91 protein-coding genes, 12 tRNA genes, 3 rRNA genes, 2 riboswitches and 1 other annotated feature (2 of these 109 cut by a window edge) are annotated in these 115,343 nt (G+C 45.3%); of the genes, 16 read left to right on the top strand and 90 right to left on the bottom strand.

Going from position 1 to position 115,343, the window contains the following annotated elements; translation table 11 throughout:
• From ACXHJ1_RS13345 to ACXHJ1_RS13315, 7 genes are all read right to left on the bottom strand, one after another.
• Window positions 1-972, bottom strand: the 5' end (the start) of a protein-coding gene (locus tag ACXHJ1_RS13345) for a methyl-accepting chemotaxis protein (protein WP_457904749.1). 1,077 nt of this gene lie to the left of the window's left edge; the window shows 972 of its 2,049 coding nt (coding positions 1-972); its start codon is at window positions 970-972; the stop codon falls past the left edge of the window.
• A gap of 235 nt (window positions 973-1,207) precedes the next feature.
• Window positions 1,208-1,720, bottom strand: a complete 513-nt coding sequence (locus tag ACXHJ1_RS13340) for an adenine phosphoribosyltransferase (protein ID WP_013372637.1) — start codon at window positions 1,718-1,720, stop codon at window positions 1,208-1,210.
• Between the two features lie 65 nt (window positions 1,721-1,785).
• A complete protein-coding gene (recJ, locus tag ACXHJ1_RS13335) occupies window positions 1,786-4,182 on the bottom strand; it encodes a single-stranded-DNA-specific exonuclease RecJ (protein ID WP_457904748.1) in 2,397 nt (798 codons plus the stop codon).
• A 33-nt stretch (window positions 4,183-4,215) separates the two neighbouring features.
• Window positions 4,216-5,172, bottom strand: coding sequence for a cation diffusion facilitator family transporter (locus tag ACXHJ1_RS13330; RefSeq protein ID WP_457904747.1), 957 nt, complete (start codon window positions 5,170-5,172; stop codon window positions 4,216-4,218).
• A gap of 140 nt (window positions 5,173-5,312) precedes the next feature.
• A complete protein-coding gene (gene secF, locus ACXHJ1_RS13325) occupies window positions 5,313-6,227 on the bottom strand; it encodes a protein translocase subunit SecF (RefSeq protein ID WP_017427789.1) in 915 nt (304 codons plus the stop codon).
• Window positions 6,217-7,473 carry a protein translocase subunit SecD gene (gene secD / locus ACXHJ1_RS13320; protein ID WP_016819134.1) on the bottom strand — a complete coding sequence of 419 codons (1,257 nt, stop codon included), beginning with the start codon at window positions 7,471-7,473 and terminating at the stop codon, window positions 6,217-6,219. Before secD ends, secF begins: the two co-directional genes overlap by 11 nt.
• Before the next feature lie 90 nt (window positions 7,474-7,563).
• Complete coding sequence (locus tag ACXHJ1_RS13315) at window positions 7,564-7,821, bottom strand: post-transcriptional regulator (protein ID WP_013372642.1); 258 nt, start codon at window positions 7,819-7,821, stop codon at window positions 7,564-7,566.
• A 308-nt stretch (window positions 7,822-8,129) separates the two neighbouring features.
• Between ACXHJ1_RS13315 and spoVB the strand changes: the two genes are divergently transcribed.
• The gene (gene spoVB, locus ACXHJ1_RS13310; RefSeq protein ID WP_016819135.1) at window positions 8,130-9,701 is read left to right on the top strand and encodes a stage V sporulation protein B; all 1,572 of its coding nucleotides are present in this window, start codon (window positions 8,130-8,132) and stop codon (window positions 9,699-9,701) included.
• A gap of 6 nt (window positions 9,702-9,707) precedes the next feature.
• Here the strand turns inward: spoVB and ACXHJ1_RS13305 are convergent, their stop codons facing one another.
• On the bottom strand, window positions 9,708-10,484 hold the full coding sequence (locus ACXHJ1_RS13305) for a YetF domain-containing protein (RefSeq protein ID WP_016819136.1): 777 nt from the start codon (window positions 10,482-10,484) through the stop codon (window positions 9,708-9,710).
• Window positions 10,485-10,690: 206 nt separating this feature from the next.
• On the opposite strand from ACXHJ1_RS13305, the gene ACXHJ1_RS13300 reads away from it, so the two are divergent.
• Window positions 10,691-11,080 (top strand): TIGR04086 family membrane protein, encoded by a 390-nt coding sequence (locus tag ACXHJ1_RS13300; RefSeq protein ID WP_016819137.1) that lies wholly within the window; start codon window positions 10,691-10,693, stop codon window positions 11,078-11,080.
• A 69-nt stretch (window positions 11,081-11,149) separates the two neighbouring features.
• Here the strand turns inward: ACXHJ1_RS13300 and yajC are convergent, their stop codons facing one another.
• The 67 genes from yajC to ACXHJ1_RS12965 all read right to left on the bottom strand — a co-directional run bounded on the left by yajC (window position 11,150) and on the right by ACXHJ1_RS12965 (window position 75,167).
• Window positions 11,150-11,485 (bottom strand): preprotein translocase subunit YajC, encoded by a 336-nt coding sequence (yajC, locus tag ACXHJ1_RS13295; RefSeq protein WP_016819138.1) that lies wholly within the window; start codon window positions 11,483-11,485, stop codon window positions 11,150-11,152.
• Window positions 11,486-11,520: 35 nt separating this feature from the next.
• The gene (gene tgt / locus ACXHJ1_RS13290) at window positions 11,521-12,660 is read right to left on the bottom strand and encodes a tRNA guanosine(34) transglycosylase Tgt (protein WP_457904746.1); all 1,140 of its coding nucleotides are present in this window, start codon (window positions 12,658-12,660) and stop codon (window positions 11,521-11,523) included.
• 20 nt (window positions 12,661-12,680) lie between these two features.
• Window positions 12,681-13,709: a tRNA preQ1(34) S-adenosylmethionine ribosyltransferase-isomerase QueA gene (gene queA, locus ACXHJ1_RS13285; protein WP_031462076.1), complete on the bottom strand. Its 1,029-nt coding sequence runs from the start codon at window positions 13,707-13,709 to the stop codon at window positions 12,681-12,683.
• A 7-nt stretch (window positions 13,710-13,716) separates the two neighbouring features.
• Window positions 13,717-15,810: a SpoIID/LytB domain-containing protein gene (locus ACXHJ1_RS13280; RefSeq protein ID WP_457904745.1), complete on the bottom strand. Its 2,094-nt coding sequence runs from the start codon at window positions 15,808-15,810 to the stop codon at window positions 13,717-13,719.
• A gap of 226 nt (window positions 15,811-16,036) precedes the next feature.
• Entirely contained in the window at window positions 16,037-17,044 is a 1,008-nt protein-coding gene (ruvB, locus tag ACXHJ1_RS13275; RefSeq protein ID WP_457904744.1) for a Holliday junction branch migration DNA helicase RuvB, read from the bottom strand.
• A 50-nt stretch (window positions 17,045-17,094) separates the two neighbouring features.
• Complete coding sequence (gene ruvA / locus ACXHJ1_RS13270) at window positions 17,095-17,709, bottom strand: Holliday junction branch migration protein RuvA (RefSeq protein ID WP_025365638.1); 615 nt, start codon at window positions 17,707-17,709, stop codon at window positions 17,095-17,097.
• Complete coding sequence (gene ruvC, locus ACXHJ1_RS13265; RefSeq protein ID WP_016819144.1) at window positions 17,706-18,209, bottom strand: crossover junction endodeoxyribonuclease RuvC; 504 nt, start codon at window positions 18,207-18,209, stop codon at window positions 17,706-17,708. Before ruvC ends, ruvA begins: the two co-directional genes overlap by 4 nt.
• Before the next feature lie 230 nt (window positions 18,210-18,439).
• A complete protein-coding gene (locus tag ACXHJ1_RS13260) occupies window positions 18,440-19,141 on the bottom strand; it encodes a BofC C-terminal domain-containing protein (protein WP_016819145.1) in 702 nt (233 codons plus the stop codon).
• Window positions 19,142-19,254: 113 nt separating this feature from the next.
• Window positions 19,255-19,328 (bottom strand) — tRNA-Pro (locus ACXHJ1_RS13255).
• A gap of 7 nt (window positions 19,329-19,335) precedes the next feature.
• Window positions 19,336-19,415, bottom strand: a tRNA-Leu gene (locus ACXHJ1_RS13250).
• A gap of 12 nt (window positions 19,416-19,427) precedes the next feature.
• Window positions 19,428-19,504 (bottom strand) — tRNA-Arg (locus tag ACXHJ1_RS13245).
• 5 nt (window positions 19,505-19,509) lie between these two features.
• Window positions 19,510-19,584, bottom strand: a tRNA-Gly gene (locus tag ACXHJ1_RS13240).
• Window positions 19,585-19,619: 35 nt separating this feature from the next.
• Window positions 19,620-19,695, bottom strand: a tRNA-Lys gene (locus ACXHJ1_RS13235).
• A gap of 28 nt (window positions 19,696-19,723) precedes the next feature.
• A tRNA-Asp gene (locus ACXHJ1_RS13230) sits at window positions 19,724-19,800 on the bottom strand.
• Window positions 19,801-19,826: 26 nt separating this feature from the next.
• Window positions 19,827-19,903: transfer RNA gene (locus tag ACXHJ1_RS13225), tRNA-Met, on the bottom strand.
• Window positions 19,904-19,933: 30 nt separating this feature from the next.
• Window positions 19,934-20,009 (bottom strand) — tRNA-Val (locus tag ACXHJ1_RS13220).
• Window positions 20,010-20,018: 9 nt separating this feature from the next.
• Window positions 20,019-20,090 (bottom strand) — tRNA-Glu (locus tag ACXHJ1_RS13215).
• Window positions 20,091-20,107: 17 nt separating this feature from the next.
• Window positions 20,108-20,199, bottom strand: a tRNA-Ser gene (locus ACXHJ1_RS13210).
• A 3-nt stretch (window positions 20,200-20,202) separates the two neighbouring features.
• Window positions 20,203-20,278 (bottom strand) — tRNA-Asn (locus ACXHJ1_RS13205).
• 18 nt (window positions 20,279-20,296) lie between these two features.
• A 5S ribosomal RNA gene (gene rrf / locus ACXHJ1_RS13200) occupies window positions 20,297-20,413 on the bottom strand.
• A 150-nt stretch (window positions 20,414-20,563) separates the two neighbouring features.
• A 23S ribosomal RNA gene (locus ACXHJ1_RS13195) occupies window positions 20,564-23,489 on the bottom strand.
• A gap of 393 nt (window positions 23,490-23,882) precedes the next feature.
• A 16S ribosomal RNA gene (locus ACXHJ1_RS13190) occupies window positions 23,883-25,436 on the bottom strand.
• Together the 16S, 23S and 5S rRNA genes with 11 tRNA genes alongside form the textbook arrangement of a ribosomal RNA operon.
• Before the next feature lie 598 nt (window positions 25,437-26,034).
• Window positions 26,035-27,693, bottom strand: a complete 1,659-nt coding sequence (locus ACXHJ1_RS13185; protein ID WP_090890271.1) for a LysM peptidoglycan-binding domain-containing protein — start codon at window positions 27,691-27,693, stop codon at window positions 26,035-26,037.
• 158 nt (window positions 27,694-27,851) lie between these two features.
• Window positions 27,852-28,736: a branched-chain-amino-acid transaminase gene (gene ilvE / locus ACXHJ1_RS13180; protein ID WP_457904743.1), complete on the bottom strand. Its 885-nt coding sequence runs from the start codon at window positions 28,734-28,736 to the stop codon at window positions 27,852-27,854.
• A gap of 17 nt (window positions 28,737-28,753) precedes the next feature.
• The gene (gene pheA, locus ACXHJ1_RS13175) at window positions 28,754-29,653 is read right to left on the bottom strand and encodes a prephenate dehydratase (protein ID WP_016818437.1); all 900 of its coding nucleotides are present in this window, start codon (window positions 29,651-29,653) and stop codon (window positions 28,754-28,756) included.
• On the bottom strand, window positions 29,650-30,618 hold the full coding sequence (thrB, locus tag ACXHJ1_RS13170) for a homoserine kinase (protein WP_126666282.1): 969 nt from the start codon (window positions 30,616-30,618) through the stop codon (window positions 29,650-29,652). Before thrB ends, pheA begins: the two co-directional genes overlap by 4 nt.
• Before the next feature lie 27 nt (window positions 30,619-30,645).
• A complete protein-coding gene (locus tag ACXHJ1_RS13165) occupies window positions 30,646-31,932 on the bottom strand; it encodes a homoserine dehydrogenase (RefSeq protein ID WP_457904742.1) in 1,287 nt (428 codons plus the stop codon).
• A 41-nt stretch (window positions 31,933-31,973) separates the two neighbouring features.
• Window positions 31,974-32,411 carry an ACT domain-containing protein gene (locus ACXHJ1_RS13160; RefSeq protein WP_013372659.1) on the bottom strand — a complete coding sequence of 146 codons (438 nt, stop codon included), beginning with the start codon at window positions 32,409-32,411 and terminating at the stop codon, window positions 31,974-31,976.
• Window positions 32,412-32,569: 158 nt separating this feature from the next.
• On the bottom strand, window positions 32,570-33,880 hold the full coding sequence (obgE, locus tag ACXHJ1_RS13155; RefSeq protein ID WP_107734837.1) for a GTPase ObgE: 1,311 nt from the start codon (window positions 33,878-33,880) through the stop codon (window positions 32,570-32,572).
• A 13-nt stretch (window positions 33,881-33,893) separates the two neighbouring features.
• Window positions 33,894-34,631, bottom strand: coding sequence for a Spo0B domain-containing protein (locus tag ACXHJ1_RS13150; RefSeq protein ID WP_457904741.1), 738 nt, complete (start codon window positions 34,629-34,631; stop codon window positions 33,894-33,896).
• Between the two features lie 146 nt (window positions 34,632-34,777).
• The gene (gene rpmA / locus ACXHJ1_RS13145; protein WP_013311590.1) at window positions 34,778-35,095 is read right to left on the bottom strand and encodes a 50S ribosomal protein L27; all 318 of its coding nucleotides are present in this window, start codon (window positions 35,093-35,095) and stop codon (window positions 34,778-34,780) included.
• A 5-nt stretch (window positions 35,096-35,100) separates the two neighbouring features.
• Entirely contained in the window at window positions 35,101-35,439 is a 339-nt protein-coding gene (locus ACXHJ1_RS13140) for a ribosomal-processing cysteine protease Prp (protein ID WP_016818432.1), read from the bottom strand.
• A gap of 13 nt (window positions 35,440-35,452) precedes the next feature.
• Window positions 35,453-35,764, bottom strand: coding sequence for a 50S ribosomal protein L21 (gene rplU / locus ACXHJ1_RS13135; protein WP_013311592.1), 312 nt, complete (start codon window positions 35,762-35,764; stop codon window positions 35,453-35,455).
• A 13-nt stretch (window positions 35,765-35,777) separates the two neighbouring features.
• Window positions 35,778-35,864 (bottom strand) — a sequence feature (ribosomal protein L21 leader region).
• A gap of 96 nt (window positions 35,865-35,960) precedes the next feature.
• Entirely contained in the window at window positions 35,961-37,145 is a 1,185-nt protein-coding gene (locus ACXHJ1_RS13130; protein WP_126666280.1) for an Rne/Rng family ribonuclease, read from the bottom strand.
• Window positions 37,146-37,193: 48 nt separating this feature from the next.
• Window positions 37,194-38,072 carry a M50 family metallopeptidase gene (locus tag ACXHJ1_RS13125; protein ID WP_016818430.1) on the bottom strand — a complete coding sequence of 293 codons (879 nt, stop codon included), beginning with the start codon at window positions 38,070-38,072 and terminating at the stop codon, window positions 37,194-37,196.
• The gene (locus ACXHJ1_RS13120) at window positions 38,065-38,910 is read right to left on the bottom strand and encodes a peptidoglycan DD-metalloendopeptidase family protein (protein ID WP_457904740.1); all 846 of its coding nucleotides are present in this window, start codon (window positions 38,908-38,910) and stop codon (window positions 38,065-38,067) included. The genes ACXHJ1_RS13125 and ACXHJ1_RS13120 overlap by 8 nt, the downstream gene beginning before the upstream one ends.
• A 292-nt stretch (window positions 38,911-39,202) precedes the next feature.
• Complete coding sequence (gene minD, locus ACXHJ1_RS13115; RefSeq protein ID WP_107734840.1) at window positions 39,203-40,000, bottom strand: septum site-determining protein MinD; 798 nt, start codon at window positions 39,998-40,000, stop codon at window positions 39,203-39,205.
• Between the two features lie 3 nt (window positions 40,001-40,003).
• Window positions 40,004-40,666 (bottom strand): septum site-determining protein MinC, encoded by a 663-nt coding sequence (minC, locus tag ACXHJ1_RS13110; protein WP_019688409.1) that lies wholly within the window; start codon window positions 40,664-40,666, stop codon window positions 40,004-40,006.
• Window positions 40,667-40,748: 82 nt separating this feature from the next.
• Window positions 40,749-41,279, bottom strand: coding sequence for a rod shape-determining protein MreD (gene mreD, locus ACXHJ1_RS13105; RefSeq protein WP_013372670.1), 531 nt, complete (start codon window positions 41,277-41,279; stop codon window positions 40,749-40,751).
• On the bottom strand, window positions 41,279-42,100 hold the full coding sequence (gene mreC / locus ACXHJ1_RS13100) for a rod shape-determining protein MreC (protein WP_016818427.1): 822 nt from the start codon (window positions 42,098-42,100) through the stop codon (window positions 41,279-41,281). Before mreC ends, mreD begins: the two co-directional genes overlap by 1 nt.
• Before the next feature lie 55 nt (window positions 42,101-42,155).
• Window positions 42,156-43,190: a rod shape-determining protein gene (locus ACXHJ1_RS13095; RefSeq protein ID WP_013311600.1), complete on the bottom strand. Its 1,035-nt coding sequence runs from the start codon at window positions 43,188-43,190 to the stop codon at window positions 42,156-42,158.
• Window positions 43,191-43,296: 106 nt separating this feature from the next.
• On the bottom strand, window positions 43,297-43,989 hold the full coding sequence (gene radC / locus ACXHJ1_RS13090; RefSeq protein ID WP_017427420.1) for a RadC family protein: 693 nt from the start codon (window positions 43,987-43,989) through the stop codon (window positions 43,297-43,299).
• A gap of 14 nt (window positions 43,990-44,003) precedes the next feature.
• The gene (locus tag ACXHJ1_RS13085) at window positions 44,004-44,612 is read right to left on the bottom strand and encodes a Maf family protein (protein WP_102998278.1); all 609 of its coding nucleotides are present in this window, start codon (window positions 44,610-44,612) and stop codon (window positions 44,004-44,006) included.
• Window positions 44,613-44,634: 22 nt separating this feature from the next.
• The gene (locus ACXHJ1_RS13080; protein ID WP_013372674.1) at window positions 44,635-44,877 is read right to left on the bottom strand and encodes a DUF4321 domain-containing protein; all 243 of its coding nucleotides are present in this window, start codon (window positions 44,875-44,877) and stop codon (window positions 44,635-44,637) included.
• Window positions 44,878-44,998: 121 nt separating this feature from the next.
• Complete coding sequence (locus tag ACXHJ1_RS13075) at window positions 44,999-46,276, bottom strand: SPOR domain-containing protein (protein ID WP_457904739.1); 1,278 nt, start codon at window positions 46,274-46,276, stop codon at window positions 44,999-45,001.
• Window positions 46,277-46,442: 166 nt separating this feature from the next.
• Window positions 46,443-47,822, bottom strand: coding sequence for a UDP-N-acetylmuramate--L-alanine ligase (murC, locus tag ACXHJ1_RS13070; RefSeq protein ID WP_038978209.1), 1,380 nt, complete (start codon window positions 47,820-47,822; stop codon window positions 46,443-46,445).
• 6 nt (window positions 47,823-47,828) lie between these two features.
• Window positions 47,829-49,205 carry a bifunctional folylpolyglutamate synthase/dihydrofolate synthase gene (locus ACXHJ1_RS13065; RefSeq protein WP_016818421.1) on the bottom strand — a complete coding sequence of 459 codons (1,377 nt, stop codon included), beginning with the start codon at window positions 49,203-49,205 and terminating at the stop codon, window positions 47,829-47,831.
• Between the two features lie 36 nt (window positions 49,206-49,241).
• Window positions 49,242-51,908, bottom strand: a complete 2,667-nt coding sequence (locus ACXHJ1_RS13060) for a valine--tRNA ligase (protein WP_017427418.1) — start codon at window positions 51,906-51,908, stop codon at window positions 49,242-49,244.
• Between the two features lie 434 nt (window positions 51,909-52,342).
• A complete protein-coding gene (locus ACXHJ1_RS13055; protein ID WP_457904738.1) occupies window positions 52,343-53,674 on the bottom strand; it encodes a LysM peptidoglycan-binding domain-containing protein in 1,332 nt (443 codons plus the stop codon).
• Window positions 53,675-53,799: 125 nt separating this feature from the next.
• On the bottom strand, window positions 53,800-54,711 hold the full coding sequence (locus ACXHJ1_RS13050) for an RluA family pseudouridine synthase (protein ID WP_457904737.1): 912 nt from the start codon (window positions 54,709-54,711) through the stop codon (window positions 53,800-53,802).
• On the bottom strand, window positions 54,708-56,012 hold the full coding sequence (gene hemL / locus ACXHJ1_RS13045; RefSeq protein WP_457904736.1) for a glutamate-1-semialdehyde 2,1-aminomutase: 1,305 nt from the start codon (window positions 56,010-56,012) through the stop codon (window positions 54,708-54,710). The genes ACXHJ1_RS13050 and hemL overlap by 4 nt, the downstream gene beginning before the upstream one ends.
• Window positions 56,013-56,043: 31 nt before the next feature.
• Window positions 56,044-57,042 carry a porphobilinogen synthase gene (gene hemB, locus ACXHJ1_RS13040; protein WP_016818416.1) on the bottom strand — a complete coding sequence of 333 codons (999 nt, stop codon included), beginning with the start codon at window positions 57,040-57,042 and terminating at the stop codon, window positions 56,044-56,046.
• Window positions 57,043-57,090: 48 nt separating this feature from the next.
• Window positions 57,091-58,647 carry a uroporphyrinogen-III C-methyltransferase gene (gene cobA / locus ACXHJ1_RS13035; protein WP_457904735.1) on the bottom strand — a complete coding sequence of 519 codons (1,557 nt, stop codon included), beginning with the start codon at window positions 58,645-58,647 and terminating at the stop codon, window positions 57,091-57,093.
• Window positions 58,648-58,651: 4 nt separating this feature from the next.
• Window positions 58,652-59,578 (bottom strand): hydroxymethylbilane synthase, encoded by a 927-nt coding sequence (hemC, locus tag ACXHJ1_RS13030; RefSeq protein WP_107734848.1) that lies wholly within the window; start codon window positions 59,576-59,578, stop codon window positions 58,652-58,654.
• Window position 59,579: 1 nt separating this feature from the next.
• A complete protein-coding gene (locus ACXHJ1_RS13025; RefSeq protein WP_107734849.1) occupies window positions 59,580-60,227 on the bottom strand; it encodes a precorrin-2 dehydrogenase/sirohydrochlorin ferrochelatase family protein in 648 nt (215 codons plus the stop codon).
• 8 nt (window positions 60,228-60,235) lie between these two features.
• Window positions 60,236-61,063, bottom strand: coding sequence for a cytochrome c biogenesis protein CcsA (ccsA, locus tag ACXHJ1_RS13020; RefSeq protein ID WP_016818412.1), 828 nt, complete (start codon window positions 61,061-61,063; stop codon window positions 60,236-60,238).
• A 16-nt stretch (window positions 61,064-61,079) separates the two neighbouring features.
• Entirely contained in the window at window positions 61,080-62,474 is a 1,395-nt protein-coding gene (hemA, locus tag ACXHJ1_RS13015; protein ID WP_016818411.1) for a glutamyl-tRNA reductase, read from the bottom strand.
• A 245-nt stretch (window positions 62,475-62,719) separates the two neighbouring features.
• Entirely contained in the window at window positions 62,720-63,118 is a 399-nt protein-coding gene (gene speD, locus ACXHJ1_RS13010; RefSeq protein WP_025365654.1) for an adenosylmethionine decarboxylase, read from the bottom strand.
• 265 nt (window positions 63,119-63,383) lie between these two features.
• Window positions 63,384-63,971: a hypothetical protein gene (locus ACXHJ1_RS13005; protein ID WP_025365655.1), complete on the bottom strand. Its 588-nt coding sequence runs from the start codon at window positions 63,969-63,971 to the stop codon at window positions 63,384-63,386.
• Between the two features lie 287 nt (window positions 63,972-64,258).
• Entirely contained in the window at window positions 64,259-64,870 is a 612-nt protein-coding gene (yihA, locus tag ACXHJ1_RS13000) for a ribosome biogenesis GTP-binding protein YihA/YsxC (RefSeq protein ID WP_013372691.1), read from the bottom strand.
• 18 nt (window positions 64,871-64,888) lie between these two features.
• On the bottom strand, window positions 64,889-67,225 hold the full coding sequence (lon, locus tag ACXHJ1_RS12995) for an endopeptidase La (protein ID WP_016818409.1): 2,337 nt from the start codon (window positions 67,223-67,225) through the stop codon (window positions 64,889-64,891).
• A gap of 110 nt (window positions 67,226-67,335) precedes the next feature.
• Window positions 67,336-69,063 carry an ATP-dependent protease LonB gene (gene lonB / locus ACXHJ1_RS12990; protein WP_016324658.1) on the bottom strand — a complete coding sequence of 576 codons (1,728 nt, stop codon included), beginning with the start codon at window positions 69,061-69,063 and terminating at the stop codon, window positions 67,336-67,338.
• Window positions 69,064-69,280: 217 nt separating this feature from the next.
• Window positions 69,281-70,399 (bottom strand): flavodoxin-dependent (E)-4-hydroxy-3-methylbut-2-enyl-diphosphate synthase, encoded by a 1,119-nt coding sequence (ispG, locus tag ACXHJ1_RS12985; protein WP_017427410.1) that lies wholly within the window; start codon window positions 70,397-70,399, stop codon window positions 69,281-69,283.
• 110 nt (window positions 70,400-70,509) lie between these two features.
• The gene (clpX, locus tag ACXHJ1_RS12980) at window positions 70,510-71,766 is read right to left on the bottom strand and encodes an ATP-dependent protease ATP-binding subunit ClpX (protein WP_013372695.1); all 1,257 of its coding nucleotides are present in this window, start codon (window positions 71,764-71,766) and stop codon (window positions 70,510-70,512) included.
• A gap of 12 nt (window positions 71,767-71,778) precedes the next feature.
• A complete protein-coding gene (gene clpP, locus ACXHJ1_RS12975) occupies window positions 71,779-72,369 on the bottom strand; it encodes an ATP-dependent Clp endopeptidase proteolytic subunit ClpP (protein WP_016324659.1) in 591 nt (196 codons plus the stop codon).
• Window positions 72,370-72,777: 408 nt separating this feature from the next.
• Window positions 72,778-74,091 carry a trigger factor gene (gene tig, locus ACXHJ1_RS12970; protein ID WP_107734850.1) on the bottom strand — a complete coding sequence of 438 codons (1,314 nt, stop codon included), beginning with the start codon at window positions 74,089-74,091 and terminating at the stop codon, window positions 72,778-72,780.
• 143 nt (window positions 74,092-74,234) lie between these two features.
• Window positions 74,235-75,167, bottom strand: a complete 933-nt coding sequence (locus ACXHJ1_RS12965) for a hypothetical protein (RefSeq protein ID WP_107734851.1) — start codon at window positions 75,165-75,167, stop codon at window positions 74,235-74,237.
• A 237-nt stretch (window positions 75,168-75,404) separates the two neighbouring features.
• On the opposite strand from ACXHJ1_RS12965, the gene ACXHJ1_RS12960 reads away from it, so the two are divergent.
• Both ACXHJ1_RS12960 and ACXHJ1_RS12955 read left to right on the top strand, forming a co-directional pair.
• Window positions 75,405-75,478, top strand: a tRNA-Arg gene (locus ACXHJ1_RS12960).
• A gap of 214 nt (window positions 75,479-75,692) precedes the next feature.
• Window positions 75,693-76,457: an exodeoxyribonuclease III gene (locus tag ACXHJ1_RS12955; RefSeq protein WP_016818629.1), complete on the top strand. Its 765-nt coding sequence runs from the start codon at window positions 75,693-75,695 to the stop codon at window positions 76,455-76,457.
• A gap of 73 nt (window positions 76,458-76,530) precedes the next feature.
• Here ACXHJ1_RS12955 and ACXHJ1_RS12950 read toward each other — a convergent pair whose 3' ends face one another.
• From ACXHJ1_RS12950 to ACXHJ1_RS12930, 5 genes are all read right to left on the bottom strand, one after another.
• On the bottom strand, window positions 76,531-79,770 hold the full coding sequence (locus tag ACXHJ1_RS12950; protein ID WP_457904734.1) for a cellobiose phosphorylase: 3,240 nt from the start codon (window positions 79,768-79,770) through the stop codon (window positions 76,531-76,533).
• Window positions 79,771-79,788: 18 nt separating this feature from the next.
• Window positions 79,789-81,135, bottom strand: coding sequence for a GH1 family beta-glucosidase (locus ACXHJ1_RS12945; RefSeq protein WP_107734903.1), 1,347 nt, complete (start codon window positions 81,133-81,135; stop codon window positions 79,789-79,791).
• 23 nt (window positions 81,136-81,158) lie between these two features.
• Window positions 81,159-81,977 (bottom strand): carbohydrate ABC transporter permease, encoded by an 819-nt coding sequence (locus ACXHJ1_RS12940; RefSeq protein WP_107734853.1) that lies wholly within the window; start codon window positions 81,975-81,977, stop codon window positions 81,159-81,161.
• A complete protein-coding gene (locus tag ACXHJ1_RS12935; RefSeq protein WP_016818625.1) occupies window positions 81,977-82,870 on the bottom strand; it encodes a carbohydrate ABC transporter permease in 894 nt (297 codons plus the stop codon). Before ACXHJ1_RS12935 ends, ACXHJ1_RS12940 begins: the two co-directional genes overlap by 1 nt.
• Before the next feature lie 70 nt (window positions 82,871-82,940).
• Window positions 82,941-84,269, bottom strand: a complete 1,329-nt coding sequence (locus ACXHJ1_RS12930) for an ABC transporter substrate-binding protein (RefSeq protein WP_107734854.1) — start codon at window positions 84,267-84,269, stop codon at window positions 82,941-82,943.
• A 294-nt stretch (window positions 84,270-84,563) separates the two neighbouring features.
• Here ACXHJ1_RS12930 and ACXHJ1_RS12925 point away from each other — a divergent pair, with 294 nt between their 5' ends.
• The gene (locus tag ACXHJ1_RS12925) at window positions 84,564-85,604 is read left to right on the top strand and encodes a LacI family DNA-binding transcriptional regulator (protein WP_457904733.1); all 1,041 of its coding nucleotides are present in this window, start codon (window positions 84,564-84,566) and stop codon (window positions 85,602-85,604) included.
• An 84-nt stretch (window positions 85,605-85,688) separates the two neighbouring features.
• On the opposite strand, the gene glpK is transcribed toward ACXHJ1_RS12925, so the two are convergent.
• Window positions 85,689-87,182 carry a glycerol kinase GlpK gene (glpK, locus tag ACXHJ1_RS12920; RefSeq protein WP_016818622.1) on the bottom strand — a complete coding sequence of 498 codons (1,494 nt, stop codon included), beginning with the start codon at window positions 87,180-87,182 and terminating at the stop codon, window positions 85,689-85,691.
• Window positions 87,183-87,213: 31 nt separating this feature from the next.
• Window positions 87,214-88,038 (bottom strand): MIP/aquaporin family protein, encoded by an 825-nt coding sequence (locus ACXHJ1_RS12915; protein ID WP_019688424.1) that lies wholly within the window; start codon window positions 88,036-88,038, stop codon window positions 87,214-87,216.
• Between the two features lie 318 nt (window positions 88,039-88,356).
• Between ACXHJ1_RS12915 and ACXHJ1_RS12910 the strand changes: the two genes are divergently transcribed.
• The 4 genes from ACXHJ1_RS12910 to ACXHJ1_RS12895 all read left to right on the top strand — a co-directional run bounded on the left by ACXHJ1_RS12910 (window position 88,357) and on the right by ACXHJ1_RS12895 (window position 93,083).
• Window positions 88,357-89,838, top strand: coding sequence for a PTS transporter subunit EIIC (locus tag ACXHJ1_RS12910; RefSeq protein WP_457904732.1), 1,482 nt, complete (start codon window positions 88,357-88,359; stop codon window positions 89,836-89,838).
• 197 nt (window positions 89,839-90,035) lie between these two features.
• A complete protein-coding gene (locus ACXHJ1_RS12905; protein WP_107734856.1) occupies window positions 90,036-91,325 on the top strand; it encodes an ABC transporter substrate-binding protein in 1,290 nt (429 codons plus the stop codon).
• 33 nt (window positions 91,326-91,358) lie between these two features.
• Entirely contained in the window at window positions 91,359-92,234 is an 876-nt protein-coding gene (locus ACXHJ1_RS12900) for a carbohydrate ABC transporter permease (RefSeq protein ID WP_016818618.1), read from the top strand.
• 21 nt (window positions 92,235-92,255) lie between these two features.
• Window positions 92,256-93,083, top strand: coding sequence for a carbohydrate ABC transporter permease (locus ACXHJ1_RS12895; RefSeq protein ID WP_107734857.1), 828 nt, complete (start codon window positions 92,256-92,258; stop codon window positions 93,081-93,083).
• 546 nt (window positions 93,084-93,629) lie between these two features.
• On the opposite strand, the gene ACXHJ1_RS12890 is transcribed toward ACXHJ1_RS12895, so the two are convergent.
• From ACXHJ1_RS12890 to ACXHJ1_RS12875, 4 genes are all read right to left on the bottom strand, one after another.
• Window positions 93,630-95,093: a radical SAM protein gene (locus tag ACXHJ1_RS12890; protein ID WP_235332727.1), complete on the bottom strand. Its 1,464-nt coding sequence runs from the start codon at window positions 95,091-95,093 to the stop codon at window positions 93,630-93,632.
• A 34-nt stretch (window positions 95,094-95,127) separates the two neighbouring features.
• A complete protein-coding gene (locus ACXHJ1_RS12885) occupies window positions 95,128-96,801 on the bottom strand; it encodes an ATP-binding cassette domain-containing protein (RefSeq protein ID WP_107734858.1) in 1,674 nt (557 codons plus the stop codon).
• A 250-nt stretch (window positions 96,802-97,051) separates the two neighbouring features.
• Window positions 97,052-97,699 carry a hypothetical protein gene (locus ACXHJ1_RS12880; RefSeq protein WP_044787399.1) on the bottom strand — a complete coding sequence of 216 codons (648 nt, stop codon included), beginning with the start codon at window positions 97,697-97,699 and terminating at the stop codon, window positions 97,052-97,054.
• Window positions 97,693-99,021, bottom strand: coding sequence for a radical SAM/SPASM domain-containing protein (locus tag ACXHJ1_RS12875; protein WP_044787398.1), 1,329 nt, complete (start codon window positions 99,019-99,021; stop codon window positions 97,693-97,695). The genes ACXHJ1_RS12880 and ACXHJ1_RS12875 overlap by 7 nt, the downstream gene beginning before the upstream one ends.
• 775 nt (window positions 99,022-99,796) lie before the next feature.
• Between ACXHJ1_RS12875 and ACXHJ1_RS12870 the strand changes: the two genes are divergently transcribed.
• Window positions 99,797-100,543: a LytR/AlgR family response regulator transcription factor gene (locus tag ACXHJ1_RS12870; protein WP_226888824.1), complete on the top strand. Its 747-nt coding sequence runs from the start codon at window positions 99,797-99,799 to the stop codon at window positions 100,541-100,543.
• A gap of 398 nt (window positions 100,544-100,941) precedes the next feature.
• Complete coding sequence (locus ACXHJ1_RS12865; RefSeq protein ID WP_225164800.1) at window positions 100,942-101,562, top strand: sensor histidine kinase; 621 nt, start codon at window positions 100,942-100,944, stop codon at window positions 101,560-101,562.
• 125 nt (window positions 101,563-101,687) lie between these two features.
• On the opposite strand, the gene ACXHJ1_RS12860 is transcribed toward ACXHJ1_RS12865, so the two are convergent.
• On the bottom strand, window positions 101,688-103,106 hold the full coding sequence (locus ACXHJ1_RS12860) for an alanine/glycine:cation symporter family protein (RefSeq protein ID WP_039269192.1): 1,419 nt from the start codon (window positions 103,104-103,106) through the stop codon (window positions 101,688-101,690).
• A gap of 158 nt (window positions 103,107-103,264) precedes the next feature.
• Window positions 103,265-103,359, bottom strand: a riboswitch (glycine riboswitch).
• Between the two features lie 11 nt (window positions 103,360-103,370).
• Window positions 103,371-103,455, bottom strand: a riboswitch (glycine riboswitch).
• A gap of 168 nt (window positions 103,456-103,623) precedes the next feature.
• Entirely contained in the window at window positions 103,624-105,081 is a 1,458-nt protein-coding gene (locus ACXHJ1_RS12855; RefSeq protein WP_457904731.1) for a glycoside hydrolase family 1 protein, read from the bottom strand.
• Window positions 105,082-105,292: 211 nt separating this feature from the next.
• Here ACXHJ1_RS12855 and ACXHJ1_RS12850 point away from each other — a divergent pair, with 211 nt between their 5' ends.
• From ACXHJ1_RS12850 to ACXHJ1_RS12835, 4 genes are all read left to right on the top strand, one after another.
• Entirely contained in the window at window positions 105,293-106,264 is a 972-nt protein-coding gene (locus ACXHJ1_RS12850) for a LacI family DNA-binding transcriptional regulator (RefSeq protein WP_107734859.1), read from the top strand.
• 233 nt (window positions 106,265-106,497) lie between these two features.
• Window positions 106,498-107,346: a BglG family transcription antiterminator LicT gene (gene licT / locus ACXHJ1_RS12845; protein ID WP_107734860.1), complete on the top strand. Its 849-nt coding sequence runs from the start codon at window positions 106,498-106,500 to the stop codon at window positions 107,344-107,346.
• 225 nt (window positions 107,347-107,571) lie between these two features.
• Window positions 107,572-109,428 carry a beta-glucoside-specific PTS transporter subunit IIABC gene (locus tag ACXHJ1_RS12840; RefSeq protein WP_017427395.1) on the top strand — a complete coding sequence of 619 codons (1,857 nt, stop codon included), beginning with the start codon at window positions 107,572-107,574 and terminating at the stop codon, window positions 109,426-109,428.
• Between the two features lie 134 nt (window positions 109,429-109,562).
• Window positions 109,563-110,078, top strand: coding sequence for a thioredoxin family protein (locus tag ACXHJ1_RS12835; protein WP_457904730.1), 516 nt, complete (start codon window positions 109,563-109,565; stop codon window positions 110,076-110,078).
• 190 nt (window positions 110,079-110,268) lie between these two features.
• On the opposite strand, the gene ACXHJ1_RS12830 is transcribed toward ACXHJ1_RS12835, so the two are convergent.
• Window positions 110,269-111,624: a sugar phosphate nucleotidyltransferase gene (locus ACXHJ1_RS12830; protein ID WP_090890481.1), complete on the bottom strand. Its 1,356-nt coding sequence runs from the start codon at window positions 111,622-111,624 to the stop codon at window positions 110,269-110,271.
• Window positions 111,625-111,784: 160 nt separating this feature from the next.
• On the opposite strand from ACXHJ1_RS12830, the gene ACXHJ1_RS12825 reads away from it, so the two are divergent.
• A complete protein-coding gene (locus ACXHJ1_RS12825) occupies window positions 111,785-112,480 on the top strand; it encodes a response regulator transcription factor (protein WP_016818602.1) in 696 nt (231 codons plus the stop codon).
• A 40-nt stretch (window positions 112,481-112,520) separates the two neighbouring features.
• Here the strand turns inward: ACXHJ1_RS12825 and ACXHJ1_RS12820 are convergent, their stop codons facing one another.
• Window positions 112,521-115,343, bottom strand: partial view of a hypothetical protein gene (locus ACXHJ1_RS12820; protein ID WP_457904729.1) — the 3' portion only. Its footprint extends 1,605 nt past the window's final position; 2,823 of the gene's 4,428 nt are visible here — the last part of the coding sequence; its start codon lies beyond the right edge, outside the window; the stop codon is at window positions 112,521-112,523.

Here is a 115,343-nt window from a genome sequence, read left to right as displayed (position 1 = left end):
ATTGTTAATCAATACCGCTCCCATAATTAGTAAAATACCTATAACACTAACAATCAGCAGAAGTTTAAGCATTTCATTCGCAGAGCGATTCAAATCCGATTCTGGCAGTAATACACCAATTTTCCATCCGGTTTGTGGGAGTGTTTCGTACATTATCCGGTAGTCCTCATTATCAATGTGTATGGATAGTTGTCCAGACATACCACTTTGAATAGATTGTGCTGCTTCCGCATTCATCGTGTTTTTTAACGGCTCGCCTGCTTTTAAGGACTGAAGACCGGATGACAGAATGGCTCCATTCTTATCCACTAAGATCGCACTACCTTGAGTACCAAACTTCATTTTTTCAATATACGTCTGGATACTCGTCATGTTTAGGTCGCCTGTAATGACACCTAATAGTTTCCCCTCCCTGTCGTAAAATGCTTTCCCTGCCGTAATCATATTGATGTTCAGCTTGCTATCGTAAAAAGGCTCTGTGAAATTTATATCTTTACCACGTTCCACGGCTTCTGTATACCAAGGCTGCGTTAAATAGTCATATTGCGGATCGTCATATTCAGTCGATTGCTTGACTAGCTCGCCGTCTCTATGCACATATATTGAACGGTAAGTCACTCCCGGATCATACGCACCTTTAGCAAAATAAATGCCCAACCCGTATGACATATCATTTAATGCCAGCTCTTGCTCAAAAAAACGTCCATAACTTTCAATACTCATCCCTGCTCCCAGTTGTTCCGCACTCTTAGTCAGCATCGAAACAAGCAAAGCATGACGATCTACGTTAGCTGCAATATCTGCTTGAGCCCTCGACAAGGAATGAGCAGCATTTTGGCTTATTTCCGTATCCAGCTTCTGTTTGGCAAAAAAATAAGACAAAAAGTTGATTAAAATCAGCGTTATAAGTACTAACGGAACCAAGGTAGAAAGTGTCCGTGCTTGTAAACTCTTAAATTGAAATATACCCAATGTATATCCCCCTCTGTTTCTTTTTACACTTTTATCGACATTTATTTTATTTTTTTATAACTATTTTCCAATAAAAACCGTGGTAATTTGTTACAATAAAATAATCCAATTTAATTACAATCAAAAAATAGTCCGATGGAGCAACTCTTTAGATAAAGAGATGTTCCATCGGACTATTTAGGCAATCCATGTATAAATATTTCCCGGGAAACCCCGGTTTCTAAACACTTAATACTTAATACTTAATTAGGGTGAATACATCTACATCAGGCAGCTTTGCCCGTCCGTTGAGGTCAGACAGCTCGATAAGAAAGGCAGCCCCTGCCACATTGCCACCAAGTTGGCGTACCAAGTTAACGGACGTAGCGATGGTTCCACCTGTAGCAAGCAGATCATCAGCAATCAGAACATTTTGCCCCGGCTCAATCGCATCCTTATGCATAGCCAGAGTATCCTTACCATATTCCAAACCGTATGCTTCCTCAATGGTTTCTCCAGGCAGCTTGCCACTCTTACGGATGGGAATAAAACCAACACCAAGCGCATAAGCCAGAGGTGCACCGACAACAAATCCACGTGCTTCCGGACCTGCAATCAAATCAATTTTTAAATCAGATACCAGTTCCTTCATATCGTTGATCGCCTTGCGATACAGTTCACCATTTTTCATTAGGGTCGTAATGTCCTTAAAACTAATCCCTGGTTGTGGAAAATCGGAAATTACCCGAATATATTCTTTGTAGTCCAACTTAGTTCCTCCTACTGTAAACTTCTAATTAGTATATACATTTTACAAAACTACAAGGTAATATCTCAAGACGCACCTTTCATAAGCGACATGATCCAGCTCGTCATCTGGGTGGTGTCCGCATCCAGTAAATACCGCTCCATCTCAGCCATATTGTACAATTCCTGATAGCGCGGAGAAGCAGTTAAATCCCGCTTGGGCGGATTGGATACAAAACAAAATTGACCATCTGTACGAGTCAAAAATTCAAGATCCTCGAAGATGTCCAATACCTTGGATAACATGCGCACTGAACACGAGCACTGCCTGCTAAGAGCAGGTAGCATTGCTTTTTCATCAATTAGCTGTGTTCCCATTCGAGAAAGCACAATGTAAATACGCTTAAACAGCTCCCTATCGGGGCTCACGAGCCGGCCGCCACGCTCACTGATCGAATGAAGAAGAAACACGTTCTCTACATTCTCAAAGGTAGACCATAATGCATGAAACTGCTCGGGTGTATCTGGCGGCTCCAGTACGAACAGCGACTTCACAGAGTGCTGTGTATCTTTTCGACCATCACTAGGAGTAACGCTGCCATCTTTATCGTATAACCATAAGTATTCAGCGCCCACGGAGCTCGATGTCCGAAGCCGGGATGACGGATGGATCAACACCGCAACATCATTCTTTCGTTCCTCTAAGCTTGGATGGAAGATCCTCAGCCCTCGCTCCAGTTCGGCAAGTGGGTCCGATACTCCACGATAATCAAAAATTTGCGGAGCCTGCACACGAATATCCTGCATCATCAGCTGAAGTGAACGTTTACCGTTCCACTCGTTAATTGATAACTCGCCCAACAGATCTATGTCCGTTTGCTGCTGTAAAAAATCAGCCAAATCGCCACGTCGGAAGGCAATCGCATCCAACGATAAACCATTCTGCTCCAATAGTAGCTTCACATGGTTTTTCTCACGTCCCATTTTACGAGCCTCGCGCAATTGAAGCCCCTGTAATATGAATCGTGGAGAAGGATTTCCCATCCCAAAAGGCTGAAGTAATTCCAGTTCTTCAACCACTTGTAAAGACACCTCATCCAGACGACAGACCATATCAGCCTCAGCTATAGGGATAAAATCCTCCGGTGTCAAAATGGAACCTGCATAGCGGTTAAGCCGTTCTTCGAATAATTCCAGATTGTCACGGGACAGCGTCATCCCCGCTGCCGAAGGATGTCCACCAAAATGCTCCATGAGCTCATGGCATTCTGTAAGAGCACTGTAAATATCCAATGCAGGAATAGAACGAGCAGAGCCTTTGCACATGCCTGTCTCCGCATCTATGCCTAGAATAATGGTCGGACGATAATACCGATCCAATAGCTTGGATGCCACAATTCCGACGACACCAACATTCCAGCCCTCACCAGCCAAAACAATCACAGATGGAAGCTTGCCTTCATTTAGTTTGGATGCTAATTGCTGCTCGGCTTGCTCCACAATGTGTTCGACCACTTGTTGACGCTCACGATTGAGCAGATCCAGCGCATGCGCAAGCTGGTCTGCTTCCTCCTCTTTTTCTGTCGTCAGCAGGGAAACTGCTCGTCCCGCATGATCCAGACGCCCGCTCGCATTAATCCGCGGTGCCAATGCAAATGCGATGTTGACCGAAGTCACTGTGGATATCTCCACACCCGCTACATGAAGCAACGCCCGAATCCCTGGGAATGCAGTGTTTCTCATCGATTGAATCCCTCTACGTACTATCGTCCTATTCTCACCATGTAGTGGCATCAAATCAGCTACCGTACCAATAGCGGCGATTTCAAACCATTCCTCGGGTACTTCACTCAACAGCGCCTGAGCCAGCTTCAGGGCAACACCAACGCCTGCAAGGCCTTTAAACGGGTAGGGACAATCCGGTAGCTTCGGATTGATCAAAGTATAAGCCTCGGGAAGCACAGCAGGCGGCTCATGATGGTCAGTCACAATCACATCGATTCCTAAGGAAGTTGCATAAGCAATTTGCTCTACTGCACTAATTCCCGTATCCACTGTAATGACCAGCGTCACTCCCTGCTGATGTGCCCAATCCAGAGCATGGTTATGCAGACCATATCCCTCATTAGAACGATGGGGAATGTAAATATCATAAGAAGCCTTCAGAAAACGCATAAGCTGAATCATCAATGATGTACTAGATACACCGTCCGCATCATAATCGCCATAGATTAATATATGCTCGCCGCGCTCCAGAGCCTGGCGAATTCTCGGCACGGCCTCTTTCATGCCAAGAAGCAGAAATGGGTCGTGTACATCGTCCACACTTCCGTACAAAAAGCGGTTTGCTTCCCCGGCCGTAGTGACGCCCCGGTTCACTAAAAGCCGGGACAACAATGGTGAAATCCCCAGTTCTTCTGTTAACGGTTGAGCCGCTTCCAGGTTAACCTCCGGGGTCTTCCATCTGTACTGCGAATGAAGCAATCCTATTCACCTTTCTTTCATAGTCGGCCTGCCTTATTGAAGCAAGGACGACGCATCATTATCTGGCAGTTCATAGTTGGATTTATAAGGATACCCGGCTTGGTAAGAAATGAACTGCATTTGTACATGAGATACCTGTGGAAAACGGGCTAACAGTAAATTTTTGGCTCGATCAGCAATTTCCTGCGCCTCCTGCACCGTAATCCGCGGATTAACACTTATCGTTACATCCACTGTTATGAAATGACCCGTTTCCTGAGCATGTAAATGTTCAACCGTTACAATACCATATACCCGTTGAATCGTCTCCATAAAGCGCTGGGAGTCTTCCTCCTGCAAGGACTGTGCAGGCACCTGGTAAGCGGTATTCATTACCATGAGATATCCTTTACGCAGCACCAGACAGGCTACCAGCAAAGCTGCAGTTGGATCAAGATATAATAATGCAGGCCATTCCATTGCCTCGCCAGTCATTGCACCGATCATGCCGATCAATGCAATCAGCGATGCATATAGCGAGTACCGTTCATGGTTAGCGTACCGATCCGCTTCCGCTTTATGGCCGTGTTTAATCGAGTAGCGATATTGAAACTGAAACAACGCTTCTCTCAACACCAAAGCAATAAACACGGTAATTAATGCGTACAAACCGGGAGCTTGCGGTTCAAAACTGCTTAATGAACGAATAGCAGAAATAGCTAGTTGAAGTCCGCTCATCAGCACTAAAATAGCCAGCACCACAGATATAACCGTCCGAACTTTTTCACCGTTCCGCAACCGCGCCAGCATTCCGTGATCTGCACCACCCTTGGAAAACAGCATCTCCTGCAAACGGGAAGCACTATCCGCAGCCGTGTGCAGTGCATCCCCCATCAACGCCTTGCTGTTTGCTGCATAACCGACGGTTCCCTTTAGAACAGCCAGCGCGAGATTACCTACAATTCCGCTCAACGCCGCAGTTTCTAATGATCGGCTGCGTTCGCTATTCACAACGTTTCCCCCTCAATCCTGAACTAACCATTTCCCGATAAAGCTCCAATCCAATATAACCGAATTCTTAAAACCTTAGAAAACCGCGCCCAAGCAGACGCGGCTTTCTCTTTAATTTATACTACTGGTATTTGCATAACTTAAGACTTTGCAGTTTTGGCCGCTCCACCAGCTGTCGGCGTCTTTTGTTTCCCCTTCAAAGCTACCCACAGCGGACTGGCAATGAAGATGGAAGAGTAAGCTCCGAACAGCAAACCGATAACCATCGCAAGCGAGAACATCCGAATGGACTCGCCGCCAAAAATGAATAGGCAGACGGAGGCAATAAACACTGTAAACACAGTTGCAAGTGAACGTGTCATTGTCTGTGCAATACTGTGATCGACGACTTGCTCCAAGTCGGTTCTGGACTTTTTCTTTGCAAATCGCAGATTTTCCCGAATACGGTCAAAAATAACGACGGTGTCATTAATGGAGAAACCGACAATCGTCAGAATAGCCGTAATAAAGGTCAAATCCACCTCAAGCCGGAAAATCGAGAATATACTAATGACGAGAAACGCATCATGCAGCAGCGAAACAATTGCAGCAACCGCAAAACGCCATTCAAACCGGATCGAAATGTAGATAGCAATAGCCACAGAGGCCAGCAAAATCGCCCAGATTGCATTTCGCTCCAGCTCTTGCGCCATTTCCGTATCCACCGTATTGACCTCAAATGATGCCTTCGGATCAAGCTCTTTGTTAAAAGAGGTTTTGAATTCATTCACTTGCTGATCCGTCAATACCTGTGAAAAACGAATGCCGAAACGCTCTTTACCTGGTGTATAATCCACCTCTTTGCCGATCCCGTTCTTGTTCAGCAAAGCTTGAATCTGTTCTTGTGTAACTGTCTTAGTCAAATTAACATCCACGTTGGAACCGGAACGGAAATCAACCCCGTAATTCAAACCAAATATCGATAAGCTCAAAATACCAAGCAATGTGATAATAATCGAGAACGTGTAAAACCACTTGCTCATCTTGACATATTTATAGTCCCAATTAAAGCGCACTGATATCACTCTCCTTCACACCAAAATACTTGGCCTTCTTCACAGCATCTGCTTTAACCAGCAGATTGAGCAAGAAGCGCGAGAAGAAGATATTTGTCAAAATACTCACGACAATATCAACGATGAGCACGAGAGCGAATCCTCGAACGGAGCCTGTACCCAGACCAAACATGACGGCTGCCGCTATAATTGTCGTAATATTGGCATCCATAACAGTACGGAACGATGCCTTACTGCCTGCAATGACAGAAGAACGAATCGTTTTGCCTGACTTGATTTCTTCTTTAATCCGTTCATACGTAATGATATTGGCATCCACCGCCATCCCGATCCCGAGCACGAAGGCTGCGATACCCGGAAGTGTGAGCACGAAACCGCCCAAATAAAAAATCGCAAGCACCAGCCAGGTATGAACGATGAGACAGAAGCTAGCTATCAGTCCCGGTACACGGAACATTGCAATCATAAAGATCAGAATGATGACCGAACCGATCAAACCGGCACGGATCGTCTGATCCAGTGACAACTGACCCAGTGTAGCTCCTACACTCTGAGAATATTTTTCCGTCAGTTTAAGCGGAAGAGCACCCAGGTTGATCGTATCTGCTAGCTTGTTCGCCTCATCACGTGTGTAGCTACCTGTAATCGAAGCACTGCCATCCGTCAATTCACTACGGACTGTAGGTGCAGACAGTAATTCATCATCCAGGAAAATAGCCAACTCTTTATTCATAAGTCGCTTTGTGATTTCTGCAAATTTAGCTTTGTCTTTTACTTTGATACTAATCTCAGGCTTGTTTAGCTGGTCATAGCCTACCACAGCACCATTCTCCACAAAATCATTACCGCGGAGCTCAATTTTGCTGTATTGACCCGGCTTTTTAGCATCTGCTGCCGTTGCACTACGGAAGGTTAACTCTGCGGGTTTTTTCAGCATGGAGCGGACTTCCGCCTCATTAGAGACACCAGCAAGCCGCACGCGAATACGATTGCTCCCCTCAGTTGTTACTTCCGGCTCAGTCGTACCAAGCGCATTAATACGTCTCTCCAAGCTTTGTGCTGTTTGTATCAGAGACTGGCTGGTTACACGCTGCCCGGCTTCCAAAGGCTGGGCTTCATATAAAATTTCAAAGCCTCCCTTTAAATCGAGGCCTAGTTTTAAACTTTTTAGTAGGCCCGGGCTTGTCCCGACCATAACACCAGTAGTTATGAGCACGACCACGATGAAACTTAGAATTCTTTTCATTCCGTCCCATGTTCCCCTTTCATTCTCAATATTCCTATTATAGCTACCCCTCAAAAAGCAGTCAATTTGAACGCAAAAAAAGACCCCCTTCTATTCGAAAGTGGAGCCCCGTAATGCGGACATCGTCAAATAGTTCATAAAGCTCGTCGCTTTAAGGGAAAGTATATCGTTAACGAGCTTGTGCAGCGGAGGAATACCCTCCTTTTCATATTTATGGCTGACGCAATTCCACACGTCCTTACTGGTGACATGTTCATAACCTACAAGGATCAGCTCGTCTGCCTTACTTTGACAGAGTATCTCAATTGCGTCATCCCAATCCTGCTCATCCAGCTCTTCCATACCCACGATGGTCGTTCCTCCTCCCAGCGACTATCGGTTCCGCAGATCAGCAATTAGCGGGGTTATTGACTGCTTTATAGAACATTTCTGTCCTGATCTTGGAAAACCCTTCTTTTCATCGAAAAATAGCCGTAAATCAACAATATATGCATTCATTTCGCTCGTCAATAGCAGAATTCACCACTCTCCCTCTTGTAGTCTGGATCACCTTGTTTCTAAGCTGAAAAGCTTGTCATGAACATGGACAGGTTCAGCATATCTTCTAAAGAAACACATAGACGCAGAATTTCATTTTGGGGAAGAGGGAGTTGCGATTGAAAAAGCAGACATTCATTCATGGAGCAATTATTTTATTGGCAGCGGGAATCATCAATCGGCTACTGGGTTTTATTCCCCGAATCGCACTCCCGCGTATCATCGGCCCCGAAGGAGTCGGCTTGTACCAGCAGGGGTATCCCTTTTTTATTGTACTAGTGACTCTTATTACCGGCGGCATCCCTCTTGCGGTAGCCAAGCTTGTAGCTGAAGCTGAGACGGCGGGGCAACCCGAAATGTCGCGGCGTATTTTGCACACTAGCTTGCGCTTCACCATTACACTCAGCCTGATCGCCATGGCAATCTGTCTTGTGTTTGCACCTTGGATCACAAGCCATCTCCTGACCGACAGCCGTGTGTATTATACATTCGTGAGTATGAGCCCAATGATTGTCATTGTTGCTGTTTCCTCAGCTTATAGGGGCTATTTTCAAGGAAAACAAAATATGATCCCTTCCGCAAGCTCCTCCATTGCGGAAACCGTCATGCGCATTTTTTGCGTCATTTGGTTTGCTTACTTGTTACTTCCCCATGGGGTAGCCTACGCTGCTGCGGGTGCAATGCTTGGTGCTTTGGCGGGTGAATTCATTGGCATGGTTGTGCTGCTGTGGCAATACGCCTGGAACCAGCGAAAAGATCACATTCTTCAACCGAAGGCGCCTTTACCTTCAGAAGTTCATACCGAGCAATCATCCGTTTTGTCACGTCTTATGTCGATTTCCGTTCCCGTTACTGCTGGAAGGCTTGTCGGTTCCTTATCTTATTTGCTCGAATCTATCTTATGCATGCGTAGCCTCGCCGTAGCAGGCATTGCAACTGGCGTGGCAACTGCACAATATGGAGCCATGCAGGGCATGGTTATTCCTGTGTTATTACTACCTGGAGCCCTTACCAGTTCGCTGGCTGTTTCACTCGTGCCTTCGTTATCCGAAGCAGCAGCAAAAGGGCATATTACCGCCATTCACAAACGTTTGCATCAATCGCTTCGTCTTGCTTTAGTCGCAGGAGCGCCATTTGCCGTAATTATGTATGTATTAGCAGAGCCGCTGTGTCTGCTGCTCTACAATAATGGCGATATTGCGGGCATGCTTAAACTCATGGCGCCCTTTGCACTTTTTATGTACATTCAGGCCCCGCTTCAGGCAGCACTTCAGGCGTTAGACCGTCCTGGAAGCGCCTTATTGAACACCTTTGTCGGAGCCATTATCAAAATTGGGCTGATTGTATGGCTTGCTTCCCAGCCTCAGTACGGTATCTACGGAGCTGTCATCGCCATCTGTATTAACAGTGCTATCGTTACCCTCCTACATGGCTTCAGTGTCAGCAGACTGCTTCGCTTTCGTGTACGTTTACTTGACTTCTGGAAAACCGGGATAGGCATGATCATTATGGCGGCAGCGGTATTATATACCTACAGACATTTAACGATTTTCGATCAAATGTGGCTCCAGTTTATTTTTGCCGCAGGCTTGGGAATTATTCTGTACCTTTTCCTGATGACCTTGATCAAAATGATCGACTGGGACAACCTCACACGCATTCCAATCCTGAGAAGATGGTTTAAAGCATAAAATAAGCTAATCTGAAGATTCTCCATAGACCGGTGGTGTAATATATACATCCCCTCTATGGTTGACCGAGCATAAGAAAACATCCTTAAAATCTTTGTGTCCCTTCGCTTGAATCTGATTTTTAAGCCAAAAACGGTTCATATCCATCCGTTCCAAATTTCGATCCAGCACCTTGCCATCCATAATTAATGGAATCGGCAGTCCCTCATATCTAAACTTTCCACCGATTTGTGGAGAAGGGTGGACTCTATTTTCCTGGTGCTCTTTGCTTATCAAATCATTCTCGCTTTGTTCCTGCTTTATTTTTTCGCGTTTAGCGCCATCGTAAATATCCTTGCTAATCACCGTGAGTTTACCTGTTGTTTCCAGAATGACATATTCAACCTCGTCCAAACTTTCTATATTTTGTTCACGAAGTTGTAACAGCAAGTCATCTAAGTTATAACGCTGCTTCGCCATTTCGTCCTTGTTTAGTTGTCCATTGGAGAACAATACACTGGGCCTACCATCAAATAGTAAGCGCAGACGCCGACTTTTCAGACTGAAATAGGAAATCCCGATTTGCAAAATTAACAGCACTCCTAAAGGAATCAACCCTTCATAAAGTGGACGTTTTATATCCTCCAGGCTGAACACAGCAATTTCCGCAATCATAATGGATATGACGAGATCGAAAACAGACAGTTTTCCGATCTCCCTTTTACCCATCAAGCGCATCACCAGATATACAATAAAATACATGAGCAGCGTCCGAAAAATATGAGCAAAAATATCGTGACTCAATAGGTTCGCCTCCTCTCCTGTACTTGCGACAAGACATTAGTCGTTCATTGTACACGTATTCTGACCGTTCCTCACTTGGCTCATACAAAAAACAAAAGGCTAAATTATTGAAATAAAGAGAAAGACTGCTTACGACTTGGTACTAACCCGGGAAGCTTGGCCATAGAATGATAATAGTTCAAACCTTGGTACAGGAGGAATTATCCATGGAGCTCATTCGCCGCTGGTGTTCGTTTCGTCTGGCCCATCCCATTTTATCCGGCTTATTTTATGCCTTTGCATGGATGCTGTTTGGCGCATTGATTCTTTCAATACTCTTGTGGATGACACAGATGCAAGAACAGGATTTATCATTGTATACGTACATCGTCCACGCATTCGCCATGCTATCTGGCGGCTTCGTCGCTGGTAAAAGATCCACGAACAAAGGCTGGTATCAAGGCGGTATTACAGGCATTCTGTATGGACTAATCGTTCTTCTGGTCGGTTTTTTGGCATTGGATGCAGGCATGAACGGTAAAGACCTGATGCACTTAGGAATCGCGTTTGTCATAGGAGCAGGTGGCGGGATGTTTGGCATTAACTTCAGCAAGTAAGTCGACATGTATGCAACACAAAAAAACCGAGCCTCCTCTAAGGCTCGGTTTTTGCATTACAATCGCATATTACGATTTAGAAACAACTTCCTCAGTTGCAGTGTCTTTTGCAATCGCATTACTAATTGCACTGCGGTCAAAGGTCAGCTTTGTCACATCATTCACACGCAAAACAACCACATCGTCCGTAATCTCCACAATTGTACCGTGAAGACCTCCGATTGTAATTACTTTATCTCCCTTTTTCAAAGCTTGAAGCATCGATTGACGCTGCTTTTGTTTTTTCTGATTCGGACGAATCAGCAAGAAATAGAAGATTACAAACATCAGAGCCAGTGGCCAGATCATTTGAAAAAGTCCGCCAGCTCCACCAGGTGCAGCCGCAGCTGTAGCAAAATGAAACACATTAAATCCCCCTTTCGTATACTCTCCCCTAAAACTTAAAAGCCTTTATCATTATCATGAAGACCGTACTGCTCAAAAAATTCATCGCGGAAATCAAGCAGCCTGTCATCCATAATCGCTTGTCTGACATTACGCATCAATTGTATTAAGAAATGCAAGTTATGATACGTTGTCAGTCGGAGCCCGAAGGTTTCATCTGCTTTAATTAAATGTCGCAAGTAAGCACGTGAATAATTGCGACAAGTGTAGCAATCACAAGCCGGATCAAGCGGGCCAAAATCGCTTGCATAATTCGCATTCCGAACGACAAGACGTCCTTGACTTGTCATCGTTGTCCCATTGCGAGCAATTCGGGTTGGAAGTACACAGTCGAACATATCCACACCACGAATGGAGCCTTCAATCAAAGCATCCGGCGAACCTACGCCCATCAGATAACGTGGTTTGTTGGTAGGAAGCAGAGGAACCGTATAATCGAGCACTTCATACATCAAATGCTTAGGTTCACCTACACTCAGTCCACCAATAGCATACCCCGGGAAATCCATGGAAGTCAAATCTGCCGCACTTTGCTTACGCAGATCTTCATGCATGCCTCCTTGTACAATGGCGAACAGACCTTGATCATGAGGACGCGCATGTGTCTCCAAACAACGCTCAGCCCAACGGCTGGTACGCTCCAGTGACTTTTTCACGTATTCATACTCAGCCGGAAACGGTGGACATTCATCGAAGGCCATCATAATATCCGAGCCAAGTGAGTTTTGGACTTCCATTGCCACTTCCGGAGAAAGAAACTTCTTATCTCCATTTAAATGAGAGCGAAAATGAACACCTTCCTCTGAAATTTTACGCATTTCACTTAAGGAAAACACTTGGAATCCGCCGCTGTCTGTTAAAATAGGACGATCCCAATTCATAAACTTGTGCAGTCCGCCCGCTTCACGGACAATATCATGACCAGGACGAAGAAACAGATGGTACGTATTACTCAAAATAATTTGAGCATCCATCGCTTTCAGTTCCTCAGGGCTCATCGTTTTAACAGTTGCTTGAGTTCCCACAGGCATAAAGGTTGGAGTCTCAATCACTCCGTGAGGTGTGTGTACACGCCCCAGACGTGCTCCTGATTGCTTGCAGGTCTTAATATGTTCGTATCTTATTGCTGGTGCCATATTTTCTCTACCATCCTTAATTAATAAATGAACATAGCGTCCCCGAAGCTAAAGAACCGATATTTTTGGTCAATCGCCTCCTGGTAAGCATGCATAATATTCTCTCTGCCAGCTAGTGCGCTGACCAGCATAACCAAGGTGGACTTAGGCAAATGGAAATTCGTAATCATTGCATCTACCACACGGAATTCATAGCCTGGATAAATAAAAATCTGTGTCCAGCCACTGCTGGCCTGTAGCACACCATCTACGAAGTTATTGCCCACCGTCTCCAGCGTTCGGCAACTGGTTGTTCCCACTGCCACGACTCTCCCACCGCGTGCCTTGGTTGCATTGAGTAGATCTGCCGTTTCCTGTGACAATGAATAGTATTCTTCATGCATAACATGTTCTTCAATCGTATCCACCGACATCGGTCTGAACGTCCCTAAACCGACATGAAGTGTGATAAAGGCAACCGTAACGCCCTTCTCTTTAATTTGGTCCAGTAATTCTTCTGTAAAATGTAACCCTGCCGTTGGTGCCGCAGCAGAACCTTCGTGCCGAGCATAAACGGTTTGATACCGCTCACGATCATCCAACTGTTCCTTGATATACGGAGGAAGCGGCATCTGCCCCAAGCGATCCAGAATCTCCTGAAAAATACCATCATATGAAAATGAAAGTACCCTTCCGCCCATATCTCCTTCTTCCTCAATAACCGCCTTCAGCTCATCACCGAAAACAATAACAGCTCCCTTTTTCAGCTTTTTGCCGGGTTTCACTAATGCTTCCCATCGGTCTCCCTCCAGTTGTTTAAGCAGCAGAACCTCGGCCTTAGCCCCAGTGTCTTGCTTGATGCCAAACAAACGTGCAGGAATTACTCTGGTATCATTCAGAACCAGCGTATCCCCTGGCTGAAGATACTGCACAATATCCGAAAATGTATGATGTCCCACTTCGCCGTTGTTTTTGTCTAACGTCAGTAATCTAGAAGCGGTCCGCTCAAGCAAAGGCGTCTGTGCAATTAATGTTTCAGGTAGTTCAAAATCGTAGTCGTTTACGTTCATATATTGGTCAGTCCTTAACTATATCCACATTTTTGTAATAGTGTTGCAAAATTTTCTTGTAATCATACCCCTGCTCTGCCAAACCGTTGGCCCCCCATTGTGATAAGCCCAAGCCATGACCATTCCCTTTACCTGTAAAAATAAAGCTTTGCGTTTTGTCGATGACTCGTGCATGGCGATCTTCATTCATGACGACCACCCCGTTACCACTTGAAGTGCTGGTGCCAGATGCAGACAGAATTTGGGTGCCTTGTGTGCCGCTTATATGAGTAGTAACTCCATCAGCGCCTAATACAGTATAACTGCCGGTACTCGCAATATCAAACAGTGTGCTCGGCAGTCCCCCCATCGCTGAGCGATACATGTCCGGATATTTCACTTTTAAAGGGGTGCCATCTGCTTCAACCTCCAATACTCGCCCTGACGGACCTCGTTTGGTGACATCAAGGTGATTAATAGAGGATGGTACCGTGCCAGTTATTTTTCCTTGAAAGGACTTAGCGATTTGAGCTGCTGTAAAGGGGCCTCTAACCCATGCATAGTCTCCGGATTGAGGCACCTTTTCCAAAACAATCATCTCTTCGCCCGGCTGCGCCTTTGCTACGGGTGTAACCGTTGATTGGATTTGGGGAATAGGACGCACATTTGTATTTTCCGCAGTGACGGTGATTTTGTCTAACCCTGCTTCTGTAACTCCCTCCAACTCCTTAGCATTATCCTCGCGAATATAGCCTGTCTTGCCACTGGAGAGAAGTACGTGATACCACTCTTGTGCTCCTTTTTGTGCCGAAGTATCTCCCGAGCTGTCCACGCTCGCAAACGCTTCACCACCACTATTCCACACCTCGGAAGCATCTGCTGTCACACCGCCCGCATTAGAAGAGAATACAGCTTCGACCACTTTGCCGCCACTCTTAATAACTTCACCAGCTGTTGCATCTACAGCCTCGTTGACATTCGCATGTTCTGAGCTCTTACCGTTGTAAGCTTGGCTTAGGGTGCCATCTACCACATTGCCGATCTGAAACCGATTGCCTTGGGCAAGCGCATAACTGCGAGCAGCTACCGCTTGAGCCTTGAGCGCTTCATCTGGCCATGAAGAATAGACCTCTGCTCCTACTACGGAATACAAATACTGCTCCAAAGGGACTTCATTTACAAGCGCCAGCTGTCCTGACGTCATGCCAATCTCCATGTCGCCGCGATATGTACGCTGTGATCTTTCGACCACTTGGATTCCATTATTACCGCCGTTGACAATTACCTTGCTGTTATTAGAGCCACTTAGCATGTAATGAGACATCGCCTGTGAGCCTGTCGTTACTCCTGCTTCCTGTCTTAGAATCAGACCAGTTTGAGTAGTATTCACTTTGGAAAGGGTGAGTCTGGGCTGCTTGCTCTCCAGTTCTGTTTTCAAGGCCGACAGCTTGCTGTCATTACTTTCTTCTCCAACCCATACAGCGTACTGGCCTCTTGATTGAATTACTGTAAAAGCATCAAAGCCTGCGGCAGCAATAGTCGTGCGAACAAGATTAGCCTCCTGCTCGGTTCCGTAGCTTCCCGTCGACCAATGTTTGTTTCCCTTAACTTCGGCCTTTGCTCCGGTTGCTGAGGAAATCCGCTGCACAGCAGCCTGTGCCGACTGTTCAGTAGCATATAATCCCGCATACACTTGATAGACAGAGCTACCGTTTTTTGAACCGATAAAAACAGTAGGTTTATCATTAGTCTTTTGCAGAGCTTGAGCCGCTTTTATCGCAGTCGCTTCATTTCCTTCAAATACCTTCACTCGATAGCTGTCTACACTAAAACGAGCCGTACTGTCCGGCAGTCCCATCCAAGCCTGAAAGCTTCCCCCACTGTTCTGGCCGACACTCAGGCTTCCTGATGATTTCAAAGTTACAGCGGGGACTGTCGCTTTATATTTGCTACCTAGATCCGCAAAGATCACTACACGAATATCTTCTTGGGCGGCAGCAGCGTGAACGCCCGAAGACCAAGGTATGCAAGCTGTAGCTAATACCATAATAACTGCTGCTCGTTTGAAGCCGCCTGTCCACGCTCCGAAAGTTTTTTTTCGGTTCAATGTTTCTCCACTCATTTCTAGCTCCCCCAATTCTAGCTGACTAGCACTTTTATTACATGATTTATCGGATCTCGACCTGCGTATTTCCCTTTAAATACATCGGCGGAATAAACCAAATTTTGAACCCGCTCGAATCGGACTTACACACTTCTTACCTCGATTTATCTGTCTATCCATTTCATATCGCCATACTTACGAATAGCATTCAATGATTTTAAAAAAGTGCACCATGGTTTTCTAGTCACCGTGGGTCTGTTGGCATTGGAATTCCAAGGTGAGCATATGCCATCGGAGTCACTGTTCGTCCCCGAGGTGTTCTTTGTAAAAGACCAATTTGTAACAAATAAGGCTCATACACATCCTCAATCGTCTGGCTCTCTTCGCCAATGGTCGCAGCAATGGTGTCCAATCCTACAGGTCCGCCCCGGAATGAATGAATCATAGCCTTAAGCATTTTATGATCAATTTCATCCAGCCCGAGTGGATCTATTTGAAGTCTCCTTAGTGCCTCAGCAGCCAACTCTGAATGAATAATACCGTCTCCAGCCACTTGGGCAAAATCACGTACCCTTTTTAACAGTCGGTTGGCAATCCGCGGTGTTCCCCGTGAACGCAATGCAATTTCCTCCGCCGCATCCCCGACAATCTCAATTTCCATAATATCCGCATTCCTAGACACGATGTAAGCCAGCTCGTCTGTCGTATAAAACTCTAACCGACTAATAACGCCAAACCGGTCACGTAATGGCGCAGAGAGCAACCCAGCGCGTGTAGTAGCACCTATAAGAGTAAAGGGAGGCAAATCCAAACGCACCGAACGTGCACTCGGACCTTTGCCAATCATAATGTCTAACGCAAAATCTTCCATCGCCGGATACATCACTTCTTCCACTGTACGATGAAGGCGATGAATTTCATCAATGAACAAAACATCCCCCTCTTGCAGGTTGGTCAGCAATGCTGCCAAATCTCCTGGTCTTTCAATTGCAGGGCCTGAAGTCGTACGTAAATTAACCCCCAACTCATTGGCGATAATGTTAGCCAGCGTGGTTTTACCCAATCCAGGCGGTCCGTACAATAATACATGGTCCAATGCTTCTTTACGCATCTTGGCTGCTTCAATATATACTTTCAGATTTTCCTTAACCTGATTTTGCCCGATATATTCATTTAGATAACGGGGGCGAAGGCTTAACTCCGCCGTCTGGTCTTCCATCATCAAATTGGCGGAAATAATCCGGTCATCCATATTCCATCGCTCCTCTTTTTACCAGAATCCTATCCACGGACATCAGCGTCCTATCCGGCAAACAACAGTTGCAAAGCCCGTTTCATCAAAATGTCGGCAGAATCATCAGGTTTCGCATCTTTCTTCATTTTGCTCCATACCTTATCTAACTCAGCATCCGTGTAACCGAGCGCCTTAAGCGCCTCACGCGCCTCACTCCAATACGAACCTTCGCCTTCTTCTACAACAGGCTCCGCAAACAATCCGGTAGCCATTCCCAACGCCCCAATACCGTCCAGCTTGTCTTTCAAATCTAGAATCATGCGTTGTGCCGTCTTTTTACCGATTCCCGGTAATTTGGTGAGAAATGTGATATTCTCCTGATAAATCGCCGTCACCACATGAGCAGGCGTACCGCCTCCCAAAATCCCAAGTGCCACACGCGGTCCAATACCAGATACATCGATCAGTTTACGGAATAATTGCTGCTCCTCACGGGTTGCAAACCCAAACAGTAAAATTGCATCTTCCCTTACATGATGATGAGTGTAAATAACCACCGGTCCTTCCGTTTTGGCGAACGCGTAAGGATTGGGACAAAATACCCGATACCCTACACCCTGCACATCCAAAACGACATATTCATTTTCCAAGTGAGCTACAGAACCACGCAAGAAATCTATCATTTTCGTAATACCTCATTTAATTTTGAATTTAGTCCATAGGAATGCGCATGACAAATAGCCACTGCCAAAGCATCCGCTACATCATCCGGTTTGGGCACAGCCTGGAGCTTTAGAAACATTCTAACCATCTCCTGTACCTGCTTCTTCTCCGCCTTGCCATACCCTACAATAGCCTGCTTTACCTGCATCGGCGTGTATTCCCCTATAGGCAAATTACGTTGTTTGGCAGCTAATACCAGCACTCCACGTGCCTGACTTACGGACATAGCCGTTGTAACGTTGCGATTAAAAAAGAGCTTCTCCAATGCTACCGCATCCGGCTTATACTTATCAATTAATTGCAACATGCCTTCATATACATGAAGCAGCCTGTCTTCTTCGGGGGTGTGTGCCTCCGTCTGGATGCAGCCATACTGCACAGGAACCACCTTACTACCAACCTTGTCTACAAATCCGAAGCCCACAATGGCAATACCCGGATCAATTCCTAGAAAACGCAAAAAAATCTCTCCCCTATCGCTCAAACATGACGTAACTAACCAACAGCCAGCACTATCGTCAATATACATGACCAAATCCCATATAAAGCGAACATATGTGTCGTTCTTTTTATTATAACAAAACTTTGTATCTAATAGAGGAAAAAGTTTAACCATGAGTGAAAACATAAAAAGAGACGCTACAAACCTCACCTCGTGGGCAAAGCCTAACGTCTCCGTACTTGGTGTAATCAATAATGCTGCTTTAATACCCTCTGTGTTCGCTCCACTGCAAAATCACTAAAAGTGGAGATTACACTGTTATACTCATTTATATCCTGTACACGGATTCCCTGCTGAAGTTGTTTATATACCCCTTCCGGCAAGGCCGTCTCCATGGACCCTATATCCAATTGAAAAAAGGTACGAATTACTTTTTCCTTTTTTGGTAGCCCTTCAAACAGTGTAAGCTGCCCATCAGTGCTTAAGCCCATATATGCGCGCTCTTTGCATGACTCCGACAAATCTTCCACTCTGCGCTCCAGCCACACTTCTCCCTTAGTATTAAGCCTTCCCTTCCAATCGGGATGTTGCTTCAGCAAATTTTCCAGCTGCTTTGAACTTAACGTTCCCAAGGAAGTGGTCTCCGTGCCACATACGTAGGTAGTTAACAAACGGGTCTTCCTGCTTATACCGGAAGCACGAATACTTTGCAATAGCTGCATCTGTGGGGAGCGGTCTTCGGTCGGGCTATATGATAACTCCTTCATTTCCACCTCTGCCATAACGGGAGTAGCCAGTGGTTGCGACAGCATAGCCTGCATATGATTCGAAAACAGAACGCCCAAACCTGCCAGTAAACAAGCCGCACTAAAAATAGTACATGCCCACACTGCTCTTCTCCACTGTTTCCAGCGCCGTTTCATCTGTTTTTTCCAACTTAATCGCTTCACAGTAATCCCTTCCGTCCCACTTTTTGTGTTAGTGTGACCTGAAGATTACTGAATTATACAAAAGATAATAACATAAACAAAAAAGCCGCTGCTTCCAGCGACTTTCTTTTGAATCGGGATGACACGATTTGAACATGCGACCCCCTGGTCCCAAACCAGGTGCTCTACCAAGCTGAGCTACATCCCGAAATAGATGCCGGTGAGAGGACTCGAACCTCCACGGTTTCCCTCACGATTTTGAGTCGCGCGCGTCTGCCAATTCCGCCACACCGGCTTATGAAGTTAATGGCGCGCCCTGAGAGATTCGAACTCCCGGCCTTTTGATTCGTAGTCAAACGCTCTATCCAGCTGAGCTAAGGGCGCAAATATGGAGCGGACGACGGGAATCGAACCCGCGACCCTCGCCTTGGCAAGGCGATGCTCTACCGCTGAGCCACGTCCGCAATACAATTATATTCATGACGTATAAGTGCATGAATGGTGAGCCATGAAGGACTCGAACCTTCGACACCCTGATTAAAAGTCAGGTGCTCTACCAACTGAGCTAATGGCTCCCAACAGGGTAATGTAACTTTGTGAAAATGGCGGAACTGACGGGATTCGAACCCGCGATCTCCTGCGTGACAGGCAGGCATGTTAGGCCTCTACACCACAGTTCCATAATAATTCTCATTAAAAAGTTAATTGGTTGCGGGGGCAGGATTTGAACCTGCGACCTTCGGGTTATGAGCCCGACGAGCTACCGAACTGCTCCACCCCGCGATAATAGTAGGGAAATCTATTGGAAATAAATGGTGGAGGCTGAGGGGATCGAACCCCCGACCCTCTGCTTGTAAGGCAGATGCTCTCCCAGCTGAGCTAAGCCTCCATACTACTATGACCCGTAGGGGATTCGAACCCCTGTTACCTCCGTGAAAGGGAGGTGTCTTAACCCCTTGACCAACGGGCCATGCTATAAAATAATTCTGGCGGAGAGAGAGGGATTCGAACCCTCGAGACGCTTTTGGCGCCTACACGATTTCCAATCGTGCTCCTTCGGCCAACTCGGACACCTCTCCATATGGCTCCCCGAACAGGACTCGAACCTGTGACAACTCGATTAACAGTCGAGTGCTCTACCAACTGAGCTATCAGGGAATAATAATTATAAAACTCGCTTGGCGGCGTCCTACTCTCCCAGGACCCTGCGGTCCAAGTACCATCGGCGCTGGAGGGCTTAACGGTCGTGTTCGGGATGGGTACGTGTGGAACCCCTCCGCTATCGCCACCAAACATGAATTTACACCGTAAATTCTTCCGTAAGGTTATTCGGTTCATCACAAATTGTGTGAATGAATAGCCATACGCTTGTCGTATGTACTTCTACATACTTTCAAGGTTACACCCTGAAAACTGGATCCGAAACTTCATTGCGTCTTATCTTAGGATAAGCCCTCGACCGATTAGTATTGGTCAGCTCCATGCATTACTGCACTTCCACCCCCAACCTATCTACCTCGTCGTCTTCAAGGGGTCTTACTAATTGGGAAATCTCATCTTGAGGGGGGCTTCACGCTTAGATGCTTTCAGCGCTTATCCCTTCCGTACATAGCTACCCAGCGGTGCTCCTGGCGGAACAACTGGTACACCAGCGGTACGTCCATCCCGGTCCTCTCGTACTAAGGACAGCTCCTCTCAAATTTCCTACGCCCACGACAGATAGGGACCGAACTGTCTCACGACGTTCTGAACCCAGCTCGCGTACCGCTTTAATGGGCGAACAGCCCAACCCTTGGGACCTACTTCAGCCCCAGGATGCGATGAGCCGACATCGAGGTGCCAAACCTCCCCGTCGATGTGGACTCTTGGGGGAGATAAGCCTGTTATCCCCAGGGTAGCTTTTATCCGTTGAGCGATGGCCCTTCCATGCGGTACCACCGGATCACTAAGCCCGACTTTCGTCCCTGCTCGACTTGTAGGTCTCGCAGTCAAGCTCCCTTCTGCCTTTGCACTCTTCGAATGATTTCCAACCATTCTGAGGGAACCTTGGGGCGCCTCCGTTACTCTTTAGGAGGCGACCGCCCCAGTCAAACTGCCCACCTGACACTGTCCTCGCACCGGATCACGGTACCAAGTTAGAACCTAGATACGATCAGGGTGGTATCCCAAGGATGCCTCCCCTCAAGCTGGCGCTCAAGGTTCAACGGCTCCCACCTATCCTGTACAGATCGTACCCAAATTCAATATCAAGCTGCAGTAAAGCTCCATGGGGTCTTTCCGTCTTGTCGCGGGTAACCTGCATCTTCACAGGTATTAAAATTTCACCGGATCTCTCGTTGAGACAGCGCCCAAGTCGTTACGCCATTCGTGCGGGTCAGAATTTACCTGACAAGGAATTTCGCTACCTTAGGACCGTTATAGTTACGGCCGCCGTTTACTGGGGCTTCGGTTCATAGCTTCGCCCGAAGGCTTACCACTCCCCTTAACCTTCCAGCACCGGGCAGGCGTCAGCCCGTATACTTCGCCTTGCGGCTTCGCACAGACCTGTGTTTTTGCTAAACAGTCGCTTGGGCCTTTTCACTGCGGCCCCCTCGGGCTATTCACCCTACCGAGGCACCCCTTCTCCCGAAGTTACGGGGTCATTTTGCCGAGTTCCTTAACGAGAGTTCTTCCGCGCGCCTTAGAATTCTCTTCTCGCCTACCTGTGTCGGTTTGCGGTACGGGCACCTTCTCCTGGCTAGAGGCTTTTCTTGGCAGTCTGAGATCATGACCTTCGCTACTGTAATTTTCGCTCCCCATCACAGCCCAGCCTTACGATGTGCGGATTTGCCTACACATCAGCCTCACTGCTTAGACGGACATCCATCAGTCCGCGTCACTACCCTACTGCGTCACCCCATCGCTCATCACGGATTACGGTGGTACAGGAATTTCGACCTGTTGTCCTTCGACTACGCCTATCGGCCTCGCCTTAGGTCCCGACTTACCCTGAGCGGACGAACCTTCCTCAGGAACCCTTAGGCTTTCGGCGGATCTGATTCTCACAGATCTTTTCGTTACTCATACCGGCATTCTCACTTGAATGCAGTCCAGCGCTCCTTCCGGTACACCTTCAACCCGCATTCAACGCTCCCCTACCCCTGATGCAAAGCATCAAGCCATAGCTTCGGTGGTGTGTTTAGCCCCGTTACATTTTCGGCGCAGAGTCACTCGACCAGTGAGCTATTACGCACTCTTTCAATGGTGGCTGCTTCTAAGCCAACATCCTGGTTGTCTGTGCAACTCCACATCCTTTCCCACTTAACACACACTTGGGGACCTTAGCTGATGGTCTGGGCTGTTTCCCTTTCGACAATGGATCTTAGCACTCACTGTCTGACTCCCGGAACTAAATCTATGGCATTCGGAGTTTGACTGAGCTTGGTAACCCTTGCGGGCCCCGCACCCAATCAGTGCTCTACCTCCACGATTCTTCTTTCCGAGGCTAGCCCTAAAGCTATTTCGGGGAGAACCAGCTATCTCCGGGTTCGATTGGAATTTCTCCGCTACCCCCACCTCATCCCCGCATTTTTCAACATGCGTGGGTTCGGGCCTCCAGTGCGTGTTACCGCACCTTCACCCTGGACAGGGGTAGATCACCCGGTTTCGGGTCTACGTCCACGTACTCATTCGCCCTATTCAGACTCGCTTTCGCTGCGGCTTCAGCTCTTCACCTTAACCTTGCACGGGAACGTAACTCGCCGGTTCATTCTACAAAAGGCACGCCATCACCCATAGATCGGGCTCTGACTTCTTGTAAGCACACGGTTTCAGGATCTATTTCACTCCCCTTCCGGGGTGCTTTTCACCTTTCCCTCACGGTACTGCTTCACTATCGGTCGCCAGGGAGTATTTAGCCTTGGCAGATGGTCCTGCCGGATTCATACGGGGTTTCACGTGCCCCGCACTACTCGGGATCCGTCTCGGAGGGAACAGGTTTTGAACTACAGGGCTTTTACCTTCTCTGGCGGGCCTTTCCAGACCTCTTCATCTAACCGGTTCCTTTGTAACTCCATGTGAGACGTCCCACAACCCCAAGGAGCAAGCTCCTTGGTTTGGGCTAATCCGCGTTCGCTCGCCGCTACTGACGGAATCACTATTGTTTTCTCTTCCTCAGGGTACTTAGATGTTTCAGTTCCCCTGGTCTGCCTCTCACTCACCTATGTATTCAGTGAGTAGTGACTGTCGATGAAGACAGCCGGGTTTCCCCATTCGGACATCCCCGGATCAAAGCTTGCTTACAGCTCCCCGAGGCTTTATCGTTGTTCGCCACGTCCTTCGTCGGCTCCTGGCGCCTAGGCATCCTCCGTGTGCTCTTTGTAGCTTAACCTAGTATTTACATCGTAAATACGATTTGCTTTGAATTTCGGTTCAACACTCACGTGTGAATGAAATTCAAGGCAGCTACCTTTATTTCACTTGTTTACACAAGATCAGCTTAAAGGAATATTCTAAAACGCAATTTCGTTTCGGTATCCAGTTTTCAAGGTGCAATTCGCTTCATCGAAGTGAAGCCCGATGAATATTTCGGTTTCACACGATGTGTGAATGAAACATTCGTCGAAACTTGAGAGCTTGAACTCTCAAAACTGAGCAACGAGTGAGTAGTTTAGGAATATTCGTTTCATTCACACGAACGTGATGAACCAAATTGAATATCCGGTCGCAAGTACATGTACCTGCTGATTTGAATGTTTCCATTGCAGGAAACGATTCTCCATAGAAAGGAGGTGATCCAGCCGCACCTTCCGATACGGCTACCTTGTTACGACTTCACCCCAATCATCTACCCCACCTTCGGCGGCTGGCCCCTTGCGGTTACCTCACCGACTTCGGGTGTTGTAAACTCTCGTGGTGTGACGGGCGGTGTGTACAAGACCCGGGAACGTATTCACCGCGGCATGCTGATCCGCGATTACTAGCAATTCCGACTTCATGTAGGCGAGTTGCAGCCTACAATCCGAACTGAGACCGGCTTTTCTAGGATTGGCTCCAGATCGCTCCTTCGCTTCCCGTTGTACCGGCCATTGTAGTACGTGTGTAGCCCAGGTCATAAGGGGCATGATGATTTGACGTCATCCCCACCTTCCTCCGGTTTGTCACCGGCAGTCTGCTTAGAGTGCCCAGCTCGACCTGCTGGCAACTAAGCATAAGGGTTGCGCTCGTTGCGGGACTTAACCCAACATCTCACGACACGAGCTGACGACAACCATGCACCACCTGTCTCCTCTGTCCCGAAGGAAAGATCTATCTCTAGACCGGTCAAAGGGATGTCAAGACCTGGTAAGGTTCTTCGCGTTGCTTCGAATTAAACCACATACTCCACTGCTTGTGCGGGTCCCCGTCAATTCCTTTGAGTTTCAGTCTTGCGACCGTACTCCCCAGGCGGAATGCTTAATGTGTTAACTTCGGCACCAAGGGTATCGAAACCCCTAACACCTAGCATTCATCGTTTACGGCGTGGACTACCAGGGTATCTAATCCTGTTTGCTCCCCACGCTTTCGCGCCTCAGCGTCAGTTACAGCCCAGAGAGTCGCCTTCGCCACTGGTGTTCCTCCACATCTCTACGCATTTCACCGCTACACGTGGAATTCCACTCTCCTCTTCTGCACTCAAGCTCCCCAGTTTCCAGTGCGACCCGAAGTTGAGCCTCGGGATTAAACACCAGACTTAAAGAGCCGCCTGCGCGCGCTTTACGCCCAATAATTCCGGACAACGCTTGCCCCCTACGTATTACCGCGGCTGCTGGCACGTAGTTAGCCGGGGCTTTCTTCTCAGGTACCGTCACCTCAAGAGCAGTTACTCTCTCAAGCGTTCTTCCCTGGCAACAGAGCTTTACGATCCGAAAACCTTCATCACTCACGCGGCGTTGCTCCGTCAGGCTTTCGCCCATTGCGGAAGATTCCCTACTGCTGCCTCCCGTAGGAGTCTGGGCCGTGTCTCAGTCCCAGTGTGGCCGATCACCCTCTCAGGTCGGCTACGCATCGTCGCCTTGGTAGGCCATTACCCCACCAACTAGCTAATGCGCCGCAGGCCCATCCACAAGTGACAGATTGCTCCGCCTTTCCTCCTTCTCCCATGCAGGAAAAGGATGTATCGGGTATTAGCTACCGTTTCCGGTAGTTATCCCTGTCTTGTGGGCAGGTTGCCTACGTGTTACTCACCCGTCCGCCGCTAGATTAATTAGAAGCAAGCTTCTAATTAACCCCGCTCGACTTGCATGTATTAGGCACGCCGCCAGCGTTCGTCCTGAGCCAGGATCAAACTCTCCATTAAAGACGTTACAAAGTAACGTCAACCTGTTTTATCTTCATCCACTCCAAGGAGAAGGACCGAAGATAAAACAATATAGAAAGAGCGATTAGCTCATGTTGAAACTGACGAGATAAAATATCTCTCATTTCTGCTTCCATTTTATATAGCCAGATGGCATGTACCAAAATTTCAGCATTGGATTTTATAAACAAAATCCATACTCACTCGTTGTTCAGTTTTCAAAGATCAAACTTGCGTAACTCTTTACTTTAACTCACTTTGTTTCTTCACCGCATCTCAGCGGCGACTTAAATAATATATCATGTTTCTTTTATCTTTGCAACACTTTTTTTCAAGAGAATTTTCAATTAATTCTAATTTGTTTTTATGTTGCTAATCATCTTGTAAAAGACAACTATAAGAATATACCACATGACTATGCTAATTAGCAACATCTTTTTTAGTGACATTATTCATGTGTAGGATTACTGCATTTAAAAAAAGAGACTATCATTCTCAACTAGCAGAATAACAGCCTCTTTAACATTTATTCCTTTCACCTTATGACTAACAAATCGGGACGGTAATAGCGTTTACCTCTTTCTTATATTTATCTGCGTCAGTCATTAATCCATGGATTTTGACGTGCACGAGCACTATAGGATGAGGAGCGAGATCTTCCTCCTGTCGATTTACGGGATTTATGCTTCTTAACAGTAGCATGTTCACTTGAAACCTTGGCTTTAGATGTTTCTTCCTTGGATGTACTGCTAGAGTTGTCTTTTGATTTGCCTTTAGACGCGCTATCGTCTTTTTTTGAAGAAGCACCTTCATTTTGCGATGGAATAGTCAGATTGTTACCTACCTCTTGCGTTCCCGGAGAGGCTGGCGCCGACTCGATGTTTCCTTCCCGGCATCCACAGTCTGGCATAAACATATAGGGCGTTGTATATCCCTCTAATGGATACATAGGTGCATTTCCATGTGCGAACGGATGATATGGATGATTCGCGGCGTGTTGAGCCATTGGTTGGCTAAAGTCGGACACGTATCCACTTGCAGGCATACTATATTGTGGTCCTCCCCATGCGTTGCCCCACTGGCTACCCTGGACTGCACTCTCTGGTTGCTGCTGCGGACCCCCTTGGTGGATAAATGGAGGATAGACAGGATAGGATGTATTTTCAGACGCTTCATGACTCGGATAATATCCAGGGGTGCAGCAGCAATCTGAATAGGCAGGATAAGGTGTGGGATGAGCATGTATGGGTGCTGCTGTCTGCACAGGTCCCCAGCACCATGGATGCTCACAGTCATGATGATAGCCCTGATCTGCAACTACAGTAGGAGAGGCATGTTCTGCAAAGGAAGTATTTACAGGAGCATCCCCCCAATTCTGAGGAGACCCAATCCCCGGATACAACGAGTTCGGCATTGCATTTATTGGCGGACTGTAATCAAATGTCGGTTGCTGTAATGGCCATGAGGAATTTTCCATCGGCTTCGAGCTTGTGCAGCCACAAAACTTTTCAGTTACAGGTTGCTTTTCGATATTAATTGGAAGCTGCGGTTTAGGTGCAATCGGTTGAGTGACTATAGGTTGCATTTGTTGAGGTGGGGCAGGTTGAGTAATTATGGGCTGCAATTGAGGTGGAGCAGGATTTACGGGCGCCATATTGACAGGTGCCATGTTCACGGGTGCCATATTGACGGGCGCCATAGGAGCTTCAGGCAGTTTTAATTCAGGAAGCTTAGGAGGATTCACTGTTTCTTTCGGCTGTGTCATTTCTTCTTTAGGGCTAGGCATATTCTCCGGTTTAGGCTGTGTTAATTCCGCCTTGGGCTGGGTAAGTTCTTCCTTGGTCGGGGATTCGGTTTTAGGCTGTGTCATCTCTTCTTTCACTGCGGTATTTTTTTTATTCATAGAAAGATCAGATGCGTTTTCTTTGTAGTGTGGAATATTAACTGTTTCTCCAACCAGAAGTGCGTTCGGGTTTTTAAGTTGGGAATTGGCATCAATAATTATCTTAAGCGGTACATTCCACGCCTTGGACAACTTCCATAACGTATCACCTTGCTTAACCTTGTGTTGATAGACCGTTGACGGCTGTGTTTCCATCGTAACAGGATCTGTCGGAATTTTGATTTTCTCACCGATGCTCAACTGATTAGGGTCTGCCAATTGGGGATTGGCGGCAATAACTTTCTCTAGTGTCACATTATACTTCTGTGCCAGTAAGTATAGAGTGTCACCTTTTTTGACGATGTGTATTTTCACAGGTCACAAACCTCCTAGACTTTCGTTCGGGCGGGATAAACGCCCGGCTTCTGTTATTACATCCTATGCACCTCCCGGGCGAATGACCCCCTACAAACAAAAAAATCCTCTCAACCGAATACTCTTACAAGCATTCAGTCAAAAGGATCTCGATTATTTTAGTCCTGCCACACTTTATAGCCATCCTGATCCACAAGCTTCCGGAACTCAGCCAGAAGCTCCAAAGTCACTGGACCAGCAACACCGGAGCCAATCGTACGACCATCTACTTCATAAGCTGCAATCACTTCTGCCGCAGTTCCCGTAAAAAACACCTCGTCCGCGACATATACATCATGCAATGTAAAAGGTTGCTCCTTAAGCGAATATCCAAGCTTAGCACACAAATCGATGATAGCATTACGAGTAATCCCCTCAAGCGCTCCCAAATAACAAGGCGGTGTGTACAACACTCCATTTTTGACAATGAAAATGTTGTCAGCAGAACCTTCCGTCACATATCCTTGGGAATTGAGCATAATAGCCTCACCTACACCAGCATAGTTAGATTGGATCTTCACCAGGATATTGTTGAGGTAGTTCAATGATTTAATCTTTGGATTCAAAGCATCCGGGATGTTGCGACGCTGAGAGACAGAGATTGTCTTCAGGCCTGTCAAATAAGCTTCTTCCGGGTAAATGGCGAGCTGCTCGACGATAATGATGACACTCGCTTTTGCACAACGAAGGGGATCCAAACCTAGATTTCCAGCACCACGGGATACAACCAATCGAATATATCCATTACGCATTTCGTTAAGGCGAATCGTTTCAGCCATGGCTTCCAACATTTCATCAGGAGACAACGGAATGTTCAACTGAATAGATTTCGCAGAATCATACAGACGCTCTAAATGCTCCTTACATTTAAAAATATTTCCGTTATAAATACGAATACCCTCAAATATACCGTCTCCGTACAAGAAACCATGGTCATATACGGAAACCTTTGCGTTCTCCTTAGTTACATGCTGCCCATCCAGATAGATCCATTGTTCTGCCATTACAACCACACCTCCGATTAATGTTCCTTCAAAATAGGTTCGATCGCTGCTTCAACATACTTGTAGCTTGGATAAGAGCCAAGAATGCGTACATGGCACCCCAAAGCCTCGATCTCTGCAAAGGCTGCCGGAAGCAAAACGGAATGCAGAGATTCCAGAACTTCAATGTAAAAATAATAATTCCCCAATTGCTTTTTGGTCGGACGCGATTCAATACGAGACAGGTTTAACCTGCGCCATGCAAATGCAGATAAAACCTGATGCAGCGCTCCCGGGAAATCCTGTGGCGGCGTGACCAAAATACTGGTTCGCTGGCCTTCTGGCGTACGCGGGAACCTTACAGGTTCATGTCCAATCAAGACAAAGCGGGTAAAATTGTTATCGTGATCCGTCACCTTGCTGGCCAAAATGTCCAATCCGTGTTTGGCAGCCGCAAGCTTGGTTCCGAGAGCGGTCCAACCTTTACCTGGGTTATGTTTAACAATTTCGACGGCTTCGGCCGTACTTCCTGCACTCTCCAGCTCAGCTTGAGGAGCGAAAGCTTGTATGAATTCTTTACATTGGGGAAGCGCTACAGGATGGGACATAATTTTGACCACTTTGCTCAAATCCAGCTCGTCCTGATCCCCAAGAAATTCACTACGATGTCCAATAAGATTTTGAATCGAAGGATATACCCATTCCGCCTGCATTGGAATGTCTACCTCATGTACAAGCCAGTCCATATGCAAACTCACAGAGCCGTCAATCGTATTTTCAATAGGAATTACACTATAGTCTGCCTGTCCCTTGTCTATTGCCTGAAATACGTCTGCTATATGTTTGTAAAATAGAAGTTCACAGGGTGTATCTCCTAACAAATATTTAATCGCTTCATGAGAAACAGTCCCCTCAGGAAGAAGTGCAATTCGTTTCATATCGTAAGTTCCCCTTTAATCATATCCATAAAAGGGTGTGTATTCCCTTCCGTATATACTTTAACCCCTTCAACCTCTGGGCGCAATTTCAAAACAGACGCAGTGATCCCTTCTTTGTTCATTGTCTCCGTTAAATACTGTTCAAGCTCCGCTTTGCGATTTTCCCGTTGATCCATCAATGCCAGCAACGTCGGTCCAGCACCACTAAGGGCCACACCCAATGCACCATAATGGTGCGCATCCTGTAGGATCTCTGTCATACCCGGCACTAGTGCCGCGCGGTAAGGCTGATGAAGCTGATCCCGCATCGCTTCGGCGATTAGATCTGTTCGGCCCGATGCCAATGCTGCTACCAGCATTGAAGCATGACTTATATTATATACAGCATCCTTCAAGGATACGTGGGTAGGCAGGACCTCTCTGGCCTTCGACGTAGACAGTTGAAAATCTGGAATAACTACCATTACCTCTAGATTAGCATCCGGTTCAATCCGTAAGTGCTTGGCATGCTCGCCATCCCACATAGCAGTAATAATACCACCAAACAGAGAGGCTCCGACATTGTCCGGATGCTTTTCGATAGCGCTTGCCATGTCAAATAGCTTGGAATCCGACAGAGGCGAGCCAATCAGCGTATTAGCAGCCACCAGGGCACCTACAATGGCGGAAGCGCTGCTGCCCAAACCACGGGTAAGCGGAATATCCGAGTACATCGAAATTTCCAGCTCAGGAACAGGTACACCTGCTTCACGAAAAACCATTTGTGCTACCTTGTAAATCAAATTGGTTTTATCTTGGGGAACACCATTCATTTGATCACCGTACAGATGAAAAGATGTCTGCTCGGCCTCTTTTAATTCAATCCATGCGTATAGAGACAACGCCATGCCCAATGTATCAAAGCCAGGTCCTAGGTTAGCCGTACTCGCAGGCACGCGCACTCTTGCTGTTTTCAAAACGGTCATACAGATGATTCCTCCTGCTTTTATTGACTATCCCTCTACCCGATATACACTCTTAATGCGGCGAATCACGTCCAAAGTTTCAAAATGCTCTAAAACCTTTTTCATACTTGCTTTACTAGCTAAATGAGTCACGATAATAATTTCAGCATCGGGATTAGTCTCATTCGGTTGCTGCACGACAGATGCCAAACTGACATTGAATTCAGCAAATACCTGCGTAATCTGTGCCAATACCCCCGCTTTATCATCCACGTGCAAAAGCACGAAATTTTTGAAATACACGTCTTCGTCATTGCTAATTTTTTTAGGATTATAGGGTACGATTGCTTTAAGCCCATTTACGCCGAGTTTGAGGTTTTTCACTACAGCTACCAGGTCAGCCACAACTGATGTAGCTGTTGGCATTTCGCCTGCACCTGCACCATAAAACATGGTTTCACCCACCGCTTCACCATGTACATAAACTGCGTTGAACACCCCGTTCACCGAAGCTAATGGATGCTGCTTGCGCACCATAGTTGGCTGAACATTAATCGTAAATTCATCACCTTGACGCTCTGCAATGCCAAGTAATTTCATTTCATATCCTAATCTTTTAGCAAAAGCAATATCTTCACTGGTTACCTTGGAAATGCCGCTCACGCTTACATCCTTGAGCTCTACATTGGAACGGAAACCGAGGGTCCCAAGTATCGCCATCTTTCGGGCCGCATCCAATCCTTCGACATCTGAGGTCGGATCAGATTCTGCGTATCCAAGCTCTTGGGCTTCCTTAAGAACCTCCTCATACGAGGCTCCTTCCTGGCTCATTTTAGTTAAAATATAGTTTGTTGTCCCGTTCACAATCCCCATAATGCGGGTAATACGGTCAGAGGAGAAACCTTCGATGAGCGTACGAATGATCGGTATACCGCCCGCTACGCTAGCCTCATAAAAAATATCACATTGTTTTTCCTGTGCCTTTGCCAATACTTCAGAACCGTGCAATGCCATTAAGTCCTTGTTGGCCGTTACAATGTGCTTGCCCCTCTCTAGCGCTTCGAGAATGTACTCCTTCGTCTGATCAATCCCACCCATGACTTCGATAATCACATCAATTTCAGGATCTCGAATGACTTCCCACGGGTCCTCCGTAAGCTTGGCGGTGTCCACTTCAATGGCACGATACTTTTCTATGTTTTTTACAACTATTTTTTCAATGACGATCGGTGAACCGACTTGTCTGCTCAAGTCTTCCTGATTACCCTCAACGATTCGAACGACTCCCGTACCTACAGTCCCCAAGCCTAACAATCCTACTTTGACCGGTTTCATCCATTCCCCTCCTGCAACTTTTATCTAACGAACTGTATCGCTCAGCCTTGCCCAATCAGGCGGACCCGCTTGACTCCAGAAATGCTCTCCAAGCCCTCCAGCAGAACACCCAATTCATCACTAAGCCTGGACATTTCTACTGAGATGACTACGTTGGCTCTGCCTTGCAGTGGAATACTTTGCTGGATCGTCAGCACATTACCTCCGTAATCTGCCACTCTACCGAGCACCCTGGACAGCATGCCGGATTGATGCTCTAGATCAATAGAGATATTGACAATTCGCTCGCGCTCCAACTGGTTAACCAAATGTATGCCATCTTTATATTTATAAAAGGCGCTTCGGCTTAGCCCAACTTGCTCCACGGCATCATGCACGGTTTTAACATCCCCCGAAGCCAGCAGCAGTTTTACCTGTATGGTCTTAACAATAGCTTCAGGCAAAATATCTTCCCGTACCAAGTAATAGCGCTCTTTCAAGAACGTCCTCTCCTCAAAGACTTATGTTTTTGTATAGAGGACATTATATCGAAACTCTTGAAAATCGGCAAGCTAACAATACAAAAAAACGGCTACTGCCTTCTATAGAATTCCCTATAGTGCAGTAACCGTTCAGGTTTTAAAGCCTTATTTCATTTTTAGTAGTAGCTGCTACCTTCTACAAATTCGAACTCGAAATCAGCAATGCGTACAGATGTACCATCTGTGGCACCACGCTTACGTAGCTCAGCATCCACACCCATATGACGCAACGTTCTTGCTAATTTTAAGATGGCATCATGAGAATTCATCTGCATGCGCTTCATCATGCGCTCAATTTTGGGGCTGTGCACTACGAATGTGTCGTTTTCACGTACAATCGTAAAGCCCTCGTCTTCGGCCGTATCCAACTTAAATACCTTACGTTCATTGACTTCTGCTACTTCCTCAACAACTGGCTCGTCCGGCATTTGATCCAACAGATCAGCAGCCCGATAGAGCAGTTCTTTTACCCCCTGACGTGTCAGAGAGGAAATAGGCATGATTTCAAGGTCAGGACGTATTGCAGCAATCTGCTCTTTGAAGTGAGCAAGATTTTCTTCAGCTTCCGGCATATCCATTTTATTGGCCGCCACAATTTGTGGACGCTCAGCCAGAGCTGCATTATATTGCTTTAATTCGTCGTTTATTTTGGTCCAGTCTTCAAACGGGTCACGCCCTTCAGAGCCCGCCATATCCACAACATGGATAATGATTCGCGTCCGCTCAATATGCCGCAGGAATTCATGACCCAGTCCAGTGCCTTCATGAGCTCCTTCGATCAAACCAGGCAAATCGGCCATCACAAAGTTCCGCTGATCCCCCACATCTACGACGCCCAGATTTGGGGTAATCGTTGTAAAGTGGTATGCGCCAATTTTAGGTTTTGCGGAAGATACAACTGACAACAAGGTAGACTTTCCTACACTAGGAAATCCGACCAAGCCTACGTCAGCCATCACTTTTAACTCAAGTGTAATATAACGTTCTTGCCCCTCCGCACCGTTTTCAGCCAATTCAGGCGCTGGATTGCTTGGTGTAGCAAAACGAATATTACCGCGTCCTCCGCGTCCTCCTTTAGCTACAACGACCTGTTGGCCATGACGTGTCATATCTGCCAATACTTCACCAGTGTCATCATCCATGATAACTGTTCCCGGTGGTATACGGACGATCATGTGCTCTGCGTTGGCTCCGTGTTGGCTTTTGTTGCGACCTTTTACTCCACGCTGGGCTTTAAAATGCCGTTGGTATCGAAAATCCATCAAGGTGCGCAAACCCTCATCTACACGGAAAATCACATCTCCACCGTTCCCTCCGTCACCACCAGCTGGGCCACCATTAGGAACATATTTCTCACGGCGAAACGCAATTAATCCGTCTCCACCGTCACCGCCTTTAACAAAAATCTTCGCTTTATCTACAAACATGGTTACACCTTCCTTATGTCTGGCACTGCATTCGAATTTGAAGCATATCTCCTGTAGGGAGCTTCTCTGTTCGAAGGCGTTCACTTCCGAGTACGGATCTGACCTGCTTTAGTACATTTAAATCGGTAGGTATGTCACTTCCTTCAAAGCGGACGATAACATCATTCTGATCCATACCGAAATAAAGTGTCAATCTGCGCACTTCTCCCCAGGACGACCGGCCCCCGCCATATTGATACGCACGCACCGTTTGTATGACGGCCGAGGCAAGCGACTCGCCGTCTTCGGGAGACATGACAGCGTCTAACTTTAACTCTTCCTCAACCTTTACCGACAATTGTAAATTTCCGGCGTTCACGCGAAAAGACTGCAAATAAAACACCAGCGAGGGAATACCCAGCTTAGATATTTTACTGTCTTCCGACACCCGCCCTTTTATTGTTTCCACATAAGCAGCTGATTTATCATGCTTATTCATACGAATATAGCCATAAAGCACCTGTAAATCATTCATCCAGTCATGCCGATGATGGTTAAGCGTCGCTATCGCTGTACGCTCAAAAGAACGCAAAGCAGCTTTCCGCTCAAGTTCAACCTGTCTATGGGTATACCACATACCAAAACAAGCAGCAGCTACAGCCCACACAGCTAGTATGATAATCGTTAATGCTTTGGGATAGAGCAGTGAAAAAACCAAAGGAATCAGAATGGAACCCAACGCCAGATAAGGCGCTCTTATCCGCTGGAACATGGCTTCTCTCCGTTCTGCGATAATTAAATGGACTAGTCAACAACCTTAATCCAGTATAGCACAGACTAACTTTCCAGTTCATTACCATCATGCAAAAAAGCCTCCGACAAAAGTGCCGGAGGCTTTTCAGCGTGTCTAAGCCGCTATTAAGCTTCTACAGTAGCTGCTACTGGAGCAACGTCGATCGGGTAGATGCTCACCTTTTTGCGATCACGGCCCCAACGTTCGAACTTCACAACGCCGTCCACTTTCGCGAACAGAGTGTCGTCCTTACCGATGCCCACGTTCGTGCCCGGGTGAATTTTCGTTCCGCGTTGACGAACCAAGATGCTACCGCCGGTAACTGCTTGACCGTCAGCACGTTTCACTCCAAGACGTTTCGATCTGCTGTCACGTCCGTTTTTTGTGGAACCTACACCTTTTTTCGATGCGAATAACTGAAGATCCAATGTCAATTTCAACATGATGTCTACCTCCTTCTTTGTTTATTTTCTATTTGAATATACTTACCGTATGATTCAGCAATGCTTGTCAGCATAATCACCATGGATTCCAACAACAGTTGAACCTGTGCGTTCGCATCATGATAACTTTCAGGAGATAGATACGCGCTTAAAAAGCCGTTTTCCATTTCCGTTTCCATTTCAACGTCCGTAAGAGCTACAATCGAATTGACAGTTCCTACGGTTACCGCCGAAACACCAGCACATACGATATCTTCGCCAGATTTAGCAAAATTCGCATGGCCTTTAACAGAAAACCCCTGTATGCTGCCATCCTCCAGTCGTATAATACGCACGATAATCAATTATCGCACCCTCTTACGCTTGGATTTTTTCAATCGTCACTTTCGTGTACGGTTGACGATGACCTTGCTTCACATGGTAGTTCTTTTTAGGTTTGTATTTGTATACGATGACCTTTTGACCTTGACCATGCTTCTCAACTTTAGCCGTTACAGAAGCTCCAGAAAGAAGCGGTGTACCTGCTGTCAAGCCATTGTCGCCGGACACTGCCAGAACACGATCGAACGTTACAGTTTCACCATCATTAGCTTCCAACTTCTCGATGAACAATACGTCGCCCTCTTGAACTTTGTATTGCTTACCACCTGTTTCGATAATTGCGTACATTTGCTTGCACCTCCTTATGTCTCAGACTCGCCTAATAGCAGGTGGCAGTTTCTTTAAGATACTGCACTTCAGTACCTGATTGGAGCGGTTACAGCATGTGCAGCCAATCTTACGCATCACACATACTAAATGATTGTAGCACAAGCTTCGTACACATTCAACCTTTAGTTTTGAAATAATTTTGATTACGCACGTTCTATACGAGAGTCTTTTCTTCACGCACTTTTTTGCGGGTCATTTCCAGTAAACCTAACCGCGTCCAACCGACAACATAGGATTTAGTCCGGTCCTTTTTTAATCTTGCCTCCAGCACAGAGGATACTTCCCTACGATTCTCCTCTTGTTCCATATCAATAAAATCAATGATGATAATACCACCAATATCACGGACACGTACCAGGCGGGCAATTTCTTCTGCTGCTTCAATGTTAGTCTGGGTCACCGTCTCTTCCAGATTACTGCCGCCCGTAAACTTCCCAGTATTCACATCAACGACGGTCAATGCCTCCGTATGATCAATGACAATGTATCCGCCACCCTGAAGCCATACCTTTCGCGCAAAATCGCGTTCCAACTGCTCATGAATGCCATAAGCTTTGAAAATAGTTTCTTCTGCACTGCGAAATATACTTACATGAGCTTTCGCAGAACCGATCTGTTGCAGCATTATTTCTGCATCCTTTGCTTGCTCCTCACTGTCAATGACCAGTTCATCCTGCTCAGGTGTAAACACATCGCGAATTAAACGCTGAACGATACTCAGATCCCGGTGCAATTCACACGGTGCGGAGTGTTCACTTGCTTTACGCTGAATAGCCGCCCATTGCTTGCGTAGTTGATTCAGATCATTTTCAATCGCTTCTATACTCATTTCCTCTGAAACAGTACGAATGATGACCCCTTCCTCACCCGCGCGCAGTTGCTCTCCCATTGCTTTCAAACGGGCACGTTCTCCCTCACGCTCAATCTTCTTGGATACGGCTACATAATCAGCACGGGGCATGTAAACAATCCAGCGGCCGGGAAGTGAAAAATGAGTGGTCACCCTGGCTCCTTTGCTACCAACTGCCTCTTTTAATACCTGTACTACGATTTCCTGCCCCACCTTTAACAGTTCAGAAATGGACGGCTTTACCTCTGGCTGCTTGTCCAAATGAGCATGAAGTACGTCATCCACATACAAAAAGGCATTCTTGCGCTGTCCAATGTCAACAAAGGCGGCTTGCATTCCCGGTAGCACATTGACCACCCTAGCTTTGAAAAAAGAACCTAGAATTCCCCGTTTTCGCGGTAGTTCAGCCGCATATTCAACCAACCGTCCCTCTTCCAACAGTGCCATTTGGGTCATCTGCTGTTGGCATTGTACAATCATTTGCTTCATGGTTTTTCAACCTCTCTGAATACAGCCTCTTCCTCAATTCATAAAACATTATTTGGGCTTGGATTCTCCACCATTTGGCGGGCGTGCCGCAAAATAAGAGCGTATAAGTCGTTGCTCCGGCAATACAGCTACAATCCGTCCCTGTTCATTCATAACATAAACCATATGATATCGATCTCTTCTGAAAAGACGCAAAACAGGCTCCAAATGTTTCACTGGCAGGGATACAATAGGTAAAGCAATGCTTCCTTTAGCCGCTTCGCGGTAAAAAAGCTCGTCCCTCCCCAGCAAAAAACGTATAAAACGGTAAGGGATATTCCGATAATCCACAATATTAGAATAAAGCAAAAAAATCCCTACCGCCAGCAGATTTAAATGTAAAGGCTCATCTTGCCTTAATAACGGCGAAATACCATACAGGCAAAACAGCAGACTGGTTACGATACTGGCTCTAAAAGTCCATACTAATGTGCGATGATAAGAAAAGAATAAGCTAATTAGTGACTGTAATATTTTCCCACCATCGAGCGGTAAAATGGGCAACAAATTAAACAATGCAATAACAGCATTTCCCTGAATTATATAATTTACATAATCATGCTCCAACCCACTCACATGCCTAAGCCACAAAAGAATGATGATCATGATTCCGTTTTGCAGGGGGCCCGCTAGAGCAATGACAATTTCCTTCCACGCATTGAGCTTCCCTTGATCCTCAATGACAGCTACTCCTCCAAAGGGTAACATCTGTATGGAAAGCAACCGCGCCCCCAACAACGAAGCAGCTGTCGCATGACCTAGTTCATGTATAAACACCAGTGTAAACAAGGTCATGATCTCGATAAAATGTCCAGTTAATACAGAGGTCAGCATAACTAGTACAAACAGTGGATGCAGTGATAGGGTCACCCCTCGGACATTAATCAAGGGCTACCACTTCCGACGGGTCAATGTATTGATCCCCTCTTTGAATTGCCAAAAATAAAGTTGCCACCTCGCTACCGCTGTGACTTGCTGGCAATACACCGATCTCTTCACCCTCCTGAACCCAATCGTTCACTTTTAAGGTAGAGCGTGAAAGCCTTCCGTAAGTTGCTGTGATGCCCCCAGTGTGACGAACTGTAACCGAAATCCCGCTTTTGGGATGGTTTAATACGTCTAATACACGTCCTGCATCTATACTTTTAACAGCGATTGCCCCGTTATCGGTAACATTCGGCGTAATTTCTACCCCTTTAAGGCTCAGTACAAACGGCTGTGTTATATTGCCTTCAATCGGTGGAGAGCCCTTTCGACTAGCGTCTACCTGGTTCGTTTCATGCTCCTCGCCAAAAATCGGTAAAAAGGAAGGAGCTCCGTCAAAATAAGTTTTATACCATTGTCCGGCGGCTGCAAAATCCATGTCCTTATTCAAGGCATCCGCGACAAACATTCTCAAATTTACTGCATAGGGAATATCCCAGCGAAATAAGCCCCATACCACTCCAAATAACACTGTTGCTATGACAGTTCTGCGCCAAAAGGAACTCCAAAAGGACGGACCACGATTTGCCCCAAAAGATTGCTGCCAACGTTGTCGATCATTTTTCCACTCGGTTTCTGGGTCTCTGGGCGAGTTGGCACTGACTACAGGCATCGATTTCATTTCTCTGTACCCGTACCTGTTCTGATCTATGCCTGAGGAATACGCCTCCGCTTTGTTTCCCTCGATTAGCTGCTGTATACGCTCTTTTCTGCGTTGCTTGATTCCGGAATTTTTGTCCATCTTATTCAGCCCCCTCAGCGAGGTAAGTTTATTACATCTTATGAGGACGGGCTTCAACTTATGTTGTCCGGGTGGGAATTACATACCCTAAAAAATCAAAAAAACCGGCGCTAGCGCACCGGATATGTTTTGTATTTATAACATTTATGTAATGACCTAAATTTACGAACCATTATCATAGAAATTAAAAAAGCAAACCAAAAACACTTAAATAAGTTGCCACTTATTTAAGTGTCTAGTATTACAAATGAACGCTACTGTAACACTTACCTTAGAAATCTTCCTGTTTTCCTTATCCACCCATACCAAAAAATTTCTTAAAGCGTGTCATCACGCTCTTCTTCTGGTCCAGCTGCATAAGCGGCACAGTATCGCCCAAGATTCGTCTCGCAATGTTCCGATAGGCAATCGCTGCCTGTGCATCCGGATTCATAACAGTAGGCTCTCCTGTATTAGCTGCTTTAATTACCATTTCATCATCCGGTACAATTCCAATAAGGTCTATGCTAAGCACTTGTAAAATCCCATCAATATCTAACATATCTCCGGATCTAACCATACTATTGCGAATACGGTTAACCACCAACTTAGGTGATATCACATGTGAACTTTCCAGTAAACCAATGACCCGATCTGCATCGCGTACAGCAGCATTTTCTGGAGTAGTTACAACAATGGCCTGATCCGCACCAGCAATGGCATTTTTAAAGCCTTGCTCAATACCCGCAGGGCAGTCGATCAATATATATTCAAAATCCTTCTTAAGCTCTAAAATAATATCCTTGACCTGCTCCGGCGTAACAGCACTCTTGTCCTTGGTTTGAGCAGCTGGCAGCATATACAACTCCTCAAAACGCTTGTCCTTAACCAGTGCCTGATTCAGACGGCAACGACCTTCCGCTACATCAACAAGGTCATAAATAATCCGGTTTTCCAGACCCATCACAACGTCTAGATTACGCAAACCGATATCCGTATCCACCAAACACACCTTTTTGCCGAGCAGTGCAAGCGCTGTTCCTATATTGGCTGACGTCGTCGTTTTGCCGACGCCGCCTTTTCCTGAAGTGACGACGATAGCCTCTCCCATGTGCTACACCCCTTTGAACACGTTAAAATCGCGGCCCAGACGCACAATATTGCTCATTTTATCTATTTGCATAGCGCCATCCTTGAGATACGCAAATTCCATGCCGGATTCACGCGTCTCCCATTCATCTGGTGGACGGCTGATCATTTCGGAAATTCGCAGCTGTGTTGGTGCAAAATAGGAGGCCGCGATAATCGCTTCACTATTTCCCTCCATCCCTGCATGCGCCATGCCCCGCAGAGCGCCAAGGACATAAATATCACCAGTACAAGTTATAATTCCACCCGGGTTAACATCTCCCAAAAAGAGTAAGTTTCCATCGTGATGAAGCACTTGTCCTGAGCGGATAATCCCTGTCACCGTGTGAATGGGGGGCTTGCCCTGCACTACCGCAGGCAATCCGGGTGATTCTACAGACCTGATGAGCAGATTACCCTTCCGCTTTAAAATCTCCAGAATACTTTCCTTCTGCTCCTCCGTTACTTCCCGACTTCCCAGCTTAATATCCACATGAATGATCGGGCCTGTTAAAATATTTTGATGACTGTGCTCCAGCTTAAAACGCAGCTCACCCAGCAAATCCTCAAATTCGCATTGATCGTCCAGCAGGAATACCAGGCCATCTTTGATGCCTTTAATCGTGACATGATTCGATTTCACCGCCATTAGCCTGTCCCTCCTATCTCAATCATTTCGTCCCCGGGACGTCAAATCCCTGCTAACCCGGACAAAATGTGTGTAAAAAGACCTAGACAGTCTCTTCCTTTTTCACACGGGTACCTAAACGCTGTAATTGCTTGCGAACAGGGACATAAATGATGAGGGCGAACAGAAAATGGATAAATAAATCAGGAATCATATACTGAGCAAGTGCCCAATTGAAAGTCTGATGATTCAGCTGGAACAGCTGATCAATGGCAAAGAGCATAGAATCCAGCAAGAAACTACCAATCAACACGGCCGCCATCATAATGGGCATCGGTGCACGTCTAGCTGTAAACACAAGCCCTAATAAGTATGCAGACAATCCCATTGCAAAAGAATAAGGGCCAATGATAAACCCGTAGTACACTACGTCATGAATAAGTCCAAAAACAATACCTAGCACCAACGCTGTATGACGGCTGTAATACACAGATACAAACAAAATTACGACATACACAAAATTTGGGACCATTCTTGAATGCCAACTATCCGGGAGAAGCCACGGAAGAATCGTTCCTTCAGCTATAAACAAGACAAACAGCAGCAGTATCAAAACCTGACCGCGCATCTTCATTATTCCGGTACCTCAGGAGTGTAGAGGACGAGCAGTTCTTTCCAATCCACAAAGCTGGCTGCCGGTTTAATAATCGCTGTCCGTGTTTTGCCGAACTCTCCAACCTGAATTTTCTCCACCGTTCCAATCATTAGGTTTTTGCGGAACTTCCCGCCTGCACCAGACGTAATAATCTGATCACCCTTTGCGATTGGATCTTTTTCTTCAATGCGAGTCATTTGAAATCTGTTCGTACCCGGATCATAGCTTTCAATCATACCAAACGATTGATTTTCCTTACCCAAGACTGTCGCTGCAATAGCATAAGAATTCGGATTTTTAGGGTCCAATGTAGTCAACAGCGTAACGGTAGACGTAAAATTCCCCGTGCGGCTAATGACTCCAACAAATCCTTCAAGTGAACTGACTTCCTGACCAACCTTGGCTCCATCCTTCTCACCAATATCAATCACGAGCGTTTTGGAATCATTGCTAACACTGTTCACTTGAGCAACACGATAATCATAATTATTTTTCGCCTTTTGCGTTTGGGTGAACTTCAGTTCATTCTGCAATCTGGCATTTGTCTCAACATAATTATGAGTCTGAATCTGGTCACGAGTCAGCTTAGCCACGGCTATTTTTAACCGCTCATTTTCTTCGTAAATACTACGCATATTGCCAATATCTTCAAAGAAGCCCGCTATTGCTGAAGCGGGCCTGTAAAAGATACCTTGCACAAAGCCAATTGAATCTCTGGCGAACTTCTCGGGCCAGGTTAAGGAACTTCTCTGTCCAAGTGTAATCCCCATAAGGGCAATAAACAGAACGATTCCGATCAATAGAACAAATAGTCTTTTATTGCCAAACAGCTTAAACAGTTCCTACACCCCCGATTCAACGTTTGGAACGGACGGCAGAACTGCTGCGCGATTTGAACAAATGGATATTTTCCAGTGCTCTACCCGTACCGATTGCCACACAATCCAGAGGATTTTCCGCTACGATCACCGGCATTCCGGTCTCACCTGCCAACAGCTTATCCAGGTTGCGCAGTAGTGCTCCACCACCAGTCAGTACAATTCCTCTATCCATGATGTCCGCCGCCAGCTCGGGAGGGCATTTTTCCAATGTTACTTTGACTGCGTCCACGATCGCATTCACGGTGTCTGACAATGCTTCGCTAATTTCATCGGAGGTAATCGTAATTGTCTTCGGCAAGCCTGTAACCAGATCGCGTCCGCGGATTTCCGATGTTTCCACTTGCTCTAATGGCATAGCTGAACCAACTTCCATTTTCAGCTGCTCAGAAGTCCGTTCACCAATCATCAGGTTGTATTGACGTTTCACGTATTGAATGATGGACTCGTCCATTTCATCGCCAGCCACTCGTACAGAACGACTTGTTACGATCCCCCCCAAGGAAATGACCGCAACTTCGGTTGTACCTCCACCGATATCGACAACCATACTGCCCGTAGGCTCCCATACTGGCAGATCAGCGCCAATTGCCGCTGCAAACGGCTCTTCAATCGTGTACGCCTCTCTTGCGCCTGCTTGCTTGGTCGCATCTTCAACAGCACGCTGTTCCACTGCAGTAATACCCGAAGGCACGCAAACCATCACGTTCGGATGGCGCGGAAACAATGAACGTTGTGCTTGCGCCTGACGGATGAAATATTTAATCATCGTTGCAGTCGTATCAAAATCGGCAATGACTCCATCCTTCATTGGACGAATTGCACGGATATTTCCCGGTGTGCGACCGATCATTTTTTTCGCAGATTCCCCAACAGCCTCAATGGTTTTTGTATCTGTACGCAATGCGACTACAGATGGTTCACGAACCACGATTCCCTTACCTCTTACGTATACAAGCGTGTTTGCCGTCCCCAAGTCAATTCCCAAATCTTTTGTAAAGCCACCCAGCATGATGTTAATCTCCTTTTCTCTTCCCTGAAATCTGTTATCCCTGTATAAACGGTTTATTCAGGCCGGTTTATCCGGTCGTGTTTAAATGTTTGATTTAAATATTATATTATATCAGACCTTGTTCCTTCAAACTTACAAAGGTCCCGTCCCCGATCACAATATGATCAAGCACGTCGATACCCACGATGTTGCCCGCTTCCATCAAGCGGCGGGTCAACTGGATATCTTCCGGGCTTGGCTTCGGATCACCGCTCGGATGGTTATGAGCGCAAATAATCGAAGCACTGCTGCACTTGATTGCAGCCCGGAATACTTCACGAGGATGCACGATGGCGGAATTCAGGCTGCCCATAGATAGCGTTTCCTGAGCAATGACATGGTTTTTGGTATTTAGAAACAGGCAAACAAAATGCTCTTTCTGCAAATAACGAAGCTGCTCGAACAGCAGATCTGCCACATCCCGCGGGCAACTAATCACCGGGGTCTCCAAGTGGCGTGACAATGCCAATCGACGCCCGAGTTCGATACCCGCTTTTAGCTGTATCGCTTTAGCATTTCCAATACCCTTAATCTGGGTCAACTCGCTCAGACTCATATCCACCAGTTGACGCAGATTCCCTGCCTGCTGCAAAATACGCTGCGCTAAATGCACAGATGATTCTCTTTGTGTTCCTGTACGCAGTAGTATTGCTAGCAACTCCGCGTTGCTCAAGGCATCCGCCCCATATGTCATCATGCGCTCTCTTGGTCGTTCTTCATGGGGGAGGTCGCGAAGCATCAGTATTGGCGACTCCAGCATATGTTTATCCCCTTTTATGGACGCAGCACATTTACTCCAAAATCGGACAGCATGTCCGACAGCAAAGAAAGCGGCAATCCTACGACGTTAAAATAACAACCCTGAATAGATTCCACCAACGTAGCACCCATGCCTTGAATGCCATACGATCCTGCTTTGTCAGACGGTTCACCAGTATTTACGTATGCCACAATTTGTTCTTGGCTCAAAGGCTTCATTGTGACATCCGTTTGGCGATGTCTAACAAGCATCTTGCCGGTTCCGGTATGTATGCAGGCTACCCCAGTGTACACACGGTGTGTTCTTCCCTGCAATGCAGTCAACATGCGAACTGCGTCCGCATGGTCGGCAGGCTTGCCCAATACCGAATCCTCCAGCACGACAATCGTATCACTGCCAATCACCAATCCAGCTTCCTGGGACTGCGCAGCAGTGCGCACGACCGCTTCGGCTTTGCGGGCCGCAAGGGTCTCCACGATTTGCTGAGGCGTCCAGCTCTCAGGCGTGCTTTCATCCGCATGACTCGGCACCACCTCAAAGGGGAGTCTCAAATATGCGAGTAATTCCTTCCTTCTTGGTGAAGTCGATGCCAGAATAATGCGGGGCGTAATTTTCCCGTCCATAAGGGAAGCTCCTTTTCATCAGTTAGAGCCTGCGGTACAGCCAGAATGCGGCGATGATGCCGATCAGACTAAGCAGGCTCAATTCAAAATTTATCGTTATGTTGTAGCTGATAATATCCAGATCCGCTCTCGGCGACCAGGATATCGTAGTGGGGTGGGTCAGAAAGGAAAGGACTTTGACCGATTGAAGGGCCTTAGCAATCCAGGCACCCAAAAGCCAACCGAGCAACAAAAACAGTATAAGCATTCCTACATTTTTTTTCATCCTGATCTTCCCTCGCCATTTTTTGACACCTTCATTATTATACGGTGATTTGTACTGCAATACAAACAGAAATCCGGCATGGGGAACTATTTCCAGTTCCTTGCCGGAAAGTATGGTTAGTCTACTGTTTTATGAATTGAATAAATTCCTTCTCACGCAAAACATATTCCATCATGGAGGACTGAATCTCCCAAATGTGTTCCTTGGCTGTATTCTTGTTATATTCTCCAAGTGCAGAGACTGCGCTGTTCATCGCCTTTTCAAGCGAGGTTGCGGTGGCAGCCGCTTCCTTCGGAAGACCAGTGGGAAGCACAGCGATATTTTGTGTCCACTGCTGATGCAGGTCGTTCAGCTCGCTCATGTCGGAGGCTGGCACCGTATTTGAGCCTTCTTCTCTGAGCAAAGTTGAGGAAAGTCCGCTCAGCTTCCCCACTAATGAGTTGCTTAACTGAAAAAAGGTAGTCAGTTTATCACCATTACCTCCGTAAGCCGCTTTTTCGAATCCAGGTAATTCGAGCTCGCGGACATACAATTCCACTCCTTGTGTCTTCAATTGATTACTGAGCAACTTGGCTTGCTCCCTATCCGACGATATTCCTGCATATACCCGGTTTTGATCCTCGCTATCCCCTCCTGCTGCAATGCCTGCCTTCAACAGTTCTTCCTTTGCCTGTAAAGCCCGCTCTGGAGTGCTGAAAACCCCATATTGCAGCAAATAATAGGTTTGTGGAGGTACTTGAGTTGCTACGACGGCGACAGGGGCAGCATTCTCTTTTGCATACGTGTTATCGACATCAACAGATTCTTTAAAAACAGGCACAGCCTCATCAGCAGAAGGATCAGATCCTGGGACCATACCGCCTCCGTTAAACAGTAACAACAAAATATATCCGAACATGCCTCCCGTCACCAACGCGCTGGCTACAGAACCGATTAATCTCCATCTGGAAGGGTGAGGTGGACGCTTTCTATACTCTTGACCGGAATAATAGGTTTCCTCAACCTCAACATCGTCCTCTTCCGGACTTTCCGGTAGAATGTCCGCATCTGACCAGGAAGCTGCCGAACGACCAAAAGGGTCGTCCCATCCCTCTTGTACCCTCAATGTTGGAGTAAAGCGCCGAGTTGCAGTGCGTTTGTTCGTCTCAACAGGCTTACCAAGCTCTGAATGTTGTGTAGTTCGAGTATGTTTCTCCATACTGCTAGTCCGTTCCATCCCTTTATGCTGGTTATCCGTTTGATAAAGCTCATCATCGTGGTATAACTCCGTATCTCTAATCGGGTCACGCTGTCCGTTCGTAAATGACTCATTTTGGTTCGGAAGCACCTGTAGCGTATCCTCCCGGCTTGTTTCCGGCAACTGTTGATCGAACCGGAATGTCATCTTGGCCTTGTTCATGGATGCACTCCCTCCTTGTCCCATACTTCCTCATAGTCTGTTGTATGAGTCAAGCTGAGAAAATATGCCTCAGCTTTACAAAAAAAGGGTATCTCGAAACACCTTCGTGTTCGGAATACCCTTCAAAGCTATAATACATTGGCGTAACAGCCCATGTTCATACGTATTACACTTGTTGCCCGCGAAGATGGCGTGCTAACGCGTCGCCAGCTTTCCAGATATCTCCTGCTCCCATTGTCAGCACAAGATCGCCTGGTTGTAACCGATCTTTCAGCTCTTCGATCACAGCTTCTTTGGTTGGTAAATAGATTGCATTCGCATTGCTGTTTTGGACGATTAAATCCACCAGTTTGGAAGAATGCACACCTTCAATCTGTTTTTCTCCCGCTGGTGAATAAATATCGGTAATGATCACTTCACCAGCCTCGCTAAACGCACGGCTGAACGCATCCAGCAGGAAAAAGGTACGACTGTAGCGTTGTGGCTGGAACACGGCAATAATACGCTTGCCAGTTGCTCTCGCTGCACTGATCGTAGCCTCAATCTCTGTTGGGTGATGCGCATAATCATCAATAATCAAAATGTCATTGCCTTCACCTAGCACTTGAAAACGACGTTTCGCTCCATGAAATTCCACAATAGTTGCAGCAATTTGATCAAATGGAATCCCTGCTTCCAGACATGAAATCACGGTAGCCATCGCATTATACATGTTATGTTTACCAGGTACAGACAATTCAATCGTTCCGAGTGCTGTTCCCTTACGGCTCATCGTAAAGCTTAATCGGCGGTCACCCAGTTGGATATCTGTCGCCATGTAATCCGCTTCATGCTCTACCCCATAAGTAATGACCCGAGTTTGGAGCTGAGGCAGCATCTCTCGGATGTTCTGATCATCTGCGCATACAATAGCTGCTCCATCCGGCCGAATTTGGCTCAAGAATTGCACGTAAGCACTTTTTAGGCGATTGAAGTCCCCATCGTAATTTTCCAAATGATCTGCTTCAATATTGGTTACTATCCCCTGCCAAGGATGATATTGTAGGAAAGAACCATCGCTTTCATCCGCCTCGGCAACGACAAACTCGCTTTTCCCCGCTTTGGCGTTCGTCCCCAAATTCGTGATTTCGCCGCCGATAATATACGTTGGGTCAACGTTACATCTCTCCATAACCAGAGCGATCATAGAAGAGGTTGTCGTTTTCCCGTGCGCACCCGCAACCGCTATACCCTTACGTTCGTTAAGCAAGCGAGCCAGCATCTGCGAACGGTGCAGTGTTGGAATATTCAATTCTTCTGCTGCCACCCGCTCTACATTGTCACGTGACAATGCTGTTGAATAGACGACGATATCTGCGCCCGCAATATGTTCAGGCGTGTGTCCAATATATATTTTTGCGCCTTTTGCCGCCAGTTTTTCTGTCAGCTCCTGTGATGCCACATCTGAGCCAGTCACGGTATATCCCATCTCCAGCATGACCCGAGCAATCGCGCTCATCCCGTAGCCGCCGATACCGATAAAATGAACATGTTCCGAAGTAATCAACAAATTTCACCAACCTTTTTCCGAATCGGTTTGATACATAAGGGTAGCCCGTACATCCGCAATAAGATACAGCGTGCCGGACACCACCCCCAGATCTTCCGCTTCCGTATGTGACTGAAGCAGGTTTAAAGCCTTTTTCCAGTCACCTTCTACAATAATTTTTAAATCCGTTTTGGCATAAGACGGCCGCAGCTTCTCCACGAGATGAGCCAAATCAGCGGCATTCATTTTGCGGCGAAAATCGGGCTCGGTCAGGATAAGCGTATCCACTAGTGGCAGTATATGCTGCAAGTATGCCTCATGATGCTTGTTTGATAGCATCCCCATCATTAAAACCAATTTTTTGTACGAATACACTTGTGGGAGACTCTTGGCCAGCGTTTGCGCCCCTTCTGGATTATGAGCCCCATCAAGGACAATTCTCGGCGAGGTACTGACTTGTTCGAGACGCCCTGCCCAGGCAGCTTGCCTAAATCCCTCCAGCAGATCCTCATCATCCAACACAAAAGCCATATACTGACGTAGGACTTCAAGTGCCATCAGAGCTCCTGCCGCATTAGAACATTGATGCTCACCTAACAACGTGATGTCGATTTCCATATGTCGGAAGGGTCCGGCGAATGAAAAGGTCTGACCTGTTTCATTCCCGTTTAACCGTTCATACGTAAATTGTTCTCCTGCCAGGTACAAGGTAGCTCCTTGCTTGGCCGCCGTTTCACGTATGACCTGAATAGCCTCGGGCTGGGAAACACAACTGACGACAGGTACACCCGGCTTGATGATCCCAGCCTTTTCTCTTGCAATCTGTTCCAGTGTATCTCCCAAAATGTCCGTATGGTCATAGCCGACATTCGTAATGACCGAAACGATAGGACTCACGATATTAGTTACATCCATCCTTCCCCCGAGGCCTGTCTCCCATACCACAACATCTGGAAAAGCTACCGTAGCATAGTACAAAATAGCCAACGCTGTGGACACCTCAAACATCGTAGGTGATCCCAACTCACTATCTGCGATTTCTTTCACCAACGGATACAAGCGATTGGCCAGTGAAACCAGCGTTTCATCTGGAATATCGGTCCCGTTGAATTGAAAACGGTTCGTAAATCGGGTGATGTACGGAGAAGTAAAGGTCCCAACATCGTATCCACATTTCAGAAGCACAGAGGTTAGAAAGGCACAAGTCGAGCCCTTACCGTTGGTTCCTGCAATATGAATAAATTTCAGATGTCGTTGCGGATCACCCAGCCTACTCATCAGCTGTTCGATTCGTTCCAGTCCGGGTCTAATGCCAAACGGAATCAACCCATTAATCCATTCCACTGCTTCATCATAACTTTGTAAAGGGGCTATGTCGCCGCCCCTGATCGTATCTGACATCCTCTTCACCTTCAGGTCATTTTATTGTGAGTGAAATTATCCCTTGAGTTCTTCAATACGTGCGATAACTTTAGCGCGCTTATCTGAGTAATCGGCTTGCTTGGCCTTCTCTTCCTCGATGACTTTGGCTGGTGCCTTCGCCACAAAGCCTTGGTTGGAGAGTTTTTTCTCCACGCGCTCCACTTCACTGTTCAAATGCTGAAGTTCTTTTTCAAGTCTGCTAATTTCCTGGGCAATATCTAGCAGTCCGGCTAACGGCAGGTATAGCTCTGCGCCGCTAACAATAGATGTCATGGCTTTATCTGGAGCGGTGAACTCTAAGCCTGCGTCGAATTCAGACGTGTTACAGAATCGACGTACATACTCCCCATTGCGGTTAATGATATCAAGAACGGCTTGATCGCCGGGTTTTATGAGCAATTCAATTTTTTTACTCATCGGCACGTTGACTTCAGCGCGGATATTGCGCACAGCACGAATCACGTCGATCAGCAAATTCATTTCAGCGACCGCGTCCTTATCCTCGAAAGCAGGATCGTAAGCAGGCCAAGCGGCCAGTGTGATCGTTTCTCCCTCATGCGGAAGATGCTGCCATATTTCCTCGGAGATAAACGGCATGAACGGATGAATCATGCGCAGTGTCCGATCCAAAACGTATGCAAGTACGGATTGTGTTTTCTTTTTCGCCTCTGCATTATCGCCATATAGGGAAAGCTTCGCAAACTCAATGTACCAGTCGCACAAATCATCCCAAATAAAGTTATACAGAAGGCGGCCTGTCTCGCCAAATTCATAAGCATCTATTAGACGCGTGATGTCGCGTGAAGTTTCGTTTAGACGGTGCAGAATCCAACGGTCAACGGTGCTCAAGTCACCAGTAATGTCTATATCTGCCGCAGTGACGCCTTCCAGATTCATTAGCGCAAAGCGTGATGCATTCCAGATTTTATTGGCAAAGTTACGCGCCTGCTCCACACGTTCCCAGCGGAAACGAAGATCTTGTCCAGGTGTGCTGCTGGTGGAGATCATATAACGCATTGCATCGGTACCATATTGGTCGATCACGTCGAGCGGATCAACACCATTGCCCAGGGATTTGGACATTTTTCTTCCGTCCGCGTCACGAACCAAACCGTGCATAAGTACATCCTTGAACGGAATCTCTTCCGTGAACTCCAGCGCGGTAAAGATCATACGCGATACCCAGAAATAAATAATGTCATAGCCTGTCACCAGAACATTCGTCGGATAATAGCGTTTGAGATCCTCTGTCTGCTCAGGCCAACCTAGGGTCGAAAATGGCCACAAAGCAGAGCTGAACCAAGTATCGAGTACATCCTCATCCTGTTTGAGCTTTCTACCGGCATATTCAGGCAAAGTGGTAGGGTCCTCCGCCGATACAATAACTTCTCCGGTTTCCTCATCATACCAAGCCGGAATACGGTGTCCCCACCATAATTGACGGGAAATACACCAATCCCGCACATTTTCAATCCAATGCAGATAAGTACGCTCAAAGCGATCCGGTACAAAGTTTACACCGTTGCCAGCCTTCTGTGCTTCAATCGCCTTAGCTGCCAGAGGCTTCATTTCCACGAACCATTGCGTCGACAGATAAGGTTCTACAACTACGCCAGAACGCTCACTATGACCTACTTGGTGTACATGCTCTTCAATACGAATCAGTACACCCTGCTCTTTCAAATCAGCGACGATTTGCTTACGGCAATCGCTGCGATCCAGTCCCTGATATTTGCCTGCTTCAGCATTCATCGTTCCCGTCTCGTCCATCACCGTAATTTGAGGCAACTGGTGACGTTGACCCATTTCAAAGTCATTCGGATCGTGAGCCGGTGTGATTTTAACCGCGCCGCTACCGAAATCTTTATCTACATAGTCATCCGCAATGACCGGAATTTCACGCCCGATGATTGGAAGCACAAGTGTTTTGCCGATCATTTGCTTATAGCGTTCATCTTCTGGATGTACAGCTACAGCCGTATCGCCCAGCATCGTTTCAGGACGTGTAGTGGCTACAGTAATAAATCCGCTACCGTCTTTCAAAGGGTATTGCAGGTGATACAGATTTCCGTTCACCTCTTTGTATTCCACCTCAATATCCGACAATGCGGTACGTGCAGCAGGGTCCCAGTTAATGATGCGTTTACCGCGATAAATCAGACCCTTTTTGTACAGTTTAACAAATACTTCGCGTACCGCCTTGGACAGTCCCTCATCCAATGTAAAACGTTCACGAGAATAATCGAGAGAAAAGCCCATTTTCTCCCATTGATTGTGGATATTGTCCAGATAAAGATCTTTCCACTCCCACACTTTCTCCAAAAACTTCTCACGGCCCAAATCATAGCGAGTCAAACCTTCTTCACGTAGCTTCTGCTCTACTTTTGTTTGAGTAGCAATACCTGCATGGTCTGCCCCTGGCAGCCACAAGGCATCATAACCCTGCATCCGCTTGGCGCGGATAATAATATCCTGCAAAGTAAAGTCAAGAGCATGTCCAATATGCAACATACCCGTAACATTCGGTGGTGGAATAACGATAGTAAAAGGCTCTGCCTCTGGATGTTGCCCGGCACGGAAATAGCCCTTCTCCATCCACGTTTTGTACCATTTTTGTTCTGCTGATTTGGGATCGTACGTTGTTGGCATTTCCAAGGTTGTCTTGTTGTCTTGTTCTGACATATCAGGATACCTCCATGATTTTCAATTGGCAAATAAAAAAAGCCCTTCATCCTCAAAGGACGAAAGGCTGTTCTCTCGCGGTACCACCTTTGTTTCACCCCTAGTGCATGTATCCACTGATCCATTACACATGGTGTGACACTTTATGCAGATAACGGTTGCGGACCGGCCTTATTCTACCGTGAACCTCTTACCTTCCGAAGGAATGAAATGAGGAACCGTTCAAACAGGCGACTCCCGGGTGACTTCGGCCAGTAGCTTCCTGCGGAACCTCACAGCGCTGCAATTCCACTCTCTGAAGGGCTTGCTGCCTACTCTTCCCGATCTCAGTCTTTCAATAACTATACCACATCATACATTTCCCATTGACTATAGTCAACACCCATTTCTCATTGACGATAGTCAGCACTTCTTCGCATGTTTCAGCAACCGAATCAAGGGATGTACAATACCTGCCCTTCTTCTACATGATGCTCTGCCAATCTATTATACAATTGAAGCTCCCGTGTGCTGAGCTGATAACGGTCTGCTATCGTTTCCAGTGTATCCTCGCGCTGTACAATGCATAACCGCACCTTGCGGAAAGGCGTTTCATCCTGTGTATGGAAAAAAAGATTTTTCCACTTGGCATCCTCACGCTCTTCCTCGGCTTTCTGATCCTGACCTTGCGGTTCATGTTCCAGCTGCTGCTGGTGTTCGGCTTCCTTCACCGAACGGCTGGATTGAAGCAATGATGAGTAGACAACCGGGTCCGGCTCGTCTGCTCCTTCATTCTTTTTACTGTTAAGCGCCACGCGCATCTCTGGCTTTTCCTCAGTAAAGGTATCCTGAACTTCATGGTTTACCTGTTCTGACGCTTCAGGCCTGAAGTCAAAGTCATTCCCCTGACTTGCTTCCAACTGCGGCTCCAGATAAATCTCTGACTCTGTGGCAGAATGGGGCTCCGACAGCAAAGGGTCGTATGCTACATTGGGAGATGCAGAAGATACTTTAGGCTCATCCCCTACCGGTCCTGTTTCCTCTTGCTGAAATGCCCACACTTCCGACGCCTCCTGCTCATGCTTAACTTCGGAAGAGCTGTCTTCAACTACTTTTCCCGTCCACGGCTCATAATATCGGTTCGGATCTACTATCGGATCATAAGCTTGATGCTCCAATGATGGCTTCTGTTCCCCTTGATCCTCTGACGACTGTTCCCAGTAAGCTGACTCTTGTTGTGCTGGTACTTTGTATGAAGTTTCCGGGTCTGAAATGTTGTTGTATACCGAGTCTTGGGTAGAATAAGCCTCTTCGTGACGATGCTCTCCAGCGCCGTAAAGAGATGGAGCCGGATGTTCAGGTGCATGCACCACAGTAAATTCCTCATCCAGCCAAACCGCCGTCTCCTCTGCATGCGAGCTTTCCACCCCATGCAAAGAAAGCACCCCTGTAATGTTTAGACTACGTAAAGAGAGCAGGTCCACATCAAAATTTTCAATCTCCACGGAGATATCTTCCAATCTTCCTACCCGGTTAAGCGGAATGGTAATTTCCACAGGGATCAAATGATGAAGCTCGCTCGTGATCTGTTCAGGTGTGCGGTACACGCCCTCCAGCAGCAAATGCCCTCGCAAAGCGGCATGGTCGCCGTGGGTTACAACCTGAATGCGTGGCAGAAGCTCAATTTCCTCCAACTCGGCTATCCCGGCAGCTTCCTCCGTCAAATGAATGCGTTCATAGATATCAAAACGCAAGCCTTGCGGCTGATCATTCTGTTGTTTATTCAAGGATGGCATCCTCCTTTGGGCAGCCTCCGCACATCCTCTGACTCGTGTCAGGCGCACGGAAACTCCATATTGCAAACCGTTTCTAGGTTCAAGTATATGCGCCAAAATAGAAGGCATGCCATCTTTTATAGCTGTTTGTGCAGCTTTTGAAAATCATCCGGCCAAGCATCCTCGACGATAATCGTTTCGCCGCTCAGCGGATGACAGAAGGTGAGGCGCTCTCCGTGAAGGGCCTGTCTGCCAAAATCAGCAGCACGACCGCCGTATAATACGTCCCCAAGTAAAGGATAGCCAGCATGACTAAGATGTACGCGTATCTGGTGCGTCCGACCTGTCTCCAGCGTCAGATACACGAGACTGACCGCACTCGGACCACTACCCGATACTTCTCCAACTTCCACATGGGTAACCGCCTTCTGTCCAGTTGGGGATACACGGCGGCGCTGTTTATGATGCCTATCCTTGCCAATCGGCCAATCCAACGTCCGCAGCGATGGAGGTACTTTCCCTCGTACCAAAGCTACATAACGACGACCGATGTCTTTAGCTCGCATTTGTTTGTCCAGCTTGAGCAACGCAAATTCATTTTTGGCATAAAGCACCGGGCCTGTCGTGTCCACATCCAGACGATGTACATGCCGTACTGCTGTATGAATGTCGTTGATTTCATAATAGGATGCGACAGCATGATCCAATGTTAGCGGACCATCCTTTACACCACCGTCTGGATGGACCGCCATCCCCGCTGGTTTGTGTACCACCAAGCAAAAATCATCCTCGTATAGTATCTTCAAATCATACCAACGTGGGACGACGCCAAGGTCCACTACAGGAAAAAGGGCCAGCCGCAGCCGGTCCCCTGTAAGTTCAATCCCTTTTTCATGCCGTAGCCTGCGCCACAGCTTGTCCGGTAATCCCAGACGGTTCAGCAACCAGCGATCCACAGCTTCAGCGCCATTTTCATCAGTTGCAATTTCTCGCCCTGGTGTGACTTCCAGCCACGGTCCTCTTCTTTTCCAACTGCCTTTCCAACTCATAGACGTTTGAGCGCGCGATAGTTCGCTTCAATGGTCGCATCAATATCCTCAACGGTATGCACACCTGATACGAACATGCCCTCAAATTGAGATGGAGCTACACTAACGCCCTCATTGACCATTTCAGTAAAGTAACGGCGGAAGTGGTCCTGATTACTCGTTTTAGCAGTGTCAAAATTGACAACCTTCTCGTCTGTGAAGAACGGACACACCATAGAACCGACACGGTTGATCGTGACAGGAATCCCCAGCTCTCGCGCGTTACGTTCGAATCCGGCCTGAAGTCGTGCTGCCCGCTCTTCCAAGCGATCATATACTTCTGGTGTCAGCAATTTAAGCGTCGAATAACCTGCTGCCATAGCCAGCGGATTTCCGCTCAGCGTACCCGCTTGATAGATCGGGCCAGACGGTGCAATTTGCTCTAGAATGTCGCGACGGCCGCCATATGCACCTACAGGTAGGCCACCACCAATCACTTTGCCCAGACACGTAAGATCCGGCGTCACACCAAAGCGCCCTTGAGCAGAATGAAGTCCTACCCGGAATCCAGTCATCACTTCATCAAAAATCAGCAGACTTCCGTACTGTCGGGTTACCTCACGCAATCCTTCCAAAAATCCAGGCTGTGGCGGTACAACACCCATATTACCGGCTACTGGCTCGACAATAATCGCAGCAATCTCTTCGCCAAATTTCTCAAAAGCCAGCTTCACCGACGCCAAATCATTATAAGGGACAGTGATTGTATGTGTGGCCACGACTTCAGGTACACCCGGACTATCAGGTAGACCTAGGGTCGCAACACCAGAGCCCGCTTTAATCAGCAAGCTGTCCGCATGACCGTGATAAGAACCTTCAAATTTAAGGATTTTACTGCGTTTCGTAAATCCACGCGCGAGTCGGATCGCACTCATTGTTGCCTCGGTTCCCGAGTTGACCATTCGAACAATGTCCATGGAAGGAACACGCTCACATACGAGCTTGGCCATTTCCGTTTCCGCAAGCGTTGGGGCTCCGAAGCTGGTTCCTTTTACAACAGCAGCCTGTAAGGCTTTAACCACTTCAGGGTGCGCATGACCCATAATAAGCGGTCCCCACGAACATACATAGTCTATATAGGATTGACCGTCGATATCATATACACGTGATCCTTCCCCACGATCAATATATACCGGTGTTATACCCACGGATTTAAAAGCTCGAACCGGACTGTTTACGCCACCCGGAATATATTGTTTTGCCTCATCAAAGGCTGCTTTGGAACGCGCATCCTTGCGTACCGTTCGTTGTTCGTCCATCATTCTAATCACTCCTGTCTTCTGAAAAATACACTTATTGATTCAACCATCTTGCCGCATCCTTGGCAGAATAGGTAATAATCATATCTGCACCGGCACGCTTCATGCTTGTCAGAATCTCCAGCACCATCGCTTTTTCATCAATCCAGCCTTGGAGAGCTGCCGCTTTGACCATTGCATATTCACCACTGACATTGTAAGCCACCATAGGCAAATCAAATTGGTCCTTAATCGTACGCATTACATCCAGATAAGAAAGAGAAGGCTTCACCATCAGCATGTCCGCACCCTCCATCACGTCAGACTCCGCTTCCCGCAACGCCTCACGTGCATTGGCAGGGTCCATCTGATAGGATTTGCGATCACCAAACTGCGGCGCAGAATCAGCGGCTTCCCGGAAAGGACCATAAAAAGCAGACGCATATTTGACGGAATACGACATAATCGGAATATGTGAAAAACCTTCCAGATCGAGTCCCTGCCGAATCGCCTGTACAAAACCGTCCATCATATTAGAAGGAGCGATAATATCTGCACCGGCTCTGGCCTGAGAAACGGCTGTACGTACCAGCACCTCCAGAGATTCATCATTCAATACTTCACCGCACACTTCACCATCATGCTCATGCATGTGTACCATACCGCAGTGTCCATGGTCCGTAAACTCACACAAACAAGTATCTGCCACGACCAGCAGTTCGGGATAACGCGATTTGATCAAACGAGTAGCTTCCTGAACAATACCGTTGTCTACAAAAGCTGAAGTCCCTACACTGTCTTTGGTTTCTGGTATGCCAAACAGGAGCACAGCAGGAATGCCAAGCTCACTAATTTCTTTCAGTTCTTCCTCCAGCCGATCCAGAGAAAAACGGTATACACCTGGCATGGAGCTAATCTCCTGTTTCACTCCAGTACCAAATGTTACGTAGATCGGTTGGATAAAATCAGACGGATTCAAAACCGTTTCACGCACCATGCTGCGGATGGCAGCTGACTGACGCAAACGACGATGTCTGGTAAAAGGGACACTCATAATTACAAACCTCCATTTTTTTATACATTCATTTGTAAAAATTAAAATTTATAATGTCATAACCGTACTTGATTGTTTCCAGTCACATAGCGATTGAATTAGACTTTCAATGGTTGCCTTCTCTGACATCAAACTGACAGTCAATCCGGCTTGGGTTGCTGTCTCACCAGTTAAGGGGCCGATCACAGCGATCGTAACTCCCTCCAGCAGCGATACTGGATCACTGATCCCCATTTGTCTGAGGGCTTCCATGAAAAAGGTTACGGTTGAGGAACTGGTAAACGTAATCGCGTGAATGGCACGCTCCTCCAGCAGCTTGAGAAGTTCATCATCCTGTGTGTTGGCAGCCAGCACCGTTTGATACAAATCAGCCTCGGTCACATGCAGTCCCATCTCTCTCAGCTGATCCGGCAGCCATGAACGAGCGAGATCACCTCTTGGAAGAAATACGTTTTGCCCTGGTTGCAAATCTTGCTCGAACGTTTCAAGCAATCCCTCTGCCTGAAAAGGACCTTCGATCTGTTCTGCTATAATTCCGTGTTTTCGAAGTGCGTCTGCTGTGGCTGGTCCGACTGCGGCAATACGAGCTTTGTATAGCGCACGTACATCCTTGCCCTGTTCCTTTAAATGAGTGAAAAAGTATTCCACTCCGTTAACGCTGGTAAAAAACACCCAGTCATATTCAGGAAGTCGCGCAAACGCCTCTTTGATTTTCTGTTTTGCCTGCTCGTCCGAAGGGACGACGGTCTGGATAACTGGGAACTCATAAGGTTCGCCGCCAAGCTCCTCAATCCGGTGAACCAGACTGCTGGCCTGCGCGCGTGCGCGAGTAACCAAAATTCGCTTGCCAAACAAAGGCATATCCTCTGCCCATTTTAACTGTTCACGCTGATTGACCACTTCTCCGACAACGATGACGGCGGGCGGTTGAAAATTCGCTGCCTTCACTTTGGCTTCAATATCCGCCAGCGTACCCACTAGCGTATCTTGCTCGGCGCGGGTCCCCCAACGAATCAAAGCAACTGGAGTATCGGACGGCTTACCATGCTTTATCAGCTGATCACTGATATAGCCGATCTTCGCTACACCCATCATAAAGATCAGTGTACCCGTTGCGTTCGTTACTTTATCCCAATGAATACTTTTATCGAGTTTATCCGGACTTTCATGACCTGTAATGATAGACAGCGACGAGGCCATCTCCCGATGTGTAACGGGAATGCCTGCATACGCAGGCACGCTGATGGCTGATGTGATGCCAGGTATGATTTCATAGGAAATACCGTGTTTACGTAATAGCCCGGCTTCCTCGCCGACTCGCCCAAAAATAGTGGGGTCTCCCCCTTTGAGCCGGACGACTGTCTTTCCTTCCAAGGCTAAATCCACCAGCAGCTGATTAATTTCCTCTTGCTTCATGGTGTGACGATCTGGCAGTTTGCCGACATATATTTTTTGGGCCCCTGGCTTCATCAGCCCCAAGAGGCGAGGGCTTGCCAGTCTGTCATACACAATGACATCGCCCAGTTGAATGCACTCCCAACCCTTGACCGTAATTAATCTTGCATCTCCGGGTCCTGCACCTACTAAATATACCTTTCCCACCATTCCATTATCCCCTCACCTGCGCCAGAATCTGTTCCGCTCCTTTGGCTATCAAACTGGCCGCCACCGCTTCTCCCAGCTTCTGCGGATCATTTCCCTGGAGCGTTTCCTTCAAAATAACCTCGCCATCTGGCGAACCTACCATCCCTGTGAGGCTGATTTCTTGACCAGCCCAAACCGCATGAGCTCCGATTGGCACTTGGCATCCCCCATTTAACACACCCAGAAAGGTTCGCTCAGCCGCAACCGTAGCCGAGGTATCCTGGTGGTTGTAGAGTTTCAACAACGCCAATAGCTCTTCATCGCTCGCACGGCATTCAATACCGAGCGCTCCCTGTCCTACTGCCGGTAAGCATGCCTCCTCTGGTATATAGGACGTAATGCGGTCTTTCCAGCCCATCCGGTGCAAACCAGCTGCTGCCAAAATGATGGCGTCAAAACCTTCCGTCTCCAGCTTTTTCAGACGGGAATCAATATTGCCACGTACTGGCTCTAATTGTAGATCAGGTCGCATGGACTTGATTTGACTGGCTCTGCGCAAGCTGCTTGTGCCTACCTTCGCTCCTGGAGGCAAATCCTCCAGACTCTTGGCGCCCAATGTGATCAGGCAATCGCGTGGGTCCTCACGGCGCGGCACAGCGCCATTGACAAGACCTTCTGGCAATTCGGACGGCATATCCTTCATACTATGTACTGCCATATCAATCTCACCAGCCAGCATGGCCTGTTCAATCTCTTTGACAAAAAGTCCTTTGCCACCCACTTTGGACAAGGTTACATCTAATATTCGATCACCCTTGGTCAGGATTTTCTTCACGACAAATTGTAAATCCAATCCATGCTCCGCGCACAGTGCATTCAAATCCTCAATGACATGCCCGGTCTGAGTTAACGCCAGAGCGCTCTGTCTGCTGCCTACCACAATTGTTCGCATGTTATTCCTCCTGATTTTGCGCAATCCATAGATCTATTTCTTTTTCGGTCCAAGCCATAAATTCATGACGTCGTATCTGTTCCAAAATTCCGCTACTCGCCAAGCGTCTTAATAGTTTGGCCCTTTGCTGTGGGGAACTTATCTTGCGTTTGATGACTTGTCGCATATCGTGCATGAAATCCAGATAAGGCTCGTATTCGCTACCGAACAACGTATCCAGGGCTGATGTAATATCAGCGGTCACAGCGGGGCCTGCCCCTTCGGTGGAAATACTAATCGTCAGTCTCCCTCGTCGGATGATGCCCGGCGTTATAAAATCTCCCTCTTCCGAGCGATCCGCCACATTTACCAGTATACCCCTTTGTCTGGCCTCATGCGCAACCTTATTATTCACTTCTCTCTGGTTCGTAGCGGCATATACAAGAAAGGCTCCCTGGAGGTCACCCTCGCGATATACGCGATTTACCCAGTGGAGCTGCTTGTGATCGGCCAGGATCTGCAAATCCGGCGTTATATTCGGGCTAATGACGGTAATGGATGCCCCACTTTCCATCAACCCCTTAACCTTTCGTTCCGCAATCCTGCCGCCGCCTACAACACAACAGAGCTTATTGTTACAATTCAACGAAATCGGGACAAAATGCTGCAAGTGGCTTTTCACTCCCCCGTCCACTGATGAAATACAGACCAGGAATTCAGCAAAAAATTAAGAATGAGTAGCGTGTAGCCAACCAAAGACCACTTTGCCATGACCAGGCCAGAACGCTGGTTCAATCTTTTGCTCACTAAAAATACAATATACACGCATAAGGCAATCGCTGTCATCAGCACTTTGGTATCTAGCAAAAGACGCCAGCGTTCCTCGGCAATAATAGAAATAACAGCCACAACAATAGAAACTCCCAGCAAAGGAGTACCAATTAAAAGTGCCATATGTGTATACCGATCCATCATTTCCAGACTCGGCAGGCGCTTGATCGTGTCATTCCATTTCTTGACTTTCAATTTACGATGCAAAAACAGATACAACCCCGAAAATACAGCCGCTACCGTCATCGCGACAAAGCCAAGATTAGCCAGCGCAATATGAATCAGAAGCAGCCCATGTACGGTATGCCAATTTCCAAGCGGGTTGTCGATCGGCTCCATCCATATATTGTTGAGCACAAGAACAGCAAAACTAATGATATTAAGCAGCAACACCGCAAATTCCGATCGCTGATAACGTGACAGAATCAAAGAAATCAGTACCAGGATAAATGAGAACAGAAACAGAAAGTCGTAGGTCACAAAAATAGGAAGATGCCCTTCATTCCAGGTTCGCATTCCCATAAAAACAAGCTGGAGCATTACAACGACAATAAGAAGCCCTGTACCTGTCCGTTTAGCATTCGCATTGCGACGAATTCCATCCGAAAATACAAACAGAAGGCTCAGGGCAAAAACATAAATCATTGAATCATATATAAGCATGCCTGAGGCCACGTCTGTTCACCCACCTTTACAGGCTGGCCGGCGCAAACGACGCTGGCAAAGCCTGAGCCTGACCGGTTTTTCCATGAACACCAGCCTCCGGTTTTATTAACGCAGATGCATCGCTTTTATCTACTTTCTGAGCGGCGTCCTCCAAACGATCCTCCAGAGCAAAAATGTGGCTAAACATGTCTAGCGCCTCATTTCCCTGCTTTTGGACAGCCAGTTCCTTAACCCGATTGATCGGATCATGCATCATCTGATTCAGCATACTCTTCGTCAAACGGCTTATCACTTTACGCTGCCGTTCATCCAGCTCGGGAAGCTTGTTATACAAGCTTTCCAGCGTATCCTGATGTATGGACTCCGATTTTTCCTGTAATGCACGAATCACCGGACGCACTCCCATCGTTTTCAACCATTGATAAAACTCACTAAGCTCATCTTCAATCATATGCTCGATTTTTGCAGCTTCAGTACGACGCATTTCCAGATTGCTCTCCACGATCCCTTCCAGATCATCAATGTCATATAGGAAAACATTCTGCAATTCGCCAATAGCCGGGTCCAAATCGCGTGGAACCGCGATATCAATCATAAACAAAGGACGAGACTGACGACGTTTCATACTGGCTTCGACACGATTGCGATCCAGAATATACCCCTGAGCACCAGTCGAGCTAATCACAATATCCACATCCGCCAACCGATTCATGCCTTCCTCCATCGTAACTGGCGTTCCGTTAAACTTGGAGGCCAGATCCTCGGCGCGGGACAAAGTTCGATTTGCTACAATAACCTCGGCAGCTCCGCCGCTGTACAAATGCTTAACGGTAAGCTCACTCATTTTACCAGCACCGAGAATCAGTACCTTTTTATCCGTAAACATCCCGAAAATCCGTTTGCCCAACTCAACGGCTGCATAGCTAACAGATACGGCGCTTTCTCCAATAGACGTCTCCGAATGGGCACGCTTGCCCAATGTGACGGCCTGCTTAAACAACATATTAAACCACGTTGCTGTAATTTTCTGAGATTGAGCCTGAAGAAAAGCATTCTTTACCTGTCCCAAAATTTGTGTTTCTCCGATGACCATAGAATCCAGACCACAAGTCACGCGGAACAAATGTCGAATTGCCTGCTCGTCCTCATATATATATAAATGTTGTGTAAACTGATCACGAGGAATACCAAACCATTGTTCCATAAAACTGCGTATAAAATAACCGCACATGTGAAGGCGGTCAACCACAACATATATTTCAGTCCGATTGCAGGTTGCGACAACTACGCCCTCCAACACACTTTTGGTAAGTTTGAGTTGTTCCAGCGCTTTTGGCAAATCCTGTTCTGCAAATGTAAACCGTTCTCTGACTTCCACAGGCGCCGTACGATAATTCAACCCAACAACGACGATGTGCATTGTAAAATTCACCTGCCTAAACTGTAATAAGAATACTCACTGTTATCATAAACTATGTTAATTATATCACAGAAGTCCGAATCTCCTTCGGCTGTTTTATGAATTGTTTATGAAAATTGGATGGCTTTCATAAACATCCAGCACGTTCTGTATATTTAGTTTAGTGTAAACCACTTTTAAAACAAATAACCATGGAAATGTTCCATGGTTATGATATAGGACGCACACGGCTCCATAAAGGAGATTTACACCAACTCAGCCAGCTTGCACTCCGGGGATTCCACCTGAAGTTCTCCCAAGCCGCGAATCAGCTTCTTCGCATATGTTTTTTTCGGTTTTAGAACGGATACCAGGTAATCAATAGCTAACTGCGGATCAACAGTCTCACCGCAAGTATAACAATCAATAGCGGCAAACCCTCTCTCAGGATACGTATGAATAGAGAGATGACTCTCCGACAACAGTACAAGCACGGTAGCTCCCTGTGGTTCGAATTGCTTGGATTGAACGGACATCACCGTTGCTCCGCAAGCTTCAGCAGCTTCAACTAATTGAGCCTCCAGAAACTGCGCATCATTCAGTAATTCAAACTCAACACCCCAAGTATCTACGGCAACGTGTCTTCCGAAAGTTGAGTATTCCAATTCCATCTTTCGGTTCCCCCTTCCTAGGAATAAAATGTTTGAAAAAAATTTCATCCGCTAGGACCTACGTCATTCACTTCCCGAGGGATAACCTCTCGCAACATTCAATGTCCTGAGTGAATCCTGGTTCCTATATTCATTTTCAACGAGATTAAAAATAACATCTATGTGCAGCAAATGCAATCATTTTTTTGGAATAAAAAAGCCCCTTTCGGTAAAGAAAGGGACTACACCGTATAACAATTCATTCCATATATTCAGCCTCTTAAGCTTCCAGGGCAAATAATTTGGAGCAACTCATCCGAAGCTTGTGGTCAATCTGTTCCAGCTCAGAGAAAGTACGCGCCAGATTCCGCTCATCAAGTAACGAATTAATGAGATTGTATACATCTGCTATTTCCTTTTCGACGTTCTGATGTTGAAAAAGCTGTTGCAGCTCTTGCACTGTATTTCTATATTCAAACACCAGCCTGGAGCCTTCTGCATTCTTTTCCATAATTTTTCGAACCGCACCTTCATTATAAAAATACACCATAGTGAATCCTTGATACATGCGGTAAACAATACCTTCACCCTTAAAACGAACAAATAGTTGGCGTATAAACAGGGTTAGCTGTGGATGAACTAAGCGGCAAGTTAATTCACAGACAAACGCTCCCTCTTTAGCTTCAAAAAATAAATGAACTTCCTCACCTGCAATATGCTCCAGAACGATTTCCTGTCTTCCGTTATCCAGAACTTTAATGCGGTAATGCACCTGAGGATCATTCACTGCCTGTAAAAATTCGTCCATTTGGGTTTCTGACAAAGTCAAAGTGGTTTTTACATACTCTGTGGCTAACCGCTGTGCCATACCAATCTCCTCAATTCTTTCCTCAAACCTGTAGTGTAAGCTTTATGCTTTATTATACATCAGACCCGCAGCGCTTTCTTGCGCATCAAATCATAAATATCCGGCATTCATCGGAAATAAACGGAAAATAACGGAGTCGCAGCTGCATTATCCACCATATGCTCACTTTTATGCTTAAATCCCACGATTTACTTTGTTTATTATATATTATTCCTACCCATTTAATAAGTTTAATGTTTTTAATCCAACATCACGAAAAAAAGGCGTCCTTCAGGACGCCCCTAACCTTACAATTCCGTCTGCTCTTCGTCGTCATTCTCGATATAGCTGGAGATGACCGACCACAGCTCTTCCTTGCCCATGCCTTCTTCGGATGAAAAGGGGATAAACAAACCCCCGGGAAGTATTCCGAGTTCCTGCTTGATTACCTTATAGTGCTTTTCTCGCCGTGTTTTAGGGATTTTATCTGCTTTTGTGCCTACAACACAGACCGGAAGCCCATTATGACGCAACCAGTCGTACATCATGATATCATCCTTGGACGGTGGGTGGCGCAAATCTACCATTTGAAGCACCAGTTTAAGCGGCTCACGTTCCAGCAAATAAGACTCAATCATCTGCCCCCAAGCCTTGCGAGACGTTTTGGATACCTTAGCATAACCGTAACCGGGAAAATCCACAAAATAGAGCTCATCATTAATCCGGTAATAATTGAGTTGCTGGGTTTTACCTGGCGTAGAACTGGTACGCGCCAAATTTTTACGGTTAATCATCCGATTAATCAGTGATGATTTTCCAACATTGGAGCGCCCCGCCAGAGCAATCTCTGGCAAAGCGTCCACAGGAAACTGATCCGGGCCAACCGCACTGATTATAAATTCTGCTTTTGTTACTTTCATTGTGTCTTTAATTCCTCTCTAATGTACCCTTGCCTGCTCAACCAAAGCATGCTTTAACACCTGATCCATATGGGCAACGGGGACAAATTCAACATCCTGCCGGATACTGTCGGGAATATCCTTCAAATCCCGTTCATTATCTTTGGGAAGCAGAATTTTTTTGTAGCCTGCCCGATGGGCAGCCAGCGACTTTTCTTTCAAACCGCCAATCGGCAATACGCGACCGCGCAAGGTAATTTCGCCCGTCATCGCTACATCCTTGGATACATGACGGTTGGTTAAAGCGGAAATTAATGCGGTAGCAATCGTAATTCCGGCAGATGGGCCATCCTTTGGTATCGCTCCCTCAGGAATATGAATGTGGATATCATTTTTCTCATAGAAGTCCAGTTCAATGCCCAGATCGACTGCCTTGGAACGAGTGTAGCTGAATGCCGCCTGCGCGGATTCTTTCATAACGTCTCCCAGTTTACCCGTAAGAATCAGTTTCCCGCTACCAGGCACGACCGTCACTTCAATCATCAGTGTTTCACCACCGACCTCGGTCCATGCCAAGCCTGTAACCGTACCGATCTGATCCTCCAGTTCTGCTACACCGTAACGGAATTTGGCGATACCCAAATAATCTTTCAAATTATCCGGTGTGATTTGAATCGGTCCTTCACCACCGGAAACAACTGACTTCGCCGCCTTGCGACACAGAGAAGCCATTTGCTGTTCAAGATTCCGCACACCGGATTCACGGGTATATTCACGAATGACACGCAGCAGCGTATCCTCCCCAATAACCAATTGTTCCTCTCCCAAGCCATGCTCTCTCTTCTGCTTAGGCAATAGATATCGATTGGCGATTTCCAGCTTCTCCAGTTCGGTGTAGCCGGGAATATAGAGCGTCTCCATACGATCCATCAGCGGACGCGGGATATTATGTGCAGCATTGGCTGTCGTAACAAACATCACGTTGGACAGATCAAACGGCAACTCAACAAAATGGTCACTGAACGTGTTGTTTTGCTCAGGATCAAGCACTTCGAGCAACGCCGCCGATGGATCGCCTCGGAAATCGGAGGCCATTTTATCAATCTCATCCAGCAAAAAGACTGGATTAGATGTTCCTGCGGTCTTCATTCCCTGAATAATCCGCCCCGGCATCGCGCCAACATAGGTCCGGCGGTGACCACGGATTTCTGCTTCATCGCGCACACCACCGAGAGAGATGCGGACAAATTCCCGGCCCATGGATTTGGCAATCGAGCGAGCCAGTGAGGTCTTGCCGACCCCTGGCGGACCTACGAGACACAGAATGGGTCCCTTAATAGTTTTCACCAGTTTGCGCACGGCCAAATACTCCAACACCCGCTCCTTGGGCTTATCCAGCCCATAGTGGTCGTTATCGAGTATTTCTTCTGCTTTGACGATATCAAGATCATCATCGGTGAACTTGTTCCACGGCAAGCTTAACAGCCAATCGACGTAATTGCGGATGACACCACCCTCGGCAGAGCTTGCTGGCATTTTTTCCAGACGGTCAATTTCCTTTTCGACCTTCTCTTTCACCGGAACAGGCAACTCTCGTTCACTTAGCTGGTTGCGTAGTTCTTCAACTTCTCCTGCGCGACCTTCCTTCTCACCAAGTTCCTTCTGAATCGCCTTCATTTGTTCACGCAGATAATACTCCTTCTGCGTCTTTTCCATCTGCTTTTTCACACGCTGGTTGATTTTACGTTCCAGCTCCAGCACTTCACGTTCATTGTTCAAAATATCTAGGAGCTTCTCCAGACGCTGAGTTACGTCGATCGTCTCCAATATATCCTGCTTTTCCTTAATTTTGAGCGTCAAATGGCTTGTGATTACATCAGCCAGTCGCCCTGGCTCCTCAATATCAGATACCGCAGCGAGAGTCTCCGGTGTTACCTTTTTGGACAAATTGATATAATGCTCGAACTGAGTTAATACAGTGCGCATAAGCGCATCCGTTTCAGGCTGTACGTTTTCTGCCTCGTGCAGTTCCTTAGCCATTACCTCATAATATTCTTCATTGTCCGTATATTGAATAATCTCAGCGCGTTCCAGCCCTTCCACCAATACTCGAATGGTTCCGTTGGGAAGCTTGAGCATTTGGCGTACTTTGGCTACCGTGCCGACTCGAAAAATATCCTCTTGTGTGGGTTCTTCAATATTAACTTCTGATTGAGAACACAGGAGAATCAAATTGTCTTCAACCATCGCTTTTTCCAAAGCCTTGACCGATTTTTCCCGGCCCACATCGAGATGCAGAACCATGCTCGGGTAAACCAGAAGTCCTCTTAAAGGCAGCAAAGGAAAACGACGACCTTTTGTCTTGGTGGGTCCCATCGCTTTCGCACCTCCAGTGATTCTCAGGTTCCGGATTTTACAATCCTCACGTTGCTATCTTTCATATTTTATCAAATGTTTTATAAAAAAACCAATGAAAGACTAGTTCATTAGCAAGATCCCGTATCTGAAATCGTCCCATTATGTGTTCCATCCGCCTGTAACAAGGAGGATTGAGATGGGCGAAAAGTCTCAATTGGCGCATGTACAGGCGCATCCGTGGTCATCTCTTCTCCAAACACATGACGAAACACTTCGGTAACCGACTGTACAGGGATGACTTTTAGTCCCTCAATGCTGTCAAATAGAGCTTGCCAGTTATCCTGCGGAATGATCACTTTTTTGGCACCAGCCTGAAAAGCAGCTTCGACCTTGGCTAATACGCCGCCAATCGGCTTGACTCGACCATGGATGCTAATCTCGCCAGTCATGGCAATCTCATGATCCACCGGAATTCCCCGCATCGCGGAGGCAATAGCTGTTGCCATCGCAATCCCTGCCGACGGACCATCTACTGGCGTCCCCCCGGGAAAATTGATATGCAGATCGTAATTGGACGGGGACAAACCGAGCGTACGCAAAACAGTCAGAACATTTTCCACAGAGCCTTTAGCCATGCTCTTACGACGCAGTGTACGGGAGTTACCTCCGATCTCTTCTTCATCCACAACACCCGTAATATTATAGCTTCCCTTTCCTTCAGGAACCGGAACCGCAGTAACCTCAATTTCCAGCAGCATGCCCATGTTCGGACCGTATACAGCTAATCCGTTAACGAATCCGATTTGCGGCAAGCCCGGTATTTTTCGATCAGGACGAGGTTGAATTTGGCTGCTACCCGCTACCCATTCTACATCCGAAGCATCGAGTCGTTCCCTTTTCTCGGTAAGCGCCAAACCAGCAGCAAGCTGGATCATATTGACTGCCTCCCGGCCGTTGGTCGCATAACGCTGTACAACCTCAACTGCCTCTGGACAAGGACCAAAGCCCAACTTGTGTACAGCATCTTCAGCAATACGAGCAATCTCCTGAGGTTGCAGGGCACGGAAATAAATTTCCATACACCGGGATCGAATAGCAGGTGGCAGCTCATGCGGCGAACGGGTCGTCGCACCTACCAAACGGAAATCCGCAGGCAAACCATTTTGGAAAATATCGTGAATGTAAGCAGGCGTATGCGAGTCTTCTGAATTGTAATATGCACTTTCCAAAAATACCTTTCGATCCTCCAGCACTTTCAACAGCTTATTCATCTGCGTTGGATGCAGCTCGCCAATCTCATCAATGAACAGCATCCCTCCATGAGCCTTCGTTACAGCTCCGGGTTTAGGTTGAGGGATACCCGCTACACCCATCGCTCCTGCCCCTTGATAGATTGGATCATGTACTGAACCAATTAACGGGTCCGCAATACCACGTTCGTCAAAACGGGCCGTTGTGGCATCAATCTCCGTGAATTTAGCATCCCCCTTGAACGGGGAGGACTGATTCTTCTTAGCCTCTTCCAGCACCACACGTGCTGCAGCCGTTTTCCCTACACCAGGAGGGCCATAAATAATGACATGCTGCGGATTTGCACTGCATAACGCCGCTTTGAGCGCTCGCAGACCGTCCTTCTGACCGACGATATCCTGTAACGTGGCAGGTCGCGTGCGTTCAGCCAGCGGCTTAGTAAGTGAAATAGAGCGCAATTTGCGCAACTTATCCAATTCCTTCCTAGATTCCCGATCCACCGCACTACGGTTCGTTTTCTGGCTCCGCAGAAGATTCCAGAAATACAGACCAATGACAATCCCGAAAAACATTTGCACCAATAACAATATCATAGTCAAGTCCATCGTATTTCCTCCGTTTCTCATCTCAGCAATTTGAAAATGCTGTTCTATGAAAGACAGTATTTCCTTTTCCACGAGAGCTAAACGGCTGTCTTTCAAAAGATCAGAGAGAAATACAAAAACGCCGCGAAAAACAGTTCTGTAGCAGAGCTGCTCTCCACGGCGCTTATACAATGACCATAGTTTATGATTATACCTGTTTTAAAATAACCGCTTTTGCCTACACCTTCTCGGCAGTGTGACGCTCTTCACGTCCCGGTATTTTACCTGTTTCCTCATAAGCCTTGACGATGATATCAATTTCTTTTTTCAATTCGTCAACCATTTCAGCCTCAGGGACTTTGCGAATCATCTTTCCATAACGGAACAATAGACCTTCTCCACGTGCTCCGGCAATTCCGATATCAGCTTCCTTCGCTTCACCCGGACCGTTAACTGCACACCCCAGTACGGATACTTTAATCGGCACCTTGAGTTTTGCAATGTAATCCTCTACTTCGTTCGCAATAGAGAACAGATCAATATCCAGACGCCCGCAAGTCGGACAAGAAATCAATGTAGCTGCATTCGTGATCAACCCAAACGTTTTGAGCAACTCCCGTGCTACCTTCACTTCTTCGACCGGATCGGCACTTAGTGAGATACGCATGGTGGACCCGATACCAGCTGCCAACAGTGCTCCCATACCCGCTGCGCTTTTAACCGTTCCAGTAAAGAGTGTACCGGCTTCGGTGATGCCCAAATGGAGGGGATACTTAATAATTTCAGCTGCCTTCGTGTAAGCCGCAATCGCCATTGGAACGTCAGAAGCCTTCAGTGATACGATAATATCATGGAAATCAAGCTCTTCGAGTATCCCGATATGGTACAGTGCACTTTCTACCATCGCTTCTGGCGTCGGGTAGCCATACTTATCCAGTAAATGCTGTTCCAATGATCCGGCGTTCACACCAATCCGAATCGGAATCCCTTTTTCTTTACACGCCTTAACGACTGCTTCCACTTTTTCACGTCGTCCAATGTTGCCTGGGTTAATACGAACCTTGTCAATCCCATTTTCAATCGCCAGTAGAGCCAGCTTGTGATTAAAGTGAATATCTGCAACCAGCGGAATATGAATCCGCTTCTTAATTTCCTTAATAGCTGCGGCAGCTTCCTCATTGTTGACGGTAACCCGCACTATCTGACATCCGGCTTCTTCCAAGCGAAGAATCTCAGCTACTGTAGCTTCCACATCTGCCGTTTTGGTTGTACACATGCTTTGGATGATGACTTCATTGCTGCCGCCAATCGTCAGATTCCCGACTTTAACGGGACGTGTGTCTTGTCTTAAGAACATGTACTTTTCTCTCCCATTAACGCCAAACCTCCACCCCATAAAACCTCATACGGGTTTAGTGAAGTGGAGATCTGGCTTCTCATATTGTAGAGATCGCGAAGTATCAATCCTTAGGCGCTCTCTTCTTGTTTTTTATCCTTATCTGTACCACCGAGTTCCGGTGCGATTTTATCTTTTACTACCTGCTCGTTGATGACGCAAGTCGTCACATCATCACGGGAAGGAACTTCGTACATAACGTCGAGCATAATACCTTCGATGATTGCACGAAGGCCACGGGCACCCGTGTTACGCTTGATCGCCTCACGAGCAATGGCTTCCAGAGCATCTTGCTTAAATTCCAGCTGCACATTGTCCAGTTCCAGCATCTTCTGATATTGCTTGGTCAAGGCATTTTTTGGTTCAGACAAAATACGAACCAATGTCTTCTCATCAAGCGGCTCCAGCGTAGAAATAACTGGCAAACGTCCTACGAATTCCGGAATCAGACCGAATTTCAGCAGATCCTCTGGCAATACCATGGAGGTATATTCGCCTGGTTTCAGATCTTTTTGTTCACTAGTCGCGTTAAAGCCGATGACCTTCTTACCGATACGACGTTTGATCATTTGCTCCAGACCATCAAAGGCACCACCGCAAATGAACAGGATATTCGTGGTATCAATTTGAATGAATTCTTGATGTGGATGCTTACGACCACCTTGCGGAGGTACAGAAGCAACTGTGCCTTCCAAAATTTTAAGCAACGCTTGCTGTACACCTTCACCCGATACGTCACGCGTAATGGACGGGTTTTCGGATTTGCGGGCTACTTTATCAATTTCGTCAATATAGATAATGCCGCGCTCGGCTTTTTCTACATCATAATCGGCAGCTTGAATCAGTTTCAGCAAAATGTTTTCAACGTCTTCACCCACATAACCAGCTTCCGTAAGGGAAGTGGCATCTGCGATTGCAAATGGGACGTTCAAAATTTTAGCCATGGTTTGCGCAAGTAACGTTTTACCCGAACCTGTAGGTCCAAGCATCAGAATGTTACTTTTTTGCAATTCCACATCATCAATTTTGTTTTGTGTATTAATACGTTTGTAGTGATTATATACCGCAACAGACAATGATTTTTTCGCTTGATCCTGACCAATAACATATTGGTCCAGAATTTCACGGATTTGCATTGGTTTTGGAATGTCTTTTAGATCTACTTCTTCTTCATGACCCAATTCTTCCTCCACAATTTCCGTGCACAACTCGATGCATTCGTCACATATATATACGCCCGGTCCGGCAACAAGCTTGCGAACCTGATCCTGAGATTTACCGCAGAAAGAACATTTTAATTGTCCTTTTTCATCATTAAATTTAAACATAGAGCCACCCCTTTACAGATTAATCGGTTTAGACAGCACCTGGTCAATGATACCGTATGCTTTCGCCTCTTCCGCTTCCATGAAGAAATCCCGGTCAGTATCACGTTCGATTTTTTCGAGGGGCTGACCTGTACGCTCCACATAGATTTGATTCAGCTTGGCACGTGTTTTGATAATCCAGTCCGCATGAATCAGCATGTCGGAGGCTTGCCCCTGAATGCCGCCGAGCGGCTGGTGAATCATAACTTCACTATTGGTAAGTGCATATCTCTTGCCTGGTGCACCAGCTGTGAGCAATAAAGAGCCCATACTAGCAGCCATACCTACACAAATCGTCGATACATCCGGCTTAATGAATTGCATTGTATCATATATACCCATGCCTGCAGTAACAGAACCGCCTGGCGAGTTAATGTACAAATTAATGTCCTTCTCCGGGTCTTCCGCAGAAAGGAACAATAGCTGTGCAATGACGAGATTGGCGACATCGTCATCAATCGGGCCACTTAGGAAAATGATGCGATCCTTAAGCAACCGCGAGTAAATATCGTAAGATCGTTCTCCTCGATTCGTTTGTTCCACAACCATAGGGACGAGACTCATCACGACCAACCTCTTTTCTTTATTAAAATGAACACCTGTATTCATCCGCTTCCTTAAGTCCCATTAAAACGGAAGCGGCAATCATGAAACGTGAACACCTTACAAAATATTTTAACATGTTCAGAGTCTCGTGTCATATTTGCCTGTGCTCATATATAAAATGCAGGCTATTTACAGACGTCCTGCCGAGACCTTCTCATATTTAACCATGTTTCGTATGTATGTGCAAATGTACGGTAGTGACTTATGTAAAACAGAAAACACCATTCACAGCGTTTCCATAAACGACTAAAATTTGGATTGTCTAAGGTAAAAATAAGGCACGTAACTTTCACTACGTGCCTTATCCTTATCTAATTACTACGTTGCAGCCTGTTACAGCATACACCGTATATTTTATCGTTTAAATTACTCAGCAGCTGCAGCTGGCGCTTCAACTTTTTTGCTGTTTTCAACCAGCAAAGCGATTGTTTTGCGCAGTGAGATCTCTTCTTTCAAGTTAGCGAACGAGCCGTTACTTTCCAGAATGCTGCGGATCTCTTCTACAGAACGTTTGTAAGCATCAGCCATGTTTTGCAGCTCTTCATTAATTTCCGCTTCGGAAACTTCGATGTTTTCTGCTTTAGCCACTTGCTCCAGCACGAGGTTGTTGCGTACGCGCTTCTCAGCATCAGCTTTCATTTGCTCTTCCAGGTCTTCTTTGCTTTGACCGGAGAAGCCGAGGAACATTTCAAGATTCATGCCTTGGCTGCGCAGACGGTTGTCGAAATCGCGAACCATGTTTTGCACTTCACTCTTAACCATTGCCTCAGGAATGTCGATTGTTGCATTTTCAGCAACTTTCTCCACTACAGCGCCCTCACGAGCTGCTTTAGCTTCGTTTTCTTTGCGTTCCAGCAATTGCTTTTTCAAGTCTTCCTTGAATTCAGCAAGTGTGTCAAATTCACTTACATCTTTAGCAAATTCATCGTCCAATTCAGGAAGAACTTTGCGTTTCAGTTCATGAACTTTCACTTTAAATACAGCTTGTTTACCAGCGAGGTCAGCAGAATGGTAGTTCTCAGGGAACGTTACTTCAACGTCCTTGGAATCACCAGTGTGCAAACCAATCACTTGATCTTCAAAGCCTGGGATGAAGGTATTGGAACCCAGTTCCAGAGAATACTTCTCAGCTTGTCCACCTTCGAACTGTACACCGTCTACGGAACCGTCGAAGTCAATGATAGCTGTATCGCCGGATTGAGCAGCATCTTCATCAACGACAACCAATTCAGCATGACGTTGTTGCAGGCGCTCCAGCTCTTGAGCCAATTCTTCGTCGCTTACTTCGATTTTGCTTACAGGCACTTCTACGCCTTTGTAATCGCCCAAAGTTACTTCAGGTTTAACAGTAACTTTTGCTTTGAATTTGAAAGTTTCGCCTTTAGCAAATTGATCAATTTCAACATCTGGGCTATCTACTGGGAAGATGTCTGTTTGCTCTACAGCTTGGCTGTATGCTTCTGGCAACAGGAAGTCAATTGCATCCTGGTACAGACTTTCAATGCCATAACGTTTTTCAAAGATAGGACGTGGCACTTTACCTTTACGGAATCCTGGTACGCTTACTTGTTTAACCACTTTATTAAAAGCTTTGTCGAGTGCAGCGGCTACACGATCCGCGTCTACCTCAACTTCAAGAACCCCAAGGTTCTTCTCTATTTTCTCCCAAGTTGCTTTCATTTTATGCTTTCCCCTCCAACAAAATCTTCACTTAGTTTTCATTACAATCAACGCACACAAAATAACCACTATAGTATATCTAACATTACTGTCTTTTTCAAGAGCAGCCCTTGAATGCTTTAACAGGTAAACGTTTCCGGTCATTAAGGAGTGTTCATTCCCGCCGCTACGAATAATCGCATCGACCGATATGCTTGCTCAAAACGGAAGCGCAGTGCATCTGTAATGCCATATATAGCGCGGGTTTCTTCTTCATTGTTGTTCCCGTTCAAACTTTCCGAAACGGTCTGATGGAGTGCTGCTGCCCAAATATCCGGCATTCCGTCCTCCTCTATCAACATTGATCTATAATCTTTAGTACCGTACACGGCCATCACAAACTGTGACCACAGCTCCTGTGCAAAATAGAATAGTGTGGGCTCATGCACTTCAGTCTGGTCGGCTACCCGTTCCAAAATACGCATAATCGCCTCTGGAAACTCATCAGGCTGTAACGGAACCGTTTCAATATCGATTTCCGTCTGTTCATCACCCCGTCTGATTTCTATCGTTCCTTCCATTCCGCGGCGTCTCAATGTCTGTAGAACACGGAATTGGAGAAGAGGATGGATTTCCCGTTCAGTAATCCAGCGAAGCAAAGCATCGTCGATCTCCGGCAGTTCCAAGTAGGATAGCTGTTCCAAAGCTAGAATCGTCTGTTCGGATAACGGTTGATCCATAGCCATCTGCAAAAGCTTGTTACCGTAGCCTGCATCCTGTTCCTGCTTAAAACGTGCATGACGGCGAGCCAACTCAACTTCACTGACTTCGTCTTCTTCCACACTGTCCGTTACCGCTCCGCTGTCAGCATACTGTGGAAATGCAGCTTCCAACCATTGTGATAGAGCGTTCCATTCATCGTATTGTTTCTGCTCCTGTCCCTGACACTGCATCAAAAAGCGCAGCATCGCCATCGCCTCTCCGTAACGTTCGTTTTCAAGCATCACCGTAAGTTGAATTTGATAGTAGTCCAGTGTCTTCGGAAACAATACGATATTATTTTCTTTTGTCGTCACCTTGGAGTCCTTTATTTTCAAGGCACCCCCTCTCCTCCGCAAGCTAAGTATTTGTAGATTATATGAGAAACAGCAGCCGAAGTTCAACCACTCGTCTTCAACATATTCACCTGTATTCTAACATACCCTTTTATAAGGCAAAAAAAACGATGTGTAGTCTGAATTTATGTGGTGTAGAGCCCGAATAAGCGATATATGTAAAATAAGACTTGAATCTTTTTCATCCATATGATATATTAATATTCGCTTGAATTTTATGTCCCAGTAGCTCAGCTGGATAGAGCAACGGCCTTCTAAGCCGTCGGTCGGGGGTTCGAATCCCTCCTGGGACGTATAGCCGAAGCTTCCTATTTAGGAAGCTTTTTTTATTTTCCAGCGAAATAGGACCCACCGTGAACGTTGGAGCCCAGCATCGTATTACAACCTATTAATGTAGAAAAGGCTGTTTCCGTAGCGCTGTTCGAGCGCTTGTCTGGGACAGCCTTTTAATCGAGGATATACCCATTACACCGCTTGACTGCGTGGAGTAGTAAGGAGTTTAATCAAATGAAATTAATATCTTGGAATGTAAATGGCTTAAGAGCCTGTGTAACCAAAGGATTCTATACTTATCTAAAAGAAACGAATGCCGATATTTTTTGCGTACAGGAAACGAAGCTTCAAGAAGGACAAATCCTCATGGAGAACATGGAGGAATACATGCAATACTGGAATTATGCTGAGAAAAAAGGGTATTCTGGCACAGCTATTTTCACCAAAATCAAGCCGCTCTCTGTGCATTATGGACTCGAAGAAAATGAAGAACCGGAGGGTCGAACCCTTACGCTGGAATTTGAAAAATTTTATCTTGTCAATGTGTACACACCGAATACCAAACGGGATTTATCCCGATTGCCATACAGGCTCGAATGGGAAGACCGTTTTCGCAACTATCTGCAACAACTAGACACTCTGAAGCCTGTCATCATTTGCGGAGACTTGAACGTGGCTCATCAGGAGATCGATCTCAAAAATGCCAAAGCCAACTACGGAAATGCTGGCTTCACGCCCGAGGAACGAGACCGCATGTCACAGCTGCTCAACGCTGGATTTATAGACACCTTCAGATATTTTTATCCTGATCGAACGGATGTTTATTCCTGGTGGTCCTATATGCCAAAGGTGAGAGAACGGAATATCGGCTGGCGGATTGATTACTTCCTCGTCTCGGAGCGGCTTCGTCCGCTTTTAATAGATGCGAGTATTGATTGCCATATTACAGGCAGTGACCACTGCCCTGTTATATTGGATTTGCAAGATATTTCCGCATAATTCGCACTAATACAAGAGTCTAAAGTTTTAAAAGCCGTCATGCTCCGTTTGGCAGCATGACGGCTTAAATGAATTAAAGCGATCTCTCCAGATGCACCTCGATACGAGAAACCAGCCGGTCTCTCACATCCTGCGCCTCTTTTGGGTCTAATACAGCCTGGTTTATTGTCTTCTGTTCCTCATTGCTATAATGCAGTATATACTGTTTCACTATGCAGTCCGGCGCGTAAGTATCCATGCGACTTGTATTATAATACGTCACCTGGCAGCTTCCGAGAAAGCAGAAGGTTAACTCACCTGTAGCTGTGAACAGCCAGCCTGGCAACTTGGGCTCCAGCTTCAAGGTAAGCCCCCTAGAATCATAGCCAAATGGCTGCCCGCCTGTCATCATCCATAGCCACATATGAATAAATTCTGCCGTTGATCCACTCAGCCTCGCAATATATCCCGTTCCATGCAAACTTGCATCAGGATTAGCACTGCTAGCAATAAAGGAACTGTTTTCCAGCGTACTTCTTCCATAGATCGCAGCGTCCATAAAAGGGGGTAGCGCTTTTTGGATGTCTGCAAAAAATTCAGTGTATAGACCCACCTTTAAACACTCAAGTAAATATTTATATTCCATATGCATAAATATCGATTCATTTTCCAGCCACCCTGGCGTGAAAGCTCTGGAACGACCAAGTTCAAACGGCTGTCCCGCCAGACTCTCATTCACCTTATACATACCCAGCTTTTTGTCGTAAAGCTCGCTCTGTCTGATAAGTCGATACAGCTTGCGCCCATTTATAATGTCGCCAGTTACTTTCATAGCCCGGGTTGGCCCTTCTAGGAAGAACGGTATATCCTTGCGTTTAAAGGAATGTATATTTACAAACACCCCCCCGTTCTCATCCTCCTGTACCTCGAATTCTTTGGCTTCATAATAAAAGAAGGTTGGGTATATCCCCTTTCCTATACGCAGAGCCTTATCCATCCCCTCTTGAATCTTACGTTCAGCCCGCTGCAAAAACACCAGCACATCATCAAAGGATAATGCTGCTTCGGTCCCTTCAAATCCAAAACGAACCGTTTCGCGATATGCTTCTCTAGCATCCGAAATCCGTGACCAGAAGCCATGATCGGCACTACCATTCCCAGGCTCCGCATCATTAAAATCGTGGTAGTACTCTTCAACTGCGAGCCCTAATTCTTGGATCAACCTGGCGACCTCTAGCGGTAGTCTCAGCACAAAGTCTGCCGAAAGCTTCATCTGTGCATGTATTAAAAATCTTACGAGTCGCTGTAACTCGCATAGCTCACTAAAGCCCGAAGCAAACAGCCCCGGAAGTCCGTTCATGGAATCATTCCATCCTGGTTTCCCCGCCTCCATCTCAATTCCCAAGCCTTCTGGATCTAATGTAGACAGCTTGATGGCAGCCAAGGACAGCAGCTTCTCGTACAAATTGGACTTGTAAATCTCTCCGTTGCCTCGTCCGGTTCGAACCCAGTGAACATCACGACTCCGCATGTGAAGTTGAGCTTTCTTCTCCTTGCTTTCTACAACCGCTCCGTACTGACGAATACGTCCATCCTTCATCTGCACGTATTTGTTTTGACGCGGCTGTACCCATGCCGGACTGTCGTAATACATGTACTCTCTTGTCGAGAGCAGGAGTTCTTCTTGTTTGTCTGGAAAGATACTTAAATAGCTTTCGATTAGATCCATATTATAAGTCCAATGGTCGATCCAGAAGCCTTCACCAAAATCAGCCTCATAGCATTGCTCGGAATGCTTGAGGGCTTCGGTCACAAATGTCTCTACCGTTTGCTTTAGTCCAATATTGTCATGAATGATGTGCTGAATCAGCTCGCCCGGGGTAAATGATGATTGAAAAAAAGTACACAAAGACGAATGGGCCGCCACTTCCACCTGTTCCAGCAACGGTTCGAGCTCTCGTATTTGAAAGCTACAGCCTTTTACAACAAGCGGGTTATAGCCGTCCGGCTGAATCAGGCTCATAAACAAACGAATATTAAAATCTCCGACGTCCGGGTTAAACCACACATCATTTCTCCGATTCTGGTTCGCATCGCGGAAATTACCATTTCCTTGAGAATAATACCCCGCCTGAAGCTTGAAAAAATTATAGTCTCGTTCCAGATCCCCATGCTTGCGCGAAAATACATGATACACAAAGGGTTGCTCCGTGCCGTTGTCCAGCAATAATGGATAACCACCACGTAACAGATTATCCAGATAGCTCTGACGACAGTATTCGTCAAACAACGGAATGGATGTCTGCGTGGCCATTCCATCCGTCAACTCTTCAACTAACGTTCTAGCTTCCTTCGCCTTTTGATCGATATAAGACATCGTTGCAATTTCTGTAATCCGTTTATTGATCAATTGAATATCATTCACATGCCCGATGACCGAACAATGATTTACAGTTGTACCTGCCGCCAATCGTGCCGCATAACCGCTAAACCCACAAGGCACTTTATTCGTCGTCACTGGCTGCTGTGAAATCAGGTCTTCGACACGTGTATGGATAAAGCAGTCAGGGAAGGTCAGGGACGTATTTTCACCAAATATAATGGATGGATCGACAATGGGACGTACTAGTCTGGCCTTGCCATCCTGCTCCACAAAGCTATACATAAAATGTCCCGCCTCAATCTGATGGACCTCACTTGTATCCGCTGTACTTCCACGTACCTTATAGTAAGGTATGCTGTTATTGAGGTTATACACATCCATCCAGCTTTTCAGTGTATATCCAAGCTCCTTGTAAGCCGTATTGTCAATACCGAAGGGCAGCACAGCCGGCATGCCGTCCAGCACCTCCAGCTCAAGTTCTTGATCGGAATGATTGACAATCTCAACCTTGCGCACCAAAGCAGCGTAGCTTTCATGAGGAAGCGTAAAATATTGCACACGCACCTCCAGCCCTATATCTGGATGAGAGCTATTAATTTCCAGCATATGGCGGGATATTAACATTTTTTGTTGCTCATGCTCTAAAGGACGCACAGCCGAAAACGGCTCCATATAGCTCCACTCATCCTGCCTTTTTACCTTTAAAAAGGTACGGAAGCCATGGATCGGTACGAGGCTATAGCTGCGGTTAGCCGGAAAAAATTCCATAATCGCTCCATTTTTATCCTCCACACCAAAGCTCGCAATTCCTTGTCCACGATTAACATAATACGCCCACAGGGGAATCCCCTGAACACCAGCAATGCCGGGCAAGAAACTGGAAAAGGGCTTGGCATGCGCAAAATTTTCAATCACAAAACGTCCTTGATTGTCAAAATAATACGGCTGCATCGTATCCCCCTTTTCTATTTAAAACCCGTTCTTTGCCATCATTTGCTTGAACCACAGCGCACTTTGTTTGGGAGTCCGTTCCTGTGTCTCATAATTGATATGCACAATGCCAAAACGCTTGCTGTAGCCCCAGGCCCATTCAAAGTTATCAAGGAAAGACCAGACAAAATAACCCTTGAGTTGGCCTCCCTCTCTAATGAAGCGATGACAGGCCTTTAAATGTTCTTCAATATAGCGCTGACGCCCGGTATCCTCAATCTGTCCATTTACCAGTTCATCCCTCATCGCTGCTCCATTTTCCGTAATCAGAATGGGCAAGCCCTTGCTAAAATCCTTCTCAATACGTGTCAGCAGCTTATAAAAAGATTCAGGGTGAATCTCCCATCCCATGTCCGTTACTGGCTCCTCCATGTGAACCTGCTCTACTTGCAGCAACGAAGCGTCGTTCGTTGATCGAATGATGCTGCGGGAATAATAGTTAATGCCCAAAAAATCCCCCGGTTGCTGAATCAGCTCCATATCACCAGGCTGTACAAAATCCAATCCATTCAGATACGTTCCGTACCATTCCACCATATCTTCAGGATACTTTCCGTTAAACAATGGCTCCGCAAACCAACGATTAATAAAGCCATCTCTTCTGATGGCAGCGGCCACGTCCTCGGGTCGCTCGGAAGCCGCATCCACATGTTCCATGTTCAACGTAATGCCAATCTTACCCGTTAACCCTTTCTCCTTGTGCAAATTGCTGGCAATCCCATGACACATTAGAATATGATGGGCGGCAGTAAAGGCTTCCCTCCAGTCCTCATGGCCAGGGGCATGCTCTCCTGTACCATAGCCCAAAATAGAGGCGCAATAAGGCTCATTGATCGTATTCCACCAGTTTATCCGCTCGCCGAATCGATCCATGATTACAGAGGCATACGTTTTAAAATGTTGGATAGTCTCTCGCTGTGTCCATCCACCCTCGTCCTCAATCCACTGTGGTAGATCCCAATGATACAACGTCAGCATCGGAATCAGCCCCGCCGACTCTATTTCATCTAGAAGATGCTCATAGAACAGTAGCCCCTGTTCGTTAACCACACCAGGCGCGGGCATAATGCGCGGCCAAGCCACAGAAAAACGATAATGTAAAAAACCAAGCTGTTTCATTAATTGCACGTCTTCTTTAAAGTGGTGAAAATGATCACATGCTACATCTCCACAGTCCCCTCCGATTACCTTCCCGGGGATTTGACAAAAAGCATCCCAAATGGAGGGCGTTCTGCCGCCCTCAGCTGTACCCCCTTCAATTTGATAAGAAGAGGTTGAAGTTCCCCACATAAACGTGGCAGGAAATATAAAGGTATTCTCGCTCATACTCGGTACCGTCCTTTCAGGAATCAAGACTTCACAGCTCCAGCCATTGCACCGCCGACAATAAAGCGCTGGAGGAAAATATACAAAATAACCAGCGGTAGTGTAACAATCAAGATACCGCAAGCAAGCAGCGGCCAGTTGTTCATGTATTGTCCATAGAAAGAGAACAGTCCCTTGGTCACTGGCTGATAGGCGGGATCAGACAAATAAATGGTAGGACCTATAATGTCGTTCCATGCACCAATGGCTGTCAAAATGATGCCTGTCGCCAACACGGGCTTCATCAGTGGTACAAGAATCGTGAACAAATAACGTGAATAACCGCATCCGTCCATTGCAGCCGCTTCATCCAGCTCTCGGGAGACAGACTTGATATACCCCACAAACATCAGGAAAGCGATGCCGGTACCTGTCGTTTTCAGCAAAATAAAACCAAGCTGTGTATTGTACAGTCCCAGACTATTAATAAGGGCAAATTGCGGAATTAGCGGATTGGGGAGATACATGGAAATCAGGAAAAACACATAAAAGAAGGTGCTGAACTTAACATATCCCCGTGCTAGCGGAAAGGCGGCAAACACGGATATAATCAGGGTTAATAACGTAGAAACTCCTGTATACAAAATACTGTTCCACATATATTGAGAGAAATTCCCTTTATCCCAAGCATCCATGAAATTCTCCAAACGCAGACCCTTGGCTAGCGCTACAGGATCCATCAAATACTCGCTTTGCGTCTTCATCGATACATTAAAAAGGTAGAAAAGCGGGAGTACATATAACGAAAGCATGAGCAGTACGATGGTGTAGCTCACTATTTTGGCTCCTTTGCTACTGCTCATTACATTTCCACCTCTCTTCTGCGCAAGTAATAAAGTGCAATCATCGATACCGTAAACACGAATACAAACTGGATCATCGCAACTGCGGAAGCAAGACCATAATCTGATGTCCCGGAGCCAAAGGCTGTGGCATATACATCAAATGCAAGTGTCGTCGTGTTGAATTTACCCCCTGTCAGCACATAAATAATGTCAAAGGTTTGCAAGGCGCCGATAATGGACAGCAGCATATTGACGGTAAAGGACGGTGCAATCATTGGAAAGGTAATATTTTTGAACGCTTTCCATCCAGAAGCGCCGTCCATATATCCCGCTTCATATAAGTCACTAGGAATGGATTGGAGTCCAGCTAAGAAAATAGTCATCGAGTAACCCATGTACATCCAAATTTGCACAAAAATGACCAATTCAAATGCAATATCATAATCCCCAAAGAAGTTGGAGCTGGTTCCAAAAAAGTTCAGCAATGCTTGCGCAGGACCGCCAAGCGGATTGGCAAGCAACTGCCAGATCAGACCGGATACCGTTACCCCGAGCACAACGGGCAGAAAAAATACAGAACGATATAACACATCACCTTTGAGCTTTTTATTAATAAGGATAGCCATGAATAGCCCAACTGCGTTTTGGATCACAACCACCGCTACGGCAAAATATAAGGAACGGCCAATGGAAGCAATGCGATCTCCAGAATCGGAGGAGGTAAAAAAGGTCGTGTAATTCTCGAATCCGATAAAATTCCACGTCTGTCCCGGAACCCCGGTAGCATCTGTAAAGGAAAAAAGCACGGTTACCATAGAGGGTCCAAAACCAAGAAGCAAATAGAGCAGCACCGGGATACTCAGCAAAAGATAGGGCATTATCCGGGCAGCACCCTTTCCAAAGGGATACATGGGTCTCACACCTTTTCACATTATTATGGGAGCTTTGCAGTTACCATTGTGTTCATGTAAAATCTATGGATTATTTAGGGGCTGCCGCATCCCAGTCTGCTTGAGATTTCTGCGCAAGCTCCAAAGGCGTTTTTAACGGACCGGCAGGCGCCAAAAATTCCGCATGTACACTGGCTTCCTTAATGTACTGTCCAACATTCTTACGATTGATAAACAGCTGATCCCAAGAGAGCTTGAAGTTTTCCAGTGAAGGCTGGATTTCATTAACGAAATCGCTGCTTATCTTCACATCAGACTGTGTTGGCAAAAATCCAGCAGCGTTCACAAAATCCGTGTAGTTCTGTTTCTCAGAGAGCATTTCAAGCCATTTGATCGCATACTCCTTGTTTGGTGACTTTTCTAGTACCATCCAGGTCATATCATACTTGCCTGCCAGGTTTTTATTTTTGGCGGGGTCGTTACTGCCCGGAATCGGGAAATAACCAAATTTCAGCTCTGGATTGGCTGTCTGGATCGTAGTTGCATCCCACGTACCATCTGCAATCATAGCTACACGACCTGAAGCAAACAAACTTGGCAAGGTGCCATAGTCAATTCCCATAAATCCACCAATGGCATTGTTCATCAAAATTTGTGATTTTTCCAGCACCTCAAGCTGGACAGGATCAGTCAGTTTGGTCTTGCCTGTCCACAGCCCTTTGATATATTCCAGCTGATCATCATGGATAGAGGCTTGAAGTCCTTGGACTGCAAGATTAATAGGCCATACATCTTTACCGCCGAAACCAATCGGTTCTACGCCGTTATCTTTGAGCACCTTCATAACATTCACCAGTTCGTCCCATGTCGTGGGCACAGCAAGATTATATTTTTCAAAAATCTCTTTGTTATAAAACAGTCCTGTCAGGGCCACCTTCCCCATGTTCACACCATATACCTTGTCGTTATAGGTCATGGCATTTTTGACATCTGTAGGATTATAGTTTTTGATAAAAGCTTGATCTGACAGATCTGCAATGAGTCCTCCCTCGATCCACTGCTTCCACATCGGATCAGCAGCTCCCTTAGACCATTCCTGCGGTGCGCCTACGAAGCTGAATTTCAGAGGAATAATATCTGCATCACCGGTTGAACCCGCATTCATACGCGTTTGCATCAGTTGATCATAAGTGGAATCAGCAGGAACCGTCGTATACTCCACCTGAACATCAGGATACTTCTCTTCAAACTTTTTATTAAATTCCTTTATATAGTTATTAATATTCTCCTGCTGCCAATGAATAATTTTTAACGTGACCTTTTTATTCCCGTTCTGCCCAGCTTCGTTACCTTTACCGCAAGCGGCTAATACCACGATTAAAGCGGTTACAACAAGTAAAGAAAAACACTTTTTCAGCATTGCAAAATTCCCCCTGTAATCTTAGAATAAATGCACTCACTCTTACGAAAGCGGTTTAGTTAATTACAGCTACTATTATGTATCGAATAGCCTGTATTTGTAAATAGCAATTTGTAAATTATCAAAAAATCATTAACTATCGTTAAATCGAACTTCATTATCCATAATATATTAGGATTTATCCTATAATAGCACGGTTGACTCTCTTCTATGAGGTAGCATAGAATACGAGTAATCATTAATTTTAGAATGCAAGGTCAAATGAACTAAATCAGTTTAGTTACGGAGGATTCCATGAATATAAAAACAATAGCTAGCATGGCAGGCGTTTCAGTAGCAACGGTTTCGAAGATCATAAACAATTACACAGATATCAGTGAGGAAACCCGGCAGCGAGTACTCAAAATTATGGAGGAAACAGGCTATAGACCTTCCTCCTCGGCTAAAACGCTTGCTACCAAAAAATCTAATCTGGTAGGCGTTATATTCGCTGGCAAGCTGAATGTCGATTTTAGTCATCCTTTTTTTGTAGACATCATTAATGTTTTCAAAAAGCAGATTGGCTTGCTCGGTTACGACCTGCTGTTTTTTTCAAATGAGAAATTTCTGGATAATGGAGAGGACTATTTGGCTCGCTCAAAATATTTCTCAGTGGACGGGTGCATTATTATTGCCGGAGACGAAGTGGAGAAGAGTGTTTTTGATCTCGATGCCAGCCCTATCCCCAGCATCGGTGTTGATATCGAATTAACCGGAGCCAGTTCCTGCTACATCATGTCCGACAATCAGAAGATTTCAATGAAAGTTGTTGAGCACTTTTACATGAATGGATACCGCGAAATGGGTTTTATAGGCATAGAACGCCCCTCCTTGGTTATTAAAGAGAGAGAAGAAGCTTTTATCTCATCACTAAAGCGGTTTAGCCTTGATGTCAGACCGGAATGGATCGTGTATGGCAAGGACTATGCAGCAGAAGATGGATACCAGATCGCAAAGGCGTGGATAGAGCAAGAAAATTTACCAAGAGCTATTTTTGCGGCTACCGACCTGCTTGCCTTTGGTGCCATTCGTGCTTTCAAGGAGAGCGGCTTGAGGGTACCCGAGGATATTGCCGTAGTAGGATGTGATGATATTGAAGCCTGTCGTTATACCGATCCTCCACTGACGACTGTAAAACAAGACAAGCAAAAAATAGGTCGTCTGGCCGCTATGGTGCTGTTTGACCTGATGAATAAACAAATGGATACGAAATGTATTAAAGTGGAGCCCGAACTCGTCATTCGCACCTCCTGCGGAGCCCGGCAACATTGGAACCCTACAAGGGTTGAGGGATAGCACATACCTAAAAAAGGTGACTCCTGTCGAATACAGAAGTCACCTTTTTGCAGTTATATAACAAGAGCCCTTTCGTTTAAGCCATTATTTGTAGGCCATCGTCGCATTCACGGCCTTTTTCCAGCCTTCATACAGGCTGTCACGTGTTGCTTCATCCATCGTAGGGGTAAAAGAAGTTTCTACTCTCACTCGCTTACGAAGTTCATCTGTACTCTTCCAGTATCCTATCGCCAACCCTGCCAGACACGCGGCACCCAGCGCCGTTGTCTCATGGATAACTGGCCGTTCCACCGTCGCATCCAGAATATCGCTCTGGAATTGCATCAGGAAATTGTTCAACACGGCTCCTCCATCCACTCGCAGCATCTTCACCGTAATACCTGAATCAATCTCCATGGCTGTAAGCACATCCTTGGTCTGATAAGCGAGCGACTCCAGGGTGGCACGGATAAAATGCTCCTTCGTGGTCCCACGTGTCAGACCAAACATCGCTCCACGTACCTCGCTATCCCAGTAGGGGCTGCCCAGCCCGACAAAAGCGGGTACAAGATATACTCCTTCTGTGGAGGAAACACGGGCCGCGTAAGGCTCACTGTCCTTTGCTTCACGGAACATGCGCAGCCCATCTCGCAGCCACTGGATCGCAGAGCCCGCAACAAACACACTCCCTTCAAGTGCGTATTGCACTTTGCCTTCCTCCAGCCCCCAAGCGATGGTCGTGATCAGACCGTGCTTGGATTCAACCGGCTGATCTCCCGTATTCATCAACATGAAGCAACCTGTACCGTAAGTGTTTTTGATCATTCCTTTTTCGTAACAAGCCTGACCGAACAAGGCTGCCTGCTGGTCACCCGCTGCACCGGCGATCGGTACATTCTGACCAAAAAAATGATAATCCACGGTGTGCGCATATACCTCGGAAGAAGGCCTTACCTCAGGCAACATGATTTTCGGAACTCCCAGAATATCCAGTAGCTCTTCATCCCACTTTAGCTCATAAATATTGTACATCAGCGTTCTGGCCGCATTGGAGTAGTCTGTTACATGGGCCTTTCCGCCGGATAGTTTCCAGATTAGCCACGAGTCAATCGTACCAAATAATAAGTCACCTCGTTCCGCTCTTTCCCGCGCTCCTTCTACATGGTCCAGTATCCACTTTACTTTAGTGCCTGAAAAATACGGATCGATCAATAGCCCTGTTTTGCTGTGAAACAACTCCTCATGCCCTTGCCGCTTCAGTTCTTCGCAAATATCCGAGGTTTGGCGTGATTGCCATACGAGTACGTTATACACGGGTAATCCGGTATTTTTGTCCCACACGGCCACCGATTCTCGCTGATTGGTAATGCCGATGGCAGCAATTTGTTTTGCTTTTACACCGGATTCGGAAAGACAGGAGGCAATAACGCCCAGAATAGAACTCCAGATTTCATTCGCATTCTGCTCTACCCAGCCGGGGTGAGGAAAATATTGCGGAAATTCCCGCTGGGCCGAGTACACCACATCTCCTTCGCTATTGAACAAAATCGCTCTTGAACTTGTCGTTCCCTGGTCTAGTGACAAAATATATTTTCCCATGTTCATCTCTCCCCGTGTAAATCCATCGTTTTTACGCTGTAAGCTTGTGATCCATTTTATGATTTTTATAAATACGACTAATACGGAAGGTAATCAAGAGTACAACCACGATAACCCCTAATAAAATCCAGAACGCCGGAGTCATACTCCCCTTAAAAACGGCCTGATAAAACGGCCCTGCGAAAGATCCCCCCAATAGCGGTCCTACAATGGGCACCCATGCATATTTCCAGTTGGATGCTCCCTTACCGGGTATCGGTAGTAAATAATGCATCAGACGCGGCCCAAAATCCCTCGCTGGATTGATGGCATAGCCCGTTGTGCCTCCAAGGGATAAACCGATACTGACAACCAAAAAACCAACAATTAGCGGTTTAAGGCCGTCTGTAAACGAATTGGCACCAAACGACAGTAAAGCAAGAACAAAGATAAAAGTACCTATCATTTCACTAAGCACGTTACCAAACGGATGATCAATAGCTGGTCCTGTCGCAAATACACTGAGTTTGGCTGCTGTGTCCTCCGTCTCTTTCCAGTGGGGCCAATAATGCAAAATGACGATCACTGCACCCGCCATGGCTCCAAGAACCTGAGCCACAATATAACCGGGAACATCCTGCCATGGAAAACTACCCTGAAATGCCAACGCGAGTGTAACTGCGGGATTCAAATGCGCTCCGCTGATTTGGCCCACCGCATACACCCCAATAGCTACCGCGAGCCCCCACCCCAATCCGACCACAATCCAGCCGGAAGCGTGGGCAAAAGACTTTTTCAGGGACACCCCTGCGCACACTCCGCCACCTAGGGCAATAAGAATCATTGTCCCTATGAATTCGGCTGCGTATGGCGACATACAACCAACCTCCTCAATAGATCATCCGATTTTGATCGTTTTCATCGCGCAAAAAAAAGAAAAGCCATCACAAACCAACCCTGTGCTGTAACATGGGATGTCTGCGTGGCTCTCTTGTCTCCGTCACGATTATTAACTTAAATTTGATATTATATAAGCATGTAAGCGATGTCAACTGCGGATTTACGTCTTCTGATATCCTAAAATAATCGTTGACCATGTTAGATTGCCCGATTTATGATGTAAAAAAATGGCTGAATGTAAGGATTTCAGAATGAATACGACACTCCCCAACTTGATGATGAAGGGAAGAATGTTATGCTGAAATTTCTGCAAAAAATCGGCAAGTCGTTAATGCTTCCAGTAGCTACATTACCCGCCGCAGGGATTTTGCAAGGGCTGGCTCTCATTAATTATGAAACGGATATTCCGCTTGGCCCTGGAGTTGGTGGATTTCTGAATCATTATGTCACTCCTTTTCTGAATGAAGGGGCGGGTGCTATCTTTGGCAATCTGGCGCTCATTTTCTCCATCGGTGTTGCTATTGGTCTGGCAGGCGACGCGGTAGCCGCACTTTCGGCAGTCATTGCCTATTTGGTGCTGACCCGTATTTTGGCGGCCGTACCGGGTATATTTGCGTATATTCCAGACGACGTCGAGCTGGACATGGGCGTATTGGGCGGTATTTTTATCGGCGGATGGTCTGCTTATCTGTTCAAAAAATATCACAATATTCAGCTTCCAGATTGGCTTGGCTTTTTTTCGGGCAAACGTTTTGTCCCCATGATTACCGCCTTCACGACCATGATTTTAGCCATTCTGCTTGGCATGATCTGGAGTCCAATACAAGATGGCATTGCAGCCTTCGGCAACTGGATTGTTGGCTTTGGTGGAATCGGGTCAATGGTGTTCATGATTGCCAATCGACTGCTGATCCCGCTCGGTCTGCATCATGTGCTGAACTCGATCGCATGGTTTCAAATTGGGGACTATACCAACGCTGCAGGTGAAGTTGTTCATGGTGACCTGACACGTTTTTTCGCAGGCGATACATCGGCGGGTATGTTCATGTCCGGTTTCTTCCCCATTATGATGTTCGCTCTGCCAGCGGCGGCTCTCGCATTCATCCATACGGCCAAGTCGGAAAAACGTAAAGCTGTCGCTTCCATCTTTATCGGCTCTGCACTAGCGTCGTTCCTGACCGGTATTACTGAGCCCCTCGAATTTTCTTTTATGTTCATTGCACCTCTGCTTTACGGCATTCATGCTCTGCTAACAGGTCTGAGCGGCCTAGTCGTATACCTACTGGATGTCAAACTCGGCTTTTCCTTTTCAGCAGGACTCATTGACTATCTGGTCAATATGAAGCTCTCCACCCACCCATTGCGAATGATCCCGATCGGGCTTGTCTTCGCCTTCATTTATTATTTTCTGTTCCGCTTCATCATCCTCAAATTCAACCTAAAGACTCCCGGGCGCGAAGACGATGTAGATGACACCCTTCTATTTGAGGCTAACAAATCCATACCCGTTGGAAAAGCAAGCGCCTCATCCGGCCCCCAGTCCAGTCAGGCAGGCCAGGTCCTAACCTATCTCGGCGGTTCAGACAATATCCAAAGCATTGATGCCTGCATCACGCGGTTGCGTCTTGTCGTCAAGGACGACAAAGCGGTTAACGATCAAGCTCTTAAGCAGCTCGGAGCGTCAGGAATTATCAGGCTTGGGAACGGTACCCTACAGGTTATTTTCGGTACTCGATCCGAAGCTCTGAAAGATGAGATACAACGATTGATGTCATGAAGCTAATCCCCTGCCTTAAGCACGTGCGATCTTCCTATAACAGACGCACGTGCTTTTTTTTATGGATAAACGTTTCAAATTTTTTGTTTTTGGTTAAGGCAATGCACATAAATGGGTAACAGCTTCATATGATGGAGCTAAACCATTTACAACTTGTTCAGTAGGCAGATTATTCAGACAGCAAGGAGGGAAATGATGTGAAGACAGTACAATGGCAATGGCTGGTATTATGTCTTGCTTTTCTCACTATGATTAGTGGTTGTAGTGGGTCCCTATCCTCTAAAGGTCAATCATCTGAAGTTAATTTGTCAAACAGCAAAAAGATAACGCTTACATTGTGGTACTGGAACCGTTCTATTGACGATGAATTGCTCGTCCAAGCCGAAAAACAGTTTCCCAACATTGAATTAAAAACTCAAAAAATAGGCGGTGACTTTAAAGCCAAGCTGAAGACAACGCTCGCAGCTCGTTCCGGTGAACCGGACATCGTAGCTCTGAACGACTGGATGGTGGAGCTATTCCCGAGTGCGGATCGTTTTTATGATCTAAAGGAACTCGGAGCAGACCGACTGAAGGATCAATATTTGGAATGGAAATGGAATCAGGGCATCACTCCTGATGGTAAAATGATTGCATTTCCCATGGATACTGGGCCTACCGCCCTCTTCTATCGAAGCGACCTGTTTGAACAGGCAGGCTTGCCAAGTGATCCTGAACAGGTCAGTGCCTCGATTCGCACATGGGATGATTATATGGCAGCCGGAGAACAACTTCGGCAGAAATTCGGAAGCCATTCATTTTTGGCCGATAATATTGTAAACGTTTACAATCAGGTACTCGCTCAACATACGAACCTGTACTTCAAGCCGGACGGAAGTTATATCGGTAATCAATCTCCTGACATCCGCCTGGGCTGGAAAACCGCTGTGGATTTCCACAGGAAGCATCTGCTCGCCAATGCAGATGGCTGGACTCCTGAATGGAATGCTTCGGTCAATAACGGCAAAATCGCCTCGTTCGTAGGGGCAATCTGGATGAAGCAAGTTCTCACAGAAGCCGCACCGGATACAGCGGGCAAATGGAGAGTCGCCCGTGCTCCTGGAGGAGACGGCAATCTGGGAGGGTCTTTCATCTCTATCCTCAAATCTAGCCAACACCCCAAAGAAGCCTTTGAAGTTCTGACCTGGCTGCAAAGCCCGGAACACCAACTGGAAGCCTACCATAAAATCGGCCTGTTCCCATCCACTCCCGGCGTCTATGACGATCCAGTGATGGAGACACCCGAGCCTTTCTTTGGTGGTCAGGCCACTGGCCTCATTTTTGCTGCCTCCGCACGTCATGTGAAAAATAGCTATTTCGGCGAGCGCTATCCTGTCATCCACGGCATTGTGACCCGTCGTCTTGCCAATGTGGCCAAGCAAAATGCCGATCCCGACTCATTATGGACGGAAACAATGCAACGAATTGAACGGGAATTACAGCGGTAAAAAATAAAACTTCAAAAAAGGCGTGTGGACAATATGCTGAGAGAAATCTGGAAGCACCGGGCTGTTTATGCTGCGATCTCGCCATTTTATTTGCTGTTTGGCATCTTTGGCTTGTTTCCGATTGGCTTTTCATTGTACCTGGCGTTTCACAAATGGGACGGGATCGGAGACATGACCTACAACGGCTGGGGCAACTTTCGTTACCTTGTGACAGATAACGAATTTTGGCAGGCTGTAGGTAATACGTTTGTGATCTGGGTGTACGCCACGATTCCAATGCTATTTCTAGCACTCATTGTTGCCTTTCTGCTTTATGCCCCTTTTGTGAAAATGCGCACCTTATGGCGAGTTGGATTCTTCCTGCCCAATGTGACATCTATTGTTGCTGTTGCCATCATCTTTGGCGCCTTATTTGCCAACAATTTTGGATTTCTCAACTACCTTTTGCAGCTCTTGGGGCTACCTATGATCCAATGGCTGAATGTGCCATGGGGTATCCAAATCGCCATTTCTTCCATGGTCGTCTGGAGATGGATGGGTTACAACGCCATTATCTATCTGGCTGGGCTCCAGAGTATCCCACATGTGCTGTATGAGGCCGCCAAAATAGACGGGGCAACCGGAGCGCAAGCTTTTTTCCGCATCACCATTCCGATGCTGCGCCCAGTCATTCTGTTTACGGTCATTACGTCCACCATCGGTGGCATGCAGCTGTTCACCGAGCCACAGGTCCTGGTCGGTAATGACGGCGGTGCCGGGGCAAGTGGCATGACCATCGTTTTATACCTGTACCGCGAGTCGTTCATTAACAACTATTTTGGATATGGCGCTGCTGTCGGATGGGGCATGTTTCTCATCATTGCTCTATTCTCCATCATCAATTGGAAACTCGTTCAAGGTAAAAAATAACGATGGAAGGAGCTTTACCACATGATACAGACACGTGCAAAATCCATTGTTTTATATGCCGGGCTGTTGGTAGGTATCATCCTGTCGATGTTTCCATTTTACTGGCTAATCGTCATGGCAACCCGTACAACCTCAGACATCTATCGTTTTCCGCCACAATTGTGGTTCGGCAGCCACTTCCTGGATAACATCACGAGAGTATTGCAGCAGATTGATTTTGCCGGCGCCTTTTTGAATACCCTTTTTGTAGCCAGTTCGATTACCCTATTGGTGCTGTTTTTTGATTCACTGGCCGGTTTTGCATTCGCAAAGTTTGATTTTCCGGGCAAAAAGGTGCTATTCGTCATTCTGCTAGCTACAATGATGGTCCCTTCACAACTTTCGCTCGTCCCCTCCTTTGTCATGATGGCTTCCTTTGGATGGGTAGGTACGTTCAAAGCGCTCATCATCCCGGGCATGGTAAATGCCTTCGGGATTTTCTGGATTCGTCAGTATGCAGAAGAGTCTATTCCCAAGGAGCTCCTGGATGCGGGGCGTATGGACGGGTGCAGCTTTTTTCGACTGTACTGGAATGTAGCACTGCCGATTTTACGCCCTGCGTTCGCTTTTCTCGGCGCATTTACCTTTATAGGAGCTTGGAATGATTACTTATGGCCATTAATCGTTTTAACGGATGAGCGCAAATTCACCCTCCAGATTGCATTGTCGCAGTTGAACGGGATTTACAATACGGATTATGCGATGGTCATTGCTGGCACCCTGCTGGCTGTACTTCCGCTTATTATTTTGTTTCTTTTCATCAGCCGCCAATTTATTTCCGATCTTGCCGCTGGAGCGATCAAAGATTAGCTTCACTTGATTCCCCTTTTACTTGCTCTAAAGCGTCATCGAAAATGGACTTAAGCTCTGGAGAGGACTTGCACAACTATGAGCTCCGTGCGATTTTATTAATTGGAACGACTGCTCTAAATGGAACCCTCAAATAGGCTACTTCCGAGGCTGGGTCTACACACGATTGAACATGCACTGTCTACCTGTTATCCATATTTCCTTGTAAATTATTCTCTATAGTTATCTAACGATTAATAAAAATCGCTTCCACTCATTTAACAGAGTAGAAGCGATTTTTCAAAAGTTATATAAACGTTTCTCTAATAGGTCAACTTAAAGCCATATCATAGTTTGCACTACTATTCATTTGCCTATCAGAGCGACATTTACATGCACAATTCGAGCCATGTCCGAAGTCATGAAGTATATTATTAGCACCGGAAGAACAGATACAAGATAAAGGAACAATTCCAAGGGTATTTGCCATTAAAGGCTTCCTTCCAAATGGATTTACAATTCTCAATTTATAATCCTCCTTCGACTCGTTTTGATTATAGATTGGAATTACACCAATGTAATATGGTTTAATTCCTCTAATAAATGTGGTTTGTGTTCCAAGATAGTATGATAGCTTATCAATGCATGTTCCAGCATATCTAAAGAACGCCTACAAGCTATTCTCTTTTTTTCGATATTAAACTTATCACTATCGTAACATTCGACGTAACAAACCGAACAAAGGCGTATAGCCCAACATTTGGAACACTGGGACAAACTCTCCTTACCATAGTCGTCTATATAACGATCGATTAACACAGATTCATCTATACCACTATAAACGTTTCCAACTGAAGGTGATTTTCCAATGCGTTCGCATAAATGAAAGTCTCCATTTACCGTTACATAAATTCTTCTTGAGGCAGGTGAACAGCAGCCGTTTAAACAATAGTCCGGGTAAGGAGTTTCAGTTAAAATCCTATCATGTATTATTGAGAATTGTTTGTGTAAAAAATCGATTGTAAAGGGAGTATTTTTTGATATAGAAGTATTATTTAACATTAGATCAATTGTCCAGTTCCCTACAGGGTTATCATAACAATACATAGAGCTTTTTTCAGTAATCGTTTTTTCTATGTCAGACGAGTGTCTCACATAAGAAATATTTTTAGTAATATCCTTAGGTACCCACGAAAGAGAATTGAAGAAATTTTGAATTTTTTTCATAACTACATCATTAGCTGGTCTAGGTGTTACCATGCTTAGCGATATAAGAGAATTACTCTTTTCTCCATAAGCATTAATTATATGTTTAAGACCATTAATTGCCTTGTCATACGTGCCCTCACCATTTTTAAACACCCTCCTACAATCATGTATTTCCTTTGGACCGTCAATACTACAAACTACTCCAAAGTTAGGAATTGTAGATAGATATTCTGCGATTTCAGCAGTTATTAAGGTTAAGTTTGTTGTCATTGAAAATGTTAATTCTTTATCAGCACCATTTTTCAAAGCATAGTCTACACAATGCTTTAATAATTTAAATTCTATTAATGGCTCCCCGCCATAAAAAGTTACCGCCACTTTTTTACCTGAGTTTTTCAGAGTATAATCGATTGCTAACTCTGCTACTTGCCAGGACATGTGCCTGCGTCCAAACTCCCTGAAGTCTATGTTCCCTGAATGATATATGCAATAATGGCATGCCATATTACATTGTTCGGTCAACTCCAGAGTAACCTGTTCTAGATGACTTCTTGCATTTTCTAAAACCTCATCTTTTGATAGTGCAAAGGATAAAAGAGGAGGTGCTTGAAATAAATGCTGTTCCTGCGCAGCATGTATTAAGTCAATTAGAACAGTCAATGTATCATCATTAACTTTGGTAGGTTTTATTACCTCTTCGATATCTCCGTACACTTGTAAGTTATTTAGAAATACATATTCTATTTCAGTGCATTCCATAACTTTGCCTGTGCCCACATCATATAAATAGGATTTATTCTTTGTCTGAAACAACTTAAACAATCGTGAGTAATTCCCATACTGTTTTTTGATGTTTCTAAAGAACTCCATAACTGTGGAATCCAATATCATCACGTTCCTTTTGGGTTTCGATATTCAAAATATGGTCACATGCTGCTAATAGTCTCTGGTCATGTGATACTACAATTGTTATCCTTCTTGACTTTTGCTTGGTCAATATTTCTATAAGTCCACTTACACTCCTTGAATCTAAGGCTGATGTGGGCTCATCAAGAATCGTTAAGAAAGAATCTTTACTTAATGCACGAATCAAAGCTAATTTTTGCTTTTCACCACCAGAAAAGTTGCTTCCATTTTCATTTATTAGTATATTTTCAAGGTTAGCTTTTGTTATTATCTCTTCAAGCCCAAAGGCTGTTATAAGCTCATCTTGATTACTGGCAATCTCTTTTGAAAAAGTAATTCCAAATTTCAAATATTCCTTTATTGGTAGATTTAAAAACTCCGGATTCTGTTCTACATAAGAAATTCTATAACGCCTCATATCAAGCATATCTATATCTTTGATGGAGCAATTATTAAAAGCTATTTCTCCTGTGTAAAGATCACTATAAAGACCTATCAGAGTATTAAGTAATGTTGTTTTGCCTGAACCATTGTGGCCACAAATCCCGTAAATTCCCCCTCTAAAAAAATCATAAGAAAAATCTTTAAATACGCTTTCACCAGAATATTTAACACCTAATTTTTTAATACTTATTTTCTCTAATTCTCCAAGTGTTGTGCTACCATAAATATCATTTTTAGAATTCATAACGTCATTTAACCGTTCTATCGATACTTTCGTCTCTTGGTATGAGCTTGCTAAGCTTAATAAATATGAAGTTGACGAGATGATCATTGAAAGGTACGTGTTAATTATGGTGAACTGCCCTATACTCATTTGGCCAATTACAACTTTATGACCGCCAATTCCGATTACAAATATATAGCAGATGATCAATATAAATTGATTTAGATTGGAGAAAATATAATTAGTTTTTACTTGTGAAGTCGCAACTCTAAATAATGAATTAAATGCTTTATTTAACCGCTCATTCATTTCATTAAAGAGTACATTTTTCTTTATAAAAACCAGTTTGTTAATTTGTTCGACTTTTTTAGAGTAGTATTCATTTGCTTCTTTTTTATACTTCAGATTTGCTTTATATAATTTTTTTCTAAAAACCATATATGTAAATATATAAAATGGAATAAGCGAAAATATAATAACGCATAATAGTACATCAGCTTTTAAAACAATAATTCCACTTACAATTATTGTAATTACTTGTAATGCTAAGTTAGAAATATTATTAGAGAAAAAGTCAACTACTGTGGATGAATCATGATTGATTTGATCAACTAAGTATGCATTATCCTTATCTTTGAAGACCGATAGTTTGGTTTTGAATATTTTTTGGTAGATATCATTGCAGATTTCGTATAATAATAGATTATTTAATTTCGTAGAGAATAGTGCAGTTAAATATTGTATGCAAATATTTACTAAATTTATGATACCTAGTAGAAGCACGAAATATAAAATGATACTTATGTTACTTTTTGATACTAAATAGTCAATATATATGCCTGTAATGTATGGCACAATAATTCCTATAATCCACAATATTGAAGTAACAGCAATATAAAAAAATACATACTTGCGTGTTTTTAAAAGGTATTTTTTCAAGTATTCCAGGACTATCATATTCATCACCTATGCTTCGCTTCATATTAGGTAAATCTTAGCGAGATGCTGAAACAACATCTCGCTAAGTAATAGTACTCCTCTTAAGCTACTGCTTGTAGGAACAAGAAAGAGTACAGCCACTTGAACCGTGGAAAGGGCAATGTGCACTTACTTGTACAGCACTTTTTACCAATACGTCCATGTTTTCTACCTCCCTAAGATTTGATTTATATAAATAACATACAGTTTAGAAACTATATGCTACTTATCACTTTGGAGCTGCAATAGAAAATGAACTGTTCTCGAGCGTGATATTTATCTTTGCTTTACCTGCACCGTTTATATAGTTGTATGTTAAATTTGGTCTAAACAGTGGCCATCCCGTAGGAACACTTAATGCACTTGCAGTCGGTTTAACTGTAACCGTGTAATCCGAAGCTCCTTTACTAAAAGTTAAGGAACCTGAACCTTTTATATTCTCATAATTAATAGCTTTGGAGTAGCCTGCGGGCACACGAACAGACATTGAAGAACCATCTGTGCCTGTGACATCAAGATTAGTATTTAGCTCTGGAAGTGAAACTCCAGCCTTTGTACTTTCTACCGTTATTTTTTCATAACTTTTATCAGGAATTAAAATATTAACTCTGTCGGAAATGCCGTTAGCTGAGCCTTTCCCCTTTACTGTGATGTAAATTGTAGATCCACTTAATGTAGAAGTGACAGTATACAAGGATTTGTTATACTCATAGCTAAAATCACTTGCTGAAGTTTTTGTAACGGTGACATTACAATTTATAGCCGTTAGATTGATATTCTTAACATCATTTGAAGCCGCATTACTTGAAGCACCTAATGGCATCCCCATAAGTAAGAAACCACATAAAACAATACACATTTTTTTTAGCATTAACATGATTCAGAAACCTCCTTCTTATTTTCCGTTAATTGTCCAGCCAGTAATACTTTCGTGCACTCGGTAATATACTCCTGCAAATTATAACGATATTGCTCACATATGTTAAAGTCTGCCATTCTATTGTGAGGACATCCGCCTAAACACACAGGTAAGTACTTACAGTCTGAACATTTTTCATCTTCAGTAGGATCATATAATAAATAACAACCAAGAAGCTCAGTATTCCAATTCACTGATGTATCTTCATTTATATTTCCAACACACTGCTCAATAATTCCAATATCGCTCCAACATTTATATAAATGACCAAGAGGATCAATAACGAAACTATTATATTTGTCCGCAGAACAATAATTACCTTTAGGTGCAGGATAAATATAACTAATTGGGATATCATTTTCCGACATAAATTTTAAATTAAATTTTGAATACATCTCGTCTGTCAAGCACTTAGTTCCCTCATACTTTCCATTCGTCGGCGTAACTAATCCTAGATAAGGTATTACATTTTCCAATAAAGAATTTTCCTTTAAGAATCCTACGATTTCATGTAAATTCAACCAGTTGTCTTGGTCAGTATTTATTCTCATAAATATTTTAATCATCCCTTTAATTTGCTTGAGGTTATTCATTATGACATCAAATGTCCCTCTTCCACTTACTAAAGGGCGTCTAAGATCATGTACTTCTTTAGGACCGTCAACAGTGACTTGAATATCATTTACTCCACATGATATTAACGTTTGAACTTTTTCTTTATTTAAAAGATAGCCGTTTGTAATGACACTGGCCGTATATTGTATATTGTTTTCTTTACATATTTCCAAAAAATCTTCCGATATCCTAACTATCTGCTTCATTGCAATCAAGGGTTCACCGCCATACCATGTAACATTAAGAGTGTCAAGTTTACTAGCATTTGTTTTAACAAAATTGACTATACTTTGAGCTGTTTCTTGACTCATAGTTTTGTTATGATATTGGTCTTTCTCAAAACAGTATACACATCTAAAATTGCAGGCCATTGTAGGGGCAATTGTTAGCATTAAATTAGAAGATTCAAACCGATTTTTTAAGAGGTTTACCTTTACATATGCTTTTTCATTCATATTATCTTCTACGATATAGCCACATTCGATAAGATTTTTAAGATAAGTATCATTATTAATTGCCAATCCATTGTTTGTAAGTTCACAAAACTGTTTATAGTACTCCGGTTCAAGAACTGCCAATGCACCTGTTCGAGAATTATAAAGTACCGTTTTATCGGTATTTTCAATAATGTCATTAAAAATAAAGTTATATTGCGAAGCTTTCATTTTAGCCCTCCTTAGAATGGATGCGGTCCCTATGTAATTATGAATCGATTAACTAGTGACAAAATTCACATAAGTTTTAAAAATAAGATGTACGCTCATTCTGAGTTGTAATTGCATTCTCGCAGTGCACACTAGCCACCAAGATTAGATGTCCATCATCCGAAACCGGACTGAATTTAAAAGCCATCCTACACCTTCATAGTTTATTCATATACTTTATTCTCTCTGGACAATATCTATACTAGATAGCTTTTCCTTCTCGGCTTTTAATGTAGCATAAGGCAAAAAGAAAAAATAAGCTTGTATCCTGAAATGCAAAGAAGTCCATCTCAACAACCAAATATGTCAGCTTCATGTGAGATTAATATTTTTGTTACCTATATTTCTTTAATGGCAAAGTACGTTACTTGTTAATTCTTTGTTTATATGTCCAAAGAAAGTAAAGGATTAGACTGCTTGAGACAGCAACAAAGATTAAAAGTACTAGGAGCGTGCAACTGCTTGTTCCTGCCGTTATCGTGACGCGAACTGAACCAGTAGAGCCTTAACTGAATACTTTTATAAAGGCTGAAAATAAGGTTTCTAAGCAATAAAGAAGAACGTATCCATTCCCTCGCCTGGGCTACGTCCTCTCCACAGTATAAGTATGCATTTGAACTTTTACTAACAAAAATTCCATAACCTGATGGTAATTTTTTTCATATGTAAAACATCACTTCGAATAGACTTTTTTTACAATATACTGGATTTATATAACATATTTGAGGTGGTCTATTTGTTTCAAGTTGCTGTTTGTGACGATGATCCCGCAATGCATAAAATTTTACAACACTTTTTCATGTGTATGTCAGTAAGTGAATCCTTAGATTTTAATCTACAATTCTTTTTATCTGGGGAAGATCTAATCAAATCTTACAGTTCACAAGAGCGATACCCCTTTCATATTATCTTGTTAGATATTGAAATGAGGGAATTATCGGGAATTGAAACTGCAAAACTTATTCGCCTTTTTCCTGACCGAGAAGTTCAAATCATATTTCTAACTAACTATCCAGAATACATGCTAGAAAGTTTTGAAGTACAAGCATTTCAATATTTACTTAAACCCCTTACTTATAAACTCTTTGTAGAAAAAATAAATAAACTATGTCATTATATGCGTTCTTCAGTATCCCACTTTCTGTCTGTGAAAAATAAAACTGAGCATCTTGTATTGAGACACTCTGAGATCATAGCCATCTCAAAAGGTGAAAACAATTACATCCATAATGAACTTTGTATTGCAACGGATTCACACAACTATTTTATTTCCGGAACGTTGAAAGCGGTTTATGAACAATTAAAATATCCGTTTGTGTTTATACATAGGTCAATAATTGTGAATTTAGTTCATATACGTAAGTTTTCAGCTACTTCTGTTATTATGTCAAACGAACAAGAATTCCCTGTAGGTCGTTCTCACGCTAAATCACTTCGTGAGGCGTATGCTCGTTTTATAATTTCTCGTTTTCAGGAAGGGTGAGTTTTTTGAATCATTGCGTTTACATTAATGTCACCTCGTTTTCTAATTACTCTTTATTTTTATTTAGCACAACAAAGCAAAGTCATTTTTCCAATCCAATAGTTAACCTTTTTTTACTTTTCGCCTCTTTACACTTCATACTTATTACAGTACTAGTAGTTCATTATTTTAAAAAAGGAAGGAAATACAAGATAGGGATTGTGTATTATTTTGTAATATTAATAGGAACATCGTTTAACTTGCTCATACATTACGGTTTATTTTCTTTTATGAAACATAATTTATTCTTTATAATGTCAATCATCAGTATTCTTGGAATGAACGTGATTATTGTCTTTCTAACGGACAAGTTGATAGAAAAGTCAAACCTCTCATGCTTTTTTCAAAAGCAAATGCTGATGCAAGAAAAACGTTATAAAGAAACAACTCGATCTCTTAGTGATATCAAACGAAGTATTCATGATTTCAAAAAACAGTTAATTTTTGTCCGTGCTTGTTTACAAGAACAGAGGACGGAAGAGGGTGTTAATCACATCAACCAAACTCTAAAAAATATAGACTCACCAAAACTTCATATAACAACAGGACATCTCGTTATTGATGCTTTAGTAAATCATACTTTCAGCATCGCTAATAAAAGTGGGATAGCTTTCTTCCATCAAATCCATATTAACCCGGCAAATATTAGTATTGGAAGTCATGATCTATGTATTGTCTTAGGTAATGTTTTCGATAATGCTATTGAAGCTGTAATGCAGCTTCCTAGAAAGAAAGAGCATTCAATTCATTTGGAAATTTTCACCGATAATATTGCCCTATGGATTTATGTTCGCAATTCAAAAAGTAATTATCTCAATACAGCATTCTCAACCAAAACATACAATCCCCCTTTAAAAAAACATGGGTATGGATTACTTAACATCCAGCAAGTGATAAAGAAATATGGTGGTTATTTAAATACAACTATTACGGATTCGCATTTTCAAATTACGATTATGCTCCCATGTAATAACTCTTAGGTTTGTAAACGTTATGGATTAAGAGATATTCAGAATAAATAAAATGTCGGTAATCACCAGTCTTATAACCTAAAAAAAGGAGTACCCTCAAGCCTGTGATGGCTGAGGATACTCCCTTTTAGTATTTATGAATTTACCGTTTGTCCCTTTTCTTCTACTTGGATAGCCGCCCCTACATTGGCACCAGCAAGAATACCCTTGTTCTTATTAGGATACAAGGAATTCATATAAGTCCGGGTTTCTGCAACAACAATTCCCGACAAGCCGAGCAGTGCAATCAGGTTCGGAAAAGCCATCATGGCGTTAAAAATATCTGCCAGCAGCCAAATCGCATCCAGTTTAATGAACGCGCCCCCGCCAACCAGTACAATGAACAAATAACGATAAGGCTTGATCCACTTAACCCCAAGCAAGTATTCAACACAGCGTTCCCCGTAATAGTTCCAGCCGAGCATGGTGGTGAATGCGAACATAATCAGGATGATGGTGAGCAGCTCTGCTCCCAGCGGAAATGCACTGGAAAAGGCTTGCTGAGTCATCAAGCCTGCATCGGTAGGCCCGCTCCACACCCCGCTAACCAGTAACGTCAACCCGGTCATCACACAAATAACCATCGTATCAATAAATACGCCTGTCATGGAAATCAGCCCTTGTTCCGCAGGCCATTTGGTTTTGGCAGCTGCGGCTGCAATCGGTGCGCTCCCCAATCCAGCTTCGTTGGCAAAAATACCTCTGGCTACCCCACTGCGCATGGCCAGCATAATCGTAGCTCCTGCAAATCCGCCGGTTGCCGATGTAGTTGAAAATGCCGAATGAAGCACAAGCGCAATTGCGGCAGGAAGTTGGTCAGCAAATCGAATCAGTACAATGATACAAATTAATACATACAGGCCTGTTTTAAAAGGAACGACCTTCGTCGATACCTTGGCAATGCTTTTGAGTCCACCAATGGTCACAAGACCTGTAAGGACAGCAATTGTCAGCGCCGTTACAATCGGCGGAACGCCAAAACTGTTTTCAGTCGAAGATACAATCGCCTTGACCTGAGGGAATGTTCCAATTCCGAACAACGCTACCAGCATCCCTGAAAAAGCAAACAGCATCGCCAACGGTTTAAAACGGCGTCCCAGGCCTTTTTCAATATAATACATCGGGCCGCCGGAAAATTGTCCATTCCGATCCTTCACCCGGTATTTTACCGCAAGTACACCTTCCGCATATTTCGTCGCCATCCCAAAGAAGGCTGCAACGACCATCCAGAACAAGGCACCCGGCCCGCCCAGCTTAATGGCTGTCGCTACACCGACAATACTTCCTGTACCGACGGTAGCCGCCAATGCCGTACTCAAAGCTGCAAAACTACTTACATCCCCGCTACCTTCATTCGGGGCCTTACCGATGAGCTTGATCGCCAGGGGCAGGCGGAATACCTGCAACATTTTTAGACGTATGGTCAGCCATAACCCCGTTCCCATAACAAGGATGATGAGAGGCGCCCCCCATATCCAACTGCTAATCGTTTCTAACACATGTACCAAATTCATTTCAACCCGCTCCTCCAGCATAGTAGAAAACAAAAAAGAGTCAAATCTGTTGATTCGACTCCTGGAGAGGTTAAAGGCACGAAAAAATACAACCATCTTGTGCAGGATTTCACCTCTAAAAGCTTATAAAAAGCCTAGGGCTATCCCTGTCACAGGTTATTCGCGTCTCTGTCCTTTTGCCTGAGAGTTTAAGCAGATGTGATCTGCGGTGCACCTTCGGCGCCCAATTAAGGGTCTCTCCAGAGTTCTGTCCGTTTACGGTCCCTGCTCGTTGCTGTAAATCAGCCTAAGCACCTGAGAGTTTTGCCCCTTCGGTTGGAACTTTCATTCCATCTCCCGCAAACATCAACCAGACATATGAAATTTTTATTCATTATACAGAAAAATTTCAGCTTATTACAAGTGAAAAATTTGTGAAGCCCTCTGAAAGAATCAATAGAGTGTCTATACAAAAAGCGGGTACAGCAGATTGCATCCTGAGGATTTTCTCTGCTGTACCCGCCAAAACGATATGGAATTACAATTCTTCACCGTTGGTTGCTATCACATTTTTATACCAGTTAAATGAGTCCTTTTTGGAGCGTTGAAGCGTTCCGTTACCGTCATCATCCAGATCAACGTAAATAAATCCGTAGCGCTTGGACATTTCGGACGTAGACATGCTCACAAGGTCGATAGGTCCCCAGCTGGTGTAACCAATCAGATCAACACCGTCAGCAATCGCTTCCTTCATTTGGGCAATATGCTGACGCAAGTAATCAATGCGATACGTGTCATGCACAGAGCCGTCTTCTTCTACCTTATCATACGCACCCAGGCCATTTTCCACGATGAACAGTGGCTTTTGATAGCGATCATAAAACGTATTCAGTGTAACACGCAGGCCGATCGGATCGATCTGCCATCCCCAGTCGGAAGACTGCAGATACGGATTTTTCACACCGCCTATCAGGTTCCCTGCTGCCTTTTCGCCTTCTGGCCCTGCCGATACGGTCAAGGTCATATAGTAACTAAATGAGATAAAATCGACCGTGTTATTTTTCAAAATTTCGGCATCGCCGGGTTCTGTCTGGATCACAATATTATTTTCTTCAAAATAGCGGTTCATATAGTTGGGATATTCCCCACGAGCATGCACATCCGTAAAGAACAGGTTCATTTGATTTTCATGCTGTGCTTTCAGGATATCTTCTGGGTTACACGTATGTGGGTAGCTTTCAATGCGGGCCAGCATACAGCCGATCTGAGCGCCCGGAATGATCTCATGTCCCCGTTTGGTCGCCAATGCACTTGCTACAAATTGATGGTGCAATGCTTGATATATCGCTTGTTGCTTGTTTTCTACACGGTCAATAACCACACCGCCGCCTGTAAACGGGCTCATAGTCATGACATTAATTTCGTTAAAGGTCAGCCAGTATTTTACTTTATCCTTATAGCGTGTAAATACCGTTTCGGCATATTTTACGTAATGATCCACGACTTCGCGTCCCAACCAGCCATTATACTTCTGTGTCAGACCTAGCGGTGTTTCATAATGCGACAGTGTTACCAAAGGCTCAATACCATACTTGCGCAGCTCATCGAATACATTGTCGTAGAATTGCAATCCCGCTTCATTCGGCTCGGCATCATATCCATTCGGGAAAATCCGCGACCAGTGGATGGACATCCGGAATACTTTAAAGCCCATTTCTGCAAACAAGGCAATATCTTCTTTGTAGTGGTGGTAAAAGTCCACACCTTCACGCTTTGGAAAACGGGCGTTTACCTTCCCTGCCAAGATGTCCTCCAGTCGTTCGGACAAAATTTCTATAGCATGATCGTTCTTACGTTCTGATTTAGGTACATAGGCTATCATGTCTGCGCTGGATAGACCTTTTCCATCTACGTCAAAAGCACCTTCCAATTGGTTGGCTGCAGTTGCCCCGCCCCAGAGGAAGTTTTTCGGGAATCCTTTTAGCGTCTTCGTCATGGTATGAAAACCTCTTTCCTTAATTTAATGTTTTCACTTTAGTCAGTAACCCGTCAGGTGCTGCAATGCGAATCCATAACTAACGGTAACCGTTCTCCTTTGAAATGCATCGACAGATGCTTTAAAATAGACGTAATGCCCTCATAAAGCATCCTAATTGTTGTAACGCGTTTCATGTCAAGTATTTTTTTCTCAGGTGAGGAGAAGCATCATGTCGAATCTTGATCAAATTGCAAAACTGGCGGGCTTTTCCAAAGCTACGGTATCCAGAGTGTTAAATCAGTCCCCCCATGTAAGCCAAGAAACCAGAGCTAAAATTTTAAAAATAATGCAGGAATTGGATTATGTTCCTAATCGGAATGCGATCTCTCTATCCAAGGGTCAGACGCTTCAGATTGGTATCATCACTTCAACTATCAATGAAATTGTGCTGGCATTTCTGGACAGCTTTGTGGAAATCGCAGGCCAATATGAATTCCAAACCATTATTTATACTTCGGGAGAAGACAAAAAGAAAGAGCTTCAAGCTTTCGAGGATTTAAAAAGAAAAAGAGTCGATGCGCTGGTCATCATTTCCTGCGTGAATGACACTGATTTTTTGAGTACCTATTGCAAATATGGACCGATCGTGGCATGGCAACGAATGGAGCATACTGATATTCGCTCCGTCGCTATGGACCAGTATGAAGGATACATGTTAGCATTAAAACATTTGATACAAAAAGGCTATACACGTATAGCCAATGCTTTTGGTCGTCCAAGCAGCATCAATACTCACAGCAGACAACGAGCCTATGAGCAGATCATGAGTGAACACAATCTGCCGATGCTGCCACACTGGAACTATTCTTCTATTTATAACATTCGTGATGGCGAACAGGTCGTGCGCAATTTGTTACAGCATCGGGAGGAATTTCCGGAGGCTATCTTGTGTGCTAACGATTATGTAGCAGTGGGCATTCTCTGCGAAGCGCGCAGACAATTGCTGAGGGTACCGGAAGATCTGGCGATTGTTGGGTTTGATAACACGGAGCTGGCGCACACCATGGGGATTACAACGGTTCAAAATCCCATTATGGCTCAGGCGGAAAATGCCTTTTTCATGCTTTCCCCTCAGCTGATTGGACGCCAAATGGAGCTTCATTCGCTAGAATACAGCCTCATAGAGCGTACGACTACTTAAGGGCACAATTGACTTGCAAATTAGGCAAATGGGCCTTGATATGAAATATTTTTTGTCGAAAGAGAATAAAATATGTTGAAATCGCTTTTTTTTGTGCTACAATAGCACTATATCGAAGGATTGTGACCGGTGATGCGGGCAATGCCTGAGTTCAATTGAGTGCTATTGCTAACAATAGTGTTGAATTGTGCTTGGGCATTTTTTATTGGTAAAGGATGGGAGGGGGAACTTCAATGATTATTGAGAAGGTGCTCAATAACAACGTCCTGTTGACTAAAAACGATAAAGGCAAAGAGGTCATCGTCATGGGAAGAGGTATTTCCTTCAAAAAGGTGGCTGGGGATCAAGTCGATGATCATAAAATAGATAAGATTTTCATGTTAAATGAAAACGAGTTCACGGCCAGACTAACTGAGCTGCTAAACGATATTCCTGTGTCTCATCTGGAGGTCGTGAATGAAATCGTGACCCATGCAGCCGAAGTGCTGGATACGGAGTTAAGTGATAACATTTATTTAACATTGACCGACCATATTCATTTTGCCATACAGCGGGAAGAAAAAGGATTGGCACTCAAAAACGCGATGCTGTATGAAATTAAACGCTTTTACAAAAAAGAATTTGCAGTTGGGCTGGATGCTCTACAAAAAATTGAAAATACGCTCGGTGTAAAATTGGGCGAAGACGAAGCGGGATTTATTGCACTGCATATGGTGAATGCACGGATTGATGGTAACGAGATGAAGGCTACACTGAAAATGACCGAGATTGTCCAACACATATTGAATATTATTACGTATCATTACGGGATTGTGCTGGATGAGTCTTCTTTTAGCTATTCGAGATTTTTGACCCATTTGCAATATTTTGCAATGCGAGTGATTCGCAAAGAGGTTATTCACAGTGGTGAAGAATTTTTGTACAACCAGGTAAAGCAAACATATACCGAGGCTTTTGCTTGTTCCCAAAAAATTAATGAGTATCTGGAAAAAACATATGATCAATATTTAAGCAAAGATGAGTATGTATATCTAACGATTCACATTCATCGGGTAACTGAGCGTAATAACATATCAGGCTAAAAACTTTATATCCTCATCGTTCATGGATTGTGACTGGTAAGGCAGGCAAAACCTAAACTGATGGTGAAATCGACGTTCCCTTATAGGAGGAGTGCGCAGTTTTCACCACGAGTTTAGGTTTTTCTTGTTTACAAGTTTAAAAAGATGCACGCCGGCGCATCTCAGCAACAAATGTAAACGGTAAATCCTATCAGTAGCAAGAATAACACTTAAGGAGTTCTGAACATGAGTGATAAAGAGCTATCCAAAAAAATAGTGACTCTCGTTGGCGGCGAAGAGAATGTCAATTCGGTATTCCATTGCGCTACACGCTTGAGATTTAAATTAAAAGATCGCACAAAAGCGGACAAAGCTGCACTGGAAGCAACACCTGGTGTCATTACAGTGGTGGAAAGCAGCGGCCAGTTCCAAGTGGTCATCGGTAACAATGTAGGTCAGGTCTTTGAGCATATGATGGCAGAAACAAATCTGCAGGATGCAGATAATCCAAATGCGAAAAAAGAAGAATCTTCCGAAAAAACGAATTTTCTTGGCAAAGCGGTCGATATCATTTCCAGCATTTTCTCCCCTCTCTTGGGTGCTCTTGCCGGAGCTGGTTTGCTCAAAGGGATTATGGCCTTAATTGCGTCGCTCCATTGGATTGATACTGCAAGCGGTACGTATCTCATTCTGAACGCCGCTTCGGACAGCGTGTTTTATTTCTTGCCTATATTCCTAGCTATTACATCGTCCCGTAAATTTAAGACGAATGCTTTTGTATCGGTCGCAGTTGCTGGAGCCCTCGTCTACCCGGATGTTATTGCAGCGGTGGACCATCCGGCAAAACTGGCTTTTCTCGGGATTCCAATCATTCTGATAAAATATAGTTCCAGCGTAATCCCAATTATTCTCGCGGTATGGGTACAGTCCTATGTGGAACGTTGGTTTAATTCCTTTGTTCATCAATCGGTTAAAAACATTATCGTCCCTATGCTATCACTGCTAGTTGTTGTTCCGTTGACGTTTTTGGCCTTTGGTCCAGTCGGTAACCTGATCAGTCAAGGCTTGGCGAACGGTTTTACATGGGTGTACAATTTAAGCCCATTGATTGCCGGAGCTGTTGCTGGGGCATTCTGGCAAGTATTTGTTATTTTCGGCGTACACTGGGGCTTCGTTCCTATTATGCTGTCCAATATTCAAACATTGGGTTATGACACGATGCTTCCAATGCTTACAGCAGCCGTACTTTCTCAAGCGGGTGCAACACTGGGGGTATTCCTGAAATCACGAAATACTCAAATGAAAGCTTTGGCTGGTTCTTCTACACTGGCAGCTGTATTCGGGATTACTGAACCTACGATTTATGGTGTAACTTTGAAATTGAAAAAGCCTTTCATTTACGCTTGTATTTCTGGTGGTATCGGTGGCGCGATTATCGCTTCCGGCGGAGCAACTGCAAAGTCCTTCTCCCTGCCTAGTTTACTGGCGTTGCCAACTTATTTTGGAGCTGGGTTCTTGTGGGTTGTTATCGGCTTACTCGTTGCCTTTGTACTTGCAGTTGTATTGGTTATGATTTTGGGCTTTGATGATCCAAAAGAAGAAGCTGCAAAAACAGAAACAGCACCCGTAAAAAAAGAAGTAGCGATCGAAAAGGAAATCCTCGTAAGTCCGCTGCAAGGTAAAGTGCTGCCATTGGAACAATCTTCTGATGTTGCTTTTGCTTCAGGCGCTATGGGAAAAGGAATCTTGATCGATCCTACAGAGGGTGTGCTGACTTCTCCGGTTAACGGAACGATTACGACAGTATTCCCGACCGGACATGCCATCGGTATTACTTCCAATGACGGAGCAGAAATTTTGATTCACGTTGGTGTTAATACAGTGAAGCTGAAAGGACAATTCTTTGACAAACGCGTCAAAGAGGGTGATGTGGTGAAGCAAGGACAGTTGTTGCTTGAATTTGATATCGAACAAATTAAAGCGGCAGGCTATACAACGACTACGCCGATCATCGTAACCAATTCCGCTCAATATCTGGATGTACTGAACACCATGGAAACGGAAGTGAAGCGTGAGGATTACTTGTTGACCGTTGTAGTCTAACGTTTAACTTTCAGACTAAAAGAAGCTTTCCTAATGGAAAGCTTCTTTTTTATACACCATGAGACAAGTGTTACAGCGAAAAATGGAAATATCATATATTGTAAGTTTGAGATTGTAAAAAAAGGAGGATTTCTGTGAAAAAAGGATATATCGCCGGGTTAAGTGTCATTGTGTTGCTTATCATTGGTATCGCTATTTCAGCTGTAGTTAAATTTCAAGACCTGGAGCAGGTAGTTCAGCAGAAAGATAAAGAGATCCAAGCGAGCAAAAGCAATTACCCCGAAATATATGATCACTTGAATGCGGTTACAATGAATGGTTTTAAACAATTGATTCAGCAGGATCAAAGTGTATTTGTCTATGTTGGCAGACCCAGTTGTGGCGACTGCAATCGGTTTGAGCCTAACTTTAACAAGATGATTGAACAGTATAATCTGGGCTCCAAAATTACTTTTTTAAACGTTCACAAAATTCACAAGGACAAATCCCAATGGAATAAGTTCAAAGCAGATTACAACGTAAAATACACCCCCACGATTGCAGAATTCAGGAACGGCAAGCTGGTGGATAAAATAGAATGGACGCCAAAAAGAGATCTCAGTACAGATGCCGTAAAAGAATGGCTAACCTCCAAAAAACTCATTTTATAAGCCTCTTTTATATCCATTTCATTGAGAATAATAGAGTTGTTCATGCAAAAAAGGTATTCAAGCGAACAACGCATGAATACCTTTTATTAAGAATGTCCAAATCATCAAGCTGATTAAAAATAGTTCCTAGCGCTCTTCACTCGCTTCGGAAAGCCTTGTTTACACCCATCCGTTCCTATATTGCAGGCGATTATACAGTACGAGCATCAATCGAATCGGGAAATTCATATCGAATAATATCCGTTTCGGATACGATATGTCCGATTTGTGACTCAATGAATTCCAAATCTCCCTCTACTGCACCTATAAAATGCTTGGTACCAGGTTCTACAACGATGACCATACCAGGGCTGACTGTCTGTGTCATCCCATTGATACAGACACTTCCGGTTCCTGAAACAATGGTCCAAACCTCTTTTCGGAACTGATGCTCATGATAGCTGATAAATCTCCCGTTCGAAATGACAACACGTTTGGTGACCGTTTGTAACCCGCTTGCCGCTTGTTGATGGGACAAGACCGTTTGCTTTCCCCAGAATCGCTCCTCAAAACGCGGTCCAATTTCAATTTCTGCCACCATATCCTTAATTCCTGTTGATGATTGTCGATCCGTAACCAGCACACCATCCGGCCCAGCAACAACAATAATGTTTGGGACATTCCAGATGCTAACCGGAATTTCCAGTTCATTGATGATATGCGAGTCATGTGATGCTTCCGAAATATATCCGGGACCGCTTAGCTTTGAACTTACTTCCCGCACCAACGAATCCCACGTTCCCAAGTCCCTCCACTCTCCATGATATGGGAGCACGGAGAGCTTACGAGTGTGCTCTACTACCGCAATATCAAAGCTGGTTTTAGGCAAGTCTGCGTAATTTGTCGAAAGTGTTTTATAATCGGCTGGTAAACTCATTTGCGCCAGCACATCCAATAAAAAGCCGAGTCTAAAAGCAAACACTCCGCAGTTCCATAAGGCTCCTTCACGGATCAAGGCTTCAGATCGAATCAGATCGGGCTTTTCTACAAATGAACTCACCCTATAATATTCCTGGTCAAGTAAAGGAGCTGAAGGCACAATATATCCATATTTATCTGAGGGCTCCGTTGGAACAGCCCCCATCAATGCGATATGGCTTCCTGATTGCTCTAATATGGAAGGAAGCCTGCGCAGATGCTCGAAAAATTCATCCCCCGCATAGCCATCCACCGGCATGACCCCCACGATCTCGTCACGTGATGCACCTGCAATGTCATGCAAGTAAGCGGTAGCCAAGGAAATGGCCGGGAAGGTATCCCGCTGAGTCGGCTCCTCAATCACTACAGCGTCTCCACCAATTTGTCCCTGAATCAGTTCGACCTGAGTTCCACTCGTAGAAAAATAGGCTTGATCTGCCAAATTCGCCTCATCCAACTGCCTCCATATCCGTTGCAGCATGCTTTCCGGCCGCTCGTCATGACGTAGGATGGAAAGAAACTGCTTCGGACGGTTCACATTGGATAAGGGCCATAGACGTTTACCCGAGCCTCCGGATAATAAAATCATTCGCAAAGATGCAACCTTCTTCCTCTAAATTCATATTTTCTTACATTATTGGACTGTTTGCTTTTCGTGCTTTTGCCGAATACATAAGTATGTATCATCGTAGAACATACATAGTTATGCCATGTTAATGGTATCTTTGTCCGTACAGGAGATGTCAGTCATGCCTATAAAAATACTCATCCTTGAAGATCAAAAAAGTTTGGCTGATATGATTGCTCTTCATCTTCAGGAGGAAGGCTATCATACCGAACTAATCTATGATTGTAAACTCGCAATTCCTACATTAATGCACTTTAAGCCGGACATTATTGTGACCGCTCTAATGTTTTCCGGTAAAGTCGAATCTGAGCTGATCAGTCACATCCGTCAATTTACCACGGTTCCTATGCTCGTCATCTCTAATAACACCCTGCTGAATATAAGAATAAAGGCTCTGGATGACGGAGCGGATGACTTTTTATGCAAACCTTTCAGTCTGAGGGAGCTAAATGCCCGCATCAAAGCCTTGCTGCGCCGCAGTGGTAGCAACATGCTCACTGAATCACGAACGATAACCCAAAAGCTTAAAAAGGTAAGAGTTTGGGTGAATGATTACCGTCATAGCCTGTTGGTCGATGACCAGGAAATCGAAGTTACTCACATCGAATTTTCTATTATAAAAGAGATGTCCAGCAATCCAGGGAAAGTCTTTACCCGTAGCGAGCTGATGGATCGGGTCAAAGGCGGAGATGGCGCTTATCTGGACCGTACCATCGACGTACATATCTCCAGCCTCCGCAAAAAAATTGAACGTGATCCTAAAAATCCTCAGCATATCCGTACCGTTTGGGGCAGAGGCTACAAATACGAGATGTAGCCATATTGTGGCGCCTGTTTCCCTCCGGGCAGCTTGCTTCTTATGGAATTTTCCGCTTATTCCATCGCCGATATGGAAGAAAACAAGCTGCTCCGCTCAGGATCCCTATGACAAACAATACCCAGCCAAAACGGTAGGCTGAAGCCAGAATAACGACAACCTTACCGTTTCCGCTGCCATTCGTTATGAATCCAGTAGTTACTCCATTCACAGACAGACGCGCTCGCTGATTTTCGTTACCCAGCCTGAACTCCCATAGTGGATTGGGTGATTCCGTCTCCCGGATCAGCACCTGCTGATGCATTGGATTATATAGCGTAAAACTACGTTCCATGGAATTTTCACGAGTAGCCTGAATGCTTTCCGCAGCGTGTGGTGCCATAAAAAAGGTATCCATATCCGTTCCCTCAAACAGCGTAAATTGATCCACTGTAATCATCGCTTGATAAGGGATGATGGAATATTGCTTCATTTGAAATAAGCCCGTCTGCTTCTTGTGCGCATGCGCTAAAATCTGAAACTGCATCATGGTGGTTCCTGCCGGAGCCTTTACAATCTGGTCATAATGATTCCATTGCTCCTTATCTCTCTCCTCCACCTCATCAATATAGGAGGTTTGAAGAACCTGGGACGCTTTATTTAAGAAAATGACCTTCATGTGCCGGCTTCCAATTTGTTCTGACCGTGCATCCAACTGCACGGCATACTCTTGCAGCGGTTCCGCCTTCATTTTTTTGGACGCATAAATATTCCAATCACAGGAATAGCTAGGTGCGTAACGGATGGACAGTTCTGTGTCCTTGATGGATAGATCCGTCTGGCCAGGTCGAATATCTGCTACACAACCAACATCCGTGCTCAATGATTCCTTCGTGTCCTGCCCAGGCATCACGATCACTTCCTGCCCGCCCATTCGATGAATATCTGCAAAATGGCTCAATGACGGCACCTGACTGTCCAGTACAAGGGTTAAGCGATATTTTCCCTTGGTTAAGAACAGATTTTTAAATTCGACTCGGCCATAGTCGTTCAGCAGACCGGGAATTTGTATGCTTTTCTTGGCAAAACCATCCTGATTGGGCACCGTTTCAATAACCTTCTTTTCGGATAAAGAGGTAGCGGGTAATCGCTTATAAGAGTCCTCCGTACGAATCGTTCTGGTCAGTACCTCTCCAGTCTCTTCATTCTTCCATTTCATGGTTAACGATCCTTCATATCCGGCAGGTAAATTAGCCAAAATAGCTGTGGCATAGGTTCCCGTTTTGGCGACTTCCACTTCTCTGCTTAACGTCCCTTTTTGGTAACTGATTCCCCGCCCCATACTAAGTCTAGGTAAAGCACGTTCCGTCTGCACATTCCCTTGAGCATTAAAATCGTTCTCTGCCTCCAAGGTGAAAAAGAGCTTACCCCGCTTCAATGCCTGCTCCACCGGAAAAGATAACCGATCCAGTTGATCCACAGGAACAATCGCAAATTGATTGACCGCATTAAAGCCTTGCAGGTTATTAACCGTGATTGGGTTATCTCCCTTTGGAAAAACATGTTCTCCCAAATCAACCCAATGAAATTGGTTTAGTCCCTCATCACGGGTCTTGATGTTAGCCACTCCATCGGGCAGTGTGACTTGCAATTTCCCGCCTGCCTTATTCATGAACACTCTTGCATATACATGCGAGGTTTGAGGCTGGTCCATCTTTTTATGCATCGTAAACGTGTTGGGCTTGCTGTATTTCCCCAAGTCACGCAGCTGAATATCGTGAATCCACCAGTAATTTTTTTGCTGCGGACGCTGGAGGGTTAACAAATCCATTCGCATCCAATAGCTGCCAGGCGGCGAGACGTATTCCCCGTAAAATTTTACACTGTCAAAATTATATCCCTCTGAAGGCGCCACAACATAGCTAACCCCCAGCTCACGCATTTGCTTATCATAAAACCTCATTTTTACATGCATTTTGTTCGTCCCACGACCAGAAACGGTGATGTGGAACTGATATGGGTTATTTTCCTTGGCCTCTAGCAATCCCGATCTAGCAACCTGCCATATATTACTCGGATCTCCCTTCATAATCTCACCATGCAGAGTCGGCACGTCGTTCGATTCCTCTCGGGGGTTAGCCTGCACACTGAACAACTGTGGATTATCAGGCTTGAAAAAGGTTTCCGTTCTCAGCATAGAGTCAAAATCAAGCACCGTTTTGCCTTCAATACTGCTCATCTGATAGGGTGCCACATCCAGTTTCTTACTGGCGAAGGTGACCGCAATCCCTGCATCCATCTCCATATCAAACGGGAAGTTCCGTATATTTTGGGAGGATAAATACCACAACCAATCGTTGGTTGATGCAAAAGTTTTGGACCATTTTAAAAATGCATTACCATCCTCAATGGCATCAAAAGGCCGCAAGTAATCCTCTGCCGGGAGCTGGGACAACAGCAAGTCATTAAAGGAGGCTGCCTCCACATAATCCCCCTTGTTGACCGTCTGAATGGTGTTTAACTCAGGCTTCAACGCGCTGAACAGCACGCCAAAACGGCTGAAATCAAAACCAGGCAGATGACTGTAGCTCTCCAGTCGGCTAAATCCGTAAGGTGTCACAATTTTACTTGCAAGAATATTCATATAGGGCGGTGTCTGATCAAGATTGAATATGGAAAACAAATCGTTCTTATACGTACGTTTCAACCCGGTCTGACCTTCCAGCTGAGACAGGTGGAAATCCTGCCGCTTCTCCTGTCCTTCATATTCATCATGGTAGACCAGCTGGTTGACCCCAAAGGTAGAGAACAGCCAGCCTAATCGCGAGCTTAGTCCGTTGTCCATAACATACTGTAGAAAATTCATATAGTATGTGATACCGGG

It is taken from the genome of Paenibacillus sp. ALE2, from assembly GCF_054113385.1.
The sequence above is the reverse complement of the archived record's forward strand: the minus strand, read 5'-3'. Positions and strand labels throughout refer to the sequence as shown.

Excerpts from the sequence above, each read along its gene's own strand:
- ACXHJ1_RS12895 (WP_107734857.1), top strand. The coding sequence starts at position 92,256 with ATGATACAGACACGTGCAAAATCCATTGTTTTATATGCCGGGCTGTTG.
- ACXHJ1_RS12830 (WP_090890481.1), bottom strand. The coding sequence starts at position 111,624 with ATGATTTTATTATCCGGAGGCTCGGGTAAACGTCTATGGCCCTTATCC.
- ACXHJ1_RS12875 (WP_044787398.1), bottom strand. The coding sequence starts at position 99,021 with ATGAAAGCTTCGCAATATAACTTTATTTTTAATGACATTATTGAAAAT.
- ACXHJ1_RS13165 (WP_457904742.1), bottom strand. The coding sequence starts at position 31,932 with ATGAAACCGGTCAAAGTAGGATTGTTAGGCTTGGGGACTGTAGGTACG.
- mreD (WP_013372670.1), bottom strand. The coding sequence starts at position 41,279 with ATGAAGATGCGCGGTCAGGTTTTGATACTGCTGCTGTTTGTCTTGTTT.
- ACXHJ1_RS12910 (WP_457904732.1), top strand. The coding sequence starts at position 88,357 with ATGCTGAAATTTCTGCAAAAAATCGGCAAGTCGTTAATGCTTCCAGTA.
- ACXHJ1_RS12855 (WP_457904731.1), bottom strand. The coding sequence starts at position 105,081 with ATGACGAAGACGCTAAAAGGATTCCCGAAAAACTTCCTCTGGGGCGGG.
- obgE (WP_107734837.1), bottom strand. The coding sequence starts at position 33,880 with ATGTTTGTAGATAAAGCGAAGATTTTTGTTAAAGGCGGTGACGGTGGA.
- ACXHJ1_RS13080 (WP_013372674.1), bottom strand. The coding sequence starts at position 44,877 with ATGAAAAAAAATGTAGGAATGCTTATACTGTTTTTGTTGCTCGGTTGG.
- minC (WP_019688409.1), bottom strand. The coding sequence starts at position 40,666 with ATGGCGGTGAAATCGAATCATGTCACGATTAAAGGCATCAAAGATGGC.
- lon (WP_016818409.1), bottom strand. The coding sequence starts at position 67,225 with ATGGGACCCACCAAGACAAAAGGTCGTCGTTTTCCTTTGCTGCCTTTA.
- ACXHJ1_RS13095 (WP_013311600.1), bottom strand. The coding sequence starts at position 43,190 with ATGCTGGGTGGCTTTACAAAAGATTTGGGAATTGACTTGGGGACGGCA.
- pheA (WP_016818437.1), bottom strand. The coding sequence starts at position 29,653 with ATGAAACGAATTGCACTTCTTCCTGAGGGGACTGTTTCTCATGAAGCG.
- ispG (WP_017427410.1), bottom strand. The coding sequence starts at position 70,399 with ATGTTCTTAAGACAAGACACACGTCCCGTTAAAGTCGGGAATCTGACG.
- thrB (WP_126666282.1), bottom strand. The coding sequence starts at position 30,618 with ATGACCGTTTTGAAAACAGCAAGAGTGCGCGTGCCTGCGAGTACGGCT.
- ACXHJ1_RS13300 (WP_016819137.1), top strand. The coding sequence starts at position 10,691 with ATGGAGCTCATTCGCCGCTGGTGTTCGTTTCGTCTGGCCCATCCCATT.
- secD (WP_016819134.1), bottom strand. The coding sequence starts at position 7,473 with ATGAAAAGAATTCTAAGTTTCATCGTGGTCGTGCTCATAACTACTGGT.
- ACXHJ1_RS12915 (WP_019688424.1), bottom strand. The coding sequence starts at position 88,038 with ATGTCGCCATACGCAGCCGAATTCATAGGGACAATGATTCTTATTGCC.
- ACXHJ1_RS12925 (WP_457904733.1), top strand. The coding sequence starts at position 84,564 with ATGAATATAAAAACAATAGCTAGCATGGCAGGCGTTTCAGTAGCAACG.
- clpX (WP_013372695.1), bottom strand. The coding sequence starts at position 71,766 with ATGTTTAAATTTAATGATGAAAAAGGACAATTAAAATGTTCTTTCTGC.
- hemL (WP_457904736.1), bottom strand. The coding sequence starts at position 56,012 with ATGATGGACGAACAACGAACGGTACGCAAGGATGCGCGTTCCAAAGCA.
- ACXHJ1_RS13005 (WP_025365655.1), bottom strand. The coding sequence starts at position 63,971 with ATGGCACAGCGGTTAGCCACAGAGTATGTAAAAACCACTTTGACTTTG.
- ACXHJ1_RS13130 (WP_126666280.1), bottom strand. The coding sequence starts at position 37,145 with ATGAAGCAAATGATTGTACAATGCCAACAGCAGATGACCCAAATGGCA.
- radC (WP_017427420.1), bottom strand. The coding sequence starts at position 43,989 with ATGCTGGAGTCGCCAATACTGATGCTTCGCGACCTCCCCCATGAAGAA.
- ACXHJ1_RS12955 (WP_016818629.1), top strand. The coding sequence starts at position 75,693 with ATGAAATTAATATCTTGGAATGTAAATGGCTTAAGAGCCTGTGTAACC.
- ACXHJ1_RS12850 (WP_107734859.1), top strand. The coding sequence starts at position 105,293 with ATGTCGAATCTTGATCAAATTGCAAAACTGGCGGGCTTTTCCAAAGCT.
- ACXHJ1_RS12860 (WP_039269192.1), bottom strand. The coding sequence starts at position 103,106 with ATGAATTTGGTACATGTGTTAGAAACGATTAGCAGTTGGATATGGGGG.
- ACXHJ1_RS13150 (WP_457904741.1), bottom strand. The coding sequence starts at position 34,631 with ATGTTCCAGCGGATAAGAGCGCCTTATCTGGCGTTGGGTTCCATTCTG.
- ACXHJ1_RS12880 (WP_044787399.1), bottom strand. The coding sequence starts at position 97,699 with ATGTTAATGCTAAAAAAAATGTGTATTGTTTTATGTGGTTTCTTACTT.
- ruvA (WP_025365638.1), bottom strand. The coding sequence starts at position 17,709 with ATGATAGATTTCTTGCGTGGTTCTGTAGCTCACTTGGAAAATGAATAT.
- ACXHJ1_RS12945 (WP_107734903.1), bottom strand. The coding sequence starts at position 81,135 with ATGAGCGAGAATACCTTTATATTTCCTGCCACGTTTATGTGGGGAACT.
- ACXHJ1_RS12865 (WP_225164800.1), top strand. The coding sequence starts at position 100,942 with ATGCAAGAAAAACGTTATAAAGAAACAACTCGATCTCTTAGTGATATC.
- rplU (WP_013311592.1), bottom strand. The coding sequence starts at position 35,764 with ATGTACGCAATTATCGAAACAGGTGGTAAGCAATACAAAGTTCAAGAG.
- ilvE (WP_457904743.1), bottom strand. The coding sequence starts at position 28,736 with ATGGCAGAACAATGGATCTATCTGGATGGGCAGCATGTAACTAAGGAG.
- glpK (WP_016818622.1), bottom strand. The coding sequence starts at position 87,182 with ATGGGAAAATATATTTTGTCACTAGACCAGGGAACGACAAGTTCAAGA.
- ACXHJ1_RS12840 (WP_017427395.1), top strand. The coding sequence starts at position 107,572 with ATGAGTGATAAAGAGCTATCCAAAAAAATAGTGACTCTCGTTGGCGGC.
- clpP (WP_016324659.1), bottom strand. The coding sequence starts at position 72,369 with ATGAGTCTCGTCCCTATGGTTGTGGAACAAACGAATCGAGGAGAACGA.
- ACXHJ1_RS13085 (WP_102998278.1), bottom strand. The coding sequence starts at position 44,612 with ATGGACGGGAAAATTACGCCCCGCATTATTCTGGCATCGACTTCACCA.
- lonB (WP_016324658.1), bottom strand. The coding sequence starts at position 69,063 with ATGGACTTGACTATGATATTGTTATTGGTGCAAATGTTTTTCGGGATT.
- tig (WP_107734850.1), bottom strand. The coding sequence starts at position 74,091 with ATGAAAGCAACTTGGGAGAAAATAGAGAAGAACCTTGGGGTTCTTGAA.
- ACXHJ1_RS13280 (WP_457904745.1), bottom strand. The coding sequence starts at position 15,810 with ATGAGTGGAGAAACATTGAACCGAAAAAAAACTTTCGGAGCGTGGACA.
- licT (WP_107734860.1), top strand. The coding sequence starts at position 106,498 with ATGATTATTGAGAAGGTGCTCAATAACAACGTCCTGTTGACTAAAAAC.
- ACXHJ1_RS12940 (WP_107734853.1), bottom strand. The coding sequence starts at position 81,977 with ATGAGCAGTAGCAAAGGAGCCAAAATAGTGAGCTACACCATCGTACTG.
- ACXHJ1_RS12930 (WP_107734854.1), bottom strand. The coding sequence starts at position 84,269 with ATGCTGAAAAAGTGTTTTTCTTTACTTGTTGTAACCGCTTTAATCGTG.
- queA (WP_031462076.1), bottom strand. The coding sequence starts at position 13,709 with ATGAACGTAAACGACTACGATTTTGAACTACCTGAAACATTAATTGCA.
- ACXHJ1_RS12825 (WP_016818602.1), top strand. The coding sequence starts at position 111,785 with ATGCCTATAAAAATACTCATCCTTGAAGATCAAAAAAGTTTGGCTGAT.
- ACXHJ1_RS12900 (WP_016818618.1), top strand. The coding sequence starts at position 91,359 with ATGCTGAGAGAAATCTGGAAGCACCGGGCTGTTTATGCTGCGATCTCG.
- minD (WP_107734840.1), bottom strand. The coding sequence starts at position 40,000 with ATGGGAGAGGCTATCGTCGTCACTTCAGGAAAAGGCGGCGTCGGCAAA.
- hemC (WP_107734848.1), bottom strand. The coding sequence starts at position 59,578 with ATGCGAACAATTGTGGTAGGCAGCAGACAGAGCGCTCTGGCGTTAACT.
- ACXHJ1_RS13120 (WP_457904740.1), bottom strand. The coding sequence starts at position 38,910 with ATGGACAAAAATTCCGGAATCAAGCAACGCAGAAAAGAGCGTATACAG.
- yihA (WP_013372691.1), bottom strand. The coding sequence starts at position 64,870 with ATGAAAGTAACAAAAGCAGAATTTATAATCAGTGCGGTTGGCCCGGAT.
- ACXHJ1_RS13075 (WP_457904739.1), bottom strand. The coding sequence starts at position 46,276 with ATGAACAAGGCCAAGATGACATTCCGGTTCGATCAACAGTTGCCGGAA.
- ACXHJ1_RS12935 (WP_016818625.1), bottom strand. The coding sequence starts at position 82,870 with ATGTATCCCTTTGGAAAGGGTGCTGCCCGGATAATGCCCTATCTTTTG.
- hemA (WP_016818411.1), bottom strand. The coding sequence starts at position 62,474 with ATGCACATCGTCGTTGTTGGGTTGAATTATCGTACGGCGCCTGTGGAA.
- tgt (WP_457904746.1), bottom strand. The coding sequence starts at position 12,660 with ATGGCACCAGCAATAAGATACGAACATATTAAGACCTGCAAGCAATCA.
- ACXHJ1_RS13065 (WP_016818421.1), bottom strand. The coding sequence starts at position 49,205 with ATGTCAGATACGATCAGGGGCGGCGACATAGCCCCTTTACAAAGTTAT.
- ruvB (WP_457904744.1), bottom strand. The coding sequence starts at position 17,044 with ATGGATGACCGGATTATTTCCGCCAATTTGATGATGGAAGACCAGACG.
- ACXHJ1_RS12885 (WP_107734858.1), bottom strand. The coding sequence starts at position 96,801 with ATGATAGTCCTGGAATACTTGAAAAAATACCTTTTAAAAACACGCAAG.
- rpmA (WP_013311590.1), bottom strand. The coding sequence starts at position 35,095 with ATGTTGAAATTGACATTGGATCTTCAGTTATTCGCATCGAAAAAAGGT.
- ACXHJ1_RS13060 (WP_017427418.1), bottom strand. The coding sequence starts at position 51,908 with ATGTCAGAACAAGACAACAAGACAACCTTGGAAATGCCAACAACGTAC.
- ACXHJ1_RS12950 (WP_457904734.1), bottom strand. The coding sequence starts at position 79,770 with ATGCAGCCGTATTATTTTGACAATCAAGGACGTTTTGTGATTGAAAAT.
- cobA (WP_457904735.1), bottom strand. The coding sequence starts at position 58,647 with ATGGTGGGAAAGGTATATTTAGTAGGTGCAGGACCCGGAGATGCAAGA.
- hemB (WP_016818416.1), bottom strand. The coding sequence starts at position 57,042 with ATGAGTGTCCCTTTTACCAGACATCGTCGTTTGCGTCAGTCAGCTGCC.
- ACXHJ1_RS13050 (WP_457904737.1), bottom strand. The coding sequence starts at position 54,711 with ATGAGTTGGAAAGGCAGTTGGAAAAGAAGAGGACCGTGGCTGGAAGTC.